Annotated in this window: 109 protein-coding genes, 1 tRNA gene and 2 pseudogenes (2 of these 112 only partly in view); 50 read left to right on the top strand and 62 right to left on the bottom strand. The window is 67.8% G+C overall.

What is annotated here, in order from left to right; all coding sequences use genetic code 11:
* The 4 genes in view from C1706_RS03545 to C1706_RS03530 are tightly spaced (at most 45 nt apart) and all read left to right on the top strand, a layout consistent with a single transcriptional unit that may run on beyond the window.
* Window positions 1–1230: the 3' portion of a DUF4032 domain-containing protein gene (locus C1706_RS03545; RefSeq protein WP_129457863.1), read on the top strand. Its footprint begins 150 nt before the window's first position; 1230 of the gene's 1380 nt are visible here — the last part of the coding sequence; the start codon falls outside the window, past its left edge; its stop codon occupies window positions 1228–1230.
* A gap of 45 nt (window positions 1231–1275) precedes the next feature.
* Complete coding sequence (gene cysS / locus C1706_RS03540) at window positions 1276–2703, top strand: cysteine--tRNA ligase (RefSeq protein ID WP_129457862.1); 1428 nt, start codon at window positions 1276–1278, stop codon at window positions 2701–2703.
* A 5-nt stretch (window positions 2704–2708) separates the two neighbouring features.
* Window positions 2709–3713 carry a 23S rRNA (guanosine(2251)-2'-O)-methyltransferase RlmB gene (rlmB, locus tag C1706_RS03535; protein WP_129457861.1) on the top strand — a complete coding sequence of 335 codons (1005 nt, stop codon included), beginning with the start codon at window positions 2709–2711 and terminating at the stop codon, window positions 3711–3713.
* Between the two features lie 24 nt (window positions 3714–3737).
* Entirely contained in the window at window positions 3738–4100 is a 363-nt protein-coding gene (locus C1706_RS03530) for a DoxX family protein (RefSeq protein ID WP_129457860.1), read from the top strand.
* 145 nt (window positions 4101–4245) lie between these two features.
* Here C1706_RS03530 and C1706_RS03525 read toward each other — a convergent pair whose 3' ends face one another.
* Entirely contained in the window at window positions 4246–5490 is a 1245-nt protein-coding gene (locus tag C1706_RS03525) for a S49 family peptidase (RefSeq protein ID WP_129457859.1), read from the bottom strand.
* A gap of 154 nt (window positions 5491–5644) precedes the next feature.
* Here C1706_RS03525 and C1706_RS03520 point away from each other — a divergent pair, with 154 nt between their 5' ends.
* Window positions 5645–7093: a glycine hydroxymethyltransferase gene (locus C1706_RS03520; RefSeq protein ID WP_129457858.1), complete on the top strand. Its 1449-nt coding sequence runs from the start codon at window positions 5645–5647 to the stop codon at window positions 7091–7093.
* Window positions 7094–7155: 62 nt separating this feature from the next.
* Here C1706_RS03520 and C1706_RS03515 read toward each other — a convergent pair whose 3' ends face one another.
* Window positions 7156–8844, bottom strand: coding sequence for a DUF2207 family protein (locus C1706_RS03515; protein WP_129457857.1), 1689 nt, complete (start codon window positions 8842–8844; stop codon window positions 7156–7158).
* 37 nt (window positions 8845–8881) lie between these two features.
* Here C1706_RS03515 and C1706_RS03510 point away from each other — a divergent pair, with 37 nt between their 5' ends.
* Window positions 8882–10168: a neutral zinc metallopeptidase gene (locus C1706_RS03510; protein WP_129457856.1), complete on the top strand. Its 1287-nt coding sequence runs from the start codon at window positions 8882–8884 to the stop codon at window positions 10166–10168.
* 64 nt (window positions 10169–10232) lie between these two features.
* On the opposite strand, the gene ispF is transcribed toward C1706_RS03510, so the two are convergent.
* From ispF to C1706_RS03495, 3 genes are read right to left on the bottom strand one after another with little or no spacing between them, the layout of a single operon-like run.
* Window positions 10233–10703 carry a 2-C-methyl-D-erythritol 2,4-cyclodiphosphate synthase gene (gene ispF, locus C1706_RS03505; RefSeq protein WP_129458075.1) on the bottom strand — a complete coding sequence of 157 codons (471 nt, stop codon included), beginning with the start codon at window positions 10701–10703 and terminating at the stop codon, window positions 10233–10235.
* Window positions 10703–11410, bottom strand: coding sequence for a 2-C-methyl-D-erythritol 4-phosphate cytidylyltransferase (gene ispD / locus C1706_RS03500; RefSeq protein WP_129457855.1), 708 nt, complete (start codon window positions 11408–11410; stop codon window positions 10703–10705). Before ispD ends, ispF begins: the two co-directional genes overlap by 1 nt.
* Window positions 11411–11421: 11 nt before the next feature.
* On the bottom strand, window positions 11422–11907 hold the full coding sequence (locus C1706_RS03495) for a CarD family transcriptional regulator (protein WP_129457854.1): 486 nt from the start codon (window positions 11905–11907) through the stop codon (window positions 11422–11424).
* 343 nt (window positions 11908–12250) lie between these two features.
* Between C1706_RS03495 and C1706_RS03490 the strand changes: the two genes are divergently transcribed.
* Window positions 12251–12844: a hypothetical protein gene (locus C1706_RS03490; RefSeq protein WP_129457853.1), complete on the top strand. Its 594-nt coding sequence runs from the start codon at window positions 12251–12253 to the stop codon at window positions 12842–12844.
* 16 nt (window positions 12845–12860) lie between these two features.
* Here the strand turns inward: C1706_RS03490 and C1706_RS03485 are convergent, their stop codons facing one another.
* Together C1706_RS03485 and C1706_RS03480 are read right to left on the bottom strand one after the other, a co-directional pair.
* The gene (locus C1706_RS03485) at window positions 12861–13538 is read right to left on the bottom strand and encodes a response regulator (RefSeq protein ID WP_129457852.1); all 678 of its coding nucleotides are present in this window, start codon (window positions 13536–13538) and stop codon (window positions 12861–12863) included.
* Window positions 13535–14659 (bottom strand): sensor histidine kinase, encoded by a 1125-nt coding sequence (locus C1706_RS03480; RefSeq protein WP_164987413.1) that lies wholly within the window; start codon window positions 14657–14659, stop codon window positions 13535–13537. Before C1706_RS03480 ends, C1706_RS03485 begins: the two co-directional genes overlap by 4 nt.
* A 188-nt stretch (window positions 14660–14847) precedes the next feature.
* Here C1706_RS03480 and phoU point away from each other — a divergent pair, with 188 nt between their 5' ends.
* Entirely contained in the window at window positions 14848–15513 is a 666-nt protein-coding gene (phoU, locus tag C1706_RS03475; RefSeq protein WP_129457850.1) for a phosphate signaling complex protein PhoU, read from the top strand.
* Between the two features lie 73 nt (window positions 15514–15586).
* Here phoU and C1706_RS03470 read toward each other — a convergent pair whose 3' ends face one another.
* Window positions 15587–16339 (bottom strand): phosphoglyceromutase, encoded by a 753-nt coding sequence (locus C1706_RS03470; protein ID WP_129457849.1) that lies wholly within the window; start codon window positions 16337–16339, stop codon window positions 15587–15589.
* A gap of 124 nt (window positions 16340–16463) precedes the next feature.
* On the opposite strand from C1706_RS03470, the gene C1706_RS03465 reads away from it, so the two are divergent.
* Complete coding sequence (locus C1706_RS03465; RefSeq protein WP_129457848.1) at window positions 16464–17894, top strand: MGDG synthase family glycosyltransferase; 1431 nt, start codon at window positions 16464–16466, stop codon at window positions 17892–17894.
* Window positions 17895–17912: 18 nt separating this feature from the next.
* On the opposite strand, the gene C1706_RS14825 is transcribed toward C1706_RS03465, so the two are convergent.
* Window positions 17913–20087: an ATP-dependent DNA ligase gene (locus C1706_RS14825; RefSeq protein WP_129457847.1), complete on the bottom strand. Its 2175-nt coding sequence runs from the start codon at window positions 20085–20087 to the stop codon at window positions 17913–17915.
* 162 nt (window positions 20088–20249) lie between these two features.
* Here C1706_RS14825 and C1706_RS03455 point away from each other — a divergent pair, with 162 nt between their 5' ends.
* From C1706_RS03455 to C1706_RS03445, 3 genes are read left to right on the top strand one after another with little or no spacing between them, the layout of a single operon-like run.
* Window positions 20250–21188, top strand: a complete 939-nt coding sequence (locus C1706_RS03455) for an aldo/keto reductase (protein WP_129457846.1) — start codon at window positions 20250–20252, stop codon at window positions 21186–21188.
* A gap of 20 nt (window positions 21189–21208) precedes the next feature.
* Complete coding sequence (locus C1706_RS03450; RefSeq protein ID WP_129457845.1) at window positions 21209–21970, top strand: SDR family oxidoreductase; 762 nt, start codon at window positions 21209–21211, stop codon at window positions 21968–21970.
* Between the two features lie 41 nt (window positions 21971–22011).
* Window positions 22012–22854, top strand: a complete 843-nt coding sequence (locus C1706_RS03445; protein WP_129457844.1) for an aldo/keto reductase — start codon at window positions 22012–22014, stop codon at window positions 22852–22854.
* Window positions 22855–22952: 98 nt separating this feature from the next.
* On the opposite strand, the gene C1706_RS03440 is transcribed toward C1706_RS03445, so the two are convergent.
* From C1706_RS03440 to C1706_RS03425, 4 genes are read right to left on the bottom strand one after another with little or no spacing between them, the layout of a single operon-like run.
* Window positions 22953–23318 (bottom strand): biotin/lipoyl-containing protein, encoded by a 366-nt coding sequence (locus tag C1706_RS03440; protein ID WP_129457843.1) that lies wholly within the window; start codon window positions 23316–23318, stop codon window positions 22953–22955.
* Window positions 23319–23334: 16 nt separating this feature from the next.
* Window positions 23335–23601: a hypothetical protein gene (locus C1706_RS03435; protein ID WP_129457842.1), complete on the bottom strand. Its 267-nt coding sequence runs from the start codon at window positions 23599–23601 to the stop codon at window positions 23335–23337.
* A gap of 11 nt (window positions 23602–23612) precedes the next feature.
* Complete coding sequence (locus C1706_RS03430; protein ID WP_129458074.1) at window positions 23613–25172, bottom strand: acyl-CoA carboxylase subunit beta; 1560 nt, start codon at window positions 25170–25172, stop codon at window positions 23613–23615.
* 5 nt (window positions 25173–25177) lie between these two features.
* Window positions 25178–26674, bottom strand: a complete 1497-nt coding sequence (locus C1706_RS03425; protein WP_129457841.1) for a methylmalonyl-CoA carboxytransferase subunit 5S — start codon at window positions 26672–26674, stop codon at window positions 25178–25180.
* Between the two features lie 165 nt (window positions 26675–26839).
* Here C1706_RS03425 and C1706_RS03420 point away from each other — a divergent pair, with 165 nt between their 5' ends.
* The 5 genes from C1706_RS03420 to C1706_RS03400 all read left to right on the top strand — a co-directional run bounded on the left by C1706_RS03420 (window position 26840) and on the right by C1706_RS03400 (window position 32010).
* On the top strand, window positions 26840–28780 hold the full coding sequence (locus C1706_RS03420) for a DUF6541 family protein (RefSeq protein ID WP_129457840.1): 1941 nt from the start codon (window positions 26840–26842) through the stop codon (window positions 28778–28780).
* 92 nt (window positions 28781–28872) lie between these two features.
* Entirely contained in the window at window positions 28873–29556 is a 684-nt protein-coding gene (locus C1706_RS03415) for a glycosyltransferase family 2 protein (protein WP_129457839.1), read from the top strand.
* On the top strand, window positions 29556–30038 hold the full coding sequence (locus C1706_RS03410; protein WP_129457838.1) for a DUF2304 domain-containing protein: 483 nt from the start codon (window positions 29556–29558) through the stop codon (window positions 30036–30038). Before C1706_RS03415 ends, C1706_RS03410 begins: the two co-directional genes overlap by 1 nt.
* Window positions 30035–31096, top strand: coding sequence for a glycosyltransferase family 2 protein (locus C1706_RS03405; RefSeq protein ID WP_129457837.1), 1062 nt, complete (start codon window positions 30035–30037; stop codon window positions 31094–31096). Before C1706_RS03410 ends, C1706_RS03405 begins: the two co-directional genes overlap by 4 nt.
* Before the next feature lie 2 nt (window positions 31097–31098).
* On the top strand, window positions 31099–32010 hold the full coding sequence (locus C1706_RS03400) for a glycosyltransferase (protein WP_164987412.1): 912 nt from the start codon (window positions 31099–31101) through the stop codon (window positions 32008–32010).
* A 46-nt stretch (window positions 32011–32056) separates the two neighbouring features.
* On the opposite strand, the gene C1706_RS03395 is transcribed toward C1706_RS03400, so the two are convergent.
* Complete coding sequence (locus C1706_RS03395; RefSeq protein WP_164987411.1) at window positions 32057–33319, bottom strand: lipopolysaccharide biosynthesis protein; 1263 nt, start codon at window positions 33317–33319, stop codon at window positions 32057–32059.
* 221 nt (window positions 33320–33540) lie between these two features.
* On the opposite strand from C1706_RS03395, the gene C1706_RS03390 reads away from it, so the two are divergent.
* The 3 genes from C1706_RS03390 to C1706_RS03380 all read left to right on the top strand — a co-directional run bounded on the left by C1706_RS03390 (window position 33541) and on the right by C1706_RS03380 (window position 37037).
* The gene (locus tag C1706_RS03390; RefSeq protein ID WP_129457834.1) at window positions 33541–34572 is read left to right on the top strand and encodes a glycosyltransferase family 2 protein; all 1032 of its coding nucleotides are present in this window, start codon (window positions 33541–33543) and stop codon (window positions 34570–34572) included.
* Between the two features lie 84 nt (window positions 34573–34656).
* Window positions 34657–35655: a dTDP-glucose 4,6-dehydratase gene (gene rfbB / locus C1706_RS03385; RefSeq protein ID WP_164987410.1), complete on the top strand. Its 999-nt coding sequence runs from the start codon at window positions 34657–34659 to the stop codon at window positions 35653–35655.
* A complete protein-coding gene (locus C1706_RS03380; protein ID WP_129457833.1) occupies window positions 35652–37037 on the top strand; it encodes a sugar nucleotide-binding protein in 1386 nt (461 codons plus the stop codon). Before rfbB ends, C1706_RS03380 begins: the two co-directional genes overlap by 4 nt.
* Here the strand turns inward: C1706_RS03380 and rfbA are convergent.
* Window positions 37025–37894 carry a glucose-1-phosphate thymidylyltransferase RfbA gene (rfbA, locus tag C1706_RS03375; RefSeq protein ID WP_129457832.1) on the bottom strand — a complete coding sequence of 290 codons (870 nt, stop codon included), beginning with the start codon at window positions 37892–37894 and terminating at the stop codon, window positions 37025–37027. The two genes, C1706_RS03380 and rfbA, sit on opposite strands and share 13 nt — an antisense overlap.
* Before the next feature lie 489 nt (window positions 37895–38383).
* Here rfbA and C1706_RS03370 point away from each other — a divergent pair, with 489 nt between their 5' ends.
* Both C1706_RS03370 and typA read left to right on the top strand, forming a co-directional pair.
* Window positions 38384–39880, top strand: a complete 1497-nt coding sequence (locus C1706_RS03370) for an amino acid permease (protein WP_129457831.1) — start codon at window positions 38384–38386, stop codon at window positions 39878–39880.
* A 153-nt stretch (window positions 39881–40033) separates the two neighbouring features.
* On the top strand, window positions 40034–41896 hold the full coding sequence (typA, locus tag C1706_RS03365) for a translational GTPase TypA (protein ID WP_129457830.1): 1863 nt from the start codon (window positions 40034–40036) through the stop codon (window positions 41894–41896).
* A 132-nt stretch (window positions 41897–42028) separates the two neighbouring features.
* Here typA and C1706_RS03360 read toward each other — a convergent pair whose 3' ends face one another.
* Genes C1706_RS03360 through C1706_RS03345 form a run of 4 tightly spaced genes read right to left on the bottom strand, consistent with a single transcriptional unit; the run spans window position 42029 to window position 45040 of the window.
* Window positions 42029–43153, bottom strand: a complete 1125-nt coding sequence (locus C1706_RS03360; protein ID WP_241653406.1) for a GTPase family protein — start codon at window positions 43151–43153, stop codon at window positions 42029–42031.
* A 33-nt stretch (window positions 43154–43186) separates the two neighbouring features.
* Window positions 43187–43582, bottom strand: a complete 396-nt coding sequence (locus C1706_RS03355; protein ID WP_129457829.1) for a hypothetical protein — start codon at window positions 43580–43582, stop codon at window positions 43187–43189.
* A 49-nt stretch (window positions 43583–43631) separates the two neighbouring features.
* Window positions 43632–44549, bottom strand: a complete 918-nt coding sequence (gene ygfZ / locus C1706_RS03350) for a CAF17-like 4Fe-4S cluster assembly/insertion protein YgfZ (protein WP_129457828.1) — start codon at window positions 44547–44549, stop codon at window positions 43632–43634.
* On the bottom strand, window positions 44546–45040 hold the full coding sequence (locus tag C1706_RS03345; RefSeq protein ID WP_129457827.1) for a heme-binding beta-barrel domain-containing protein: 495 nt from the start codon (window positions 45038–45040) through the stop codon (window positions 44546–44548). The genes ygfZ and C1706_RS03345 overlap by 4 nt, the downstream gene beginning before the upstream one ends.
* A gap of 132 nt (window positions 45041–45172) precedes the next feature.
* Between C1706_RS03345 and dtd the strand changes: the two genes are divergently transcribed.
* Both dtd and C1706_RS03335 read left to right on the top strand, forming a co-directional pair.
* Window positions 45173–45622: a D-aminoacyl-tRNA deacylase gene (gene dtd / locus C1706_RS03340; protein ID WP_129457826.1), complete on the top strand. Its 450-nt coding sequence runs from the start codon at window positions 45173–45175 to the stop codon at window positions 45620–45622.
* A gap of 34 nt (window positions 45623–45656) precedes the next feature.
* The gene (locus C1706_RS03335; protein WP_129457825.1) at window positions 45657–46328 is read left to right on the top strand and encodes a winged helix-turn-helix transcriptional regulator; all 672 of its coding nucleotides are present in this window, start codon (window positions 45657–45659) and stop codon (window positions 46326–46328) included.
* Here C1706_RS03335 and C1706_RS03330 read toward each other — a convergent pair.
* The gene (locus C1706_RS03330; RefSeq protein ID WP_129457824.1) at window positions 46303–47736 is read right to left on the bottom strand and encodes an MFS transporter; all 1434 of its coding nucleotides are present in this window, start codon (window positions 47734–47736) and stop codon (window positions 46303–46305) included. The two genes, C1706_RS03335 and C1706_RS03330, sit on opposite strands and share 26 nt — an antisense overlap.
* A gap of 9 nt (window positions 47737–47745) precedes the next feature.
* On the opposite strand from C1706_RS03330, the gene mshD reads away from it, so the two are divergent.
* The 12 genes from mshD to C1706_RS13940 all read left to right on the top strand — a co-directional run bounded on the left by mshD (window position 47746) and on the right by C1706_RS13940 (window position 61067).
* Window positions 47746–48657, top strand: coding sequence for a mycothiol synthase (gene mshD / locus C1706_RS13950; RefSeq protein ID WP_348981022.1), 912 nt, complete (start codon window positions 47746–47748; stop codon window positions 48655–48657).
* Between the two features lie 75 nt (window positions 48658–48732).
* Window positions 48733–50826, top strand: a complete 2094-nt coding sequence (locus tag C1706_RS03320) for an RNA degradosome polyphosphate kinase (protein ID WP_129457822.1) — start codon at window positions 48733–48735, stop codon at window positions 50824–50826.
* Window positions 50823–51701 (top strand): NUDIX hydrolase, encoded by an 879-nt coding sequence (locus C1706_RS03315; RefSeq protein ID WP_129457821.1) that lies wholly within the window; start codon window positions 50823–50825, stop codon window positions 51699–51701. Before C1706_RS03320 ends, C1706_RS03315 begins: the two co-directional genes overlap by 4 nt.
* Before the next feature lie 264 nt (window positions 51702–51965).
* Window positions 51966–53060, top strand: a complete 1095-nt coding sequence (pstS, locus tag C1706_RS03310) for a phosphate ABC transporter substrate-binding protein PstS (protein WP_129457819.1) — start codon at window positions 51966–51968, stop codon at window positions 53058–53060.
* Between the two features lie 78 nt (window positions 53061–53138).
* A complete protein-coding gene (pstC, locus tag C1706_RS03305) occupies window positions 53139–54110 on the top strand; it encodes a phosphate ABC transporter permease subunit PstC (protein WP_129457818.1) in 972 nt (323 codons plus the stop codon).
* Window positions 54110–55168, top strand: a complete 1059-nt coding sequence (pstA, locus tag C1706_RS03300) for a phosphate ABC transporter permease PstA (RefSeq protein ID WP_129457817.1) — start codon at window positions 54110–54112, stop codon at window positions 55166–55168. The genes pstC and pstA overlap by 1 nt, the downstream gene beginning before the upstream one ends.
* 21 nt (window positions 55169–55189) lie before the next feature.
* On the top strand, window positions 55190–55969 hold the full coding sequence (gene pstB, locus C1706_RS03295) for a phosphate ABC transporter ATP-binding protein PstB (RefSeq protein ID WP_129457815.1): 780 nt from the start codon (window positions 55190–55192) through the stop codon (window positions 55967–55969).
* A 55-nt stretch (window positions 55970–56024) separates the two neighbouring features.
* Window positions 56025–56951, top strand: a complete 927-nt coding sequence (locus tag C1706_RS03290; RefSeq protein ID WP_129457814.1) for a DUF2510 domain-containing protein — start codon at window positions 56025–56027, stop codon at window positions 56949–56951.
* 125 nt (window positions 56952–57076) lie between these two features.
* A complete protein-coding gene (locus tag C1706_RS03285; protein ID WP_129457812.1) occupies window positions 57077–59131 on the top strand; it encodes an ATP-binding protein in 2055 nt (684 codons plus the stop codon).
* 57 nt (window positions 59132–59188) lie between these two features.
* Window positions 59189–60343, top strand: coding sequence for an LCP family protein (locus tag C1706_RS03280; RefSeq protein WP_129457811.1), 1155 nt, complete (start codon window positions 59189–59191; stop codon window positions 60341–60343).
* A 29-nt stretch (window positions 60344–60372) separates the two neighbouring features.
* The gene (locus C1706_RS13945; protein WP_164987408.1) at window positions 60373–60756 is read left to right on the top strand and encodes a hypothetical protein; all 384 of its coding nucleotides are present in this window, start codon (window positions 60373–60375) and stop codon (window positions 60754–60756) included.
* Between the two features lie 2 nt (window positions 60757–60758).
* Window positions 60759–61067: a phosphatase PAP2 family protein gene (locus C1706_RS13940; protein ID WP_164987407.1), complete on the top strand. Its 309-nt coding sequence runs from the start codon at window positions 60759–60761 to the stop codon at window positions 61065–61067.
* Here the strand turns inward: C1706_RS13940 and C1706_RS03270 are convergent.
* The 13 genes from C1706_RS03270 to C1706_RS03210 all read right to left on the bottom strand — a co-directional run bounded on the left by C1706_RS03270 (window position 61064) and on the right by C1706_RS03210 (window position 72086).
* Complete coding sequence (locus C1706_RS03270; protein WP_129457807.1) at window positions 61064–62269, bottom strand: glycoside hydrolase family 3 N-terminal domain-containing protein; 1206 nt, start codon at window positions 62267–62269, stop codon at window positions 61064–61066. The genes C1706_RS13940 and C1706_RS03270 overlap by 4 nt on opposite strands.
* Window positions 62266–63660, bottom strand: a complete 1395-nt coding sequence (locus C1706_RS03265; protein ID WP_129457806.1) for a mycothione reductase — start codon at window positions 63658–63660, stop codon at window positions 62266–62268. The genes C1706_RS03270 and C1706_RS03265 overlap by 4 nt, the downstream gene beginning before the upstream one ends.
* A gap of 12 nt (window positions 63661–63672) precedes the next feature.
* Window positions 63673–64530 carry a c-type cytochrome biogenesis protein CcsB gene (gene ccsB, locus C1706_RS03260; RefSeq protein ID WP_129458071.1) on the bottom strand — a complete coding sequence of 286 codons (858 nt, stop codon included), beginning with the start codon at window positions 64528–64530 and terminating at the stop codon, window positions 63673–63675.
* 23 nt (window positions 64531–64553) lie between these two features.
* Entirely contained in the window at window positions 64554–66089 is a 1536-nt protein-coding gene (gene resB / locus C1706_RS03255) for a cytochrome c biogenesis protein ResB (RefSeq protein WP_241653405.1), read from the bottom strand.
* Window positions 66089–66802 carry a cytochrome c biogenesis CcdA family protein gene (locus C1706_RS03250; protein WP_206660974.1) on the bottom strand — a complete coding sequence of 238 codons (714 nt, stop codon included), beginning with the start codon at window positions 66800–66802 and terminating at the stop codon, window positions 66089–66091. Before C1706_RS03250 ends, resB begins: the two co-directional genes overlap by 1 nt.
* A 47-nt stretch (window positions 66803–66849) precedes the next feature.
* Window positions 66850–67410, bottom strand: a complete 561-nt coding sequence (locus C1706_RS03245) for a TlpA family protein disulfide reductase (protein ID WP_241653404.1) — start codon at window positions 67408–67410, stop codon at window positions 66850–66852.
* Between the two features lie 5 nt (window positions 67411–67415).
* Entirely contained in the window at window positions 67416–68066 is a 651-nt protein-coding gene (locus tag C1706_RS03240; RefSeq protein WP_129457803.1) for a histidine phosphatase family protein, read from the bottom strand.
* Window positions 68067–68084: 18 nt separating this feature from the next.
* Complete coding sequence (locus C1706_RS03235) at window positions 68085–68330, bottom strand: glutaredoxin family protein (protein ID WP_129458068.1); 246 nt, start codon at window positions 68328–68330, stop codon at window positions 68085–68087.
* A 14-nt stretch (window positions 68331–68344) separates the two neighbouring features.
* Window positions 68345–68446: a 30S ribosomal protein bS22 gene (locus C1706_RS03230; RefSeq protein WP_002550589.1), complete on the bottom strand. Its 102-nt coding sequence runs from the start codon at window positions 68444–68446 to the stop codon at window positions 68345–68347.
* Between the two features lie 140 nt (window positions 68447–68586).
* Window positions 68587–69387 (bottom strand): pyrroline-5-carboxylate reductase, encoded by an 801-nt coding sequence (gene proC, locus C1706_RS03225; protein WP_129457801.1) that lies wholly within the window; start codon window positions 69385–69387, stop codon window positions 68587–68589.
* The gene (locus C1706_RS03220; protein WP_129457800.1) at window positions 69384–70409 is read right to left on the bottom strand and encodes an aspartate-semialdehyde dehydrogenase; all 1026 of its coding nucleotides are present in this window, start codon (window positions 70407–70409) and stop codon (window positions 69384–69386) included. The genes proC and C1706_RS03220 overlap by 4 nt, the downstream gene beginning before the upstream one ends.
* Before the next feature lie 82 nt (window positions 70410–70491).
* On the bottom strand, window positions 70492–71256 hold the full coding sequence (locus C1706_RS03215) for a CPBP family intramembrane glutamic endopeptidase (RefSeq protein WP_129457798.1): 765 nt from the start codon (window positions 71254–71256) through the stop codon (window positions 70492–70494).
* Complete coding sequence (locus C1706_RS03210; RefSeq protein ID WP_241653403.1) at window positions 71253–72086, bottom strand: sugar phosphate isomerase/epimerase family protein; 834 nt, start codon at window positions 72084–72086, stop codon at window positions 71253–71255. Before C1706_RS03210 ends, C1706_RS03215 begins: the two co-directional genes overlap by 4 nt.
* A 131-nt stretch (window positions 72087–72217) precedes the next feature.
* Between C1706_RS03210 and C1706_RS03205 the strand changes: the two genes are divergently transcribed.
* The 4 genes from C1706_RS03205 to C1706_RS03190 are packed head-to-tail and all read left to right on the top strand — an operon-like array spanning window position 72218 to window position 76283.
* Window positions 72218–72856, top strand: coding sequence for a VOC family protein (locus C1706_RS03205; protein ID WP_129457794.1), 639 nt, complete (start codon window positions 72218–72220; stop codon window positions 72854–72856).
* A gap of 59 nt (window positions 72857–72915) precedes the next feature.
* Window positions 72916–74310: a DNA repair protein RadA gene (gene radA, locus C1706_RS03200; protein WP_129457793.1), complete on the top strand. Its 1395-nt coding sequence runs from the start codon at window positions 72916–72918 to the stop codon at window positions 74308–74310.
* A gap of 54 nt (window positions 74311–74364) precedes the next feature.
* Entirely contained in the window at window positions 74365–75408 is a 1044-nt protein-coding gene (gene disA, locus C1706_RS03195) for a DNA integrity scanning diadenylate cyclase DisA (protein ID WP_241653402.1), read from the top strand.
* Window positions 75405–76283, top strand: a complete 879-nt coding sequence (locus C1706_RS03190; protein ID WP_241653401.1) for an HhH-GPD family protein — start codon at window positions 75405–75407, stop codon at window positions 76281–76283. Before disA ends, C1706_RS03190 begins: the two co-directional genes overlap by 4 nt.
* 174 nt (window positions 76284–76457) lie before the next feature.
* Here the strand turns inward: C1706_RS03190 and C1706_RS03185 are convergent, their stop codons facing one another.
* From C1706_RS03185 to ftsH, 9 genes and pseudogenes are all read right to left on the bottom strand, one after another.
* Complete coding sequence (locus C1706_RS03185) at window positions 76458–78977, bottom strand: ATP-dependent Clp protease ATP-binding subunit (RefSeq protein WP_129457790.1); 2520 nt, start codon at window positions 78975–78977, stop codon at window positions 76458–76460.
* Window positions 78978–79150: 173 nt separating this feature from the next.
* The gene (locus tag C1706_RS03180; protein WP_129457788.1) at window positions 79151–79477 is read right to left on the bottom strand and encodes a histone-like nucleoid-structuring protein Lsr2; all 327 of its coding nucleotides are present in this window, start codon (window positions 79475–79477) and stop codon (window positions 79151–79153) included.
* 402 nt (window positions 79478–79879) lie between these two features.
* Entirely contained in the window at window positions 79880–80509 is a 630-nt protein-coding gene (locus C1706_RS03175) for a hypothetical protein (protein WP_129457787.1), read from the bottom strand.
* Window positions 80510–80545: 36 nt separating this feature from the next.
* The gene (locus C1706_RS03170) at window positions 80546–81031 is read right to left on the bottom strand and encodes a DUF3180 domain-containing protein (RefSeq protein WP_164987406.1); all 486 of its coding nucleotides are present in this window, start codon (window positions 81029–81031) and stop codon (window positions 80546–80548) included.
* Complete coding sequence (folK, locus tag C1706_RS03165; protein WP_129457783.1) at window positions 81028–81525, bottom strand: 2-amino-4-hydroxy-6-hydroxymethyldihydropteridine diphosphokinase; 498 nt, start codon at window positions 81523–81525, stop codon at window positions 81028–81030. Before folK ends, C1706_RS03170 begins: the two co-directional genes overlap by 4 nt.
* Window positions 81522–81860: a dihydroneopterin aldolase gene (gene folB, locus C1706_RS14210; protein ID WP_348981024.1), complete on the bottom strand. Its 339-nt coding sequence runs from the start codon at window positions 81858–81860 to the stop codon at window positions 81522–81524. The genes folK and folB overlap by 4 nt, the downstream gene beginning before the upstream one ends.
* Window positions 81861–81896: 36 nt before the next feature.
* Window positions 81897–82679, bottom strand: a pseudogene (gene folP, locus C1706_RS14205) (dihydropteroate synthase); the annotation flags it as partial.
* 74 nt (window positions 82680–82753) lie between these two features.
* Window positions 82754–83317 carry a GTP cyclohydrolase I FolE gene (gene folE / locus C1706_RS03155; protein ID WP_129457781.1) on the bottom strand — a complete coding sequence of 188 codons (564 nt, stop codon included), beginning with the start codon at window positions 83315–83317 and terminating at the stop codon, window positions 82754–82756.
* Between the two features lie 193 nt (window positions 83318–83510).
* A pseudogene (gene ftsH, locus C1706_RS03150) lies at window positions 83511–85673 on the bottom strand (ATP-dependent zinc metalloprotease FtsH); the annotation flags it as partial.
* Window positions 85674–85870: 197 nt separating this feature from the next.
* Here ftsH and C1706_RS03145 point away from each other — a divergent pair.
* Genes C1706_RS03145 through C1706_RS03135 form a run of 3 tightly spaced genes read left to right on the top strand, consistent with a single transcriptional unit; the run spans window position 85871 to window position 86822 of the window.
* Window positions 85871–86098 carry a hypothetical protein gene (locus C1706_RS03145; protein WP_129457778.1) on the top strand — a complete coding sequence of 76 codons (228 nt, stop codon included), beginning with the start codon at window positions 85871–85873 and terminating at the stop codon, window positions 86096–86098.
* Window positions 86095–86520 (top strand): hypothetical protein, encoded by a 426-nt coding sequence (locus C1706_RS03140; protein ID WP_129457776.1) that lies wholly within the window; start codon window positions 86095–86097, stop codon window positions 86518–86520. The genes C1706_RS03145 and C1706_RS03140 overlap by 4 nt, the downstream gene beginning before the upstream one ends.
* Window positions 86517–86822, top strand: coding sequence for a winged helix-turn-helix domain-containing protein (locus tag C1706_RS03135; protein WP_129457774.1), 306 nt, complete (start codon window positions 86517–86519; stop codon window positions 86820–86822). The genes C1706_RS03140 and C1706_RS03135 overlap by 4 nt, the downstream gene beginning before the upstream one ends.
* Window positions 86823–86832: 10 nt before the next feature.
* Here the strand turns inward: C1706_RS03135 and hpt are convergent, their stop codons facing one another.
* Genes hpt through dacB form a run of 4 tightly spaced genes read right to left on the bottom strand, consistent with a single transcriptional unit; the run spans window position 86833 to window position 90714 of the window.
* A complete protein-coding gene (gene hpt / locus C1706_RS03130; RefSeq protein ID WP_129457773.1) occupies window positions 86833–87384 on the bottom strand; it encodes a hypoxanthine phosphoribosyltransferase in 552 nt (183 codons plus the stop codon).
* Between the two features lie 11 nt (window positions 87385–87395).
* Window positions 87396–88325, bottom strand: coding sequence for a tRNA lysidine(34) synthetase TilS (tilS, locus tag C1706_RS03125; protein ID WP_129457772.1), 930 nt, complete (start codon window positions 88323–88325; stop codon window positions 87396–87398).
* Complete coding sequence (locus C1706_RS03120) at window positions 88325–89305, bottom strand: Rv3626c family coenzyme F420 biosynthesis-associated protein (RefSeq protein WP_129457771.1); 981 nt, start codon at window positions 89303–89305, stop codon at window positions 88325–88327. Before C1706_RS03120 ends, tilS begins: the two co-directional genes overlap by 1 nt.
* A gap of 26 nt (window positions 89306–89331) precedes the next feature.
* Complete coding sequence (dacB, locus tag C1706_RS03115; protein WP_164987405.1) at window positions 89332–90714, bottom strand: D-alanyl-D-alanine carboxypeptidase/D-alanyl-D-alanine endopeptidase; 1383 nt, start codon at window positions 90712–90714, stop codon at window positions 89332–89334.
* A 109-nt stretch (window positions 90715–90823) separates the two neighbouring features.
* On the opposite strand from dacB, the gene C1706_RS03110 reads away from it, so the two are divergent.
* The 4 genes from C1706_RS03110 (at window position 90824) to C1706_RS03095 (ending at window position 94089) form a co-directional block, all read left to right on the top strand.
* Window positions 90824–91414 carry an inorganic diphosphatase gene (locus tag C1706_RS03110; protein ID WP_129457768.1) on the top strand — a complete coding sequence of 197 codons (591 nt, stop codon included), beginning with the start codon at window positions 90824–90826 and terminating at the stop codon, window positions 91412–91414.
* 145 nt (window positions 91415–91559) lie between these two features.
* Complete coding sequence (locus C1706_RS03105) at window positions 91560–92393, top strand: metallophosphoesterase (RefSeq protein WP_129457766.1); 834 nt, start codon at window positions 91560–91562, stop codon at window positions 92391–92393.
* 33 nt (window positions 92394–92426) lie between these two features.
* Window positions 92427–93545, top strand: coding sequence for an adenosine deaminase (locus C1706_RS03100; RefSeq protein ID WP_129457765.1), 1119 nt, complete (start codon window positions 92427–92429; stop codon window positions 93543–93545).
* Entirely contained in the window at window positions 93508–94089 is a 582-nt protein-coding gene (locus C1706_RS03095; protein ID WP_129457763.1) for a mycothiol transferase, read from the top strand. The genes C1706_RS03100 and C1706_RS03095 overlap by 38 nt, the downstream gene beginning before the upstream one ends.
* A 9-nt stretch (window positions 94090–94098) precedes the next feature.
* On the opposite strand, the gene C1706_RS03090 is transcribed toward C1706_RS03095, so the two are convergent.
* Window positions 94099–94680: a DNA-3-methyladenine glycosylase gene (locus C1706_RS03090; protein WP_241653400.1), complete on the bottom strand. Its 582-nt coding sequence runs from the start codon at window positions 94678–94680 to the stop codon at window positions 94099–94101.
* Window positions 94677–96479, bottom strand: coding sequence for a DUF2207 domain-containing protein (locus C1706_RS03085; RefSeq protein WP_129457762.1), 1803 nt, complete (start codon window positions 96477–96479; stop codon window positions 94677–94679). The genes C1706_RS03090 and C1706_RS03085 overlap by 4 nt, the downstream gene beginning before the upstream one ends.
* Before the next feature lie 116 nt (window positions 96480–96595).
* On the opposite strand from C1706_RS03085, the gene C1706_RS03080 reads away from it, so the two are divergent.
* Complete coding sequence (locus C1706_RS03080) at window positions 96596–97270, top strand: NADPH-dependent F420 reductase (RefSeq protein ID WP_284690546.1); 675 nt, start codon at window positions 96596–96598, stop codon at window positions 97268–97270.
* A gap of 48 nt (window positions 97271–97318) precedes the next feature.
* Here C1706_RS03080 and C1706_RS03075 read toward each other — a convergent pair whose 3' ends face one another.
* From C1706_RS03075 to C1706_RS03055, 5 genes are all read right to left on the bottom strand, one after another.
* Window positions 97319–98026, bottom strand: coding sequence for an ABC transporter ATP-binding protein (locus tag C1706_RS03075; RefSeq protein WP_129457758.1), 708 nt, complete (start codon window positions 98024–98026; stop codon window positions 97319–97321).
* A complete protein-coding gene (locus C1706_RS03070; protein WP_206660945.1) occupies window positions 98019–98960 on the bottom strand; it encodes an ABC transporter ATP-binding protein in 942 nt (313 codons plus the stop codon). The genes C1706_RS03075 and C1706_RS03070 overlap by 8 nt, the downstream gene beginning before the upstream one ends.
* Window positions 98957–100693 carry a branched-chain amino acid ABC transporter permease gene (locus C1706_RS03065; protein WP_129457756.1) on the bottom strand — a complete coding sequence of 579 codons (1737 nt, stop codon included), beginning with the start codon at window positions 100691–100693 and terminating at the stop codon, window positions 98957–98959. The genes C1706_RS03070 and C1706_RS03065 overlap by 4 nt, the downstream gene beginning before the upstream one ends.
* Entirely contained in the window at window positions 100690–101649 is a 960-nt protein-coding gene (locus tag C1706_RS03060) for a branched-chain amino acid ABC transporter permease (protein WP_129457754.1), read from the bottom strand. The genes C1706_RS03065 and C1706_RS03060 overlap by 4 nt, the downstream gene beginning before the upstream one ends.
* A gap of 63 nt (window positions 101650–101712) precedes the next feature.
* Window positions 101713–102930, bottom strand: a complete 1218-nt coding sequence (locus C1706_RS03055) for a branched-chain amino acid ABC transporter substrate-binding protein (RefSeq protein WP_129457753.1) — start codon at window positions 102928–102930, stop codon at window positions 101713–101715.
* Window positions 102931–103119: 189 nt separating this feature from the next.
* On the opposite strand from C1706_RS03055, the gene C1706_RS03050 reads away from it, so the two are divergent.
* On the top strand, window positions 103120–103851 hold the full coding sequence (locus C1706_RS03050; protein ID WP_129457751.1) for a PIG-L deacetylase family protein: 732 nt from the start codon (window positions 103120–103122) through the stop codon (window positions 103849–103851).
* A gap of 8 nt (window positions 103852–103859) precedes the next feature.
* Here the strand turns inward: C1706_RS03050 and C1706_RS03045 are convergent, their stop codons facing one another.
* The 9 genes from C1706_RS03045 to tmk form a co-directional block, all read right to left on the bottom strand.
* Window positions 103860–104351: an NUDIX hydrolase gene (locus tag C1706_RS03045; RefSeq protein WP_129457749.1), complete on the bottom strand. Its 492-nt coding sequence runs from the start codon at window positions 104349–104351 to the stop codon at window positions 103860–103862.
* 46 nt (window positions 104352–104397) lie between these two features.
* Window positions 104398–107607, bottom strand: coding sequence for a DEAD/DEAH box helicase (locus tag C1706_RS03040; protein ID WP_164987404.1), 3210 nt, complete (start codon window positions 107605–107607; stop codon window positions 104398–104400).
* Window positions 107608–107800: 193 nt separating this feature from the next.
* Window positions 107801–107974 (bottom strand): hypothetical protein, encoded by a 174-nt coding sequence (locus C1706_RS13935; protein WP_164987403.1) that lies wholly within the window; start codon window positions 107972–107974, stop codon window positions 107801–107803.
* Window positions 107975–108216: 242 nt separating this feature from the next.
* Entirely contained in the window at window positions 108217–108669 is a 453-nt protein-coding gene (locus C1706_RS03035) for a DUF4429 domain-containing protein (protein WP_129457745.1), read from the bottom strand.
* Window positions 108670–108784: 115 nt separating this feature from the next.
* A tRNA-Thr gene (locus C1706_RS03030) sits at window positions 108785–108860 on the bottom strand.
* A gap of 32 nt (window positions 108861–108892) precedes the next feature.
* Window positions 108893–110326 (bottom strand): alpha/beta hydrolase, encoded by a 1434-nt coding sequence (locus C1706_RS03025; protein ID WP_129457744.1) that lies wholly within the window; start codon window positions 110324–110326, stop codon window positions 108893–108895.
* Window positions 110327–110347: 21 nt separating this feature from the next.
* Complete coding sequence (locus C1706_RS03020; RefSeq protein WP_129457742.1) at window positions 110348–111109, bottom strand: DoxX family protein; 762 nt, start codon at window positions 111107–111109, stop codon at window positions 110348–110350.
* Between the two features lie 86 nt (window positions 111110–111195).
* On the bottom strand, window positions 111196–112353 hold the full coding sequence (locus tag C1706_RS03015) for a DNA polymerase III subunit delta' (RefSeq protein WP_129457740.1): 1158 nt from the start codon (window positions 112351–112353) through the stop codon (window positions 111196–111198).
* A complete protein-coding gene (gene tmk / locus C1706_RS03010; RefSeq protein WP_129457738.1) occupies window positions 112350–113054 on the bottom strand; it encodes a dTMP kinase in 705 nt (234 codons plus the stop codon). The genes C1706_RS03015 and tmk overlap by 4 nt, the downstream gene beginning before the upstream one ends.
* Before the next feature lie 111 nt (window positions 113055–113165).
* On the opposite strand from tmk, the gene C1706_RS03005 reads away from it, so the two are divergent.
* Window positions 113166–114204 carry the 5' portion of a catalase gene (locus C1706_RS03005; RefSeq protein WP_129457736.1) on the top strand. It continues 434 nt past the right edge of the window, so only the first 1039 of its 1473 coding nucleotides appear in the window; the start codon lies at window positions 113166–113168; its stop codon lies beyond the right edge, outside the window.

The raw sequence follows: 114204 nt of genomic DNA, 5'->3' as shown, positions 1-114204 counted from the left end.
GTGTTCGCCGCCAAGGAGGTCCTCGAAGGTTCGGCGATGCACGAGTACCGGATGCTGACCGATCTCAATCGCCTCCGGGCCCCAGCCGTCGAACCGTCCGGCGTCGTCTCCGGCCGGGTGGATGCGCACGGTTCGCCGCTGGATTCGATCCTGCTGACCCGCCACCTGCAGTTCTCCTTGCCGTACCGCTCTCTTTTCTCCACGGGTGTGCGACGCGAGACGGTCTCACGGTTGATCGACGCCATGGTGGTCTTGTTGGCCCGCCTGCATCTGACCGGGTTTCTGTGGGGCGACGTGTCCCTGTCGAACATCTTGTTCCGGCGGGACGCGGGCGAGTTCGCCGCCTACCTGGTGGACGCGGAGACTGGCGAACTGCACGACACCTTGTCCGATGGGCAACGCCTCCACGATCTCGACATCGCCGTGGTGAACCTCTTTGGCGAGTTCTCCGATCTGAAGGAGGGCCGCATGCTTGATGAGCAACTCGATCCGCTGGCCCTGGTCAAGCAGATCGAGACCCGCTACCACGACCTGTGGCAGGAACTCACGGGCGTGGAGGAGTTCGCCGGGAGCGAGTTGTCGCGCATCGAGTCACGCGTGCGCCGCCTCAACACCTTGGGCTTCGATGTCGCCGAACTCGACATCCAGACGTCCCCTACCGGCGAGACGATCCGCATCCAGCCCAAGGTGGTGGATGCGGGCCACCACAGCCGACGCCTCTTGCGGCTCACGGGCCTGGACACCGAGGAGAACCAGGCACGGCGACTCCTCAATGACCTGGACACCTACCGGGCCCAGAACAACCTCAGCCACACCGAGGAGTCAGTGGCAGCCCACCAGTGGCTGATGAACGCCTTCGAGCCGGTCGTCACGGCGATCCCGCCCGACCTGGCGGGCAAGCGTGAACCGGCCCAGATCTTCCACGAGGTACTCGACTACCGCTGGTACCAGTCCCAGCGCGAACGGCGCGAGGTTCCGCTGACCGAGGCGGTGCAGGGGTACATCCGCGATGTGCTGTCAGCGCTGCCCGACGAAGTGATCTCCTCGGAGATGATCAGCCCGCTGGGCGAGCAGCGGCAGTTGGTCAACCCGCTCGATCCTTCGCAGGGGTTCGTCGACGACCAGGACATGCCCGTGGATCCCTGGGAGGCCGAGGCCTACGCCCCCGGAACCGAGGTGCTGCCCGACCATCTGGACATCGATGCGCTGCGGCGCCGAGCGGGACGCTGAGCGGCCTTTCTCCTGCCTTCGGGCTCGCCTCGATAGGATGCCCAGGTGAGCCTTCGCCTGTATGACACCGCCAGCCGCATGAAGCGCGACTTCGTCCCCCTCGTGGAGGGGCACGTGTCGATTTACGCCTGCGGCCCGACGGTTCAGAAGGCGCCGCACCTGGGTCACGTCCGCAAGGAGGTCAACTTTGACGTCTTGCGCCGCTGGCTGGAGCACACCGGCTATGAGGTCACGCTGATCTCGAACATCACCGACATCGACGACAAGATCCTCCTGCTCGCCCAGGAGTCGGGCGAGCCGTGGTACGCGCTGGGTTATCGCGTCGAGCGGATCTTCCACGAGGCCTATCGGGCCCTGGGGATCAAGGCGCCCACCTACGAGCCGCATGCCACCGCCCACATCCCGGAGATGATCGAGCTCATCGAGATCCTCATCGCCAACCAGCACGCCTACGCCGCCCCCGACGGGTCCGGGGACGTCTACTTCGACGTGGCCAGCTGGCCCTCCTATGGGGAACTGTCCGGTCAGAAGGCCGACGAGATGGTCACCGGGGAAGGCGTCGAGGAACGCGGCAAGCGTGATCCACGCGACTTCGCGCTGTGGAAGGGCACCAAGCCCGGCGAACCGGACACCGCTTCGTGGGATTCGCCTTGGGGCAAGGGGCGCCCCGGCTGGCACATCGAATGCTCCGCGATGGCGGGCAAGTACCTGGGCCCGAGCTTTGACATTCACGGTGGCGGCCTCGATCTGCGCTTCCCCCATCACGAGAACGAACTGGCCCAGTCGCGCGCTGCGGGTCGCCCGTTCGCGAACTTCTGGGTCCATAACGCGTGGGTGACCCAGGCCGGCGAAAAGATGAGCAAGTCGCTGGGGAACACCGCCGACGTGCTGGAGGCCGTCGCCCGCTACGGCGGGCGTGCGATCCGGCTCTACCTGGCAGGCCCGCACTACCGCTCCTCGGTGGAACTGTCCGATGAGTCGCTGGCCGAATCGGCAGCCCAACTCGAGCGCGTCGACTCCTTCCTGGCCCGTGCCGCAGCCAAGCTCTCGGCCGTCGAACTCGCAGGGGACGAGCCCCTCGGGCAGGTGCCTGCCGACTTCGCCGCCGCCATGGACGACGACCTCGGCACCCCGCAGGCGCTGGCGGTGCTGTTCAACACGGTGCGCGAAGGCAACCAGGCGCTCGACCGGGGCGATCTGCCCGCCGTCGGCGCCGCGCTGGCGTCCGTGACGGCCATGCTCGGCGTCCTGGGGTTGGATCCTGCCGCGCCGGAGTGGGCGTCCGCCGCATCCACCGACGACCTCACCCCCGTGGTCGACCGCCTCGTCCAAACGGTGCTCAGCCAGCGCGAGCAGGCGCGAGCACGCAAGGACTGGGCGTCCGCCGACGCCATTCGGGACGCGCTTAAGGACGCGGGCCTGACCATTGAGGACACCAAGGATGGGGCTCGCTGGAGCCTCGGGAAGGCCTGATCATCATGGCCGGGAACAGTCAACGTAAGGGAGCCGTCCGCAAGCGCGGCAAGGGCATTGGGAACTCCGGGATCACCGCCGGATCGGGCGGCCGCGTCAAGCGGGGTCTGGAGGGCCGCGGCCCCACCCCGAAGGCCGAGGATCGCCCCTACCACAAGGCCTATCGCAACCGCCGGCCTGAGGAGTCGCCCATCTCGGGGAACAAGCCGCGCGGGCGCCGGACCCCTCCGGGCGAGCAGCGGGTCCGTACCGAGCAGCGCAAGGCACCGGGCGCGGAATGGGTCATCGGACGCAACGCCGTCTTGGAGGCGCTTCAGGCGGGCCTGCCCGTGCGGCGCGGCTACCTCATGGAGGGCGCTGAGCGCGACTCACGGGTCAGCGACATTCTGCGGCTCGCGGCCGAGCAGGGGCAGACGCTGTTGCAGGCGTCCCGCTCCGAACTCGACCGCATGACCGCGGGGGCCGTCCACCAGGGGGTTGCGCTCCAGCTTCCCGAGTTCGAATACGCCCATCCCGGCGACGTGCTCGATGCGGCGTTGGACCACACGGCCCCGCTGGTGGTCGCATGCGACTCGATCACCGATCCGCGCAACCTGGGCGCCATCATCCGTTCGGCGGCTGCGTTCGGCGCGGCGGGCATCATCTTGCCCGAGCGCCGTTCGGCCCACATGACGGCTGCCTCGTGGAAGACGTCAGCCGGTGCTGCGGCGCGGGTTCCGATCGCCTTGGCGACGAACCTCAACCGGGTCATCAAGGAGTACGCCGACGCGGGCTTCGTCGTGGTGGGTCTTGCGGGCGAAGGGGAAACCCCGATCGCCGACATTCCCGGCGTGGACGGCCCCGTGCTGCTGGTCGTCGGCTCCGAAGGCGACGGCCTGTCTCGCCTCGTGCGCGACAACTGCGACGTGCTGGCATCCATCCCGATCAGTTCCGCGGTGGAGAGCCTCAACGCGTCCGTGGCTGCTTCCATCGCGTTGTACGCCATCGAGGCGGCCCGAGCGGACGCCTAACCTCAAGGCCCGGAGGGAGCCTGCATGATCATCGCACTGTGGAGCATCAACGGTCTGTTGGCCGCCGTGTTCGCGGCGGCGGGGATCGTGAAGATCGCGACCCCGTACGAGCGGCTGAAGACCCGGGGGATGACCTGGGTCGAGGAGTACACCCCTGCCGTGGTCCGCGCGATCGGGGTCGCCGAACTGCTCGGCGCGGTAGGCCTGATCGTTCCGCGGCTGCTGAACGTGGCACCCATCCTGACGCCCATCGCCTCCTTGTGCCTGGCCGCGACGATGGCAGGGGCCCTGGCCACCCACGTGCGGCGCAAGGAGCCCTACGCCCCTGCACTGATCCTGGGGCTTGCCTGTCTCGCCTCCGCGCTGCTGGGTTTCGTCGCGCGCTAGGCCACGCCCACGGCGTGGCCGCCGCCCCCTGACGCGCCTCGACGCGCTACGGGGCCCGGAAACGCCGATGGCCGGCGCCTCGTCACGAGGCACCGGCCATCGATGCGTCCTGCGCCGCGTGCTCTCAGCACCCAGCCTCAGGGTGTTACCCGCAGAACGCGGAGAGATCCCCGTGAAGGGCGACCGGCTTCACCGAAGTGGCGCAGATCGCCGCGGACGCGCGTGCGGGCTGACCGCCGGTGGGCTTCACCGCCGGTGACACCCCCAGGGGGCGCGCGTCGGCGCCGAACAACTGGTTCAGCAGCGAGGAGCCCGCCGACTGCACCAGCCGGGTGTTGTTCGGATCGACACCTGCCTTCTCGGCGAAGTGCCGCAACGCCTCATCGCGCCCCATCTGCGCGTCGATGAGGCCATAGCGCTGCGCGTCGGCGGGCGCGAACAAACCGGCCCCCAACTGGTCGACGATCACCGACTTCTCGATGCCCCGCTTGGCCGCCACGAAGTCGACGAAATCGGCATAGAAGGCCGTGGCGATGTTCGTGAGCTCTTGGCGTTCGCCCGGCGTCAGATCCCGGTACGGATCCCCGGCGGTCTTGCCGGTTCCTGCGCTGATGTACTCGCTGTCGATGCGTTCAGCCACGACGACGCCACCCAGGACGCTGCCAGCCGCCGTCACGTTGCGGTAGCGCTGCAGCGGACCCATGACGACGCCGATGCTGCCGACGGTGGCACCGTGATCGACGACGATCTCGTCCGCACCAGCCATGGTGTACATGCCGCCGGAGGCCGACATCTCCTCCACATACGCAAACACCTTGTGGCCCGTGCGTTGCCGGTAGCGGTCGATGGCGTCGGCCATGGCACGCGACCCGGAGATCGAGCCGCCCGGGGTGTTCATCAGCAACACCACCCCGGCTGCATCGTCGGCCGTGAGCGAGTCGAGCACGTCGGCCACCTCGTAGCCGAACGTGCCTTGGGTCAGGCCCAGACCGTCACCGCCGGAGGTCTGGATGGTGCCCGTGACGGGAATCGCACGCAGCTTGTTCGCCGCAGTTTCCTTGCCCCAAATCGTGGACAGTCGCTCGGTCTGCGGGGTGCTCCCCGCCGCCAGCGTCGCACCGGTCGCGGCGAAAGCCATCAGGACGAGGCCGCCGAGGAGGCTGGCCACCAGGCTCGCCACGATGATGGCGAGGCCTGCGCCGAATCCGGCCCCCGCCCCGAGGCCGAAGCCGCGCCGGAAGGGGGTCTCGGGCCGGAAGGGCCTGCCTTGGGGAGGTAAAGACGGTGCCGACATCGGGCGGGATTCGGGTGGGGTGCGCGGGCGGGGTTCGTGACCGCCGGTCGGTTGCTGGTCGTCGGGTTGGATGCTGTCCTGGGGTGTCTCGTTCATGGTCACCTCTGGTTGTGTGGTTGGGGGACTATCACCCAACCTAGCGGCCCCTCCCCTGGCTCGCGCCGAGGAAGGACCGTCCGCCGGGCAGTGCCGCGCCGGGCTGAGGCACCCGCGTTGATAGATTGTCGGCACCGACGACCTTGCACAGGAGATGTTCGTGTCCGACTACGCCGCAACCGCGTCTAGCGTTTACACCCAAGCCTTGTCGATCATCAGCAGCGTCGAGCCGCGGATCAGTGACGCCATCGGCGCCGAACTGGCCGACCAGCGGGCCTCGCTGAAGCTGATCGCGTCCGAGAACTACGCCTCGCTCGCCACCCTGCTCACCATGGGCAACTGGCTCAGCGACAAGTACGCCGAAGGAACGATCGGTCACCGGTTCTACGCCGGGTGTCGCAACGTGGACACCGTGGAATCCGTGGCCGCCGAGCACGCCCGTGAACTGTTCGGCGCCGAATACGCCTACGTACAGCCGCATTCGGGCATCGACGCGAACCTCGTCGCCTACTGGGCGATCTTGAACAAGCGCATCGAGGCACCCGCCCTGGAGCGGCTGGGCGCCAAGAACGTCAACGACCTCACCGAAGCCGACTGGGAAGAGTTGCGCCGCACCTTCAACGAGCAGCGCGTCATGGGCATGAGCCTGGACGCGGGCGGTCACCTCACCCACGGCTTCCGCCACAACATCTCCGGCAAGATGTTCTCCCAGCACTCCTACGGGACCGACCCGGAGACCGGCCTCATCGACTACGACCAACTCTTGGCCGATGCTCGCGAGTTCAAGCCCCTCATCCTGGTGGCTGGCTACTCCGCCTACCCGCGCCGGGTGAACTTCGCGAAGATGCGCGCGATCGCCGACGAGGTGGGCGCCACCCTGTTCGTCGACATGGCTCACTTCGCTGGCCTGGTGGCAGGCAAGGTCTTCACCGGCGAGGAGAACCCGGTCGGGTATGCCGACGTCGTCGCGTCCACGACGCACAAGAGCCTGCGTGGCCCGCGCGGTGGCTTCCTGCTGTCCACCGCCGAATACGCGCCCTTCATCGACAAGGGGTGCCCGATGGTCCTGGGCGGCCCGCTCTCGCACGTGATGGCCGCCAAGGCCGTCGCGTTCGCCGAAGCTCGCACCGCCGACTTCCAGGCGTACGCGCAGCAGGTGGCCGATAACGCCCAAACGCTGGCCGAGGGTCTCCTCAGGCGCGGGGTGCGCCTGGTCACGGGCGGGACGGACAACCACCTCGTCCTGCTCGATGTGGAGTCCTCCTTCGAGCTGACCGGGCGACAGGCCGAATCGGCGCTCCTGGACGCCGGGGTCGTCACGAACCGCAACTCGATCCCCCGCGACCCCAACGGCGCCTGGTACACCTCGGGCATCCGGGTGGGGACGCCCGCGCTGACCGCGCGCGGCTTCGGTGCCGCCGAGTTCGACCGAGTCGCAGAACTCATCGCCAATGTGCTCGCCAACACGACGCCGGTGACCGCCTCCACGGGCAAGCCCGGCAAGGCGAAGTACACCCTGGCCGACGGCGTCGCCGACCGCACCAAGGCCGCCTCGGCCGAAATGCTGGCCGCCAACCCGCTCTACCCCGGCCTGGAACTGTAAGGCGTTTCTGACGACACGAGGGCCCCGCACCGGCGAACGGTGCGGGGCCTCGTGCATACGGATCAGCGTTCGAGGAGGCGTCCCTCAACGGTGGTGATGAAGTGGCGCAGCGACTCCGGCAGATCGGACAACTGCCAGCCCTGAGGACCGTGATACCAACTCAGGTCGGTCTCGTCGGGGTCGGGATCGTCATCCGTGGCCGCCAACCCGTCCAGCCAGCGCCCCAGCCCGCCCAAAACGATCGCGTAGGGCAGCACCTCCGACAGTTCCGCTTCGGCCTTGGCGGGCGGTATTTCGTCGGTCGGCTGGGTCAGCAGTTGGCCGCGCAGGATGTCGAGCCCCGTCAACACCTTCACCCCCGCCTGGGTGCGTGCAGGCACGTCCTGGATCACCCAGCCGAAACCGGCCGCCAAGGCGACCAAGACGAGCCCGAGCAGGCCGAACTCGGTGAAGGCGATCAGGAGGCCCGCGGCCACGACCGCAACCCCGAGACCCACCCAGGTCGCGACCGCGAAAGCGTTCTTGCGCACGTCGGGGCGCCGCGCGAACCAGCCGCTGGCGACCACGTCGTCATACAGTTCCCCTTGCAGGCGGGGCAGGATGCCGCCAATACGGCCCGCCAGCTCAGACACCCGAGCCGGTGCACCATCGTGGGGCTGCAACGCGTCCAGCAGCGTCGACTCGAAGGGACGCAGCGGGCGCGGGTTGTCGTGACGCAGGTGCAGTTCCCAATCGCCTTGGGCGAACCGGCCACGGGGAAGCTCCCGGATCAGCAGCGAGCCATGCACCGCCAGATCGACCACCGTCGCCGTGACATCCACCGGGTCGGCGCGGCCATCGATCAAGGTGCCGACCTGGCCAGGACGCACATCGTCCGACACCTCGAACTCGCTGCGGCCAGGACCGACCGGGCGGAACGTGCCCACGATGGTGGGAGTCAGATCCGGAGACGGCTCACGGCGCAGCCGGCGCGACAGGAACACCAGGCCCAAGAGGCCACCGATGGCGAGCAAAGCCGCCAGGCCCAGGGGCAGGGGCGCCAAAGAAAGGGCGCGATCCAGCGTCCAATGGTGCGTCAGCACGGCGTTCGGTGACACCGACCCCGCCGCGAACCGCAACGTCACCTGAACCACGTCACCGGCGCGGCGCGGGCCGTCGTGGAAGGTCGGGTCGGGAGCGTCATGCGTCCCACCGCGGTACCAGCCGCAGGCTCCCGGGGAGGTAGCCGACCCCGCCGCGCAATCGATCATGGTGAACAGGGCGGGCGCCTTGACGGTGGCCTCGAAGGTCTCCACGGGGAGGTTGAGCCCTTGCAACAGCCGCCACGTCACGGTCGTCCCGTCCCCGTTGTCGAAGGCCGCGCCGCGCACCGTGTACTCCAAGACGACCGGCTCTGCGCTGGTCAGCGGAATGGTCACCACGGCGGCGTCCGGCTGCTGCGCGACCGACGCCCCCGCGTCTACCCCACCCCGTGTGGCGCGCACATCCGAGAGGGTGAACGCGTAGGAACGGTTGCCTGTCGTCTCCTCGCTGGTCGCAAAGCGCTGCACCAGATCGCCGCCTGCGGCGTCCGGCGCGATGGTCGCCTTGACATGCAAAGCGCCATCGGCGGCAATGGTGGCGGCCACGGTGTAGGAGGTGATCTGCGCAGCCGCGAAGGCGGGCCGCGCGAAGGGCCCCGCCAGGAGCGTGGCGACGGCGACCAGGAACAGCACGAGGGTGCGCAGAGGGCGCGATGGCGTGAACGGCACGGTGAGAACCTACAGCACCCCCGCTAGGGTGTGCCGTGTGAGCCAGCAGCAGTGGGGATCCCCGCCTCAGCCCCCGTCCGGCGGAAACTGGGCCCAGGGGCGTCCCCCATGGCAGGGCGGCAACGCCGGTTGGGGTGGGCACCACTACGTGCCGGGCCCCTCACAAGCTCCCGGCCCCTGGTCGAACCCCGCAGGCCAGCCCAGCGGACCCGGGGCTCACTATACCCCTGGTCCACGGCCCGCGCCCGGGGGTCCCTGGCAGCAGCAACCCCCGAATCAGGGTTGGCAGCAGCCTTCTCCGGGCCCATGGCAGCAGGCCCCCGGATCCTGGCAGGCCCCGGGTGGCAACTGGCCGCCGCCGCCTCGCAAGCGCAGCGGTTTCGGCACGCTGGTCAAGGTCGTCGTGGCCGTCGTCGGGGTCATCTTTGTCATCAGCATGGTCAGCCCTCTGGTTTCAGGCTTCCGGCCCGGCGGCGGCGCGAGCCCGACTCCCGGTCAGTCCAATGGGCCGGTCTATCAAAACGAGGACTACGTTCCCCCGGCCGTCTCCAAGTCTCCCCCGCCCGTCCCTGGGCCTAAGAACCTGGACGCGGCCCATCAACTGGTGAGCGACAACCCGCTCTACTCGCAGACGGTGCCGGTGCCCACGAACTGCAAGATGTCCAACACGAAGCCGCTCCAGCAAATGTCGCCCAAGGAGAAGGAAGCCCACTTCAACGAGCAGGTGGGCTGCCTGATGACGGTGTGGGTCAACCCTGTGGAGAAGTCCGGTTTCACGCTGCCGCGTCCGCCCGTGTACGTCTACACGTCCCCGATCAAGACCGCCTGCGGCGATTTCGACTCGGTCAACGCCGCCTACTGCACCGCCGATCAGCGCATCTACTATTCCGACGAATTGCTGGATTCCCTCTCCAGCGAGGCGGCTCAGGGCAGGTATGCGGGGGAACTTGTCATGGCGCACGAGTTTGGGCACGCCGTCCAGGCGCGCACAGCGATTTTGATGTCCGAACGCGCGTTGGAAACCGACGCCACCACCAAGGCCGCCACCCAGGAACTCTCGCGGCGCGTGGAGGTCCAGGCCGATTGTTTCGCCGGGGCGTACGTGCAATCGGTGGCGCGCAGCCAGAAACTGACGTCGGCTGACGTGGCCAACCTGAAGAAGGTGACCTACACCATCGGTGACGACGTGCTCTCCGGCAAGGAGGGTTACGTCGGTGGTCACGGCACCGGCAAGGCGCGCCAGGCGTGGTTCACGCGCGGCTTGGAGGATGCTCAACTGGGCGTGTGCAACACGTTCACGGCCCCACCGGATCAGGTGCGCTGATCCGAGCAGGGAGGATGCCTCAGGCCTCACCTGGTCCGCGGACCGGGTGAGGCCGTTCCTTTGCTCAGGTGACCTCGAAGAGCAGGGCCGTCGCCATGGCCGCGACGCCCTCGCCGCGTCCGGTCAGCCCCAGCCCATCGGTCGTCGTTGCCGACACCGACACAGGGGCCCCCACAGCCTGGGAGAGCACCGCTTCGGCTTCGACCCTCCGAGCCGCGATACGCGGACGGTTGCCGATGATCTGGACGGCCACGTTGCCGGGGGTGAACCCAGCGGCTCGCACGCGGCGAGACGTCTCCTCCAGCAGGGACACCCCGGAGGCACCGGCCCACGCAGGGTCGCTGGTGCCGTAGTTGCTGCCCAAGTCGCCCAGGCCCGCCGCCGACAGCAGCGCATCGCACATGGCGTGGGCGGCAACGTCTCCGTCGGAGTGGCCCGCCAGCCCTTGGGGCTCCTGCGGGAAGAACAGTCCGGCGCAGTGCATCGGGGCCTCCGCACTGAGGCGGTGTACGTCCGTGCCGAGGCCGATGCGCATCACGCGGCTCCGCCCGCAACCGCCACCGCGAGCGCCACATCCAGCGGTTCGGTGACCTTGAAGGCCAGCCGATCACCGGCCACCAGGGTGACCTCGTGGCCGGTGTACTCCACGGCTGCGGCGTCGTCGGTGACCGGGGTACCCGTATCGGACAGCACGGCGTGAGCTGCCTCGATGATCGAGCGCCGGAACCCTTGCGGAGTCTGGACGCCACGCAGGCGAGTCCTGTCGATGACGTGAGAGCCCGCCTCGTCGACCTCGCGGATCGTGTCGGCCACAGGGACCACCGGGATGGCCGCGTCGGCTCCGGAACGGACGGCGTCGATCACCCGCGCCACGACGTCGGACGGCACGAAGGCCCGCGCCGCATCGTGAATGAGGACGAGCGCCTCCGCGTCGGCGATCACATCGGGCAACACCGCCAGCCCCGCGGCAACGGAGTCTTGGCGTTGCGCACCCCCCACCACGCGCTGCACGGGCAACGGCGCATCGAGAAGGTCCGCATCGAACAGTTCGGCCGTCTCGGCCGGGACGACGACCACGGCCTGCTGGACGCCCCCCGCAGCCAACTGCGTGAGCGACCGCCGCAACAGCGTGACGCCCGCCACCGGAACGAGAGCTTTCGGCACGGCGGCCCCCAGCCGGGAACCGGAACCGGCCGCCACCACGATGGCGACGACCGGTTCGGCGATGAAGTCTGTACTCATCGGTTGTTCATCTAGGAGGCGAGCACCTCGTCGAGCATGACCTCCGCACGGTCTTCCTCGACCTTCTCGGCGAGCGCCAACTCTGAGACGAGGATCTGGCGAGCCTTGGCCAGCATGCGCTTCTCACCAGCAGACAGGCCTCGCTCGCGCTCACGCCGCCACAGATCGCGAACGACCTCGGCCACCTTCATGACGTTGCCCGAGTGCAGCTTTTCCAGATTCGCCTTGTAACGGCGCGACCAGTTAGTCGGCTCCTCCGTGTGCGGCGCACGCAACACCGAAAACACCCGCTCGAGGCCATCGGCGTCGACGACGTCGCGCACACCGACCAAATCGAGATTGCAGGCTGGAACCCGCACCACGAGATCCGTTTGCCCGACGATCCGCAAGACCAGGTAGAGACGTTCCTCACCCTTGATCGTCCGGGCTTCGATGTCTTCGATGACAGCCGTCCCATGATTCGGGTAGACGACCGTTTCTCCGACTGCAAAAGTCATAGTGTTGACCCCTTCCCGACATCCATCATACCACGGTCGTACATGGCTCCCGAGATCGAAACCTCTAGCCAGAGTGGAGTTGGGTGCCTTGACAATCTCGCAAGAATGTGAATCTGCGCAGAACTATCGCATCAAATAGGGTCAGCACACACACTACGACCGTAGTCAGACCGGGACCAGCCGACGCGCGAAACTGTCGCCACCGAACTCCGCGATGCGCGCCCACACCGGTTGCGCTGCGGTCACGAACCGCGCCGCGCACCCATGCGAGCTACCACCCCACGCACGCGTTTCGTTAGGGTGAGGCCATTCGAGGTGGATCACGACCAGGAGGACTTCCGCCATGCATCTGAGCACCCCTAAGCGCAGGGCTGCGCACGTCATGATCGCAGCCGCCGCGTCGGCCCTGCTGTTGTCCGGCTGCGGCTTCAACGCTCAGACGCTGCAGCCCTACACGCCGGCCGAGGGTGTCAACACCCAGATCGGCGACGTGAAGGTGCGCAACCTGGTCGTCGTGAGTGACGACGAAGGCCACGGCTACCTGTCCGCCTCCCTCGTCTCCCCCAAGAACACCGCTTTGGTCTCCGTCGCCGGCAATCCGATCAAGCTCGACGGGGCTGCGGGGGCGTCGTTCAAGGTCGGTGGCGGGCTGCCCGTCTCCCTGACTTCGAACCAGCTCGTGGTCTTGACCAACCCGACCGCTACCCTCACCGTGTCGAGCCCCGACCTGCGGCCGGGGCTGGTCGCGTCCGTGGCCCTGGAGTTCGCCTCCGGTGACCGGCAGGTCGTGCAGGCCCCCGTGCTGAGCCCCAAGGACCCGGTCTATGCGACGGTCTCCCCCGCCCCGAGTAGCGAGGCCACGGCGAGCCCCACGCACACCCTGCCGACCAGCACCACGGATCGGGGCACGGCTCCCACCCCGACGGCGACGCCGTAGGGGGAAGGGCTGGCGCTCAGCCTTCGAACTTGTAGCCCAGCCCGCGCACGGTCAGCAGCAGGGCCGGGTTGGCGGGGTCGGACTCGATCTTGCCGCGCAGGCGCTTCACATGGACGTCCAACGTCTTGGTGTCCCCGACGTAGTCGGCACCCCAGATGCGGTCGATGAGTTGCCCGCGCGTCATCACCCGGCCCGCGTTACGCAACAGCATCTCCAGGAGCTCAAACTCCTTCAACGCCAGCCGGACGGGGCGCCCGTCGACCCAGACCTCGTGCCGTTCGACGTCCATGCGGACGCCCGCGGCCTCAATCACATCCGGCACCAGCTCGACGTCGTGCCCCCGGCGCAAGACCGCCCGGACGCGGGCCACCAGCTCACGGTGGCTGAACGGCTTGGTGACATAGTCATCGGCGCCCAGCTCCAACCCGACGACCTTGTCGATCTCGGCGTCGCGCGCGGTCACCATGATGATCGGAACCGTGCTGCGCTGCCGCAGGCGTCGGCACACTTCGGTGCCTGACAGGCCCGGCATCATGAGGTCGAGCAAGACGATGTCGGCTCCATGCCGTTCGAACTGCACCAGCCCTTCGGCACCATCGGAGGCCAAGATGACCTCGAAGCCTTCACGCTCCAGCATGAAGCCCAGCGCGTCGCGGTAGCTCTCTTCGTCCTCGACGATCAAAACGACGCTCACGCGTCCTCCTCCAGGTCAGGGGCTGCGGGCAGCTCCATGGTGAACGTGGAACCGCTGCCGACGCGACTCCACAAGGTGATCGAACCGCCGTGCGCCTCCACGATCTCGTTCACGATCGACAGCCCCAAACCCGTGCCGCCCGTCTGTCGGCTGCGGGCGAAGTCGACGCGGTAGAACCGCTCGAACACCCTGCGCTGATCCTCTTCGCTGATCCCGATGCCGTTGTCGGAGACGCCGATCGCGATCTTGTCCCCGTCCGGGGAGGGCACCAGGCGCGTGGTGACGACCACGCGCGCCTTGGTGTCGGAATAGTGGATCGCGTTGTGCAGCAGGTTGACCAGCGCCGTGATGAGCTGGTCGCGGCTACCGCGAATGCTGAGCCCGCGCGCCCCGCTCGTGGTGAGGCTCACTGAGCGCTGCTCGGCCAGGTGACGGCTGCGATCCAACGCTGTGGCGACCACCTCGTCAATGTCGACCATGCTCAGGGTGGCCAACTGGGTGCCCTGCACATGCGACAACTGGACGATCTGGGTGACGAGTTGCGTCAACCGCGCGGACTCGCCCTGGATCTTGCCCGTGAAGCGCCGCACAGCCTCGGGATCGTCGGCGGCCTGCTCGGCGGCCTCGGACAGCAAAGTGATCGCGCCGATCGGCGTCTTCAACTCGTGGGTGGCATTGGCCATGAAGTCCCGCGCCGAAGCCTCCACGCGCAGGGCGGCCGCCCGATCGTCCGCCACGACGAGCACGACGCCATCATCGAGGCGCACGACACGCACGGCGAGGCGCTGCCCCGTGCGTCCTGACCGCGTCTGATCGAGGTTGACTGCGGCCGTTTCCCCATCGCGACGCACCTCGCGAACCAGTTCCAGCAGGGCCGGTATCGCCACCCGGTCCCCGCGGACCAGGCCAAGGTCAGCAGCCGCCGTATTCGCGCCGAGGATTTCGTCTTGATCGCCGACCAGGACGCCGCCCGCACGCAGGGCGTCCAGGACGCGTTGGCGTTCGGGACCGGGGTCAGGCGGGGGCGCGGCCAGCCGGATACGCATCGCGACATGGGTGGCGATCGTGGCGAACACGGCCCCGACCACGACGCCGAGCGCGGCGGCCATAGCGGGAGTCACGGCTCGATCATAGGACGCCTCCCCTCGCCTTCTGGGGGGGTTGCGGCGGGCCTGCCGCGAGCGCCGTTGAGCGTTCATGCAGTGTTCACTCGGCGTTGGCCTGGTGGCGGGCTTAAGATTCCGACCGTACGTAGGGTTGGTGGTCGATGCAGTCCCACGAAGTGCCCAAGGAGAGGAACGCAGCGAATATGCGCGCGAGTTACCACGAGGAACTGTCGTCGGTCGTCGACGATCTCGTCACGATGACCGAGAAGGTCAGCACGGCCGTCGAGGACGCCACCCGTTCCCTGCTGGACGCCGACCTGGCCCTCGCCGAGAAGGTCATCGGCGCCGACGCCACCCTGGATCAATTGCACGACGATCTTGAGTCGCGCTGCTTCACCTTGCTGGCGCGGCAGTCCCCCGTCGCCGGTGAACTGCGGACGATCGTCGCCGCCCTGCGCATGGTGGCGGATCTGGCTCGCATGGGCGATCTCGCTGCCCACGTCGCCAAGATCGCCCGCATGCGGTACCCGAAGCCCGCCGTGCCGGAGCCCATGCAGCAGAACTTCCGCCGCATGGCCACCCTGGCCGAAGAGATGGTGCAGATCGCCGGGCGCACCCTGCGTGATCGCAACGTTTTGGACGCCGAGAAGATGGCCGACGACGACGAGGAAGTGGACAACCTCCGCACCCACCAGTTCCGTCTCCTGTTGGACGAGAACTGGAACCATGGCGTCGAGGCGGCCGTCGACTGCGCCCTGCTGGGCCGCTACTACGAGCGCATCGCCGACCACGCGGTGCTGATGGGCAGCCGCGTCATCTACATCGTCACCGGCATGCAGCCCGAAGGCGAGAACTGGACGATCGCCTGACGCGTCCCGGCGCAACGAGGCCCCGCACCCAACTATCGGGTGCGGGGCCTCGTGACGTGTGCGGCCAGGAGGACTACTTCTTCTTGCCCTGGTTCTTCACGGCCTCGATGGACGCCTTCGCGGCCTCCGGGTCGAGGTAGCGGCCACCCTTGGTGACAGGCTTGAAGTTCTCGTCGAGTTCGTAGAACAGCGGGATGCCGGTGGGGATGTTCAGCCCGGCGATGTCGGCGTCGCTGATCTCGTCGAGGTGCTTGACCAGCGCGCGCAGCGAGTTGCCGTGCGCCGTCACCAGGACCGTCTTGCCTGCGGCCAGGTCGGGCTTGATGTTGCTCTCCCAGTAGGGAAGCATCCGCACGACGACGTCGGCGAGGCATTCGGTCTGGGGACGCTCGTCCTCGGGAATGTCGGCGTAGCGGGGGTCATTCCACTGGCTGAACTCGGCGTCTTTGTCCAGCGGGGGCGGCGGGACGTCGTAGCTGCGACGCCACTCCATGAACTGCTTCTCGCCGTACTTCTCCAGCGTCTCGGACTTGTTGAGGCCCTGCAAAGCGCCGTAGTGACGCTCGTTGAGGCGCCACGAGCGCTCCACGGGGATCCAGTGCCGATCAGCCACGTCGAGGGCGGTGTAGGCGGTGTGGATGGCGCGGCGCAGCAGCGAGGTGTGCAGCTTCTCGGGCAGCAGGCCCTGCTCCTTGAGCAGCTCGCCAGCCCGGACGGCTTCGGCGGCGCCCTTCTCATTCACGTCGACGTCCACCCAGCCGGTGAACAGGTTCTTCTGGTTCCACTCGCTCTCGCCGTGGCGCAGAAGGATCAGCTTGTACGTCATGGTCACGAGTTTATCGCTGACGCCTGCCCCGCGGGGACGTCCCTCCTTGGCGATACGCGCGCAGAGGGCACCGCTCGGGCCCCGGGTCGTCCGCGGCCAGGCATCCGCTGGTTAAGCTGGCCCGATGGAACGCAAGGTGATGATCCTCAGCGCTGGCGTCGGCTCGGGGCACAACAGCGCTGCCGCGGCTCTGCAGCGCGTCGTCGCGAACCGCCCTGACGTCAGCACCGTGACCACCCTCGACGTGTTGACCACGACGCCTGGGTTCTATCGGGCCGTGTACGACGACGGCTACTTCGAGATGGTCGCCCGCGCCCCGTGGCTTGTCGGCTGGGGTTACGACCAGGTTGACAGCCCGTTCCAGCTCGGCAGCCGCGTCCCGTGGTGGGACCAGATCAACACCACCGAAACGGTCGCCAAGATCAAGGAGTTCTCCCCCGACCTCGTCTTGGCCACGCACTTCCTCCCGGCCCGCATCGTCGCCAATCTGCAGACCTCTCGGGATCTGTTCACCCGCCTGGCGATCATCACCACCGACTACGACGTCCAGGGGCTGTGGCTCACCAACACGTTCTCGCGGATCTTCCTGGCCCGCGAGGAATCCCGGCAGTACCTCATCTCCTCCGGGTTCCCCGAGGACCGACTCACCGCCTCCGGGATTCCCGTGCGCTACGAGTTCGGGCAGCAGGTCGACCGTGCGGCCGTCCTGGCCACGTTCGGTCTGCGCGAGGGGATCCCGATCCTCCTCATTTCTGCGGGGGCGGCGGGCGGGGCCTACGCCCTGCGTATCGTGCAGCAGATGCAGGCCCGCACCGAGCCCTTCCAGGCTGTGGTCGTGTGCGGCCACAACGCCGACCTGAAGCAGGACGTGGACGCCCTCGTGCGCCACGACACCGACCGGTTCCACGTGCTCGGCTACACCACCGCGATGCCAGACCTGATGCGCGTCGCGTCCCTGTTCATCGGTAAGCCCGGCGGGTTGTCCTCCTCCGAAGCCATGGCGGCGGGGCTCCCCATGGCGCTGATCAACCCGATCCCGGGTCAGGAAGTGCGCAACAGCGACTACCTGCTGGAACAGGGGGCCGCCGTGCGCAACAACTACGACACCACCATCGGCTGGAAGCTCGGCGAACTCCTCGGCGACCCCGCTCGGCTGGCGCGAATGAGGCAGGCGGCTGTCGTGACCGGGCGTCCAGCGGCCGCCACCACCGTCACGGAACAGATGCTCGCCGACCGCGACGGACAGTTGTGGATCAGCGACAAAGCGCAGCGTTCCCTGCGCGAGGCAAGCCACCTCGACAAGCCGGAGCGGCCCGCGTCGTCCAAGCAGCGGCTGCGTACCCTCTTCGACGCTGAATCTGGCCGCTCGGCCGCCCTCATCACCGACGGTCAGCTCACCGAACTCTCCAAGGTGATGTGGGCGTCGGGCCACGCCATGACCCTGGAACGCAGCCGCCTGCGCGAGATCTCCACCCTGCAACTCGATCCCACGCTCATCACGATGCTCCGCAACGTCTTGGGGCACCGCTCCGCGATGAAGGTGACGATCGACTAGCGACAGGGCTGGCTGCGGTCAGGCTGTGCCCAAGACGTCGTCGAGGTCGTAGCTGACCGGTTCCTCCAGTTGGGCATAGGTGCACGACTGCGGGGTACGGTCCGGGCGCCAGCGCGAGAACTGAGCGGTGTGCCGGAACCGCTCCCCCTCCATGTGCTCGTAGCGCACCTCGACAACGCGCTCGGGGCGCAGGGGTGTGAAGGAGAGATCCTTCTTCGCATTCCAGCGGCTGTGGGCGGCAGCGGTCGGCGTCCGAGGTGCGGAACGATCCCGGTTATCGGGCGAGGACTCCTGCGGGGCCGCCCACGACCAGGGGTGATCCTCCAGCGTCGTCACGAGCGGTTGCAGTTCGGCGAACAGTTCGCGCCGCCGGGCCAGGGGGAAGGCCCCGATGACGCCGACCGAGTTGAGGTTCCCCTGCGGGGTGTAGAGCCCCAACAGGAGCGAGCCGATCGCGTCGGGTTCATCGCGGTAGAGCCGGTACCCGGCCACCACACAGTCGGCGGTGCGTTCGTGCTTGATCTTGAACATGACGCGCTTGTCTTCGGCATAGGCCGCGTCCACCGGCTTGGCGATGACGCCATCCAGCCCCGCCCCCTCGAACTGCGTGAACCACTGCCGGGCCAACTCGCGGTCGCGGGTGGTCCGGGTGAGGTAGATCGGGGGGCGCGCGTGCGCGAGGGCTTGCTCCAAGGCGGCACGGCGCTCAGCGAAGGGACGCTCGGCGTAGTTGTCCTCGCCGAGGGCGAGCAGGTCGAAGGCGACGAAGCTCGCCGGGGCCTCGCGGGCCAGTTTCGCGATCCGCGAGGCGGCAGGATGGATGCGTTGCTGCAGCAGGTCGAAGTTGAGCCGATCGCCGGTGTGCGGATCAACCATGATGATCTCGCCGTCGATGCACGCCCGCTCCGGGAAGCTGGCCTTGACCGCCTCGACCAGTTCGGGGAAGTACCTGGTCAGCGGGCGGCTGTTCCGGCTGCCGAGTTCCACCCGGTCCCCCGACCGCCAGATGATGCTGCGGAACCCGTCCCACTTGGGTTCGAAGAGGACATCGGCGCTCGGGAACTCCTTGACCAGCTTGGCCAGCATGGGGCCATAGGGCGGCACGATGGGCATGCCCCAGTCGGCGTCCCGCTCCGCTTTCGGCGCCAGGTAATCGGCCTCAGGACGGTCGGCCTTGCGGCGGCTGGGCGGGACGCGGGGCGGTTCGCCGGGCATCTTGGGGTAGTCGGGCGGATAGTTGAGTTCCCCCAGGCCGCGTTCCAGGTCGGCCTCCCACAGCGCCAGGGCCCCCGTCAGGTGGCCGACATGGGCGTCGATCCCAGCCCAGGCGTCCCCGCGCTCCTGCAGAAGGCCAGGGACGGTGTGGATCGTCCAATCCGCCGGACGCGTTCCGGGGAGTTCCTCCCAGGTCAGTGGTGTGGAGACGGGCGCTCCAGGCAGGGGACGCGGGGAGTAGGCCCCCGCGATCGTGCGGTCGCGGTTGGCCTGGTTGAAGTCGACGAACACCTTCGCGCCTCGCTCTTCCTTCCACCAACTCGTCGTGACCAGGTCGGGAAGCCGCCGTTCGAGTTCGCGCGCGATCCCGATGACGCCGTGGCGCACGTCCACGAACTCGTGCTCGGGGGCGATGCGGGCGTACACGTGGACGCCGCGGTTGCCCGACGTCTTGGCGAAGGCGACGAGCCCGACCTCGGCCATCAGGTCACGCAGGGCCAGCGCGGCCGTCACCGCGTCGACGATGTCGCGGCCGGGTTGGGGGTCCAGGTCGATGCGCAGTTCGTCGGGGTTGTCGAGGTTCGCCGTGCGGACCGGCCAGGGATGGAAGGTCAGCGTCCCCATCTGGGCGGCCCACACCAACTCGGCGGGCTCTTGGAAGACGAGTTGCTCGTGGCGCCGCCGCGACGGATAGGTGCAGGTGACGGTGCGCAGGTAGCTGGGTGCGCCCCGAGGCGGGCGCTTACTGAAGAACTCCTCCCCGTCGATGCCGTCGGGGAACCGCTGGAGGGTCATGGGACGGTCCCCGTTGAGGTGGAGGAAGGGCTCGGCCACGGCGAGGAGGTAACGGGCAAGATCGGCCTTCGTTACCGCGGGGCTAGTGGCAGCGCCAGGCCACAACACCTTGTCAGGACTGGACAGCTTCACGGTGCGGGGCCCGTGGGGCCCGGGAACCTCAAGCATCGCTGCATCGGCCATGGCGCCCAGGCTAGGGCCCCGGGCCTCCCCCCCGCCATCACCCCACCTGTGCACCCAGTCCGGCCGCGCCCCTCCGGCTCGCGCCCTCACCGGCAAGGCAACCGTGGTGACACAGGGCGGTCGAGGGCTGGAAATGTCCCCCAGGCCGCCTAACGTGGGGCTATGGCACGCATTCACGGCATCGACCATGAGATTCTCCCGCTCAACCTAGGCGGCAACCCCTTCGGCTGGACGGCGGATCAAGCCACCTCCTTTGAGGTGCTGGACGCCTTCGTCGCGGGCGGTGGCTCCTTCGTCGACACGGCCGACGTGTACTCGGCGTGGGCACCGGGGAACTCCGGCGGCGAGTCCGAGCGCATCATCGGCGCCTGGATGGCGAGCCGTGGCAACCGCGACGAGGTGGTCGTCGCCACGAAGACGGGCCAGTTGGAGGGCCATATCGGCCTGGCGGACGCGACGGTGAAGGCTTCGGTCCGCGATTCACTGGCGCGCCTGGGCACCGACCACATCGATCTCTACTACGCCCATCGCGACGACGCCGAGGTGTCGATCGAGTCACAGGTGCGCACCTTCGGTGGCTTGGTTGCCGACGGGACCATCTCCGCGATCGGCCTGTCCAACTACGCCCCCGAGCGGGTGCGCGACTGGATCAAGACGGCGGATGCCCTGGGCCTGCCGCGTCCCGCCGCCATCCAGACCCGCTACAGCCTGGTGTCGCGGCACGACTACGAGACGAACGACGCCCCGCTGGTAGCCGACTATGCGCTGGCCTCGTTCCCCTATTCGACGCTCGGCTCGGGATTCCTTTCCGGCAAGTACCGCACCGCTGAGGATCTGGTGGGGGCCCGCGCGGGTGCCGCCAAGTCGTACTTGGACGCGGGCGGTTTGAGCGTGGTTGACGCCCTCGCCACCATCGCGGAGGCTCGCGGCGCGGAGATGACCAGTGTGGCGCTCGCCTGGCTTCTGGCTCGTGGCGTCACCGCCCCGATCGCGTCGGCATCGCACGCCGCCCAGGTTCCCGCCTTGCTCGCGGCCGTCACCCTCACGCTGACCCCCGACGAGATCACGACGCTGAACGCCGCGTCGGCCACGTTCGCCTGACCCACTGAGAGGATGACGAGATGACCTCACCTTCCACCCCAACCGCGGTCGTCACGGGGGCGTCCAGCGGCATCGGCGCGGCGACGGCACGCGCCTTGGCCGCGGACGGCTACCGCGTCATCTGTGCGGCCCGGCGCCTGGATCGCATCCAAGCGCTCGCCGCACAGATCGACGGCGTGGCGCTCGCGTGCGACATCACTAAGCCCGACGATGTCGCTGCACTCGCCGACGCCGTCGGGGATCACCTGACGCTGCTGGTCAACAACGCGGGCGGCGCCTTGGGCCAAGAGCCCCTCGCCGAAGCCGACCTGGATGCCTGGGAGCAGATGTATGAGACGAACGTGCTCGGCACGGCACGCGTGACGAAGGCTCTCCTTCCAGCCCTGGAGGCGGGCGAGGGCACGGTCGTGTTCATCACGTCCACGGCCGCCGAGTCGGCCTACGAGGGTGGGGGCGGGTACAACGCGGCCAAGGCTGGCGAACGGATGCTGGCCGGGGCCTTGCGGCTGGAACTGTCCGGCCACCCCGTGCGGGTCTGTGAGATCTCCCCGGGCATGGTGCACACCCCCGAGTTCTCGCTGACGCGTTTTGGCGGGGATCAGGCGCGCGCCGATGCGGTCTACGACGGCGTTCCCGATCCGCTGACTGCGGAGGATGTCGCGGAGGTGGTCGCGTGGGTCGCGTCCCGTCCCCCGCACGTGAATGTGGATCGCCTCGTCGTCCGGCCCCGCGCGCAGGCGTCGAACTTCAAGGTGTACCGCACCCCCGCTGCAAGCAGCTAGCTGGTCGCCGCGACAATCGGCCCGCCCACTAGGGTTGGCGCATGAGCACTCAACCTCTCATCGCACTCAACAACGGCGTCCAGATCCCCCAGTTGGGCTTTGGAACCTTCCGGGTCAGCGTCGAGGAGACGCAAAAGGTCACCGAGGAGGCGCTGGCCGTCGGGTATCGACACATTGACACGGCGGCGGGCTACTACAACGAGGCGGGCGTCGGCGCGGCGCTGAAGGCGTCCGGGCTGCCCCGCGAGTCGGTGTTCGTGACGACCAAGCTCCGCAACGGCGACCAGGGTTACGACAGCGCGCTGAAGGCGTTTGAGGACAGCCGCGCCGCGCTGGGCGTCGATGTGGTCGACCTGTACCTCGTACACTGGCCTGTCCCCAGCCGTGGGCTGGCCGCCGAAACGTGGAAGGCCTTCGAGAAGCTGTACGCCGAGGGCGCTGTGCGTGCCATCGGCGTCTCCAACTTCCTGCCCCAGCACCTCGACGCGTTGATCGCAGGCGCTGACATTGTGCCCGCGGTGAACCAGTTGGAGATTCACCCCACCCTCCAGCAGATCGCCGCGCAGGAGACCAGCCTCGCGCACGGGGTGATCCCGGAGGCCTACGGCCCGATCGGGCAAGGCGAGGACCTTTCCCTGCCCACCGTCATCGAGATCGCGACCGCACATCAGGTGACGCCCGCGCAGGTTGTCTTGCGCTGGCACGTGCAGGAGGGCCGCATCGCGATCCCGAAGTCGAACACCCCGGCGCGCATCAAGGAGAACTTCGACATCTTCGACTTCACCCTGACCGACGCCGAGATCGCCGCCCTGGACGGCCTGGAGGCAGGCAACCGGCTCTACCCCGATCCCGACACCTTCGCGAACACGCAGTACCGCAACTAGCACGCTGCACCGCATCGACGCCGCGGTACACCACGAAAAACCACACAACAGCGGCCGCCCTCCACGAGGAGGACGGCCGCTGTTGTGTGGGTTGGGAACTAACCCAACTCGATGAGGGCCTCGCCGCCAGCGACAGAGCCGCCCTTGCTGACCAGGATCCGCTCGACCTTGCCCGCCTGCGGGGCGGTGATCTCGGTCTCCATCTTCATGGCCTCCAGGACGCAGAGCACCTGTCCGGCCTCGATCTCGTCGCCTTCCTCCACCAGGATGCGTGCCACCGTGCCGGACAGCGGCGCGGTGACGGCATTGGCCGAGGTGGCCTGCACGGACGCGGAGCTGGGAACCGCGTTGCTGGCGCCCGCACCCCCGCCGATGATGATCGAGCCGATGGGCATCGACTCTTCCTCCTGGACCTCTACGTCAATGTCGTAGGGGATGCCATTGACGGTCACCTTGAGCTTCATGAATCTGCCTTTCGAATCACCGCAGGTGCAGCGGCGCGTGGACGTGCTGGGACCGACGGGTCGTGCTTTGCCACGACGCCGAGCGGGTGAAGTGCGCCTGGCGGCGCTTGGCGCGGTGACCGAGGTAGGCGGCCACGGCGGACGCGATGGCCACCATGGTCTCCTCTGGCACGTTCTGCGCGTTGAGCAGCTTGATGCTCTTGATCTCGGTTTCCAGCTCTTCGACCCGCGAGCTGAGCGCCTTGACCGCGTCGAGCAGTTCGACGTTGACGTCTTCGGACATCTCTCCCCCGATCAGGCCGGCCCGAGGCCGTGCTTCTTGGCGGGACGCAGTTCGCGCTTGTTCACCAGGATCTCCAACGCCATGGCCACCTTGCGACGGGTGTCCTCGGGGTTGATGATGTCGTCCACCAGGCCACGCGACGCGGCCACGAACGGCGTGGAGAAGGTGTCGCGGTACTCCTGCACCAGCTCCTCGCGCTTGGCAACCGGATCCTCAGCGTTCTCGATCTCCCGCTTGAAGACGACCGACGCGGCGCCCTCGGCACCCATGACGGCGATCTCGGCGGTCGGCCACGCGAACACGTCGTCCGCACCCAAGTCCTTCGAGCACATCGCCAGGTAGGCGCCGCCGTAGGCCTTGCGCAGCACCACGGTGATCTTCGGGACGGTCGCTGCCGAGTACGCGTACAGCATCTTCGCGCCGTGGCGAATGATGCCGCCGTGCTCCTGGGCGACGCCAGGCAGGAAGCCGGGGACGTCCACCAGGGTGACCAGCGGGATGTTGAACGCGTTGCAGAACCGGATGAACTTGCTGGCCTTGTCGGACGCGTTGATGTCGAGGACGCCAGCCATGACGGCGGGCTGGTTCGCGACGATGCCGACGCTACGGCCGTTGATCCGCGCGAAACCGACGACGATGTTCATCGCGTACCCAGCCTGGACCTCGAGGAAGTCCTGGTGGTCGACCAGGCGGCCGATGACCTCGCGGACGTCGTAGCCCTTCTGCCCATCGGTGGGGACGATGTTCAGCATCGCCGGATCCGGCTCCACGTAGGGGTCGGGATCGACGATCGGGGCGTCCTCGGTGTTGTTCTGCGGCAGGAAGCTCAGCAGCTTCTTGGCGATCAGGATGGCCTGCTCGTCGCTGTCGGCGACGAAGTGGTTGACGCCGGAGACGCTCATGTGGGCGTCGGCGCCGCCCAGGGCGTCCTGGGTGACCTTCTCGCCGGTGACCTGCTGGATCACGCTCGGGCCGGTGATGAACATGTGCCCCTTGCGCGTCTGGATGATGAAGTCCGTCAGCGCCGGGCTGTAGGCCGCACCGCCGGCGCACGGGCCGGAGATGATCGAGATCTGCGGGACGGCACCGGACAGCTTCACGTTGCTGTAGAACACCTGGCCGTAGCCGGACAGGGAGTCGATGCCCTCCTGGACGCGCGCGCCGCCGGAATCGTTGATGAAGACGAACGGGGTGCCGCACTTGAGCGCGGACTCCATCATCTCGACGACCTTCTTGCTGTGCGTCTCACCCGCGGACCCGCCGACGACCGTGAAGTCTTGGCTGGCGACGTGGACGGGGCGTCCGAACACTGCGCCCGTGCCGGTGACAACACCGTCGGCGGGCATGTTGGCCTTGTCCATCCCGAAGGTGACCGTCCGGTTGCGTCGGAACAGGCCGACTTCCTGGAAGGTGTCGGGATCCAGCAGGGCGTCGACGCGCTCCCGGGCGGTCAGGACGCCCTTGTCGCGCTGCTTCTGCAGGCGGGCTTCGCCGCCGCCGAGACGCTCTTCAGCGCGGCGCTGGAGGACGTAGTCGGCCTGCTCCTGCATGCTCCTTGGCTTCTTGGCCATGGCTGTCATGCCCTTTCCACGATGACGGAATGCTCGCGACCACCGAGGGAGACCCGGTAGGTGATCGGGCCCTTGACGGCACGATCGGCTTCGTTCTTGTTCGAGGCCTCATCGGCCAGTTGCTCGGCGGTCTTGCCGACGTTCTTGGGGCCTTCCTCGCGATGCTCGAAGAAGCCGGGTGCGACGCCGGGGAACATGGCGTAGGTCAAGACGTCCTCGTCGGTGCCGTTGTTACCCGGCAGCGAGGTGGCTTCGTCAACGAGCTTGTCCCACTCGGGGGCCAGCAGATCCGCGGGACGAACCGTGATCGGATCCTTCTTGGTCTGGGCGTGAGCGATCTCGACGACCTCGGGGTTACGCTCCCCCATCGCCTCGCCGTAGTAGCCGAGCATGAGGTCGGCGAACTCGCCGGTGAGGACCTTGTACTTGCCCATGAGGACGTTGAACACGGCCTGCGTCCCGACGATCTGCGAGGACGGGGTGACCAGCGGCGGGTACCCCGCGTCGGCCTTAACCAGCGGAACTTCCGCCATGACCTCGCGGATGCGGTCGCCCGCACCCTGGGCGCGGAGCTGGCTCTCCATGTTGGTGAGCATGCCGCCGGGGATCTGGCTGGAGAAGATGTCGGTGTCGACCAGCGTCGCCGACTCGAACTCGGCGTACTTGGGGCGAACCTTGGCGAAGTGGTCGCGGATCTTCAGGAGGCGATCCATCTTCAGGTCGGTCGTGTACTCGGTGCCCTCGAGCATCGCGACGAGCGACTCGGTCGGGTTGTGGCCCGGCCCGAGGCTCATCGAGCTGATGGCGGTGTCGACCACGTCGGCCCCGGCCTCGATGGCCTTCATGAGGCTGACGAGGGTGACGCCCGTGGTGGAGTGGCAGTGGACGTTGATCTGGACGTCCTCGCCGTAGGTCTCCTTGATGCCGCGGATGATGTCGTAGGCGGGCTGGGGCTGCAGCAGTGCAGCCATGTCCTTCAGCGCGATGGAGTCGGCGCCCATATCGAGCAGGCGACCGGCGAGCTTGACGTAGCCCTCGGTGGTGTGGAGCGGGGAGATGGTGTAGCAGATGGTGCCTTGGGCATGCTTGCCGGTCTTCTTGACCGCCTCCATGGCCCGCGCCATGTTGCGGGGATCGTTGAGGGCGTCGAAGACGCGGAACACGTCCATGCCGTTCTCGGCCGACTTCTCGACGAAACGGTCGACGACGTGGTCCTCGTAGTGGCGGTAGCCGAGCAGGTTCTGACCGCGCAGCAGCATTTGCAGCTTGCTGTTGGGCATCAGCTCGCGGAAGGTCCGCAGGCGCTGCCAGGGATCCTCGTTCAGGAATCGGATACAGGCGTCATAGGTCGCGCCGCCCCAACACTCGACGCTCCAATAGCCTGCAGCGTCGATGTCAGCGCACGCATCGACCATGTCCTCCATGGCCATGCGAGTCGCCATGAGGCTCTGGTGCGCGTCGCGCAACGCAACTTCGGTCACACCGATGGTTCGTGGGCTCATGGGCTCAATGGTGCCACCTAGGCTCCTACGCCACGTAGGAGCGCGAACGATTGGTCAGCATTCGGTCGCCGATCATCCACATGCCGGACAGCCCCGCTCAGTTGGTCAGACCAGGTGCGCGCCGAACGTCCTCTCCCTTGGGAAGAGTCCTGCAACAATGACCTCATGCCATGGTCTGCCCTCGCGGGGCCCCTCGTGTACGCGATCGCACTCCTGATGCTGCCCGGCCTGGTGGTCGCGCTCGCTGCTGGCCGCCGGGGTTTTGCCGCCGTAGCGCTCGCGCCCGCCTTATCCGTGACGACCATCAGCGTGGGCGGCATTCTGGGCGGTTTCCTTGGCGTCCCCTGGGGTTGGTGGACACCCGCCGCGCTCGCGCTGCTCCTCGCCGCGGCGGCCTGGGGCGCCCATCGCCTGCTCCGGGGCCACAACCCTCGCCAGGACGCGGGGGCGGGATGGCGTCAGGAATGGCCTTTGTGGGTCGGGGCCGCCGCAGGCATCGTCGCCTGGCTGCGCTGCCTGCGAGAGATCTACGTCTCCCCTGACACGTTCTCCCAGTTGTTCGACAACATCTTCCATCTGAGCCTGGTGCGCTACATGGCGGAGGCGGGGACCGGGTCGTCCTTCAGCGTCACCGCCATGGATCCGGGAGCAGCATCGTCCTTCTACCCGGCGGCCTTCCACGGCTACGCCTCGCTCGTGTTTACGGTGTTCCCCGGCAGCATCACCGTGGCCATGAACGCTGCGATCTGGACGATGCTCGCCGTCGCATGGCCGTTGGGCTGCCTCTACCTCGCGGTCACCGTGACCCGTTCGACGGGGGCCTCCCTCATCGGCGTCGGGATCCTCTCAGCGTCCTTCCCCGGGTTCCCGTTCCTGCTGTTGCAGTGGGGGATCCTCTACCCCAACATCCTCGGGCTCATCCTGCTGCCCGTCGCTATCGCGCTCTCGCTGGAAGCCCTGGGCCTTGGCCGTTCCTCGCGCTACGACGCGCAGGCGCTCGTCCTGGGCGCGCTGGTCCTCCCAGGGTTGGCGTTGAGCCACCCCTCCACCCTGCTCTCGCTCATGGCGGTCGTGGCAGCCCCCATCCTCGCCCGCGCCTTCCGGGAGTGGAAGACCCTGCGCGACCCGCAAACGCCGCGCCGCACCAGCATCGTGCGCCTCAGCCTCCTCCTGGCCTGCTTGCCCGTCTTCGCGGCGGTGTGGCTGATCCTGCGTCCAGGGGACGCCCCCTGGGATCCGCCATTGTCCCGCTTCGAGGCAGTGGGGCAGGCCCTCTTGAATGCCCCCTTCGGCCCCGGTCCGGCGTGGGCGGTGAGCGCGTTGATGCTGCTAGGAATCGTGTCCGCCTGGCGTCACGGCGCGCGCTGGCTGGTCACCTCTTGGATCGTCGTGGCCGTCATGTGGGTGGTCGTCTCCAGCGGTCCCGCGAACCGCTGGCGCGAACTGCTGACGGGCGGCTACTACAACGATCCGTATCGGGTCGGGGCACTCCTCGCCGTCGTTTCGCTGGCGGTATCGGCCCTCGGGCTCGCCTCCTGTTGCACGTGGCTGGCCTCGCAGGCGGCACGGCTCCCCCGCGGCAGCGCGTCACTGTGGGAGGCAGTCGTCGGCGTCCTCGTCGCGGCCGCCTTGACGGTAGCCACGCAGCCGAGCACGTATATGGCCCAGACGCTGGGGCGCGTGGCCGACTCCCACGCCCTGAGCGAAGGGTCCTGGATCCTCACCACCGACGAGTTGGCCCTCATCCACCGGATCCCTCAGGAGGTTCCCCCCAGCGCGATCATCGCCACCAACCCGTGGAACGGCTCGTCTCTCGTCTACGCCTTTACGGGGATCCAGACCACGACCAAGCACGTGTTCTATACCCCCACGCGCGACCTGGACATCCTCCAGTTCAGTCTCGACGAGGCCACCACCAACCCCATCGTCTGCCCCGCCATTCGCGATATGGGCGTGGACTATGTGCTCGACTTCGGCGACCAAGAGGTCACTCCCCAAGCCGACCACCCCTTCCCCGGGTTCGACTCGTTGGACACCGCCCCGGGATTCGAACTGGTGGATCGCGAAGGCAGCGTGGCGCTCTACCGGATTACCGCCTGCCGTTAGTGCGGCCACGCACGCCACGCGCCTTCACCAACGGCGGCGTCCGGGACGGATACAGTGGCCTGCGTGACCAACCGGATGTATCAGGAGACCTTATGAGGAGCGATGTCGCCTTCGTGATCCCCGTATACAACGAAGGCAAGGTGGTCAAAGACGTCATCGAATCGGTGCGGGAGCACTACTCCGAAGTGGTCGCTGTCAACGACTGCAGCACCGACGACTCCGCCGCCCAGATCCAGGCTGGTGGCGCCTACCTGGTGAATCACCCGATCAACATGGGTCAGGGCGCAGCCCTCCAAACGGGGATCGAGTTCGTGCGGACGCTCCCCGGCATCCGCTACGTCGTCACCTTTGACGCCGACGGCCAGCATCGCCTCGAAGACGTCGCCACCATGCTGGAGGTGATCGAACGCGAAGGCAAGGACATGGTTCTGGGATCGCGCTTCCTGGGCACCGAGGCTGTCGGGATGTCGCGTTCGAAGCGTTCCGTGCTGAAGGCGGCCATCGCGTTCAGCAACGCAACGTCGGGGGTGAAACTCACCGATACCCACAATGGCTTGCGGGTTTTCACCAAGCGCGTGGCCGATGAGATCAACATCTCGATGCCGGACATGTCTCACGCCTCCGAGATCCTGGAGATCATCCGCCGCAACAAATACACCTACTGCGAGGTCCCGGTGCAGATCATCTACACCGATTACAGCCGGGCCAAGGGACAGCAGGCCATCAACGCCGTCAACATTGCCTTCGACACGCTGCTGCGGAAGGTGGCTCGCTGATGTGGGTTCAGATCGTTGTCATCCTCGTGGTGCTTTGGGTGCTCTGGTTCGTCGCCCGCCAGCCTCCCAGCACCATCAGCGCGCTCAAAAAGGTCGGGATCGTGGCCCTCATGATCGCCATGATCGTGAGCGTCTTGATCCCCCAGGTTACCACCGCTGCGGCGAACGCCATCGGGATTGGCCGAGGAGCAGATCTGCTTCTGTACGGCCTCACTGTCGCCTTCGTCGTCTACGCCTTGACCCAGTACACGCGCGCCCAGGCCAACCGACGAGTGATGTATCAGTTGGGTCGCCGCCTGGCCCTCCTGGACGCCGCCGAACGGTATCGAGGCCGCCTGTGTCACACGTCCACGACGAGCCCAGAGGCCGGTTCGAGCGAGGAAACTCACCGGTCGATAGCTCCCATCAGTACCAGCGATGAGCGCGAAGGCGATCACCCGTGCATCAGTACCAGCGATGAGCGCGAAGGCGATCACCCGTGACGGACGAGGTCGACACGGGTAGCGGGCCCCGCAGCGCCCCCCTCCCCGCGAACGACCCAGCAAGCTCAACCAAGAAGCTAACTGTCATCGTCCCGGTCTACAACGGGGCCACCTATCTGGCCCGCTGCTTGGACTCTCTGCTTGCGCAAGAGGGTTTCCCGTCCGACGACCTCGAGATCCTGCTCCTGGACGACGGCTCAACGGACTCCTCAGGCACGATCATCGACCGCTACCACCAGGCGCACCCCCAGTGCGTGCGCGGGCTGCAGCATCCCAACATGGGCGTCGCAGCAACGCGGAACCGTGGCATCGACGAGGCGCGCGGGGTCTACGTCATGTTCGTCGATCAAGACGATTGGGTGGACAGCACTTATTGCCGCACGTTCTACGACGCCATTGTCGCCTCCGGCGCGGACGTCGCCTATGGCGGCTACCGACGACCAGACGAAGCGGGGCGCGTGCGCGTCACCGTCACTCCGGGGCGCGACTTCTATGCACGCTTCATTGTCGTGGCCGCGTGGGCGAAAATTCACTCTCGGGCTTTTCTGCTTGAGCATGGCGTACGTTTCCTGAGCAACAAGTACGGCGAGGACACCGTCTTCACGGTCGCTGAAATCGCTGCGACAAGCGCGTGGCAGCACATCGACTACGTCGGCTACAACTGGTTCTTCAACACCGCGTCGGTGTCCAACACGTCACAGCAGGGCTTGACCCCCGACGACACGGCACCCCTGCTGACGCTGCTGAACGAGATCCGTGGGGCCGCCGCGGCGCTGAGAGACACCGTCGAGGTGCGCTACTACCTGCTGCGCACGATCGTGTTCTATCTGCTGTTCTCCGGCAGGCACAGCACCCCTCGCGACTTCATCGACGCTCAGTCAGCGCTGTTCCACTGGTACAAGACGCACTGCGGGGCCTTGTCGGCTCGGGAACTGATGGGGCCTCCGGGGGAAACCACCCAGGCACGCATGACGATCCTCGCGATGGTCATCGTGGACCGGCTCCGGCTCACCACCCTCTTCGCCCGGATCTACTGCCGCCCCCAGCCGAAGGGATGATCATGGATTCTGATCCTGCTCTGCGCGTCACCGCCCTCGTCACGGCCTATCACCCCGATGCACGCTTGACGTCTGCGGTTCTTGCCGCGCTCGGCTCATGCCAGGCGGTGATCGTGATCGACAACACCCCCCTGGGGGCCGTCTCCGCATCAGACACCCTCGACGACCCTCGTGTCCTCGTTCTCCGCTCCGGACACAACGAGGGATTGGCAGCGGCACTCAACGCCGGCCTGGATGCCCTGGGAGCTGACACGGACGCCGTACTGTTCCTCGATCAGGACTCTGAACTTCCCCCCAAGCTCGTGCCGCGCCTCGCGCAGCACCTCCTTGAGGATCCCAGCATCGGCGCGGTCGGGCCAGCCCCCTACGATGCCGAGACCGGGGAGGGCTACGAGCGGTTCGAAGGGCGCCATGACGTCTTGGCTGACCGCTACTCCCTCATCACGTCGGGAATGCTCGTCCGGAGGTCCTGCTTCCTGACCGTGCCGAGGTTCCGCACCGATTTCTTCGTGGACTGGGTTGACAACGACTTCTGCTTGAAGCTTCGCCGTTCCGGCGTTCGTGTCGTCTTGGACCGTTCAACGCGGCTCCCCCACTCCATCGGCGACGGCCACACTCACCGGTTTCTCTTTTGGAAGGTGCGGGTGCTGCGCTACGCCCCCTGGCGCCGTTACTGGATCGCTCGCAATGGGCTCATCCTGTTCCGTGAGAACGCGGCCGCTTTCCCGGGGTGGGGGCTCGAGTACGTGTTTTACATGGCTCGGACCGTCGTCACCATGGCGGCCTTCGGCCCCGATCGCCTGACCCATCTACGCGCGTTTGGCACGGGGCTGGCGCACGCACTCAGCGGCAAGGTTGCAGCCCGCTATCTGCCCAGTGGAACCCTCTATGACGGAGACGTGACCCCCTCCTAAGCGCTCCCCTCACGAGGAAGCGCAGCGGCTAGGCCAGTTCTTTCGCCTAGCGCTGCGCCGACGGTGCAGGGCGCAACGACCGTAGCGACACCAGGAACCCAATCAACGTCACCAGCAGTTGCGCCCCTTGCCCCAGGACCAGCGCGAAACTCGCACCGTTCGCCCCATAGGCCGTGACCAAGTGATCTCCGATGAAGAACACCAGCACGACGGCGACGGCGGCCGCCAGCATCGTCCAGCCAACCCTGCGCACGGACGTCAAGACCGCGTTACCGAACCCGACGAGCGCAGTCAGGCTCACGCTGGCCGCCACAGGGATGAGCAGGTCCATGTGATCGAGGATGGAGGACCCGAAGATCAGCGCGAGGATCGGCGGACCAACCCAGGGCAGGAGCACGAAGGCGATCGTGATCAGGCCCAGAATCGCCCCCATGAGCTGCCCTGCCAACGTCATGAGGCGGCGCACCTGGCCTGACAGCTTGTACTCGGCGAGGTGCCCCATGAAAGGCGTGTAGAGCGACGAAACGATCAACGGAACGAGCAAGAGGGGTGCCGAGATCGCCCCGTAGAAGCCGAGGACACCCGGGCCCCAGATATCTCCCACGGAGTTCCTCGACATGAAGAGGATCGCCGAGTAGGCCAGGTTCGCCGCCAGCAAGGGGACGCAGTGGCGCACCAGTTCCGCAGCCCGCCGCCAGCCACCCGCCGCCGCTAGGGGCACCGAGTCCACGTAGGGCTTCGTCCAGCGCCACTCGAGGACGATGAGGGCCAGGACCGACACCACCAACATGCCGCTGACGGCAATGAACACTGATCCTGTCACCGCCATCAGGATCGAGAACACGGCAGTGATGACGACCGCGCGGACGATGAGGGCAACCCCCGCCTTATCCATTCGATTGGCCTTCTGGAGGACGCCATGAAACACGTCCATCCATCCCTCGGTGAGCCGGAACAGCAAGAAGACCACCAAAAGAGGCCACAGCCGCGCAAAGTCCGCGGTGAACGGAAAGATGAGCAGGGCCGAACCGATCGCCAGGAGACTCGTCAACGCCCGGGAGGCGAAATAGGTCCTATCGGCGAACTCGCCGCGCGTGTCGGAGATTTGGTAGGGACGCATACCGAACATCACGACCGCATACGCCACATTCGAGGACGACAAGCCCAGCGTGTAGTCGCCGTTAGCTTCAGGACCGGCCAGCTTGAAGACGATCACCGTCAAGACCCACTGCGCCGCCACGTAGAGGAGGGTCCCGAACGTGAGCCAAAACATGGTCCGTCCGACGTCGGCCGTTCGAGGTCTCTCCACCTGCGTTTCGTCGCCGTGGGGCACGGTCACCTCGCCTCGCCTCCTTCAGCGGCACATCCGACGCGGGCCAGCGACATCACACGCGAAAGGCGACGCCCGGCAACGCAACTGATGTATCGCAGGCTCTCCATGGACTCCCTCACCGCTCGGCCGCCCCGAGCCTACCGGCACGCTTGGTGATGAAGGCCGCTAGGCTACGCCCGATCCCACAGGAGGTTTTTATGCTGGTCAGTGTCGTGGTCCTGGCATACGGGGACGAGCCATGGTTGGTCGAGTCGGTTCAATCGGCTCTGGCGTCTGAGGGCGTCGACGTGGAAGTGGTCGTCGTCGACAATGGCGCCCAGGAATCGGTAGCCGCTATCCGCGGCCTCGACCCGCGCATCACGATCGTCTCCCCAGGTAGGAACACCGGGTTCGCAGGAGGGGTGAACCTGGGGGTGGCCCACTCTCGTGGCGAGATCATCTGCATGCTGAACTCCGACGCCCACGTCGCCCCCGATTGCATCGCGCTTCTGACGGCGAAGGTGGTGGAGCAGGACGGCATCGCCGGTGCCTTGATTCTGCTGAATGACGAGCCGGACACGATCAATTCGGCCGGCAATCCGCTGCACATCCTCGGCCTGTCCTGGGCGGGGATGATGGGGCTCCCCCGCACTCAGGCCCCGGCAGAGGGGAGCTTCGCGTCGGCCAGCGGCGCCTGCATGGCGCTGACGCGGAGCCATTGGGATCGCGTGGGCGGGTTCCCCGAGGAGTACTTCGCTTATCACGAGGATCTGGATCTGTCGTGGCGCACCCGGCAGCTAGGCCTTCCTGTCACCGTGCTGGCGGACGCCGCATGCTGGCACCACTACGAGTACGGCCGAACGCGCATCAAGAACTACCTCCTGGAGCGCAATCGCATCCTGTTCTTGATGACCTGCCATGAAGGACGCACGCTCGCCGCCTTGGCTCTGCCGCTCCTCGCCCTGGAGATCGCCATGCTCGCGCTGGCCGTCGCACAGGGGTGGGCTGGGCAGAAGATCAAGGGCTGGGCCTGGCTGATCACCCATCCGGGCACCATTGCCCGGCGCCGACGCACCGTTCAGGCCGCCCGGCGGTTGCCTGATGCGGCCCTGGTCCCCTACCTCGTCACTCGCTTCACTGCTCCGCAAGAGGAGATGCCTGCGGCGGGTCGCGTCCTGGAGCGCGTCCTGCAGGGCTACTGGCGCCTGGCGCGTGTGGCGATTGAGGCTGGGCACCGCCCTCACTCGTGATCGGCGGCCTCCGGCCCGTCGCCCACGTGGTCGTCGCCCCCTGGAGTGCCATCGCCAGCGGCACCCCACGCTAGGGTGATCGTCGTGAGCAACTACCTCGTGACCGGAGGTGCCGGGTTCATCGGCACCAACTTCGTTCGGCACCTGCTGGCACACACCGACGCCCGCGTCGTCGTGCTGGACAAGCTGACCTATGCCGCGCGTGCGGAGTCGGTGACGTCCTTGCCCGCTGACCGCGTCGAGCTTGTCCACGGCGACATTTGCGACGCGGAGTTGGTCAACCGCCTGGTCGGTGACGCCGACGTCGTGGTCCACTTTGCGGCCGAATCCCATAACGACAACTCGCTGAATGACCCCAGCCCGTTCGTGCAGACCAACCTGGTCGGCACCTACCAACTTCTGGAGGCCGTGCGCCGCCACGGGGTGCGCTACCACCACATCTCCACCGACGAGGTCTACGGCGACCTTGAGTTGGACGACCCCGACCGCTTCCACGAGTGGACGCCCTACAACCCCAGTTCCCCCTATTCCTCCACCAAGGCGGGCTCCGACCTGCTGGTGCGCGCGTGGGTGCGTTCGTTTGGCGTGCAGGCGACGATCAGCAACTGCTCCAACAACTACGGGCCGTTCCAGCACGTCGAGAAGTTCATCCCTCGCCAGATCACCAACGTGATCGACGGCGAACGCCCCAAGCTGTACGGCGCAGGGTTGAACGTGCGGGATTGGATTCACGTCGACGACCACAATGCGGCCGTGCTGCGGATCATCGAGGCCGGACGCATTGGGGAGACCTACCTGATCGGCGCCGACGGCGAGGAGAACAACAAGACGGTCATTGAGGCCATCTTGCGGCTGATGGGGCGCGACCCCGAGGACTACGTCCACGTCAACGACCGCCCCGGCCACGACCTGCGTTACGCCATCGACTCCTCCAAGCTGCGCAGCGAACTGGGCTGGGCGCCGCGCTACACCTCCTTCGAGGAGGGCCTGGCCGCCACCATCGAGTGGTACCGGGACAACGAAGACTGGTGGCGTCCGATGAAGGCCGCCACGGAAGCCAAGTATGAAAGGACGGGCCAGTGACGGCCGACCTGGCGGTGCACGCCACCCCGATCCCGGGCCTCCTGGTCATCGATCTTCCCGTCCACGGCGACGAGCGCGGCTGGTTCAAGGAGAACTGGCAGCGGGAGAAGATGGTGGCCCTCGGGTTGCCTGACTTCGGCCCCGTACAAAACAACATGTCGTTCAACGCCGAGCGTGGCGTCACGCGCGGCCTGCACGCCGAGCCGTGGGACAAGCTGGTCTCGCTCGCCTCAGGGCGCATCCTGGGCGCCTGGGTGGATCTTCGCCCCGGCGCGAGCTTCGGCACACCGTTCACCTTGGAGATGGGCACCGACCAGGCGGTCTTCGTGCCGCGTGGGGTGGCCAACGGGTACCAGGCTCTGGCCGACAACACGACCTACTCCTACCTGGTCAACGACCACTGGAGCCCCCAGGCCCGGGCGTCCTACACCTATCTCAACCTGGGCGATGAGACTGCCGCCATCGCGTGGCCGATCCCGCTGACGGAGGCGATCATCTCCGACGCCGACGCCGGGCATCCTCGACTGGCTGCGGTGACGCCCATGCAACCCCGCACCACCGTCATCCTGGGCGCTCACGGCCAACTGGGACGCGCCCTCCAGGTGCTGTACCCCGACGCCACCCCCCTCGATCTGGCTGATCTGGATCTCAGCGACGCCGAGGCGGTGCGCGCCTATCCCTGGCAAGGAGTGGGCACCATCATCAACGCTGCCGCGTGGACGGCCGTGGACGCGGCCGAAACCCCCGAAGGGCGTTTGGGTGCGTGGGCGTCCAACGTGACGGCGGTGAAGAACCTGGTCGACGTGTGCCGTCACCACCGCATCACGCTGGTGCACGTCTCCTCCGACTACGTCTTTGACGGCACCAGGACGCCGCACACTGAGGATGAGCCGTTCACGCCGCTCGGCACCTATGGGGCGACGAAGGCTGCGGGGGATGCTCTGGTCGCCACGCTGCCGGACCACTACATCGTTCGCACGAGTTGGGTGATCGGCGACGGCCGCAACTTCGTTGCGACGATGCGCGACCTCGCCGCCAAGGGCGTCACCCCGTCGGTGGTCGATGACCAGTTCGGTCGTTTGACGTTCACGTCGACGCTCGCCTCCGGCATTCAGCACCTGCTCACGCAGCGTCCTGAGCCTGGCACCTACAACCTCACCAACGAGGGGCCGACGCTGAGCTGGTTCGCGATCGCACGCCGCGTCTTCGAGATCGTCGGGGCGGATCCGGAGGCGGTCTCACCGCAATCGACGGCCGAGTTCGCTGCGGGCAAGACGATCTCGCCGCGCCCCGAGCACAGCACGCTCGACCTGAGCAAGCTGGCCGCGACCGGGTTCGTCCCGCCCGCGGCCGACGCCTTGCTGGTCGACTACTTGGCCTGATTGAGCAAGTTGAGCAGGTAGTCGCCGTAGCCGGACTTCGCCAGGCCCTCAGCGCGGACACGCAGGTCGTCATCGCTGAGGAAGCCTTGGCGCCAGGCGACCTCCTCGGGGCAGCCGACCTGGAGGCCCTGCCGGGCCTGGATCGTGCGCACGAAGTTGCCGGCGTCGTTGAGGGAGTCGAACGTGCCCGTGTCGAGCCAGGCGGTGCCACGAGGCAGCACCGACACCCGCAGGCGCCCCTGCTCGAGGTACGTCCGGTTAACGTCGGTGATTTCGTACTCGCCCCGGGCGGACGGCTTCAGGTTGGCCGCAATGTCGACGACCTGCTCGTCGTAGAAGTACAGCCCCGGAACCGCGTAGTGCGACTTCGGCGCGGCGGGCTTTTCCTCGATGGACAACGCCGTGAACTCGTCATCGAACTCCACGACGCCATAGGCGGTCGGATCATCGACCCAGTAGGCGAACACGGCCGCACCGTCGACATCGGAGAAGCTGCTGAGCTGCCGCCCCAGCCCTGGGCCATAGAAGATGTTGTCACCCAGGACGAGCGCGCACTTGTGCCCGCGGGCGAAGTCGGCACCGATTGTGAACGCTTGCGCCAAGCCCTTGGGTTCGTCCTGGGTCGCATACGTGATGTTGATGCCGAACCCCGAACCGTCCTTGAGGAGGCGGCGGAATCCGTCGGCCTCATGCGGGGTGGTGATGACGAGCACGTCCTTGATCCCCGCGAACATCAGCGTCGAGAGCGGGTAATAGATCATCGGCTTGTCATAGACGGGGACGAGTTGCTTCGAGGTGGCCTGGGTCACGGGGTGAAGCCGCGTGCCGGAGCCGCCTGCCAAGATAATGCCGCGCATGCCGCGATCTTTTCACAGTTGGCCCTGATCCTGCCCCGTCAGTGACGAGAAGCCGAACGGGAAACCCCGCCCGCACCCCGACTCGGAGCCTGCAGGTCTGCGGCCAGGCAGCGGCGTCGGTGAGGGGTGGCACGTGAGCAGGCCACCGCGCTTCTCACGCGAGCACCACCCCGGAATACCCCTCGCCTCGAAAGCGAACACGCACCCTCAAGAAATGCTGTTTTCACCGCACCAAGCATCATTTGGCACAATACCAAGCGGCAACCCGCACCCCCACCATGAATCTTGGCGTAAAGCCGTCACCCGCGAGCGACTCCCCTAGCCCGCACGCGGTTACCCTCCCGAACCCCAGCGCGGGGAATCCGCCGACGAAGCAGAGATAACCCGACACCCCACCATGGCGAGCCACCTCGCACAAGAAGCTGCGGATCAGCCCCGAGCAGGGTATTTTCAACCCGCACCCCGACGCCGGACGCACCAGGAGCAGCCATGGATCTACTGCGCACCAAGAGCATCGAGCAATCGATCGCCGACACCGACGAGCCCGAATACCAGCTCAAGAAGTCGCTCACGGCCCTCGACCTGACCGTCTTCGGCGTCGGCGTGGTGATCGGCGCCGGCATCTTCACGCTGACCGGGCGCGTCGCGCACACCATGACCGGCCCCGCGATCGTGCTCAGCTTCGTGCTCGCGGCGATCTGCTGCGGCCTGGCAGCGATGTGTTATGCGGAGTTCGCCTCCACCGTCCCGGTCTCGGGGTCGGCCTACACGTTCAGCTACGCCTCGCTGGGCGAGTTCTTCGCCTGGATCATCGGCTGGGATCTGATCCTGGAAATGTTCCTCGGTGCGTCCGTTGTGGCGCAAGGATGGAGCGCCTATCTGGGCGTATTCCTTGAAAACTTCGGAATTATCATTCCCGAGCAGGTCGCGTACGGCGGCGTGGTCGATCTCCCGGCCGTGCTGCTGGTCTGCGTGCTCGGCATGCTGGTCGGGTTCGGCATCAAGGAGTCGATGCGGGTCAACATGGTGCTGGTCGCCCTGAAGCTCTTCATCGTGCTGTTCGTCATCGTGGCCGGCCTGCAGTTCATCAACCCGGCCAACTACACCCCCTTCGTGCCGGAACCGCAGGCCACCGAGGCCGTCACCGGCTGGACGCAGCCGCTGCTGCAGGCCCTGGGCGGCGCGACCCCCATGGCGTTCGGGTGGGGCGGCGTCATCGCCGGCGCCTCGCTGGTGTTCTTCGCCTACATCGGCTTCGACGTCGTGGCGACCACCGCCGAGGAGACCAAGCGACCCCAGCGCGACCTGCCCATCGGCATCATCGCCACGCTGATCATCTGCACCGTCCTGTACTGCGCCGTCGCGCTCGTGGTGACCGGCATGGTTTCCTACAAGGATCTGGACCCCGCGGCGGCGCTGGCCAACGCGTTCGTGTTCCACGGGCAGGGTTGGATGGCCACGCTCATCTCGGCGGGTGCCGTCGCTGGCCTGACCACCGTCGTGCTCACCCTGCTCGTCGGCGCCACCCGCATCATCTTCGCGATGTCGCGCGACAACCTGCTGCCGATGAGCCTGGCCAAGGTGCACCCGGTGCACCGGACGCCGGCCCGCATCACCGCCATCGTCACCGTGGTGTGCGCGCTGATCGCCGGCCTGACGCCGGTCGGCATGCTGGAGGAGATGGTCAACATCGGCACGCTGAGCGCGTTCGTGCTCGTGTCGATCGGCATCCCGGTGCTGCGCAAGAAGCGCCCCGACATCCCCCGAACGTTCAAGGTGCCGTTCTCCCCGGTGCTGCCGATCATCTCCGCGGCGATCTGCCTCTACCTGATGCTGAACCTCTCGGTGGAGACGTGGATCCGCTTCCTGGTGTGGCTCGCGATCGGGCTGGTGATCTACTTCGTGTGGTCCGGGCATCACTCGCGCGTCCAGACCGGGGTGGAACTCCCCCACGACCTGAAGAAGGCCGTGGGCGAGAACCACTGACCCCCGATCAGGGCCGCGCCCGCGGCGTCCGAACGTGGACGCCGCGGGCGCGGCTTCGTCTCGTCCGCGGGGCGCGGCAAGGGGGCATTAACGCTCGGGGCGTCCCGGTGCGTAGGATTAAGCGTCAATCCACCGAAGGTTTCGGAGTCCTGCATGCCCACACGCGCTGATCTGCGCAACGTCGCCATCATCGCCCACGTCGATCACGGCAAGACCACCTTGGTGGACGCCATGCTGTGGCAGTCCGGCGCCTTCCGCGAAAACCAGGACGTCGAGAACCGCGTCATGGATTCGATGGATCTCGAACGCGAGAAGGGCATCACCATTCTCGCGAAGAACACCGCCGTCGAGCACACGATGGCGAACGGTCACCAGGTGACCGTCAACATCATCGACACCCCCGGCCACGCCGATTTCGGTGGCGAGGTTGAGCGCGGCTTGGAGATGGTCGACGGTGTCGTCCTTCTCGTGGACGCCTCCGAAGGCCCCCTGCCCCAGACGCGCTTCGTGCTGCGTAAGGCGCTGGCCAAGAAGCTGCCGATCATCGTCGTCATCAACAAGGTCGACCGCGCCGACGCCCGCATCAGCGAGGTCGTCGACGAGGTGTACGCCCTGTTCATGGATCTCGTGGACGACGAGCAGGCCGAACTGCTCGACTTCCCGATCATCTTCGCCGCAGCCAAGGCCGGTCGCGCGTCCCGCAACCAGCCCGCCGATGGTGGCATGCCCGATGAAGACAACCTCGAGGCTTTGTTCGAGGTCATCATGGAGACGATTCCCGCCCCCACCTACACCGAGGGCGCCCCCCTGCAGGCGCACGTCACCAACCTCGATTCCTCCCCCTACCTGGGTCGTCTCGCGTTGTGCCGCATCGTCGAGGGCACGATCAAGCGGGGCCAGCAGGTGGCGTGGATCCGTCGCGACGGCACCGTGCAAAACGTCAAGCTGTCCGAACTGCTGATCACGAACGCCCTGGAGCGGGTTCCGGCGGATTCGGCTGGCCCCGGCGACATCGTCGCCATCGCGGGCATCCCGGAGATCACCATCGGTGAGACGCTGTCGGATCCCGCCGACCCGCGTCCGCTGCCGTTGATCCACGTGGACGAGCCGTCGATCTCGATGACGATCGGCATCAACACCTCTCCGCTCGCGGGCCGCTCGGGCAAGAAGCTGACCGCTCGCCTGCTGCGCGCCCGGCTGGACCAAGAACTCATCGGCAACGTGTCGATCAAGGTCAACAACACCGACCGCCCCGACACCTGGGAGGTTCAGGGTCGTGGCGAACTCCAGTTGGCCGTCCTGGTGGAGATGATGCGCCGCGAGGGCTTCGAGTTGACCGTCGGCAAGCCTGAGGTGCTGCTGCGCGAGATCAATGGCAAGACCCAAGAACCGGTCGAGCGCCTCACCGTGGACGTCCCCGAGGAGCACCTCGGCACCGTCACTCAGCTCATGGGCACCCGCAAGGGCCGCATGGAGCAGATGATCAACCACGGCACCGGCTGGGTGCGCTTGGAGTTCGTCGTCCCGGCGCGCGGCCTGATCGGGTTCCGCACCGAGTTCCTGACCGAGACCCGCGGCACCGGCATCATGAACCACGTGTTCGAGGGCTACGAACCCTGGGCGGGCGAGATCAAGACCCGGACGACGGGCTCGCTGGTCGCCGACCGCATGGGCTCGGTCACCGCGTACGCCCTGTTCAACCTGCAGGAACGCGGCGTCATGTTCGTCTCCCCGACCGAGCAGGTCTATGAGGGCATGATCGTCGGCGAGAACGCCCGCCCCGACGACATGGACGTCAACCCCACCAAGGAGAAGAAGCTCACCAACGTGCGCTCGGCCACCGGTGACGAACTTGAGCGTCTCATCCCGGCCCGCAAGTACTCGCTGGAACAGGCTTTGGAGTTCTGCCGCGCCGACGAGTGCCTGGAGGTCACCCCTGAGGCCGTGCGGATCCGGAAGACCATCCTGGACGCCAACGAGCGGGCCCGCACCCGCAACCGCGCCAAGAGGGACTGAACGATGGTGTGAGGGGGCCGCACTCGTCGTGAGTGCGGCCCCCTCACGCATCATGTGCGTAGCGGTTGCGGAGCAGCATCTCATGCTGTTCGCAGGCCGCGATCACTCCACGTTCGCGGCGTTGATCGCGCGTCAGGGGCGCTCACGCCGCACCCGCGGGGCGCGCTTACGGAACTCCTCCTCGAACAGCGCCTTCACCGCCGATGAGTCCAGTGCCTCCCCGATCGCACCGAGTTGACCGGCCGTGATGCGCTGGCACACTGCCAGCCACGACTGGCCCATCGCCAAGGTGAAGCCCGAGGCCACTGAGGCGTTGATCGCCCCGCCCGCGATCGTGCCCGCCCCGGGGATGAGCTGGAGCAGCCCGGTGGCGGCCGACCGTCCCGCCGTCGTGGCGATCGAGGTGGACGCCACGGCCATGAGCGCAGCACGGTCGAAGGGGATGCTGTAGAGCTGGGCGATCCGGGCCATCATCCCCAACTGCAAGGGAACGAGGATCGCCGCCGAACTGAACGGGATCGGAACGGCCGCCGCCGCGGCTGCTCCACCGACGGCGGCGCCTATCGCCCGGTTTGCTTGTCGCGCTTTGGCGTCCAGATCGATTTTTTGCGCGGCGGCAAGAGCTGCGTGGACCGCATCTGGGACAACCAGAAAGGTGGCGTTCAGTAACTCCACCAAGCCGTGGGGCGGCTGATCCGTGAAGGGATCCCTCAAAGCGTTGGTGGGGAACGGGCGTCCGCCCACGATGGGCAGGTTCAAGGAGACGATGTGCCGCGCGAGCGCCTCGGCGTCAGGGTGCAGGACGCCGTTGCGGGAAGGGACCTGGGTGAACACGAGGACGACGGGCACGTCGAGGGCCGCCAAAGTCTTGATGACCTCGGCCTCGGAATCTTCGAAGCGGCGATCCAAAGCCCGCACGCAATACCAGGCAGCGTGCATCTGCTCGGGCAGCGGAAGCCTGCGTTGTTGCGCGACGAAGCCCTTGATGTCTTTGATGAGGGCCTTGTCGTCGCGGCCGATCTCCACACCACGAGTGTCGATGAGCCCGAGCGTGCCATGAATGCCGACGTAGAGGTGCGAATCCTGGGTGACCGGTTCGCCGATGCCCGTGGCAGCGACCTCCTCGCCGAACACGGCGTTGATGAGCGTCGACTTTCCCACGCCCGTCTTGCCGAACACGCCCAGGTTGAACCGCCCCATGAGGGAGGCCTGCTTGTCGAACTCGGACCGGAACGACTCGGTGAAGAACTGCGTCACGCGCTCAGCCTAGGAGGTTAAGCGCGTGACACATCAGGGGACGTCCTGGCCCTGCCCCGGTGACGTCCGGCGGGCCTGTCTGCCCACCGGCCGTGCCCACAGCCAGGAGGTGACCACGCTGACGAGCACACCGATCGCCACCAACACAACCGGGTCCACGTCCGGCTTCACCAGCACCACGACCGGGACAAGCACAACGAGGGTGACGATAGGCCTCACCCACAAGGCGACCGTGCGGGGGAGCCCCAGGAGTTCACCCACACCCAGGATCACCACGATCCCCACTGCGGCCCCTCCCAGAGCGGCCACACCCCAACCCCGGACACCCATCAGCAGCGCCCCGATGACCACAAACGGGAGCAGCACCGCACACTGGAGCCCGAGTCCGACGATCAGCCGTTGGGTGATCTCCGCAGGATTCCCGTTCATCTGACCGACCCTAGCGGCCATCGCGCAACGGAGGACAGAGCCTGACCGCTCAGCGCAAGACCGGGCGCACGTGCAGGCCAGCGTCGGGATCAACGACAACCTCCTGGGACGCGGCGATGCCCGCGACCGTCAGGGGGGCGTCAAGAGGCGTATTGCGTTTCAGGAGCGCCAAACCAATCGGGCCCAGTTCGTAATGGATCGCCGAGGTACCCATGCGGCCCACGACCTTCTCCCCGGCCAGCACCTCGGCGCCCACCTCGGGCAACCGCTCGGCCGAGCCGTCGAGGTGCAGCAGCGTCAGCCGACGCGGCGGACGCCCCAGCGTGTGAACCCGCGCGACCGTCTCCTGGCCCCGGTAGCAACCCTTCTTCAGGTGCACCGACTCCCCCAGCAGGTCACCCTCCGGGTTGGCGAGTTCATTGGGGATCGCCTTCTCGTCGGCGTCCAGGAAGGGCCGCGGACGCCCGGCGGCGATGCGCAGCGCCTCGGACGCCCACGTTCCGGCCCGCGTGTCACCCAACTCCGCTTCCAGGGCGGTGCGCGGCACCCGGCGGACGCCGTCCGCGCCGCCGATCAGCGCCCACGCGGCGCTCACGTCGGCCACCTCGACCCGGGACGCGAACACCATGCGGGTCAAGTGCGCCAGCAAGGCGTCGAGGTGCCCAGGCTCGGCGAAGGCCCAGAACGTTTCACCGTCGTCGACGCCCGCGAAGGCGTGCTCAACGTGGCCTTGGGGATCAAGGATGTAGGCGCTCACCTCGACCCCGGGAGCGAGCCCCTCGAACGCCTGGCTGGACAACGCATGCAGCCACGTGAGCCGATCCGGCCCGGACACCGTGAACATCGGCAGGTGTGACAGGTCCACGGAGGCTTCCCCGGCCGTGAGCTTGCGCTGCTCGCGCAGCGGATCCCCGTAGTGCCACACGGCACCCGCGTCGGGGCCTTCGGTGTGCCGGACTTCGGTCATGCCTTCCTCAGCGTCGCCCACATGAACGGCCGCAGCGACTCCTCGCTCGTGGCCCGATCGAAGCTGTACATCAGGTTGCCGTCGACCAGACCGTACAGACGGCGGCCCGCGGTGTATTCGACCTGGGCGCGCGGGGAGCGCACCACCACGTCGGTGGTCAGATCGAGGCGGCCGGGCTGCACATCGCCGTACCAGATCTCCGCGTAGCCCTCCGGGCTGCACATCACCACGTCCACCTTCGCGTCCATGTCGGCGCGCCAAAAGCCCGTCTCGATGGTGAGGGGCTCCATCGGGGTGCCCTCAGCGTCCAGGGTGAAGAACTGCGCTAGATAATGCAGGTAGTCGGCGCCGTTCTCAGCGAAGTCGATCTGCACGCCAAACTCGATCTTCTCCTCGCCGGGCCACTCGCGGAACCCACGGCCCTCCCACCGGCCACGCAACCAAGCCAAACCGGCCAAAGCGGGGTTGATGTCGGATGGGATTTCGATCATGACGCCTCCTGCGGTTCCGTTCTGAACTACAGCAACGCTAGCCGCTCCCGCTTTCTTCCACGAGGCGGCTCGTGGCAGGGTGTGGGAGTCCCGGGCGGGACGCCCCCGCCCCCGAACCCTGCGGAGGGGCTCATGCGGCTGGTGGTGCAGCGCGTCACGCGAGCGAGTGTCAGCGTCGACGGCGAGGTGGTCGGCGCAATCGGTCCGGGGCTGTGCGTCCTCATCGGCGTCACCCACACCGACACCGATGCCGACGCCGACCGACTGGCCGACAAGCTGTGGGGGCTGCGCATCCTCGAGGGGGAACGCTCCGCCGCCGACGTCGGCGCGCCGCTGCTCGTCATCAGTCAGTTCACCCTGTACGCGGACGTGCGCAAAGGGCGGCGTCCCTCCTGGAGCGCTGCAGCGCCGCGTCCGGTCAGTGAGCCGCTCGTGGCGTCCTTCGTCGCCGCGCTGCGGCGTCGCGGGGCGCACGTAGAAGAGGGCATTTTCGGCGCGGATATGGCCGTCGAACTCGTCAACGATGGCCCCGTGACGCTCACTCTGGACAGTGTCATGTGGGAGACCCCCTCATCGTCGTAGAATCAGGGCGAACTGACGAGGGGCGGAGATAACCATGGCGCGGGTGTTGGCGGTCAGCCCCAACGCCGTCGTCACACCCGGCGCGGCGGCCATTCCAGCATTGGCGCTGTTGGCGCACACCGTGGTGGAGATGCTCCCGGATGCCTCCATCGTCACCGAAGCTCAGCGCGTCGACCTCGTCGTCGTCGATGGCCGCGCCGACCTGACGACGGCACGCCAGATGTGCCGGCTCCTCAGCGCGGCCGGCTCGAGGATTCCCGTGCTCCTCGTCCTTGGCGAGAGCGGCTTCGCCGCGATCAGCCCCGAGTGGGGGGTGGCCGACATCGTCGTGGGAACAGCCGGGCCAGCCGAGTTCGATGCGCGCATCCGCCTCGCCATCTCCCAGGATGACGAACCGGGCATCGTGAACGCGGGCGGTCTGACCATCGACGAGGCCGCCTACCACGCGGCACTCGATGGCCAACCTCTCGATCTGACCTACACCGAGTTCGAACTCCTCAAATACTTGGCGCAGCATCCCGGGCGCGTGTTCTCCCGCGAGACGCTGCTCTCCGACGTGTGGGGCTACGACTATTACGGCGGCACCCGGACGGTCGACGTCCACGTGCGTCGCCTGCGCGCCAAGCTCGGCGTCGAGCACGAGTCGCTGATCGGGACGGTGCGCAACGTGGGCTACCGCTTCAGCCCCGAAGCGTCCCACGACTGACGGCTCCACTACTCGGAGCGGGCGCGGCTCGGAGCGCCCACCACGACACCACCGCGCCCAGAACCAGCAGCCCGGCACAGACCAGCATCGCCCGTTGGTATCCGGGGCTGAACACGGCCGCATCCCGATAGTCGCTGCCCAAGCCAACCGCGGCAGGCAGCGCCGCGATAGCAAGCAGGGTGCCGGTACGGGCCACCGCATTGTTGACCCCGCTCGCCACCCCCGCAAAACCCTCGGGAGCGGCGGCCAGCACCGTCGACGTCAGTGGGGCGACCAGCAGGCATAGTCCCAGGCCGAACACGAGCAGCCCGGGCAGGACGGCCGTCAGGTAGCCCGCCAGGCCAGCGTCCGAGGCGTCCACGAACGACAGCCAGGCGACGCCGATCGCACACGACAGGGGGCCCACCGTCATCGGGATGCGAGGCCCGATCCTGGTGCCCAACTCGCCGCCTTTGGCCGCCAGCGCCATCATCAGCACCGTGATGGGCATGGACGCCACCCCGGCCAGCAGCGGTTCGTAGCCGACGGTGATCTGCAACTGCAACGTCACGAAGAACGACATCGCCCCCAACGCGGCATAGGTGAGCAGCGTCATGAGGTTCGCCCCGCTAAACACGCGATCAGCGAACAGGGACGGCTCCACCATCGGGTGCTCGGTCCGCCGCTCCACCAGCACGAAAGCCACGCCCAGCACCACGGCAAGCCCCAGCAGCGCAACCGTCATGGCAGCCCCGAGCGAGGCGGATTGGATCAAGGCGACCGTCGCGGCCGCCAAGGTCGCCGTCGCCAAGACCGCCCCGCCCACGTCGAAGCGACCCTCGACGCGATCGCGGCGACTCTCCGGGACGGCCACGCGGGTCACCCACAGCGTCGCCACAGCGAGGGGAATGTTGATGCCAAACACCCAACGCCAGGACGCGTACTGCACAAGCCAGCCGCCCAGGAACGGGCCCGCGATCGAGGCGATGCCCGTGGCGCCCGTCCACGCACCGATGGCCTTGGCGCGATCGGTGACCCGCAGCGACGACTCCAGCAGCGCGAGACTGCCGGGTGTGAGGAGCGCCCCACCGACGCCTTGCAGCAGCCGCGCGACGATGAGCTGTTCTGGCGTCTGTGCCAGCCCACACACCGCAGAAGCGACCGCGAACCACACGACGCCGAGGCTGAAGATGCGGCGGCGTCCGAACCGGTCCCCCAACGACCCACCCAGCAGAATGAGGGACGCCAATGCCAGGAGGTATCCGTTGGTCACCCACTGCAGGTCGGCGAGCCCGGCGCCCAGATCCTCCCCGATCCGAACCAAGGCAACGTTGACGACCGAACTATCCAGCATCGCCATCCCCGAGCCCAGCACCGTCGCGACCACGATCATGCGTCCCTGCCGCGACGCCAACTCGATCCCACTCACCGGCACAGTGTGCCACCGGGTTGCCCGAGCACTCTGGGGCGCGGCCCGGGGAGGCCGTATGGTGATTTCGTGGATCCTCGAAGCAGCTTGACTCCGCACCAGCGTCTCGCCGTGATTGACCTAGCCGCCGCGGCGGAACGGGCTGATGGCACTCCTCCGCTCAACGAGGAGGCCACCTTGGCGTTGACCAGGGACGATGCCCGCCACTGGCTGGTGGAGGCGGGCGGCGTCCTCGTCGGCTACGCCCAGGAGCAACCCGCCAACCAGACCGCCCAGATCGTGGTGCATCCGCAGCACCGGCGCGCCGGGCACGGGACCGCGCTGCTGGCGGCGCCGGCCGAGTCGGCGTCCCCGCACGTGTGGGCGTTCGGGACGAGCGACGCCGCCCAGGGGTTCGCCGCAGCCCGGGGCCTGGTCGCGGTGCGCGGTCTCAGCATGATGGAACGCGTCCTGAGCGAGGAGCCCGCACCCAGCACCCCCGAGGGTGTGACGCTTCGCGGTTACACCGACGCGGACGCCGAAGCGTTCTTGACGCTCAACGCGGCCGCGTTCGCCCATCACCCCGAGCAGGGCCACTTCAGCGCGGCCGATCTGGTCGCCCGCCAGCACGAGGACTGGTGGGAACCCGATGGACTGATCCTGGCCACCCAACAAGACACGCTGCTCGGCTTCCACTGGACCAAACGTCACGACGCGGACACCGGCGAGGTGTACGTGCTCGGTGTCGCACCTGAGGCGTCCGGGCGGGGGCTCGGCAAGGTCCTGTTGCAGGCGGGGCTGGCACATCTGTACCGCGGCGGAGCCACGCGCGTCCTGCTCTACGTCGACGCCGGCAACGAGGCCGCGGTGGCGCTCTACCGCAAGGCTGGATTCGTCGTCGTGCACACCGACACCCTCTACGCCCCGGCGACCGCCTCCTGAGATGCCCAGAACACGCATTTTGTTTGCGGCACCGCCGCGTGCCAAGGTGTCGCGACCACTGGGGAGGGGGACGCTGTGAGTGAGCCGACCGAGGAGCCGTATCTGCCTGCCGACCGGTTCCTGGATCGGGAACTGTCGTGGTTGTCGTTCAACCAGCGCGTCCTCGACCTCGCCCGCGACGCCGAGCGCGTCCCGCTACTGGAACGCGCTCGGTTTCTGGCCATCTTCTCCTCCAATCTGGACGAGTTCTTCATGGTCCGCATCGCCGGGCTGAAGCGCCGCATTGCCGCCGGTGTCGCCGTCCCGGGAGCGTCCGGGATCCTGCCGCGAGACCTGCACGAACAGATGCTGGCGCGCATCCGCGAACTGACCGCGGAACAGTCACGCGTCTTCCGCGAGGAGGTCCGGCCCCAACTCGCCGCCGAGGGCATCGCCGTCGTGGCCTGGGACGACCTGGACGAATCCGAGCGCGAGCGGATGAGCACCCTGTTCGACGAGCGCATCTACCCGATCCTCACGCCGCTGGCCGTCGACCCCGCTCACCCGTTCCCCTACATCTCGGGACTGTCGGTGAACATCGCGGCCCTCCTGCGCGACCCGGTCAGCGGAGCCCGCCAGTTCGCCCGGATCAAGGTCCCCACCAACGTCGACCGGTTCGTCACCTTGAGCAACGGCCGGTTCGTGGCGTTGGAAGACGTCATCTCCCACCAACTCCACAAAGTGTTCACCGGCATGGACCTCATCACCTGGAGCACATTCCGGGTGACCCGCAACGAAGACCTCGAAGTGGAAGAGGACGACGCCGAGAACATCCTCCACGCGCTCGAGAAGGAACTCCTGCGCCGCAAGGTGGGGCGCCCTCCAGTCCGTCTCGAAGTGGACGAGGACATCCACGAAGACCTGCTGGACATCCTGCGCAGCCAAATCGACGTCACCGACTCGGAAGTGTTCTGGCTGCCCGCACCCCTGGATCTGCGCGGGCTGTCGACCGTCGCCGACCTGGACCGCGAAAAGCTCACCTACCCGAGCTTCCTGCCCAAGACGCACCCCGAACTCGCCGAGGTGGAAACCTCCAAGCCCGCCGACCTGTTCAAGGCCCTGCACGACCGGGACGTGCTCCTGCAGCACCCCTACGACAGCTTCGCCACCTCGGTGCAGCGGTTCGTCGAACAGGCGGCCGCCGACCCGGCCGTGCTGGCGATCAAGCAAACCCTGTATCGCACCTCCGGCGACTCGCCCATCGTCGACGCCCTCGTCGACGCCGCCGAAGCGGGCAAGCAGGTCCTCGTCGTCGTCGAGATCATGGCCCGCTTCGACGAGCAGGCCAACATCGCCTGGGCGCGCAAGCTGGAACGCGCGGGCTGCCACGTCGTCTACGGCGTCGTCGGGCTGAAGACCCACGCCAAGCTCTGCCTGGTGGTGCGCGACGAACCCGCTGGCCTGCGCCGCTACGCCCACATCGGCACCGGCAACTACAACCCGAAGACCGCCCGGGTGTACGAGGACATGGGGCTCCTGACATCCAACCCCATCGTCACCGAGGACGTGGGCCGCGTGTTCAATCACCTCTCCGGGATGACCCGCGAGACGAACTACCGCCGCCTGCTGGTGGCCCCCCACAGCGTCCGCAACGGCCTGCTGAAGCTCATCGGGGGCGAGATCGAGCACGCCCGCGCCGGACGCCCCAGCGGCATCCGGATCAAGGTGAACTCCATCGTCGACGAGGCCCTGATCGACGCTTTGTACACCGCGTCCCAGGCGGGCGTCCCGGTTGACCTGTGGGTCCGCGGGATCTGTGCGGTACGCCCCGGCGTCCCGGGTCTGAGCGAGAACATCCGCGTCCGCAGCATCCTGGGTCGGTTCCTGGAGCACAGCCGCCTGTTCTGGTTCGCCGGGGGCGGCGAGCCGATCGTGGGTCTTGGGTCCGCGGACCTGATGCACCGCAACCTCGACCGCCGTGTCGAGGTGCTCGTCCCGCTCACCAACCCGCGCCACATCGCCCGGATCAGCGCACTGTTCGACCTGGCCTTCGACGACGGCACGGCATCGTGGTGGCTGGAGGATCGCCACTGGGTGCAGCGGACGCACGCCGCCGACGGCACCCCCCTCCTCGACAGCCAGGCCTACCTGATCGCGACGCAAGGCGGACGACGGACGGAGCAGCGATGACCCGCAAGCTGATCGAGGCGGCCGGGACCGTCACCGTCAGAGAGAACGACGGGAAACGTCAGATCCTGGTGGTGCATCGGCCCGCCTACGACGACTGGAGCCTGCCGAAGGGCCACCTGGAACCCGACGAGTACGAGGCGACCGCAGCCGCACGCGAGACGTGGGAGGAGACCAACACCACCGTCGCGCTGCGGCGTCCGATCAAGACAATCCGCTACCCGGTCAAGAGCGGCACCAAGATCGTGCACTACTGGCTGGCCCAGCCGCTCAGCTCCAAGCGTCGCAAGGCCGACCGTGAGGTCGACAAGGTCGCCTGGCTGACTCCCAAGACGGCGCTGGCGCGCCTCACCTACGCCGACGAGCGTTCCGTCGTCACCGAAGCGTTGGAGTTGGGCCCCACCACTCCATTCTTGATCGTGCGGCACGGCAAGGCGATGGACCGCAAGCACTGGTCGGGGCGCGATCAGGCCCGCCCGGTGACCTCGCGTGGCCGTAAGCAAGCCAAACTCCTCATCCCTCTGCTTAGCGCCTTCGGGGTAGCGGAGTTGCACTCCTCAAGCTCGATCCGCTGCATGCAAACCCTGCAGCCCTTCGCCCGCAGGCAGGATCGCGACGTGCAGGGCTGGTCGGTGCTGTCGGAGGAGATCGGCGAGACGAAACTGCCCGAGGTCACCAAGCTGATGCGTCGCCTGGCCCGCGATGCGGCCGCCTCCGGCACGCCGACCGCCGTGTGCGGGCATCGCCCGTTGCTGCCCACCATGCTGGAAGCCCTCGGCATTGCCGCGCGTCCGTTGCAGACAGCAGCGACCGTCATCGCCCACCTCAACCCTCAAGGCGAGGCCGTCGCGGTGGAGTTCCACCGCCCACGAGCCTGAACCGGGGCCATCCCGCAGGGCAAACCTCCTGTGGGGTTGCCCCGTCACCCCTACGGGGGAACGGCAGGAAACGTGCGTTGACAACGCCCGATGATGGCCGAGGCGGGAGTCGTGCCGGATCGAGACATCCTGTTCATGTTGCGTTCATCTCCGCGGAGGAATCTCGTCACGGACGCTGCCTACCGTCACGAGCGAGATTGGAAGAACGACCAGTCCTCGTGCCGCGCCACAGCGGTCCGAACGCTCGCACGTGAGGAATCACACATGTTCTCGAAGAAGCTCGCTGCGCCGCTGGCCCTCGTGGCCGCCTCGGTGATCGCCTTCAGCGGCTGCGCCGCCAACGAGGCCGCCGCTCCCGCGACCAGCGGCGGTGCCGCCTCCGGCCTCAACGGTCGCCTGACCGGCAAGGGCGCCTCCTCCATGTCCGTCGCGCAGACCACCTGGATCGCCGCCTTCCAGACCGCCAACCCTGGCGTCACCATCAACTACTCCCCCGACGGCTCCGGCGCCGGGCGTGAAGCCTTCGCTTCGGGCGCCGTCCAGTACGCGGGCTCCGACCGCGCACTGAAGGACGAAGAGATGGGTGCGGGCAAGTTCGCCGTCTGCGCGCCTGACTCCAACGCCTTGAACCTCCCGGTGTACGTCTCGCCGATCGCGATCATCTACAAGGTCGACGGCGTCACCGACCTGAAGCTCGACGCGGACACGACCGCCAAGATCTTCGCCGGCAAGATCACCACGTGGAACGATCCGGCCATCGCCGCGCTCAACCCGGGCGCCAACCTGCCGTCGGCCACCATCACCGCCGTGCACCGCTCGGATGACTCCGGCACCACCGAGAACTTCACCGACTACCTGGCCCAGGCCGCGCCGTCGGTGTGGAACCAGAAGTCGGCTGGCATCTGGCCGGACGCCTTCCCGGGTGAGGCCGCCAAGGGCACCGCCGGTGTGGTGGGCGCCGTCCAGTCCGGCAACAACACCATTGGCTACGCCGATGAGTCGCAGGCCGGGTCGCTGGGCAAGGCTCAGATCAAGGTGGGCAACGAGTTCTTCGGCCCGACCGCTGAGGCTGCCGCCAAGCTCGTCGACAACGCCACCAAGGTGTCGGGCCGCTCGGCCAACGACTGGGCCTTGAAGCTCGACCGAACGGCTCAGGGCCAGTACCCGATCGCCCTGGTTTCCTACGCGCTGGTGTGCGAGCACTACGCCGACAGCTCCGTGGCGAACCTGGTGAAGTCCTACGTGGGCTACATCGCCTCCGATGCGGGCCAGAAGGCCGCCCAGGCCAAGGCGGGCAACGCCCCCCTGTCGGCCGACATGCAGGCCAAGCTGAAGACCTCGATCGACTCCATCAAGTGATCCCTTCTCGGCCTGGCCGGGCCTCCCGCCTGGTCAGGCCGAGCCCCTGCCCTCACCCGGCCCAGTGAAGAAGGAAGCGTGAGTACCGCAACCCACACCAGGCAAGCTCCCGAGGACGATCTCGCCCTCGTCCCCGCCAAGCCGCGCATCGGCGACAAGGTCTTCACCGGCCTGTCCACCGGCGCTGGCATTGCGATCTTCGTCATCTTGGCCGCCGTCGCCTTGTTCCTCATCGCGCAGGCCTTCCCGGCACTCACCTCGACCCCCGAGATGCTGCAAAGCCGTGGCTACGGCCCCTTCTGGTCCTGGGTGGCCCCCTTCGCCTTCGGCACGGTCTACTCGGCCTTCTGGGCATTGGTGTTCGCCGTCCCGGTCGCCATCGGGATCGCGCTGTTCATTTCGCATTACGCGCCGCGGCGACTCGCCAGCGGCCTGGGCTACGTCATCGACCTGCTCGCGGCCGTCCCGTCCGTGGTGTACGGCTTGTGGGGCGCCAATACCTTCGCCGCCGCGCTGCAGCCGCTCCACGCCTGGCTGGCCACCTATCTCGGCTGGTTCCCGCTGTTCACGCCCCCCGCGTCCGGCACGGGCCGCTCCATGCTGACCACGTCGCTGGTGCTCGCCGTCATGATCTTGCCGATCATCACCTCGCTGTGCCGCGAAGTGTTCTTGCAGACTCCGAAGCTCCACGAGGAGGCCGCCTTGGCGCTGGGTGCCACGCGCTGGGAGATGATCTGCATGGCCGTGTTCCCCTTCGCCCGCGCGGGCATCGTCTCCGCGGTCATGCTCGGCCTGGGACGCGCCCTCGGCGAGACCATGGCTGTGGCCATGGTGCTGTCAGGTGCAGGCGTCATCAAGTTCGACATCATCGGACAGCAGAACCCCAACACCATCGCCGCGACGATTGCGCTGAACTTCCCCGACGCCTCAGGGCTGCGGATCAACCAGCTCATCGCCGGCGGCCTCATCCTGTTCGTGATCACCCTGGCGGTCAACATGCTCGCCCGGTGGATCGTCCGGCGACGCGCCGCCTTCTCAGGAGCCAACTGATGACCGCCACCGCACTCAGCAAAAGCGATTCCCTCACCGCAGGGCAACTCCCCCGCTGGTCCACCCCAGCCACTGTGGTCGGGTCGATCGCCCTGGCCGTCCTGGTCACCCTCCTGCTGGGGCCGTTCAACGTCGGCCTGGCTGCCGTCTTGGCGTTCGTCATCTACCAGGTCGTCACCTACTGCAGCTCCGGACTCGTCGAGGGGCCCCGACGGGCGACTGACCGCCTCATGACGGGCTTCATCATCGGCGCCTTCCTGCTGGCCCTCGTGCCGCTGATCTGGGTCGCGGCGACCACCCTGGCCAACGGCCTGGGACGCTTCGACCTGGCGTTCTTCAACAACTCGATGCGCAACGTCGACGGTGTGGGCGGCGGCGCCGTGCACGCCATCTACGGCACGCTCATGATCACCGGTGTGGCGACGCTCATCTCCGTCCCGGTGGGGCTGCTGACCGCCATCTACCTGTCGGAGTACGGACGCGGACACCTGGCCCGCGGCATCACCTTCTTCGTGGACGTGATGACCGGCATCCCCTCCATCGTCGCGGGCCTGTTCGCTTACGCGCTGATGACGCTGCTGCTGGGTCCAGGCACTGTGAGTGGCTTCTCGGGCTCCCTCGCCTTGTCGGTCCTCATGATCCCCGTGGTGGTCCGCTCGACGGAGGAACTGCTGCGCATCGTACCCAACGAGTTGCGGGAAGCGTCCTATGCCCTGGGCGTCCCGAAGTGGCGCACCATCTTGCGCATCGTCTTGCCGACCGCCGTATCGGGCATCGTCGCCGGGGTCATCTTGGCGATCGCCCGCATCATCGGCGAGACCGCACCCCTCATGGTTGCCGCAGGCTTCACCCAAAGCATCAACATGAGCTTCTTCTCGGGTCCGATGATGACGTTGCCCACGTTCGTCTACGACCAGTACGCCTACCGTGGCTTGCCGCCGGAGGCGTTCGTCGACCGCGCCTGGACGGGCGCACTCATCCTGATCCTCATCGTCATGGCCCTCAACCTGATCGGCCGCCTCGTCGCGAAGCGGTTCGCCCCGAAGTCCGGCCGGTAATCCAAGGAGACCAACGCACTCATGTCCAAGCGCATCGAAGCCAAGAACCTCGACATCTTCTACGGCGACTTCAAAGCCGTGGAAGGCGTCTCGATGATCATCGAGCCGCGTGCTGTCACCGCGTTCATCGGGCCGTCCGGCTGCGGCAAGTCCACGTTCCTGCGGTCGCTGAACCGCATGCATGAGGTCATCCCCGGCGCGAGCGTCAAGGGTGAACTGCTGCTCGACGGCGAGGATCTTTACGCTCCGGCCGTCGACCCGGTCAACGTCCGCCGCCAGATCGGCATGGTGTTCCAGCGACCCAACCCGTTCCCCACGATGTCCATCAAGGAGAACGTGCTGGCCGGGCTCAAGCTCAACAACAAGCGAATCTCCGCCGCCGAGGCCGACGAGGTCGCCGAAGAGGCCCTGCGGGGGGCGAACCTGTGGGAAGAGGTCAAGAACCGTCTCGACCTCCCCGGATCAGGGCTGTCGGGCGGTCAGCAGCAGCGCCTGTGCATCGCCCGCGCCATCGCTATGCGTCCGTCGGTGCTCCTCATGGACGAGCCGTGCTCGGCCCTGGACCCGATCTCGACGCTGGCGATCGAGGACCTCATCGGCACGCTGAAGAACGACTACACGATCGTCATCGTGACCCACAACATGCAGCAGGCCGCCCGGGTGTCCGACACCACGGCGTTCTTCAACATCGCCGGGACCGGCCAGCCGGGCCACCTGATCGAGATGGATGACACCAAGACGATCTTCACCACGCCCAACGAGAAGGCGACTGAGGATTACATCACCGGCCGATTCGGGTGAGTCCAGCGGCATCCCTTGTGGCTGTCCCCTCGGGTCCGCAACCTAGAATCACCTCATGACTCAGCCAGGTTGGTACACGGACCCGAGCGGGCAGCCAGGAATGTTCCGGTGGTGGGACGGTTCGACGTGGACGACACACGTCTCCCCGAACCCGTCCTCCCCCGCCCCGGGGCTGGCACCCTCCCAGCCCGCCCCCCCGGCGGGTTCCCTCCCGATCCGGGAGGCGCAGCAGGGCCGCCCGGCGGGCCCCTACACCTACGCCGAGATCGATCAGCGCTCCTCCAAGCTGGGCCCCGCGCTGGCGCTGGGGCTCATCGGCCTGCTGATCATCGGCATGATCGTCGGCGGGTGGTATCTGTTGAGCGGCGCGTTCGGCGGGAACACCGACGAGGCTGCCTCCAACCCCACCTCGAACGTATGCCCCAAGATCACGTTCGACCCCAGTGCCACCCCGAGCTCGCATGCCAATCCCAGCGGTCGCGTCCAGGGGGGCAAACTCTCCTACCCCTTGCTAGGCTCCCCGTGGGGCCCTGTGCGCCCCGACAACCGCGTTCCCTTCGGCCGCGACGCTTACGGGCAAAGCGTCATGGTGCAAGAGGACTACGACGGTAAGGGGAGCAGCTGGGTTGCCTCGCTGCTGGTGGGGGAACTCGTCGCGGGGGACGGCTTCTTCTCTCCCCAGCAGGGCTCCGAGATCGTCACCCGGTGCGTGCTGGGTGTCTTCTACGGCGACGCTGCCGTCTCCCGCCAAGACGTCGTCAGCCAGGCCACCACGGTCGACGGCAAGGACGCCTGGGTCACCGAGATGCACCTCGGCTTCTCCATCAAGGGGCTGAACGAGACCGGCGAGACCGCGATCATCGTCATCGTCGCCACCAGCGACGAGTCCTCCAGCCTCTACTACGCCTCCATCCCCGACAGCAGGCCTGAACTGCTGGCCACCGCACGGCAGGTGCAGGCACAACTGCGCGTCGAACCCTAAGCGCACACCTCCGGCCCCTGCGGGGTCACCCTCGGCTCCTTCGTGGCCTGTGACCGTGATGTGACATCGGCCAGCAACACTCCACCGGACGACAGAGATGACTAGTCGAACGGTGGTGAGGGCTCATGAAGGTTGCCTACGATCAGCCCGCGGTGGCGGTCCCGGTGGGTGCTGGTTCAGCCCGCATCGGTGGCTTGGACGGGGTACGCGCACTGTCGGTCGCCGCCGTTCTGCTCTACCACGTGTCGGCGGTCTGGGCTCCGGGCGGGTTCGCTGGGGTCGACGTCTTCTTCGTGGTCAGCGGATACCTCATCACCACGCTGCTGGTACGCGAGCATGACCGGGCAGGGCGGATCAACCTACCCGCGTTCTACGTCCGCCGTGCGCGCCGCCTGCTGCCTGCCGCCATCGCGACCGTCACGGTGACGGGACTGGCGGCGCTCGTCGTGGGCGGCGACGTGCTCGTGGGCCTACCCGCCTCCTTCCTGGGGATCGCGACCTTTTCCCAGAACTGGGTGATGCTCGCAGCCGGAAACGACTACTTCGCCCAGACCCGCACCGGGCTGTTCGACAACTTCTGGTCGCTGGCGATCGAGGAGCAGTTCTACCTGGTGTGGCCCTCCCTGCTGGCCCTGTGCTTCACGTCCGGGCGCGCACCCAGGGCTGGGGGGCTGGGCTTCGCGGCAGTCCTCGCGGTCGCCGCTCCGTTCGTGATGAGCGCCTCAGGGATGGGGGCGGCGGCCTACCTCTCCACGTTCGGGCACCTGTTCGGCCTGGTCATCGGCGTCTGGTTGGCCGTGCTGCTCTCCGCCCGCCACGCGCCGACGGATCCTCGGCCCGGAACCACCGTGGCAGGGGCCGCGATCGTGGCCACCACCGGCGTCCTCGTCTCCTCGGCCCGGCAGATCATCTACCAGGCGCGCCAAAACGCGATCCTCGCCGAGTATCGCGACGCCACGGACGCGGTGCGCCAGGAGATCTCCGCGGACCCCTCCGGCGTCGGCTGGGACAGCCTGGCCCGCATGCTGCCTCGCCGCAGCGCCATCGTCGTGCCTGCAACGGGGCGCATCGCCGGAAATCTCACCGCGCAGGAGATCCCCGCCTCCTGGCTCGACCCAGCCAGCCAGCCACCCGCCGGAGCTCTGCGCTACCTGCGCACCACCCTCGGCGGGGACGAAGTCTTCCTCGTGGGCTTGGCGTCCTTCGATCCGGCATCTGCAGCGCCCACGGTGCTGATCGTGAGTTCCTACTCGTTGGAGCCGCAACGCCAGCAGGTGATGCAACTCGTCACGGCTGCCGTCGTCATCGGCGGGGCGGCGCTCCTCGTGACCGGCACGGCCGGGTTCTTGATCGCCCGCACGCTCACCCAGCCGTTGCGCCGCCTGACCGCCATGGCCCGCGCCCTGGGCGAGGGCGAGACCCCACCAGCGACCACCTCCACCTTTACCGACGTCAACCAGATCGCCACCGCACTCCACGAATCCGGCACCCGCCTAGCCACCACGATGACCGAACTCGCCCGCCGCGAGCACGACGCCCGACGCCTGGTCAGCGACGTAGCTCACGAACTGCGCACCCCGCTGACGTCGATGACCGCCGTGGCCGAGATCATCGAGGAGTTCGACCAGGCCACCCACGAGGAGCGTGCCATCGCGATGACCGTGACCAGCCGCGGCGTCCGACGCCTCACCGTGCTGATGGAGCAACTCCTCGAACTGTCGCGCATCGACGCGGGGGCAGCCACCGTGACCCCCTCGCCCCTCGGCGTGCGCGAACTCCTCACCGCCACGGTGCAGCTTCTGGATCCCGACCGCGTCGTCGACGTCCAGGCCCCCACCGGGCTCAGCGTCACCACGGACGCCGACCGCCTCCACACGATCGTGGCCAACCTCCTGAGCAACGCGCTGCATCACGGGGCGCCGCCCGTGACGGTGTCCGCCGAGACTGCCGCGGGCCACCTCGTCGTCAGCGTCCGCGATGAGGGGCCAGGCATTCCCGCCGAGCACGCGGCCGACGTTTTCGAGCGGTTCGTCACGTTGGACACCGCGCGGCACAATCCCGCCAGCAACGGTCTGGGGCTCGCGATCGCCCGCGACAACGCCCGCCTGCTCGGCGGGGAACTCACGCTTCAGGAGACGACCACGGGGGCGTGCTTCCGCCTCACCCTTCCGCTCGTGTGACCGTCCTGTGACGTCGCCGCCCCACGATGACGAGCGACGACGAAAGGACTCACTCGCATGCCTCAGCCCCTCCCTCGTACCCCACGCGTCCCGCCCCGCGCGCAGCCGCCTCAACCCCGGTGGGGACGCATCATCCTCGTGGTGCTCCTGACCGTGCTGCTCATCGCCGCCACCGCCATCGCGCTGGGCGCCGCGCGGCTCAGTTCCCAGCTCACCACCGTGGATCTCAGTGACCCGGGCCCCGACCCGATCGCCGACTACTCGGGAGCGTTCGACGTCCTCCTCGTCGGGTCGGACGGCCGCGCCGGGCAGGGCGCCCAGTACGGGGAGGGCAGCGACATCGCCGGCGCCCGCAATGACGTCACGTTGTTGCTCCACGTCAACGCGGCACACAACCAGGCCACCATCGTCTCCTTTCCCCGCGACCTGCTGATCGACTTTCCCGCGTGCACAAGCCCGAAGGGCACCCGCGTGCCTGCTGAAACCGGTGTCGCGTTCGGGGCCGGGCTGAGCCGAGGCGGCCTGGGCTGTGTCGCGACGGCGGTGGAAAGCCTGACCGGGTCCCGGATCCGCTTCGCCGCCCAGATCAGCTTCCAGGGCGTGATCGAACTCTCGACCGCCGTGGGCGGCGTCCCCGTCTGCTTCACCGGCCCGATCGACGACCCGCGTTCGGGCCTGAGCATCCCCTCGGCAGGCACCTTCGACCTTTCCGGCGAACAAGCCCTGGCGCTGCTGCGCTCCCAGCATGGCGTGGGCGACGGCAGCGACCTGGCACGGATCTCCACCCAGCAGGTCTTCCTGTCCTCCCTGGCCCGTACGCTGCGCGCACGGGCGACCTTGGCCGACCCCGTCCGCCTGTATGCGATCGCCGACACCGCAAGCCGCACGATGGTGCTCTCCACCGATCTGGCCGACCCTGGCACCTTGGCGTCGTTGGCCACCACGGTCGCGGGCATCCCGGTCGAGACGATGGCGCTGGTCACCTACCCCTATCTGCCCCATGGCAACCGGGTGGTTCCCGACAAGGCCGCCGCCACGACACTGTTCGGGCTGATCGCGGCGGACCAGCCGCTCCACCTCGACGCATCGCACACCGGACGCGGCGCCACCACCAGCGGCGGTCCAGCCCCCACGAGCCCCACGGCCTCGTCTCTGCCGAAGAACGTCGATGGCCAAAACGCCGATCGGGCCACCTGCGTGGTCCCTGCCTGAGCGTCCCGCCGTCCCCGAGGAGAGTTCTCATGACCACCGCACCCTCCGTCCCCCGATCCATCTCAGCGCCGCCCACCGGTCGGCGTCCCGGCTGGGGCTCCCTCGCCGCAGGGCTCGGATTCGGGGGAGCCGCGGGCGTGCTCGCCGTCGTCGCCGTCTTGACCCGTCCCGGCCAGACCCTGGACCAAGCCCTGATGATGACGCTCAGCGAACAGTCCGGGGCCACCAGGAGCCTCGCCGCCCAGATGATGTCGGGCCGGATCGTGTGGTTCGCCCTCGCCTGCGTGGGCGTTGCTCTGATCTGCGCGTGCATGCGGCCTCGGCGCGGGGGCATTGCAGGCCCCCTCGTAGCGTTCGCCGGGTCAACCTCACCTCGCAGGTGGTCAAGTCGCTCCTCGAGCGGCCCGAACTGACCGTGGGGCCGCATCTGTCCAACTCGTTCCCCTCCGGTCACGCGGCACTCGCCTGGGGTGCTACGTGCGCGCTCGTCCTGGCCCCCCGGACGTGGTTGCGCGGTCTCGCCCTGCCGGTCGCTGCCGTCGGTTCCCTGCTGATCAGCATCGGCGTGGTGGCAGCGGGGTGGCATCGCCCCAGCGATGTCCTGGGGGCTGCCCTGCTGGCTGCCGCCTGGGGATGGGGCGTCCACGGTCTCACCCTGCTGGGAGGGCGGCCTTCCGGGTCAGGTCGTCGGGGTCGACGCTGGGCTACGCCCCGACGAGGCTAAGAATCACACGACGCGACGCCGAGCCGTTGTTTGAGCTCCAAAACGCGCGCCGCGCTCGCGCGTACCTGGGCCGCGAACGCCGGATCGGCATGCGCTTGCTCCACCAGACCCGCGACCATCGCAGACGCCGCCGACGGGTCGACACTGATCGCCAGATCACCCCCCGCCCTCACGAACCGGACGGCCCGCTGCTTGACCGGAACGGACGCAACCGCCTTCGCCGCACCGAGGTCGTCGCTGGTGATCACCCCGGTGAAGCCCAGCCCCCGCACCAGGCCCACCACGGTGGGGCTGAAGGCGGCCGGGCTGGACCCGTCGATCCGGGTGAAGTAGGCCGTCGACACCATGATCGACGCCACATCCGCCGCAATGGCGCGCCGGTACGGCAGCAAGGCAGGGTCGTCGGCGGTGGTGACGCTGTCGACGACTTTGGCGGCGAAGTCGGTGTTGCCGGTCACCTGGCCCAGGTTGGGAAAGTGCTTCGCCGTTGCCCCGACATTCGCCTGTTGAAGCCCCTCGATGAAGGCCGTGGCCTTGTCAGCGACCTTCTCCGGGGTGGAGCCGTAGCCGCGCTTCAGCTTGCCGATGGGTTCGTTGGTGGACGCCTTGCCCGGTGGGACCACATCCACCACCGGGGCGAAGTCCAGGTTGATCCCCGCACGAGCGAGTTCGCTCCCCCAGGTGTGGGCTGCCGTGCGCAGGTCGGCGTCCGACATCGCTGCCTGCTCGACCGCTGAGGGCATCGTGCTGAACCCGGCCCCCTGAAGCCTGCGGACCGTGCCACCTTCCTGATCGACCCCGACCAGGATTCCGTGATCCCCACCCGCCTTGCGGATGGCCGCCACCCGGGAGGCCGTGCCTTTCACACCACCGCTGGAGGTACCCATCAAGATCACCGACCCGATGCGCGAGGAGGACAACACCGAGGCCCCCGTGGCGTCCAGGGAGCCCGTGACCCCCATCATGACGAGTTGACCGGCAGCGTCCTCCACGGACATCTCGCTGGCGACGCGCTGACAGGTGCTCAGCGGGGCGGGGGTCGCCGTGGCGGGGGTGGACGCGCTGGGGGTCGCGGTCGCCGACGCAGAACTCGCGGAGGCTGACCCCGTGGCCGTCGGCGCGGGAGTGGGCCCCACCGGCGTCTGGCAGCCGGTGAAGGCCAGACTGACGAGGCCGAGGAGGATCAGCCCGCGGCGGATCATTGCCCCTCGCCCAAGCCCAGACCCAGCAGCGCGTTCTCGACCACCTCGGTCAGCGCCGGATGAATCCAGAACTGGCCCCGAGCCATCTCGCTCACGCTCAAAGAGAAACTCATCGCCTGAATGAGCGGCTGGATCAGCACGGACGCCTGGGGCCCGATCACGTGGGCGCCCACGAGGCGTCCGGTGCGCCGATCCGCGACGACCTTCACGAAGCTGTCGCGGTCCTCCATGGCCCACCCGTAGGCGGTTCCGGCGTAATCCTGGACCGCGACGACCACATCCAAGCCGCCCTCGCGGGCCTCGCGTTCCGTGAGACCAACCGAGGCCACCTGCGGATGCCCGAACACCGCATGCGGTACGGGGCGGTCATCGCGCCGTGCCGGATGCTGCGGGTCGAGCAGGTTGTGGGCCACGATGCGCGCCTCATGGTTGGCCACGTGTTTGAGCATCCACGGCGAGCTGACGTCCCCGAGTGCCCAGATCCCCGGCACGCTGGTGCGCTGCTGGTCGTCGACCAGAATGAAGCCCGCGGCGTCCATCGCGACACCGGACGCCTGCACGTCCAGGGTGTCGCCGTTGGGTGTCCGCCCGGTCGCCACCAGAAGCAGGTCCGACTCGACCGCGTCGACGCTGCCATCGCGTCGGCGCATCGTCACGGTGACCACACCGTCGGCCACCGAAATGTCGGTGATGTCGCGCTCCAGACGCAGGTCGATCGCCTCGGCCAGCACGGAGGTGTACCGCTCCGCGATGGCCTCGTCCTCGCGGCCCAACACGCGGGCCGATCGCCCGATCATCGTGACCGAGGAGCCGAACGCAGAGAACACGTGAGCGAACTCTGAGCCGATGTAGCCGGTGCCCAGGATGGTGATGCGTGGCGGCAGTGAGCCGATGCGCATGATCGTGTCCGACGTGTGCGCCAACCCTGCCTCGAACGCGGCGGACAAGCCAGGAAGGGGCGGGATCACAGCGCGGGATCCGGCCGCGATGACGATCTTGTCGGCCGTGATCTCCTCATCGCCGACGCGAAGGGTTTTTGGCCCGATGAAGCGTCCCGTCTCCCGGAACAAGGTCACGTTGGGGCTCTCAGCGCGCCAGTCGCGTCCGGCGTCGGAAATGGGGTCGATGCGCCCGAAGATACGATCGCGTACCTGGGCCCAGTCGGCGCTGGCGGCGTCCAGGTGCACACCGACGCGGGCGGCGTCCGCGGGGCTGGTGAGGTAGTCGGCGGGCAGGACGAACATCTTCGTCGGGATGCAGCCGTAGTTCAGGCAGGTGCCCCCGAAGCGGCGCCCGTTGTCGAGCAAGGCAACCCGCTGGTGAGCAAACCGCTCGTCGATGATCGAGTTGCCCGAACCGGCGCCGATGACGATGAGATCGAATGCACGCACTTCGCCAGTGTGTCAGATGCCCGCATAGGAGTGGAGGCCGCTGACGAGCAGGTTGATGCCGACGAAGTTGAACCAGAACACAATGACGCCGATGATCGCCAGCCAGGCGGCACCCACACCCCTCCAGCCTGCGGTGACCCGGGCGTGCAGGTAGGCGGCGTAGACGACCCACGTCACCAGGGACCAGGTTTCCTTCGGGTCCCAACCCCAGAACCGGCCCCAGGCGTAGTCGGCCCACACGGCGCCCGCGAGGATCGTGAACGTCCACAGCGGGAAGGCGAAGCGCAAGACCCGGAAGGAGAAGTCGTCCAGCGTTGCGGCGCTGGGGAGTTGCGCCAGCCATCCGCGCACCTCCCCCTTCCGCTCAGCCCGGAGCCGGACGAGATAGAGGATCGCGGCGATGCCCCCGAGGTTGAACGTCGCCCCAGCGATGGCCGCGGCCACGATGTGAATGATGAACCACACTGAGTGCAGCGCCGGGACCAGCGGCGCAACAGCCACGTAGAACACGGTGACGGCCAGCCCCTGGCCAACGGCCAGCAGCAGCGTGAGGGGAAGGCCCAGCCACGCCCAACCACGCCGCCAGATGAGGTACAGGGCGAAGAGTGCGGCGAACCCGAGCGAACTGGTGACGAACTCGTACATATTGCCCCAGGGGGCCCGCTGGGCGGCTACACCGCGCAAGACGATGCCTGCTATGTGGCTCAGCACCGCCACGAGCATGAGGCCCAGCCCGATCCGACCAAACCGTGAGGCGCGCACCGCACCCGTCGTGGCGCCGGGGGTTTCGTCACCGGGGCGTCGTGTCGCCGCCCATTCCAGGGCGTAGGCGCACATCGCGAGTAGATAGATCACCGCGGAGCTGACCATCGCCAGGCTCGAATAGGTGGCGATCACGGGGCATCCTCCTGGCTGGTGGGTGACACGGTGGTGCCGGACGCCTCCGCCCCGGCGGCGGCGGCCAGGGCTGCGACGTCATCGTTCAACCCTGTGGCGGACTCGGCTCGGTCCAATCCGCCGGCGTCGACGCGCAGCGTCCCATCCTCCTGCTCGCTGACGCGCAGCCATAGACGGCGGGGCCGCACGTACAAGCTCGCCGATACCCCGGCCACGGCGATCAGCACCGAGGCGATGACTAGCCACAGACCGGGCTCGTAGCTCACCTGCAGCTTCGTCCAGCGGCGCCAGTCGTCGAAGGACAGCGTGGAGCCATCGGGCAGATCGACGATCTGACCGGGGGCGATCTTGAAGGTGACCAGCGTCCCGTCAGCGGTGCGCATCTGCGTCAGGCCGGTCTTGTTGAGGGAGTAGACCGACTCGGGCACGCCCGTCTCGGTGCGCGGGGCACCCGTCCAGGCGGTGAGGAACAGTTCGGGCGACAGCGCATCGGGGAACACCGAATGGGGACCGCGCTCATCGACGACCGCCGTGGGGAGGAAGAACCCCTCGAAGGCGAGGTAGTCGGGTCGGGCGTCCGGCGCTTTGATGACGCCCAGGGAGGTGAAGTTCCCATCTTGGGGCAGGAAGATCACAGGGCCGGAGAACGCCACGTGACCCTGTGGGTCGGTCACGGTCACGACCGGGGCGTATCCATGCCCGATCAGGTGGATCTTCGTCCCGTCGACGACGAGCGGCTGGTTGACTTCGATGCGGGCTTTCTCAGGGGTGCCGTCGGCGTGGGCAACGCGGACGTCGGCTTGGAAGACGCGCGCTGCTCCACGCTGCACCTCCCCGGTCTCGAACTTGGCGGTGAAGCGGTCGATCCACACGGTGAAGGGGGCCAGGTCGGCGGGGGTGAACGCGGCCCCAGCGGTGAAGTCGTCGTATTGGGTGAGGTTGTTGGAGAAGGCTTGCCCCTCCACGGTGATGACTTCGCCTTTGTAGCCCCACAACGAGTTCCAGCCCAGCCCCACCAGCATCACCACGAAGCTGAGGTGGAACAAGATGTTCCCGAACTCCCGCAGGTAGCCCCGCTCGGCAGCCACCGAGTCGCCGTCGCGCCTGGTCCGAAAACGCCGTGAGGCGAGGAGTTTCTGCCCCGCAGCCAGCGCCTCATCGGCCGACAGCGTGGAGGTGCCCTGGACCGACGCGGGCAACCGGTTCAGGTGCCGGGGGGTGCGCGGGGGCGGGGTACGCAACGCTCGGGCATAGACGCCGATCCGCGGGATGATGCACCCCACCAGCGAGATCATCAGCAGCAGGTAGACGGCCGCGAACCAGGGTGAGTGGTAGATGTCGAACAGGCCAAGCTTCTCGTACAGGTCAGCGACGGCAGGGTTGGCTGCCTTCCAGTCCGAGACCCGGATCGGGGCGACGGGACGCTGCGGAAGCAGCGAGCCGGGGATCGCCACCACGGCGAGGGTGAACAGCAACAGCAGCGCGGTGCGCATGGAGGTCAGCTGCACCCAGAACAGACGCAGGTAACGCATCAGATCACCACCCCGAACGCGGACGCCCATTGGCGAAACACGCCCATGAGACGGTCCCACAACCCGCTGACGAGCAGGAGACCGACGAGCACCATCATGCCCCCGCCGAGGCGCTGCACGACACCGTGATGCTGCTTGAACCAGTCGGCGGTGCTGCTGAACCGCTCAAAAGCGAGCCCTGCCAGCAGGAAAGGAATCCCCAGCCCGAGCGCGTAGGCCAGGGCGAGGACCGCCCCCCGCAGGGCTGTGCCTTCGTTGATGGCCAAGGTCAGCACCACCGAGAGCGTCGGCCCGATGCAGGGCGTCCAGCCCAGCCCGAACACCACCCCGAGCAGCGGGGCGGCGGCCAGGCCGACCGCCGGGGCGCGGTTAATCCGCACAGTGCGCTGGCCCAGACGAAGGACGCCAGCGAAGACCAGGCCCAAGACGATGGCCAGGATGCCGACGACGATGGTGATCGGGCGGCTCCAGGTGAGCAAGAACCCACCCAGGCCGCCGAACAACGCACCCGTGGAGACGAAGACGAGCGCAAATCCCAGCACGAACAGGCTGGTGCCAGCGAGCATGCGTCCGCGTCCGCCGCGACCTTCGGTGACCTCACTGGCCGCCAGACCGGTCGCGTAGCTGAGGTAGCCAGGCAGCAGCGGCAGGACGCAGGGAGAGAAGAACGACACCACCCCGGCCAGGACGGCCACCGGCAGCGCCAACGGCATGGACCCCCCGGCGGCCTGCGCGAACCACTGCCCCACATCCAGCGGCGTCACTTGCCCGCCGCCACATCCTCGACGAGCCCGACCAGTGTTGACTCGGTCACTTCGCCCAGCACTCGGGCAGCCACACGCCCCTGCGCGTCCACCACCACGGTGGAGGGGATGGCGCTGGGGGGCAGATCGGTGCCGAACTTCAACAACTCGCGCCCGTCGGGGTCGAAGACGCTCGGATAGGTGATGCCGAACGCCCGCACGAACGCCTCGGCCGGCGCGGAATCCAGATCGCGCGTGTTCAGCCCGACAAAGGTCGCTTTGTCTGAGGTCCTGCGCGCGGCCGCCTCCAGCGCGGGGGCTTCCTTGCGGCAGGGGGCACACCAGCTTCCCCACACGTTGTAGACGACGACGCGACCCCCCAGCGTGGCCGAGTCGAAACTCCCACCGCCTAACAACACGCCGGTGACCTGCGGGGCAGGCTTGCGCTGTTCAGGTGCCACGACGGTCAAGGAACCGTCGCCGCCGACAAAACCACCCTGCGCGGAGGGGGCAGCACCGCACCCGGTCAGGAGCAGAGCGCCCGTCACCAGGGCGAGGGCCACAGCGTGCGCCTTCACACCGCTCACATCCCCGGCCGGAAAATCTTCTTCTTCGCCGGGTAAAGGTCGGCGGCAGGTTCGGAATAGTCGACGCCGACGATCCGACCGTCCAGGAAGTGAAAGGCGGTCACCGATGCGAGGCGGCAATCACGGGTAGCGGGGTTGTGCACGAAGCTGCGGCCCTCAGCGTCCAGCCGGGCGATGTAGATCGGGAGTTGGTGCGACACGATGAGCGCCTTCCCGCCCTCAGGCACGCTGTCGGCAGCGTCAGCGATCGCGGCGCGCATGCGCTGGGCGATCTGCGGGTACGGCTCACCCCAGGAGGGGCGCAGCGGGTTACGCAGGTGCCACAGGTTCTGCGGGAACAACAGGCGCTGGTTGAACCGGCCAAACGATTGGCCTTCGAGGATGTTGGCCGTCTCGATGAGCCGGGGATCCTCCACGATCTCCAAATCGGGATGCCCGGCGGCGATGGGGGCCAGCGTCTCCTTGGCGCGCTGCAGCGGGGAGACGCGCAGGTGCTGGAGCGGCACGTCGGCGAAATGCTCGCCGAGGCGCTCGGCCATGGCATGCCCCAGCGCACTCAGCCCGTAGCCGGGCAGCCTGCCGTAGAGGACGTGGTCGGGATTATCGACCTGCCCGTGACGGCAGACATAGACGATGGTCGGCTGCATGGGGCTAAGGATAGGCGTTCACGCGAGAGCGGCGGACAGACGTGCCTCGTCGACAAACCACAGCGAGAGTTGCTCGCCGTCGACGAACGTCACGGGCACGTGATCGGTGTACTGGTCACGCAACTGCGCGTCCGAATCCACGTCAACGGACGTCCAGGTGGCACCGACGCGGGCGCACACCGTCGACACGATCGCCAGGGCGTCGTCGCAAAGATGGCACCCCTGACGCACCAGGACCACCACGCGGGCGTCCGGGAGCGTCATCGGGGCGCCGACGCTCACTTACCGGCGCGGCGGCGCTGGATACGCGTCTTCTTCAGCAGCTTGCGGTGCTTCTTCTTCGCCATCCGCTTGCGACGCTTCTTGATGACCGAACCCACGTGAGACTCCTCAGGCGCCGGGAACCCGGCTTGTAACGACTTAGGACGCGGCTCGCCGTCGAAACGGCCAGCCAAGAACAAAATCTTACGCGCTCCGACCCGACAGCACCAAGCCGGGGCCATCGATGGACGCGCGCAGTTCAGCCACCGAGTTCCGCCGACCGATCCCGGCAGGCCTCGGCGGCAGCGATGAAGGCCGCGGTGACGGCCCGCTCGTCCAGAACGCGCAGCGCCGCCGCGGTCGTTCCCCCCGGTGACGTGACGCGCTCGCGCAACAGCGTCGGATGCTCCCCCGTGGCGTCCAGCAGGGTGGCAGAACCCAGCAGCGTCTGCGTGGCCAGCGTGGTCGCCACCGTGCGGGGCAGGCCCAGCAGAACCCCCGCGTCGATGAGGGCCTCGGCCACATAGAAGACGTAGGCGGGCCCCGAACCGGAGATCGCGGTGGCGGCGTCCTGGTGCGCTTCAGGGATCACCACTGCCGTGCCGACGGCCTCCATGAGGCTGACCGCGGTGGCCAGGTCGGCGTCGGAAGCGTACTTCCCCGCAGAGATGACGGACATGCCCGCCCCCACCTGCGCCGGAGTGTTGGGCATCACGCGGATCACGGGAGTCCCGTCAGGGAGTTCCGCCTCCATCTGGGCGGTCGTGATGCCCGCGCACAGCGAAATCACGATGGCCCCGGGGGCCAGATGCGGCGCGATGCGGGGCAGCAACGCGAGTGCGTCGTAGGGCTTGACGCCCACGAGCACCACATCCGCTCCCCCGGCTGCGGACTCGACGGACTCCTCGATCCTGACGCCGTAGCGGCTGGCGAGTTCCTCGCGGCGAGCCGGTCGACGAGCGGCCCCGACAAGGCTGGCAGGTTCCCATCCCGCGCGCAGCAGACCGCTGAGGATGATCTCCCCCATCGCCCCGACGCCGAGGATGGCGACCGTGGTCACTTCTGACCGATCAACAGTTCGACGACCTGGATGGCGTTGAGCGCGGCACCCTTGCGCAGGTTGTCACCCGCCACGAACAAGATGAGGCCCCGGTTGCCGTCCACGGCCTGGTCTTGACGGATGCGCCCGACGAACACGTCGTCGGATCCGGCTGCGACGCGCGGCTCGGGCACCGGGACGATCTGAACGCCGGGGGCATTGGCCAGCAAGGCCAGCGCCTCGTCGGGGGTGATCGCGGAGTCGAACTCCGCATGGATGGACAGGCTGTGCCCGGTGAACACCGGCACGCGGACGCAGGTTCCGGAGACGCGCAGGTCGGGCAGGTGCAAGATCTTGCGGGATTCGTTACGGAGCTTCTGCTCCTCGTCGGTCTCCAGCGAGCCGTCATCCACGATGCTTCCCGCGAGGGCGACCACGTTGTAGGCGATGGGGGCCACGTAGGGCGCGGGGTCCTCGGGGCGCTCCAGCGAGCCGTCCAGCGCCAGGGCGCGCGGGTCGGTCGTCGCGGCGACCTGGTCGGCGAGCGCGTCGACGCCCTTGACTCCTGAACCCGAGACGGCCTGATAGGTGGCGACCGTGAGCCTGACCAGACCCGCGGCGTCGTGGAGCGGCTTGAGGACGGGCATCGCCGCCATCGTGGTGCAGTTCGGGTTCGCGATGATCCCCTTGGGTGGGTTCACCGCGTCCTGCGGGTTGACCTCGCTGACGACCAGCGGAACCTCGGGATCCTTGCGCCAGGCGGAGCTGTTGTCGACGATGACCGCGCCGAGAGCGGCGAGCTTGGGGGCGTATTCACGCGACATCGTCGCGCCCGCGGACATGATGGCGATGTCGATGCCGGACAGATCTGCGGTGGCCGTGTCTTCGACCTCGATGTCGCGGCCGTCGAAGGGCAGCACCGTGCCCGCGGACTTGGCCGAGCTGAAGAACCGCACGTCATCGACGGGGACGTCGCGCTGCTCCAGCAGCGCGCGCATGACCCGGCCGACCTGACCAGTCGCACCGAAAACACCAATTCGCATGGGGCGATCCTACCGGCGGCCCGCTCGACGGCGGGAGCCACCCCGCACTGCGGGACGCCCCTTGAGGCCGGAGGCGGCCCGCTCAGAACCAGTCGACGTAGGGGGCGATGAGGGCGTAACCGATGAAGCTGAACAGGTCCAAGATCGTGTGCGCGACCACCAACGGCATGACGCGTCCCCAGCGCCGGTAAAGGTAGCCGAACACCACTCCCATCACCACGTTGCCGACAAAGCCCCCGAACCCCTGATACAGGTGATAGCTGCCCCGGATGACGGCGCTGATGAGGATGCCGGTCCACGGCCGCAGCTTCAGTTGCTCGAAGCGCACGAACAAGAAGCCGAGCATGACGACTTCCTCCAAGACGCCGTTCATGACCGCATACCCGGCCAGCACCGGGATCGTCCACCAGTTCTGTGCCAGGTTGGCCGGGGAGACGTTGGTGTTGAAGCCGAACTCTCGGGCCGCGAAGTAGAAGGCCAAGCCGGGGATCCCGATGATCGCCGCCGCGAAGAAGCCGCGCGCCACATCGAATCCCGGACGCCGCAGGTCGAACCCGATGCGGTCCCGATCGCCGGTCTGCCACAGCAGGTAGAGCGCGAGGCCGACCGGGATGAGGGGAAAGGCGATCCCCGCCACCTGGTAGGCCAGGTCCAGCCAGGGGCGCTCGGGGGTGACCGAGTTGTTGATCGTGGTGGTCTGCTGGTTCAGCGGGCCCTGCGTCAGCGCCTTGATGATCGACAGGATCGAGTAGACGGCGGACTGCCCCAGGGAGAGCCCCAAGACGAGTAACACTTCGGTGCGCGGGCGGAACCGCTCCAACGCGACGGGCGCAGCGTCGAGCGTCATGGCATCGCGGGGACGCCGAGGTGGGCCCGAGTCCAGGCCAGCGCCCGGGCCAGCGCTTCTTCCCGGGCCGAGCGTGAGCCGATGCTGCGGGTGTTGACCTCGAGGACCACGTGGCCGGCGAAGCCCCGAGCGACCAACTCCGCCATGACCGCTCCTGCGTCTTGGTCCCCCTCGCCGGGAAAGAGGTGACTATCGCTGATGGAGGCGTCGCCGTCGGTGAGGTGGACGTGGGTGAGGCGCTCTCCCCACGCATCGATCAAGTCGAGCGAGCGCTGCCGAGCGGTGGCTGCGTGGGAGAGGTCGAGCGTGAGGTGGTCGTAGTCGCCCTCGGTCGGATCCCAGCCAGGGGCATAGGCGCGGATCTCCGCGTTGCGAGGCCCGCGCCAGGGGAACATGTTTTCCACCGCGAACACGATGCCGGTGGTGCGTTCGAGCCGCCGAATACCCTCGACGAACCCTTGCGCGTAGGAGCGTTGCCACCGAAACGGCGGGTGGACCACGACGCAGTCGGCACCCAGGCGGTGAGCCGCCACTGCGGAGCGTTCGAGCTTCTCCCAGGGGTCACGCCCCCACGTCCCTTGCGTGACCAGCAGCGTCGGTGCATGCACCGACAAAACGGGCAGATCGTGGTAGTCCCGCAATTCGACGAGCGCGTCGACGTCGCGGCTGACCGGATCGATGCCCACCATGACCTCGACGCCGTCGTAGCCGAGGCGTCCGGCGAGTTCGAAACAACTCGCCGTGGATTCGGGGTACACCGAGGAGGTCGAGAGCCCCACTCGGGGGCGTGACCCGGGGCCGGGTCCTGGCCAGGCGTGGTGCGCACTCACATCGGCAAGCATAGAGCGCCCCTGGCGCCGCGCCCCACGTCCGGCACATATCTCCACCTCGTGATACTGCTTCCGACAAGGTGCGATGCCTCCGATTGGCGAACGATAGAGGCGATGGGTTTCAATGAACCATGCGTTTGTCCAACCTCACCTTTGCTGCCGGACCTGACGGCCTTGCCCCCGCAGTGGCCCGCTTGGAGGCAGCGCTCGGTGTGAGTTTCCGCGACGGAGGTTTCCACCCGCGCTTTGGCACGCGCAACAACATCCTCACCGTGGGTGGCGGCCGCTACCTCGAAGTCGTGGAAGTCCTGGAGCACCCCGCCGCAGAGAAGGCCGTCTTCGGGCAGGCCGTTCGCGCGCGCTCCGAACTCGGCGGCGGCTGGCTGGCCTGGGTGCTTGAGGTCGACGACATGGCTCCCTTGGAGGAACGCCTGGAGCGCACCGCCGTCCACGGCTCGCGTCTGTTCCCTGACGGTCGCCGTCTCGAGTGGGATCAGATCGGCATCAAGGGCCTGCTGGCTGATCCGCAGTTGCCGTTCTTCGTTCGTTGGACGAGCCCCGAAGAGGTCCGCCCCGCAGCCCTCGCCCCCGTCGATGTCGACATCCTGGAGATCCGGCTGTCCGGTTCTCCCGAGCGCGTCTCGGAATGGATCGGCACCGACTTGGGGCCGGTCTTCGACGGTGTGGCGCTCACCTTCGACGCCCCCAACGGCAACCCGGGTATTGAGTCGGTCACGTTCCGCTGCCCGAACGGCCTGGTCACCATCTAGCCTCGCCGCATTCCCTGGGTTGACCAGGGAATGTCGGAGCCGCCTCCTAATGTGGGGGCATGGCGCGAACGACGACGACGTACCGCTGCAGCGAATGCGGCTGGACGACCAACCGCTGGGTTGGGCGCTGCGGTCAATGTCAGGCGTGGGGCAGCCTCGCCGAGGTGTCCAGTGCCCCCACGCGCACCACGAGCCTGTCTAAACCGACCCAGTCCGCACAACGCATCACCCAGATCGAGGCCCGTCATGCCCGGGGGATCTCCACCGGGATCGGCGAGTTGGATCGCGTTCTCGGCGATGGCCTCGTCCCCGGTGCGGTGGTCCTGCTGGGCGGTGAGCCCGGCGTGGGCAAGTCGACGCTGCTGCTGGAGGCCGCCGCCCGATGGGCCTCCCAGGGTCGCCGCACCCTGTACGTCACCGCCGAGGAGTCCACAGCACAGGTCCGGCTGCGCGCCGACCGCACGGGGGCGCTGCACGACGAGCTCTTCCTGGCCGCAGAATCCGACCTGGGCGTGATCCTCGGGCATGTGGAGGAGCTCTCCCCCAGCCTGCTGGTGCTCGACTCCGTCCAAACCGTTCAGGCCCAGGGCACCGACGGCGTCGCGGGCGGCGTCACTCAGGTCCGCGAGGTCACCAATGCCCTCGTCCGCACGGCCAAGCGGCGAGGTATGGCGGTGCTCATCATCGGGCACGTCACCAAAGATGGGGCGCTGGCGGGCCCCCGAACGCTCGAGCATCTCGTCGACGTCGTCCTCGCGTTCGAGGGGGAGCGGCACGGCGCCTTCCGCATGGTCCGCGCCTCCAAGAACCGCTACGGCCCGGCCGATGAGGTGGGGTGTTTCGAGATGACCGAGTCCGGCATCCGCGAGGTCCCCGATCCTTCGGGGCTGTTCACCTCAGGCAGAGGGCCCACCCCGGGCACCTGTGTGACCGTGAGCCTGGAGGGGCGGCGTCCCCTCGTCGCCGAGGTGCAGGCCCTCGTAGTCCCCACCAGCCTGACCCAGCCGCGCCGGGTGACCCACGGCCTGGATGTGAGCCGCGTCACGATGACGCTGGCCGTCCTGCAGCGCCGAGCCCGGCACAAGTTGCACACCCGCGACGTCTACGCGTCCACGGTCGGCGGAGTCCGGCTGTCCGACCCCTCGGCCGACCTCGCCCTCGCCATCGCGGTGGCGTCCGCCATGCGCGACGAGGAGCCTGCTGGCCGTACCGTCGCGATGGGTGAGGTCGGGCTCTCAGGCGAGGTGCGTCGCGTCCCGGCCGTGGGGCGACGTCTTGCTGAGGCGGCACGCCTCGGGTTCGAGCGCGCCATCATCCCTGCTGGTGCCGCCGACGAAGCCGCCCCCGCAGGCTTGACCGTGGTGCCGGTCTACAGCGTCGAAGAGGCCCTCGCGGCCGCCTTTACGCCGACGCGCAGTAACGTCGTCCCGATCGACGGCCGCGAGCTCGCCTAGACTCGAAGCAGATCGCCCCGACCCGCGGGCGCCGACGACCTGGAAGGCGATGCGTTGAGCATTGGCAGGCTGCCCGAGGAGATCATCCGCCTCGCCCCCGGCACGCCCCTGCGCGACGGGCTGGACCGCATCGTGAGCGGCCATACCGGCGCGCTGATCGTCTTGGGTACCAGCGACGCCTTGCAGGCCATCTCCACCGGCGGGTTCGTGATTGACGTACCGTTCACCGCCCCGCAACTGCGCGAGTTGGCCAAGATGGACGGCGCCATCGTCCTCAGCGACAACGCGGACCGCATCGTGGCGGCGGGCGTCCACCTGTCGCCCGACGCCTCACTCCCCACAGGAGAGACCGGCACTCGGCATCGCTCAGCCGAACGAGTCGCACGGCAGGTTGGCCTTCCCGTGGTGACCGTGTCCGCCTCGATGTCGACCATCTCGTTGTTCACCGGGGGATCCCGCATCGTTGTTCCGCGCCCCGACGAACTCGTCGCCCGCGCCAACCAGGCCCTGGCCGCCATCGGCGTTCACCGAGAGCGGCTCACCGCGTCCCTGACGCGCCTCAACGGCTTGGAGCTTCATGACGCAGTGACACTGCGGGATGTGGCCCATGTCGGTCAGCGGTTCGAGATGACCAACCGGCTCGCCGGTGAGGCGTCCACGTACGTGTCCGCGCTGGGCGTGGACGGCCGCCTGCCTGCCCTCCAGTTGCGCGACCTGGTCGACGATCTGACCCCGCTGTCCTCGCTCATCCAGCGCGACTACGTCTGCGAGGGCGCCGAGACGATGCCCTTCGCGGGGTTGACCCAACTCGACGACCAGGATCTGTTCGACATCGTTCTCGTGGGGCGCAGGCTCGGGTTCCCCGCCGACCTTCACCTGGATTCGCCCATCCGTCCGCGGGGGCTTCGCCTGCTCGCAAGCGTGCCGCGTCTGCCAGCCGGGGTCAGTGCCCGCCTCGTCGCAGCCTTCGACGGGCTCCCCGGCCTGGCCGCCGCCTCGGATGCCGACCTCATGGCTGTCGAGGGCGTCACCGAACCCCTCGCACACGCGGTGCGCGACTCGCTAGCGCACGTGGCGGGCACTCCCCCCACCCCGTGAACGCCTCCCGGCACAGCGTCATCGACGCCACCCTCGCTTGGTATGCCGGGCACGCCCGCATCCTGCCGTGGCGCGAGCCCGAAGCCACCCCTTGGGGTGTCATGGTGAGCGAGTTCATGCTCCAGCAGACCCCGGTCGCGCGCGTCCTTCCCGTGTGGTCGGTCTGGATGGAGCGCTGGCCGACACCCTCAGCGCTCGCCGCCGACGAACCCGGCGAAGCCGTCCGCGCCTGGGGTCGGCTGGGCTACCCCCGCCGCGCGCAACGGCTCCACGCCGCCGCGACCGTGATCGTCGCGGAGCACGGCGGCCAGGTCCCCGCCTCCCTTGACGCCCTGCGGGCCCTTCCTGGTGTCGGGGAGTACACCGCCGCTGCCATCGCCTCCTTTGGCTACGGTCAGCGCCACTTGGTGCTGGACACGAACGTGCGCCGGGTACTGGCACGCATCGAGGACGGCTGCGAGTTTCCGCCCACCCATCTCACGCAGGGGGAACGAGACCGCCGCCAGGTCTGGGTCCCCGATGATCCCGCTCAGGCGGCGGCCTGGGCGGTGGCGTCCATGGAACTGGGAGCGTTGGTGTGCACCGCACGGACCCCCGCATGCCCGTCATGCCCGGTACGGGAGTCGTGCGCGTGGTTCGCCGCAGGACGCCCCGCACACGAGGGCCCTCCAAGGCGGGGGCAAACCTACGCGGGCACGGATCGGCAGTGCCGCGGTGTTCTGCTGGGCGTTGTACGAGACGCCGCAGGACCCGTCCCGGAGGAGGCCGTCCTGGCCGCCTGGACGTCCGATCCGGCGCAGGCCACTCGGGCGCTGGAGGGTTTGCTCGCCGACGGACTTCTACGCAAGGGAGCCCAGGCCACGGTGACCTTGTAGCCGTTACACACCCCGGTTCGCCCCTGCCCCCTTCGGCGGGTTTTCCCCACGCCTTCGCTCCACAGCGTTGACGCAACGAAGCAACGCGAGTTGGTGACAACGGTCTCGGAGAGGCCACCGAAACGCGCGAAGCCCCCAGCACGTCGCAACGTGCCGGGGGCTTCGTCGATCAGATCAGGCCGTGGCCTGCTCGTCGGGGCCGCTGAGCTCCACCGGGGCGTGATCCGGCAGGGCCGCCTGCGGCTGACCAGTGAACGTGAACGGCAACTCGGACCCCTCGGGGGCCACGTCGACGACCACGATCTCACCGGGGTGCAGATCACCGAACAGGATGCGCTCGGCGAGCGAGTCCTCGATGTCGCGCTGGATCGCACGACGCAACGGCCGTGCCCCCAGCACCGGATCGAAGCCACGCTTGGCGACCAGCGCCTTGGCCGCGTCGGTCAAGACGATGCCCATGTCACGATCCTTCAGCCGCGACTCAACCTGAGCCACCATCAGATCAACAATGTGCTCGATGTCGTTGGTCGTGAGCTGGTGGAACACGATGATCTCGTCGACACGGTTGAGGAACTCGGGGCGGAAGTGCTGCTTGAGCTCATCCGACACCTTGGCCTTCATGGCGTCGTACCCGCCGACCGGGTCGTCGCTACGGCTGAAGCCCAGGTTCACCGACCGGGAGATGTCCCGCGTGCCCAGGTTCGTCGTCATGACGATGACCGTGTTCTTGAAGTCGACGACCCGACCCTGCGCATCGGTGAGGCGACCCTCATCAAGGATCTGCAACAGCGAGTTGAAGATGTCCGGGTGCGCCTTCTCGATCTCATCGAACAGCACCACCGAGAACGGCTTGCGGCGCACCTTCTCGGTGAGCTGCCCGCCCTCCTCGTAGCCCACATAGCCAGGAGGCGAACCGAACATCCGCGAGGCCGTGTGCTTCTCGGAGTACTCGCTCATGTCGAGGGTGATGAGAGCGTCCTCGTCCCCGAACAGGAACTCAGTCAGCGCCTTGGTCAGCTCCGTCTTCCCGACGCCCGAGGGGCCCGCGAAGATGAACGAGCCCGAGGGCCGCTTGGGATCCTTCAGCCCGGCGCGGGTGCGCCGGATGGAACGAGCCAGAGCCTTCACCGCATCGTTTTGACCGATGTAGCGCTTTCCGATCTCGGCCTCCATGTTCAACAGGCGGCCCGACTCCTCCTCGGTCAGCTTGAAGACGGGGATGCCGGTAGCGCTCGAGAGCACCTCCGCGATCTCCTCCTCGCCGACCTCGGCAGGGGTTCCCTGATCGCCGGTCTTCCAGCGCTCTTCCTTCTCGGCACGCTCGGAGATCAGCTTCTTCTCGTCATCACGCAAACGCGCGGCGCGCTCGAAGTCCTGGCCGTCAATGGCGGCCTCCTTCTCTCCGCGCACGACGGCGATCCGCTCATCAATCTCGCGCAGATCCGGCGGTGCGGTCATCCGCTTGATACGCAAGCGGGCGCCCGCCTCATCGATCAGATCGATTGCCTTATCGGGCAGGAAGCGATCCTGAATGTAGCGATCGGCCAACTGCGCAGCAGCCGTCAGGGCGCTGTCGGTGATGGTGATGCGGTGGTGCGCCTCATAACGATCCCGCAGGCCCTTGAGAATCTCGATCGTCAAAGCGATGGACGGTTCGGCCACCTGGATCGGCTGGAATCGGCGCTCCAGCGCCGCGTCCTTCTCGATGTGCTTGCGGTACTCGTCCAGCGTGGTCGCACCGATGGTTTGCAGTTCGCCTCGCGCGAGCATCGGCTTCAGGATCGACGCGGCATCAATGGCGCCCTCGGCCGCACCGGCACCCACCAAGGTGTGGATCTCGTCGATGAACAACACGACGTCGCCGCGGTTCTTGATCTCCTTGAGCACCTTCTTCAGGCGCTCCTCGAAGTCGCCTCGGTAGCGCGACCCGGCCACCAGTGCGCCGAGATCAAGCGTGTAGATCTGCTTGTCTCGCAGCGTCTCGGGGACATCCCCTCGCACGATCTGCTGCGCCAGGCCCTCGACGCAGGCGGACTTACCCACGCCGGGCTCGCCGATGAGGACGGGATTGTTCTTGGTGCGACGGCTCAGCACCGTCATCACCCGCTCGATCTCCTTCTCACGGCCAATGACCGGATCCAGCTTGTTCTCCCGCGCGGCCTGGGTGAGGTTACGCCCAAACTGATCCAGGATCGTCTGGTTACCCTGCTGCCCCGACGGCTCGGGGGCGCCAGTGGTCGCCGGCTTCTCGCCACCCTGGTAGCCCGACAGCAACTGCAGGACCTGGTTGCGAACGCGGTTGAGATCGGCACCCAGCTTGATCAGAACCTGGGCCGCCACCCCTTCGCCCTCACGGATGAGGCCCAAGAGAATGTGCTCGGTCCCGATGTAGGGGTGGTTGAGCTGGAGCGCTTCGCGCATGGACAGCTCCAGCACCTTCTTGGCACGCGGGGTGAACGGGATGTGCCCCGTCGGCGCCTGTTCCCCGGGGCCGATGATGTCTTCCACCTGGGCGCGCACGGACTCCAGGGAGATCCCCAGCGACTCGAGTGCCTTGGCTGCAACGCCTTCGCCTTCGTGGATGAGACCCAGCAGCAGGTGCTCGGTCCCGATGTAGTTGTGGTTGAGCATGCGCGCCTCGTCCTGGGCCAGGACGATCACGCGCCGCGCGCGGTCGGTGAACCGATCGAACATGAGCTCTCCTTCACTCCGGCGGTGCCGGATCGCCCGCATAGGGCACGGGCTTCTTCGTCAGTCTAGTCAACGCACCCGCGCGGGCCGTTTGTTCCGGCGAGGGCGCTTGTTCGCCTGAGGCGCAATTCGGGCCCGGGGCGAAGTGCCCCGGGCCCGAGAAGTGCGCGCTCTACTCAGTGCGCTGCCTGATAAGCGGCCTTGACCTGATCGCTCACGCGGCCACGCTCAGAGACCTCCATCCCCCGCTCGCGGGCCCACTGGCGAATCTCATTCGCCGAGGGGCCGGACGCCGCGGCGCCCTTCGCCTTACGGGTGGATTGACGGCCTGCGACCCGGCGACCGGCTGAAATGTAGGGGGCCAGCGACGCACGGAGTTTCTCGGCGTTGTCGGACGTGAGATCGACGTCGTAGGTGACGCCATCGATCGCAAAGGTGAGGGTCTCGTCGGCGGGGGTACCGTCGAGGTCGTCGGTGAGTTCAATACGGACGCGCTGCGCCATGGGTTTCCTTCCAGCGTGGCAATGGTGGTGCGGTGTCCCACCATTTACTGCGGTCGAATCTATACCCGAACTTCTCGATCGGCAATACCGGAATTGTGTTGCCTAACACCCGCGGACGCTTTAGCGGCGACATCAAGAGGCGTGTGTGAGTTCGCATAACTCTGCCATGCCGAATAGCCCCAGACGGGACACGGCTAGCAGTGACGCCTAGCGTCGGTCAACGAACAAGGATCTGACGACTCCAAACAAACGGTGAGTGACACTATCCGCAAGAAATGCATGGTCAGACCAAAGGAAACTCCCTGCGGGCTCCTGCGCCGTACGCTATACGCCAACAAAAAGGACCGCCCGCAGCATCGCTGCGGGCGGTCCGGACGCGGTCGGTGGCGACACGCGCCACTTTCAGTTGGCGTGAGCCTGCTTCACCTCGTCCAACAGGGGGTTGGCCAGTCGCACCAAGTCCAGATTGACGACCGTCGGGGCCTCGAGGTCGTCCCAACGCTGGCTCTCTTCGGTGGTCAGCCGGACCGGCAGCGACACGACGTCGGCATCCTCCACCGTGGAGGACGCCTGCTCCAGACGTGTACGCAGAACGCCATTCTCGGCGCGCAACTCACCATTCTCGATGGTGAGTGCTTCGTTGTCGCCGCGCAGTCGCGAAGCCTGGGCCTCGGACTCCCCCAGCGAGGTCATGGCCTGATTCAGGGAATCCTGAACGGCGCGGGTACGGGCGTCGACGGTGGCGAGCACTTCGCGCTGACGAGCATGGAAGACGCGGGTACGGTCACGCTCGGCGGCGCGTGCGGACTCGCCCTCGTGAGCGGCACGGTTCTTCCACTCACGGAACTCGATCGTCGCGGCCCAGGTTGCCAGGAAGCCGCCCAGCAGGGCGACGGCAACAGCGGCGATGGCAAGAGGGGGAACCCACGAGCTGGCCACCAGCAGGGCCACCGAAACGATCGTGCCCACCGTCAGGGAAGCGCCGAGCAGTGCCCGGCGACGGGAACGGGATCTAATCGTGGTGGTTGTCACGCGATAAGAGTATCCGTGCGCGCCAACCACACAGCGTCAACGCGCGGGCGTGTTTGCGTCTGTGTCGCCCGAAGAGGGAGGAACCCGGCACGCATTCTCCAAGAGACGCCCCGCCACCGAGCAGGCGACTGAAGCAATAACGGCGATTCCCCCATGGATCACTCGCGTGATCGCCAACGGCGCGGGAAGCGCCGGCAACGCGAGCAGCACCAGCGCCGCATATCCTCCCGCCAGGAACGCACCGGCGAGCAGGGACGTCTTCCCGAGGAGAAGACGAATAACGGCCTGCCGCGGGGCCACACCGCCCGCATCGCGGGCGAGGGTCCGGCGCGTGCGGATCGCCAAGACGACGATCCCCACGGCGATCAGGAGCGGGGACGCCCACGCCACAATCCCGGGGATGGGCAAGGCATGCCCGAGCCCCTGCCACCACGCTAGGAGGAGGCCGACGCCTACCAGACCCAAGGCCGCCGAAAGCACCACGGCGACGGCCCGCGTCGGTTCGATGGTCGGTTCGCTCACGACCAGCCTGCCAACGCGCCGAGGCGTCGCACGCCTTGTTCGGGCAACGCCGAGAGAAGGTCCGCAACCCGCCCGTGCCCGGGAACCTCGGCGTCCGCGTCCAGATCCAGCCAGGGCACCAGGACGAAAGCACGCTCGTGGGCTCGAGGGTGCGGCAGCGTCAGCACCGGATCGTCGCTGCGCAGCCCTTCCACAGCGATGAGGTCGATATCGAGAGTGCGTGGTCCCCACCGTTCCACGCGGACGCGGCCCAGCGCGTTCTCCGCGGCCTGGGTGCGCTGGAGGACGTCGGCGGCGGCGAGGTCCGTCTCCAACAGTGCCGAAACGTTGACGAAGGGAGGCTGGTCAGTGCGGCCGACCGGATCGGTGGCGTAGGCCTGCGAGACCGACGTGACCGCGATCTGCGGATCCCGGTTCAGCAGGGTCAACGCTGCGGCAATCTGCTGTGCTGGATCACCGAGATTGGCGCCCAAGGAGATCACCACCCGGGTCATGACCGGCTCCCGGTCACCGTCACCGTCACATCCGTAAACGGGACCCGAATGGGTGCCGAGGGTTTGTGCACTGTCACGGTCGCGGCGCGGACCAGGGGCGCGGCCAGGCACGTGCAGAGCAAGCGGGACGCGAGGGTCTCGATCAAGTCGACCGGCTCCCCTTCAATATCGGCGACCAGCGCCTCCGCGAGACCGCCGTAATCGACGGTGGTCTCGAGATCGTCCTCGGCGCTTTGGCGCTCGATCTGCACCTCAACGTCGACGATGAAGTCCTGCCCCTCGCGACGCTCCTCGGGGAAGACGCCATGGAAACCGCGGGCCCGGACCCCCGACAAGCCGATGGTGACCAACGGCGACGCCGCGGCAGGCTCGGCAGCCAGCCGAGCGGCAGTGCGGAGGGCGTCCGCGTGCGCCGCCACATCGTGGACGCGCACCCCCCACACCCCGTGGGTGACGAGCAGCGCGGCCAGCGCCGCTGAGGCTGTGTCGCGATCCGCTGGCGGGACGGGATGCTCATCGTCCCCCAGGAGGCGTCCCAGGAAGGCCTTGCGGCTGACCGCCAGCAGGAGGGGAAGCCCTAGCGTCGTGAACGCGGACCAGTTCTTGAGGATCGCCCAGTTGTGCGCGGCGGTCTTGGCGAAACCGATGCCGGGATCCAAGACGAGCCGCTCGGGCGAGATTCCGGCGGCCAGGGCGGCGTCTCGCCGATCAGCCAGCTCGGCGCACACGTCCGCCACGACGTCGTCGTAGTGTGCAAGCGATCCCATGGTCTCCGAGTCCCCGCGCGTGTGCATCGCCATGTATCCGGCTCCGGCGGACGCCACCGTGGCCAGCATGGCGGGGTCAGCGCCCCCGGTAACGTCATTGATCCAGGACGCGCCCGCGGCGAGGCAGGCTGCCGCCACGCTGGCACGCGACGTGTCGACCGAGACGGGAATCCCTGCGGCCACCAGCTCAGAAACCACCGGCAGGACGCGCGCGAGTTCCTCCTCCGGGCCCACGCGGCGCGCCCCGGGTCGGGTGGACTCGCCTCCGACATCGATCAGGTCGGCCCCCTGCGCCACCAGGTCATGGGCGTGCGCGAGAGCGCGGGCGGGATCGTCCCACAGGCCACCATCGGAGAAGGAGTCGGGGGTGACGTTGAGGATCCCCATGATGAGGGGGCGCCCCGGATGAGCGTCCTCCGGGCGAGCACCCGGAATGCGTACCCCCGTGCCGCTCACTGCGCTCACCTCAGAATGAGGCTCATGGCCTCGGCGCGGGTGGCGGCGTTGCGCAGGACACCCCGCACCGCCGACGTGACCGTGCGACTGCCGGGCTTGCGTACCCCGCGCATGGTCATGCACTGGTGTTCGGCCTCGATGACCACCATGACCCCTTGTGGCTGAAGGTGCTCCACGAGCGCATCGGCGATCTGGGTGGTGAGCCGCTCTTGCACCTGGGGACGCTTGGCGTACACGTCCACCAGACGAGCGAGCTTGCTCAGCCCTGTGATCTTGCCCTCCTTGCTGGGGATGTAGGCCACGTGCGCGACCCCGGAGAACGGCAGGAGGTGATGCTCGCAGGTCGACCACACTTCGATGTCCTTCACCAGCACCAACTCCTCGTGCTCGATGTCGAACGTCGTGCCGAGGTAGTCACCGGGATCTTGGTCGAGCCCGGCGAACATCTCCACCGCTGCGCGGGCGACACGATCAGGCGTGTCGCGCAGGCCCTCACGGTCGGGATCCTCACCGATGGCGAACAGTGCCTCGCGCACTGCCGCCGCCAAGCGAGCGTGATCGATAGCCATGTCAGCGCTTCTCGTCGAGGGTGTCCGCCCCTGCGGCACCGGGTGAGGCCGGAGGCTCCCCGGCGCCCGGCCTGGCGCCCTCCGGCGTGCTGGGCTCGGACGGGGTCGCGTGCGGAGCCGGGCTCGGTGCGTGTCCGGCCGGAGGCTGCTGACCGGGGTAGGACTGTCCCTGCTGCCCGGGGTGCGGCTGCCCCTGATAGGGGGGACGCCCGGGATAGGCCTGCTGGCCCGGGTAGGGCTGCTGCCCCTGCGGGTAGTTCGGCGGGTACTGCGCGCCCGGATACTGACCGGGGTAGGGCGGCTGTGGCCACTGTCCCCAGCCCGGCTGGCCCGGCTGACCCCCCGGAACCTGTCCGGGGTAAGGCTGCCCGCCCTGAGGCCCGGGCTGGCCCGGGCGCCACGGAACGGGAGCGCCCTGCGCAGCCACCGGAGTCGGTTCGGGAACCTTCCGCTCGGGGGGATCGATGGGCGGGACATCGCTGGGGCGGCGGCTGTCGGACCCGGTCCAGGCGGGACGCCGCGGGCGACGCTTGAGTGGCTCGAAGACGCGTGCCACCTGCTCTTTATCCAGGGTCTCGTGCTCGAAGAGTTGGCGGACGAGTTCGTCGAGAACCTCGCGGTTCTCCACCAAGACGTCGAAGGCCTCCTGATGCGCGGTGGCGATGAGTTGCTCCACTTCGCGGTCGATGGTGCCCGCCACGTCCTCGGAGTAGTCGCGGCCCCCGCCGCCCATGTCACGACCCAGGAACGGCTCGCTGTCGGCCGAGCCGTACTTGACGGCGCCGATGGCCTCGCTCATGCCGTAGTCGGTGACCATCGCGCGGGCGACCTTGGAGGCCTTCTCAATGTCGTTGGCTGCCCCGGTCGTCGGGTCGTGGAAGACGAGTTCTTCGGCGGCGCGGCCACCCAGCATGTAGGCGAGTTGGTCGAGCAGTTCGCCACGGGTCTGGCTGTATTTGTCGGCGTCCGGCATCACCATCGTGTAGCCCAGCGCCCGGCCGCGCGGCAGGATCGTGACCTTTTGCACCGGGTCGTTGCCGGGCATTGCGGCGGCCACCAGAGCGTGGCCGCCCTCGTGGTAGGCCGTGATGAGGAGTTCGCGTTCGTTCATCACCCGGGTTCGCTTCTGCGGCCCGGCGATCACCCGGTCGATGGCCTCGTCGAGGTTCGCCTTGGTGATCCATTGCTGGTTTTGACGGGCCGTCAGCAAGGCCGCCTCGTTCAAGACGTTGGCCAGGTCGGCACCGGTAAAGCCGGGGGTCCGTTTGGCGACGGTTTCCAGGTCGACGTCGGGACCCATCGGCTTGTTGGCCGCGTGCACCTGCAGGATCTGCAGGCGGCCCTTCATGTCGGGCGCCTCGACGGGAATCTGGCGGTCGAAGCGGCCCGGGCGCAGCAAGGCGGGATCCAGCACGTCGGGACGGTTGGTGGCCGCGATCAACACGACGCCGCCGCGATCGTCGAAGCCGTCCATCTCAACCAGCAACTGGTTCAAGGTCTGCTCGCGCTCGTCGTGTCCGCCGCCCATGCCCGCGCCGCGATGACGGCCGACCGCGTCGATCTCGTCAATGAAGATGATCGCGGGTGCCGCCTCTTTGGCCTGCTCGAACAGGTCGCGGACGCGGCTCGCGCCCACGCCGACGAACATTTCGACGAAGTCCGACCCGGAGATGGAGAAGAAGGGGACGCCCGCCTCGCCCGCGACCGCGCGCGCCAGCAGCGTCTTGCCCGTGCCAGGCGGGCCGTACAGGAGGACGCCCTTGGGGATCTTCGCGCCGACGGCCTGGAACTTGGCGGGTTCGGAGAGAAACTCGCGGATCTCTTGCAGTTCTTCGATGGCCTCTTCGGCGCCAGCGACGTCGTTGAACGTCGTCTGCGGGGTGTCCTTGCTCGCCACCTTGGCCTTGCTCTTGCCGAACCCCAAGACACGATTGCCGCCTTGGGCGCTGTTCAGCATGAAGAAGAAGAAGACCCCGATGATCAGGAAGGGCAGGACGCCCATGAGGAACATGGACATCAGCCCGTTGCTGGGGTTTTCAGCCCGCCAGGACTCCAGCGTCCCGGCGGCAACCCGCTCGTTGAGGCGGTTGACGATGTCTGCGCTTTGCTGCCCGACCCAGGTCGCCCGGATGCGGGTGTCGGCCTGGTCGGCCATCTCGACACGGATCTCTTGATCCCCGTCGACCAGCACCACTTCCTTAATGCGATCGTTGCCCTGCAGCACCGAGATCACCTGGGAGGTGGGTACCGGTTGGTACCTGCTGGATGCCGAGAACAGGTTCATCCCGAGCATGATGATGAGGAAAGCCGCGAAGATCCACAGGAGGGGACTGCGCAGGAATCGAGGAGCCTTCATGCCACTCCCGTTTCATAGGTGTCGTCTTCAAGGTGATGTAGCGCGTTAACCGTACTGCACCGCACCAACGCCACCTTGTCGGGCGTCAGGAGCGAGCCTCACCCAGACGAAACTACTTGCAGGTTTAGAAAGTAGTTGTTAGCGTGTGGCCACGCCGCTTCGGCTCCCCGCCACGCGGCCCGACGAAAGGAACCGCCATGAACGATCACACGCTCCAGCGTCTGCGCACCTCCCGCCGCTACGCCTGGGTCGGGCCCGGCCTGGCCATCACCTGCATGGTCGCCCTCGTGGCGTGGGGTCTGGCGTCCCAGCAGCCCGGCCTCGTCGTCGTCGCCTCCTCAGCCGCCATCGCGGCTGGCGTCACCGGTACGTCCGTCTGGGTCTCGTTGTCGCGACGCATCGCCGCCCTGGAAGCCGTCCGATGACCGGTTCCCTCAACCCGGACGAGGCCCGGGCCCTCCTGCAACAGGCCGATGGCGTGGCCGCCACGGCCCGCGCCGGAGCCAGTTGGCCCCACATTGCCGGGCTGATGGGGCTGGGTGCGGCCTCCTCGCTCGCCCTGGTTGCCCTCTCCTACATCCCCCCTGCGCTCATGTGGCTGCCCCTCACCCTGCTGTTCGCCTGGACCGGAGCACTCTTCGTGTTCGCCTGGCGTTTCGGGCGCGCCGTCAAGCGGGGCTTCGGCCGCCGCTGGACCCTCACCCTCATCACGTGGGGCGCCCTGTGGGTGGTCGCGATCTTCGGCACCTCGTGGTGGTTCGCCGGACAGACCTGGTTCCTCATCGCGTCCGCCGTCGCGCTGACCGTCACGGCCTGGGTGGGGGCCTGGGCGGAGGCGTCCCGGTGAGCGACGAGCATCCCCGTCACCAATTGGTGGACGCCCTCACCCACCCGGTCCGGTTCTCCCTCGTGGCGGCGCTGAATGCGACCGAATCGATGGACTTCGCCACTCTGCGCGACCAACTGCAGGTCAGCGACTCGGTGCTGTCACGCCAGGCCTCAGCGCTGGAAGACCTCGGCATCGTGACGATCAAGAAGGGCTACGTGGGCAAGCGCCCCCGCACGTGGCTCTCCCTCAGCGCCGACGGCCGCGACCAGTGGCGCGGACACGTGGCAGCCTTGCGGGCCATCGCCGGGGACGCCCCCTAACGTCAGCGGGTCAGCTGTAGACGTGCGGGGCCAGCGTCGCGACGTCGACCAGATTGCGGTACCGGCCCGCGTAGTCGAGGCCGTAGCCGACCACGAACTCGTTGGGCAGATCGAACCCGACGTGGGAGACCTCGACCGGGCTGCTGAGCGCCTCCGGCTTGCGGAACATGGTCATGATCTTGAGGCTGGCGGGCTTGCGTGAGTGCAAGTTCTGGATGAGGTAGGCCAGCGTCAGGCCGGTGTCGATGATGTCCTCCACGACGAGGACGTGGCGGCCCTCAATGTCAGTGGTCAGATCCTTGAGGATCCGCACGACTCCCGAACTCTGCGTCCCCGACCCGTAAGACGAGATGGCCATCCAGTCCATTTGCAGGTGAACGGTGAGGTGCCGGGAAAGGTCAGCCATCACCATGACCGCGCCGTTGAGGACGCCGACCAGCAGTAGGTCCTTGTCGCGATACTCCTCGTCGATCTCAGCGGCGATGTCGGCGAGCCGTGCCTGGATCTGGTCGTTGGTGTAGAGGACCCGGGTGAGTTCCGAGCTGATCTGCGTAGCATCCACGGGGCGACAGCCTATCGCGGCACGTAAACCAGGTCGCCCTCTTTCCGGAGCACGGCTCCCCCCGCCACATCGATCCCGCGTTGTCCGTGCCAGTCGGTGACCAGCGCCTCCACTGCGGTGACATGCACCCAGGACGCCGAGGGGGCGCCCCGCTCCGTCAGCCAGGCGGCGATCGCCGCCCGCCGGACCCCCGGCTGCGCCGAGGCCAGGACGTCGACATCGAGGGTGGTGCTGATGAGCGGTGCCGCTGCGGCGTCCAGCGCCTCGGCGGCATCCCGGCACAGGTCCGCGGTGCGGGCCAACGCCTCGGCGATACCGGGGCCCAGTTCGCGCTCCAGCATCGGCAGCACACGGGTTCGCGTCCGGACGCGGGCAAAGTGCGGATCGGCGTTCATGGGGTCGTGCCACGGTTCCAGCCCCACCTCCGCGCAGGCGCGTGCCGTCGTGTGCCGGTGCAGCTCCAGCAGCGGGCGGGTCAGGCGTCCGCGGCGGGCGGCCATGCCCGCCAACGACCGGGGCCCGGACCCGCGGGCGAGCCCCAGCAAGACGGTCTCGGCCTGGTCATCGAGGGTATGGCCAAGCAAGAGGGCGGCATCGCCGCCCGCTTCGCGCTCCAAAGCGGCGTAGCGCGCCTCCCGCGCCTGGGCCTCGACGTTGCCCTGCGACTCCACGGTGACGGGCACAACCTGGGCATCCAGGTTGAACGACGCGAGGATGCGCACGACGTCCGCCGCGATCTCACCGGACCCCGCCTGAAGACCGTGGTCCACCACGACGGCGCGCACCGACGTGCCTCGACGCCCGGCGACCAGGTGAGCAGCCCAGGCGAGGGAGAGCGAATCCGCACCGCCGGAGCAGGCGACCACCCACGGCTCAGCGGGCAGCGCCTCCACCGCCTGGACGACGGCGAGCGTCGCCGGGCCGAGCGCCTTGCGCGCCATCAGCCGTGGACGCGGGCGACCCAGCGGTGCGGGTCGGCGATCTCGGCGGGGGTCGGCAGGTTCGGTGCCGCGTCGTACACCCGGTTGAGTCCCTCGACGCCCACCTCAGCGATCACCGCGCGGCAGAACGCGGCACCGTCGCGATACTGGGCAAGCTTCAGGTCCATTGACAACAGCTTGTTCACGACCCGCGTCCATCCACCCCGGGCGCGACGCTGATTGAACTGGCGTCGGATGGTCGCCACGCTCGGCACCACCGCCGGACCGACCCGGTCCATCATGTCGTCGGCGTAGCCCTCCAGCAGGCTCATCGCCGCCGTCACCTCTTCGAGGACGACGTGCTGCTCGGGGGTGGTCACGACCTCCAACAGCGACGAGGGACGCTGTGCGCGTGGCGTGGAGTCATCGCCCGCCCGCAGCAATCGGCCGACGCGTTCAATGAGGTAGCCGCGTAACCAGGGTGCCCGCGCGAACTGCAACCGATGGGTCTGTTCGTGCAGGCACACCCACAGCCGGAAGTCGGCTGGGCACACGTTGAGTTCGCGTTCGACCTTGATGACGTTGGGCGCCACCACCACCAAGGTCGGCGTCCGTAGGAACGGTAAGTATTGCCCCAGGATGCGCGAGGACAAGACGGCGAGCAGGCCACCCAGTTGGGCGCCGTTGAGGCGTCCCTCGATCGTGTCGCGCATCCGCTGCGCCACCGGCCACGGCTCCCCCGCCCCCTCGGCGAGCATCGTCGCGGCCATGTCGGCGTTCGCGGAGACCCACGTCGCCCGGTCGATGACCAGCATGGGCCCCGTTGCCACCTCACCCAGGCCGGTCACGTCCGCGACGGGGGCGACCGACGCCGTCAGCGAGGCACGCAGGGACGCCACCAGCGCCGCGATGTCTGCGGGCGCCATCGTGGGGCCCGGCGGAACAAGCGAAGCACCGACGGCACCCGGCACGCGGGTGTCGAGGAAGGGAAGCGCGGGCATGGGGCCAGCCTAGGCGGGCCGCCGCCTCAGCACCCGCACGACGCCAAGGCTGAGGAGGCCCGGTCGAGCCAGGCCCGCGCAGACGTCTGCCCGGCCCCGCCCGATGTCATGAACGCGAACGCCAACGGCTGCCCGTCCGCAGTGACGACGTATCCGGTGAGGGTGTTCACGCCCCGGATCGTGCCGGTCTTGGCGCGCACCACTCCGCGTCCGGCCAGGGAATCGGCGGCACCGAAGCGCTCACCGAGCGTCCCGCTGACCCCGGCCACAGGCAGACCCGTGAGGAGGCGGCGCAGGTCGGGGCGTTGCACGGCCAGCCGCACCGCACCCACGAGCGCATCGGGGCTGACCTCGTTCTCTGCACTGATGCCGTTTGCGTCGTACACCGCCATCCCGTCCGACCACAGCCCCAGGCGCGTGAGTTCCGTGACGAGTTGAGCGGCGGCCGTCGTCGGCGTCGCCGACTGGCCGCGAGCCACCGTCACCTGCCACAGCAGCGTCTCGGCGGCGTCGTTGTCCGACTCGGCCAGCGTGTGCTCGACCACGACACCGACCGGGGGCGAGAGCACTTCGCCGACCTGCTCGGCATCGCTCGGCGTGGCTTGCGCCGCGACTCCGGTGACGGCGATCCCCGCGGCGCTCAATCGTGAGGCGAACGCATCGGCAGCCAGTCGGCTGGGATCAGGGCTGCGCACCCACGAACCCGGGGTGGGCCGCGCATGGTCGACGGTGAGCGCGGTGATCGGGGCGACAGAGGTGGCGAACGTCTCGGGCCAGTGCGGGTTCCACGCCGGTGTGCCGAACAATGTGGCGTCATAGCCCAGCGCGACCGAGGTCACCCCGCGGGCCCGCAGCGCGTCGACGGTCACGGCGGCGAGGTCGTCCAAGGAGGCGGCGTGCGGGTAGGCGTCCTGATGCGCCGACGCCAGCAGCGGATCGCCGCCGCCACGCAGGATCACCTGGCCCGTGGGGGTGAGGTAGGTGCGCGTGGCTAGGCGTGCGTCGGGGCCGAGCACGTCCAAGGCGACGACGCTGCTGAGCACCTTCATGCTGGAGGCAGGCGTCTTGACGCCCGCGCCGACCCGGTACACCTGGGCACCGGTCGTGGCGTCCACCACGAGCCCCGCGACGTCCCCCAAGCCTTCGCGAGGCAGCCCTTCCAGGGTCTGTGCGAGCGTCGCGGGATCGACCGTCCGTGTCGGGGTTCCGAGGCCTGGCAGGACCGGGGCGGGTGTGGGAGCCGTCCTCGGCGCGTCCAGGCGGCCACCGCCGACCAGGGGGTCGGCGGCCAGTTGCGGACGGATGACTCCCTGCAGCACGACCGTCGCCGCTATGAGCGTCGCGGCCACGATCCACACCAGGGCTGGCCACGCCCATCCGGCTCCGCGTGTGCCTCGCGCACGGCTCACCGACACCCTCCGTTCCCCCGTTCGATTCGGGCTCCCGCATTCCCCCCATCATCGCGCAACCGGTAGCCTGTATTTGCACGGACGCCAACCACTGCAACCAAGGACGGTAATGCGAGCATCCTTCGAACGGCCCAAGGTGAAGCCCCCGCTCCACTTCGACGTGACCGTGGAAATCCCCAAGGGCACCAAGAACAAGTACGAGATGGACCATCACAACGGGCGGATCCGTCTCGACCGCACGCTGTTCACCGCGACGGCTTACCCGAACGATTACGGCTTCATCGAGGGCACGTTGGGTCAAGACGGTGACCCGCTGGACGCCATGGTTCTGCTTCCCGAGGCCACGTTCCCCGGAGCGCTCATCGAGTGCCGCGCCATCGGCATGTTCCGCATGCACGACGAGATGGGCGGTGACGACAAGGTGCTGTGCGTGCCGATCGCCGACAAGCGCCAGGAATCGACCCGGAACCTCACTGACATTCCCGATCTCTCCTTGCTGGAGATCGAACACTTCTTCACGGTCTACAAGGATCTGGAGCCCGGCAAGTCGGTTGAGGGCGCGATCTGGACGGGCCGCGCCGAGGCCGAGGCCGAGATTCTCGAATCTTGGGATCGCGCTCGCGGTACCTCCTTCGAGAACGAGTTCACCCCGCCCCCCGGTGGTGACGCCAAGGACACCATCGGCGGTCTGCACGACTGATCGCTTCCTGGACGCCCCGGTTCGCTCGTGCGGATCGGGGCGTTCGTGCGTCGAGGCGAGGTGGCCCACGCCCGCTGGCGGAGGGGCCCGCTAGCCTGAGGATCGGCGGGTCTTCCCCCTCCCCTCGTTGCCTGCTGGAGGATTCATGTCGCGACCGCGTCCCACCCACACTGTGGCCCATCTCAGCGACACCCATATCACCGGCGACGGCACGCCCGTGGGTGGTGTCGTGGACGCCCGGGCCCGTCTGCGTCAGGCTCTCGACGTCTTGACGTCCTGGAATGTGGCCTGTGACGCCTGGGTGCTGTCGGGTGACCTGTCCGACGATGGAACCGCGGCGTCCTATGCCTGGCTCAAGCAGACCGTCGAGACGGCGGCCGCGTCGGTGGGCGTCCCGGTGATCTGGGCCAACGGCAACCATGATGAGCGGGGGGCTTTCCGTCGCGTGCTGCTGGGCGCCGAGGGCGAGGAGCCGATCGTGGCCGAGCACACCGTCCGGGGGCTGCGCATCCTGCTGGTCGATTCGACGGTGCCTCACCATCCCCAGGGCCGGGTAGCCCCCGAGACGCTCGCCTGGCTCCGGGAGCGGCTCGCGACGCCCGCAGAGGCGGGCACGATCATCGTGATCCACCATCCGCCGTTGCCACCGCTCCAAGATGCCGCATGGGGCTGGGTGCTGGCCCACCCAGAAGAACTGGCGGACGTGGTGCGCGGCACCGACGTGCGCGCCCTGCTGAGCGGCCACTTCCATCACAGCGAGTTCGGGGTGTTTGCGGGCATCGGCACCTCCGTCGCGCCCTCGCTGGTCTACACCCAAGACCTGACGGCGGGGCGCGACTTGCGCGGGCAGTCGAGCAACCCAGGCTTCAGTGTGGTGGAGGTCTATCCCGACGTGGTGACCCACACGGTCGTCCCACTCACCACCGGAGACACGGTTGCCGCGCTCCTTCCGGCAGCGCCCCTGCCCGGACGCGACTGAGCCATGGGTTGTGTGGCCCCCTAGCATCGCTGCATGGACGACGCGGGCGCGAAGCATACCCCTGTAACGAGCGCGCGTCCCACCCACGAGACCCCCCGCGACCTCGCCACGTTGCCCAAGGCTCACCTGCACCTGCATTTCACCGGCTCGCTGAGCGTCCCGAATCTGGTGGAACTGGCAGCCGCACGCGAAATCGAACTCCCCGACCAGTTAATCGACGCGGTCGCCCTGGAGGTTCCCGCCGACAAGCGGGGCTGGTTCCGCTTTCAGCGCTTCTACGACGTCGCCCGAGCAGCCGTCAAAGGGGAGGACGCCCTGCGGACCGTCGTGGCCCGCGCGGCCGCCGACGACGCCGCCGAGGGGTCACGGCGGCTGGAGATTCAGGTCGATCCGACGTCCTATGCCTCCTCGGTCGGGGGTTTGCAGCCCGCCCTGGAGATCATCCTCGACGAGGCGAAGCGCACGTCGGTGGCGTCTGGGGTCCAGGTCGGCGTCATCGTCGCGTCCTCACGGATCCGGCATCCGTTCGACGCCCGGACGCTGGCCCGGCTCGCCGCCCGCTATGTCGGACAGGGTCCGGGGCAGGTGTGCGGATTCGGCTTGAGCAACAACGAGTGGGAGGGCGACACAAGCGAGTGGGACGGTGCCTTCCGCATCGCGCGGCGGGCCGGGCTGCCCGGGGTTCCCCACGCGGGTGAACTGCGCGGGCCCGAGCATGTCGCGCAGGTTGTGGAGGCCCTGCAGCCGACGCGGCTGGGGCATGGGGTGCGGACCGTGGAGGATCCTCGGCTCCTGGATCAGGTGGTCGCCGCGGGCATCGCCTTCGAGTTGTGCCCCGCCTCCAACGTGCAGTTGGGCGTCTACCACTCCCCCAGCGACGTCCCCTTGCGTCGTCTGCTCGCTGCGGGCGCCCAGGTGGCTTTGGGTGCCGATGATCCGTTGTTGTTCCTGTCGCGGCTCACCGCCCAGTACGAGACGGCCCGGACCGCGCACGGCCTCAGCGACGCCGAACTGGCCGCCTTGGCCCGCTCCTCGATCACGGCAAGTTTCGCTGCGGACGCCGACAAGGCTCGATGGCTGGACGAGGTGGATGCCTGGCTCTTAGGGTCGGCGCATGGAACAGCCGGTGTGGGAGCCACCCCTGGACGGTGACGAGGCCCAGCACGTGTTTGGTGCCCTGGATCGGCTGCGGTACACGTTTCGCTGGAAAGCCGACGGGCTGGACGCCGACGCTCTCGCGTTCCGGCTCCCCAGTTCCGCGTTGAGCCTGGGCGGATTGCTCAAACACCTCGCCGCCTGCGAGGCGTTCAAGTCCGCGTGGGATCTCGACGGTATGCCGCCTGACGCTCCTTTCGATCAGCCGGGCCACGCTCACCAGTGGGCCCTGGACAGCGCAGCAGACGACTCCCCCGCAGCGCTGTATGCGCTGTATGACGGGTGCGTCGTGCGCGCACGCGAGCGATGCGCAGCGGCGTATGGCGCGGCGGGTCTGGGCCGCGAGACAGCGATGGGGTCCCGGTGGGGCGCCCGGGTCAGCATGCGACGCCTGATGATGGATCTTGTCGAGGAGTATGGCCGGCACACCGGGCACGCTGACGTGTTGCGCGAAGCGATCGACGGACGCGCAGGGGAGGACCCTCCTCAGGACTGGCCCGGGCCGCCTGCCTGGCAGGCATGGCCGCTCACCTTGCGGTGAGCGCGTCCCTCACGATCGGGCGTTGGGGTGTGCTTTGAACGCTGAAACCCCCCGCGATCCCGCCGCCGTGAAACGCCACGGCCGCTCGTAGGCTCGCGACACGTTGACGCGAGGCCCCGCTTCCACCTGCGCGGGCACGTGGCCGGGCAGCAACCGGATGCGTCCCTGGGTGAGGAGGGGTGAGCCGTCGTCGGCGCGCGTGATCCCCAGCGTGCGAGTGAGGTTCCCGGGGCCGCGGGCAAGGCGGGCATCCGGGACGCCTGGGCGCCGAGTCCGCGCCTCTTCGAAACCTGTGAGGACCTCGCCACCGCGGATCAGCACCCCGTGGGGCGTCCCGGCGGGACCGCAGACGACGTTGCAGCAGTAGTGGCCGTGCATGTGGTACACGTACAGGTGCCCTGCGGGGCCGAACATGGTGGCGTTACGGGCCGAGGGCCCTCGCCAGGCGTGCGAGGCGGGATCGTCAGGGCCTTCGTAGGCTTCCACCTCGACAATACGGAGGGCGACATCTCCCACCTGAAGGACGCATCCGATGAGTGCGGGGCCAACCAGATGGGCCGGGCGAAGCAGATCGGGTACGGGAACGGTCACCAGCCGCCGCCACCGCCGCCACCGAAGCCGCCACCGCCGCTGAACCCAGACCCGCCCGAACTGCCGCTCGTGGACGCGCTGGCTGCGACCGAAGTCATCAACGAGGAACTCAGCGAGGCGTTCAGGGAGTGCATGGCCGAGGAGAACTGCCACGTGTTGAAGGTGCCGTAGCCCACATACCAGTCGGTCGGCGTGTAGCGGCCTTGCGCAGCCAACTGTTCAAACAGCTTGGCCCAGCGGTCGGCAACCCCAAACACAACGGCGTAGGGCAGGTAGCGGGAGAAGACGTCGATGCCTTCCTCGAAGCGGATCTGATCGGCTTCGGCGGTGGTGAGGTACTGCTTGAACCCTTCGGCCTGAACCAGCACCGCCGACCCGTCCGCCGAGCGCCCCCGCCCACCGAAGAGGAAGACCAGGGCCAGCAGGCCCACCAGCGCGAGCGCCAACGCGGGCAGCCCCCACCCGATCGTCACGGCCAGCACGAAGGTCAACGCGGCACCACCCAGCAGCAGAACCAGCCCGATCACGCCCTGCCGCACGCGCATGGCGGTCAGGTTCCCGCGGAACCAGCCGCGCCGGGTCACGACCAGGTCGAGTTCGTGGCGTCCTTGGGTGAGGAGTTCGGCATAGCTAGGTTGCTTCAACTCGTCGGTCGTCACGCTGTTGCCGCGCTGGAAGAGCGTGGCCATCACGAACTGCTCGGCGCTGTTGAGGTCGGCGTTGTTGCTGTGGCGTTGGGCGAAACGCCAGTCACCGTCCCCTTCTTGGATGATCTGCATGTGCCCGCGGGCCGCGAGATCGAGGATCGTCGCCGTCACGTCGGTGCTGTCGGCGCGGCCGTCCTGCAGTACCCCGACCTCACCGGGAGTGACACCCTTCGGCGGCGTGAACGCCACCGCGACGGGCAGTGAGCCATCGATCAGCTTGGTGGGCGCAGCCGACCCGGGGGGCGGGGTGAGGCCAGGCGTCAGCCCGACATAGACCTCATTGCGACGACGGCGCAGCCAGGATCCGACCACGAAGACGAGGCCGGCAAGCGTGACGACGCCCGTCGTCCCGAGGGTTGCCGGGTTAGCTGTGAAGGTGTTGGCCGGGGTGAAGCGGCGGGAATACGTCGGTTCGGCACCGACGAAGGTGCCCGCCGGGTAGCCGGCCATGATCTGCATGCCCTCACCAGGCGCCAGGTCGGGGGCCGCGTACGTGATGGTGTTCCCCTCAGCCGTAGCCGTGCACGGCGTGGAGTAGGAGCGCCCCGAGAAGCAGGCCACCTGGGTCGTGGGAATAGGGCCTGTCAGCGAGGCGGTCACGCCCGCGATCGGCACTTCCCACGCCGTTCCGACGGGGTTGAAGTTGAACTCGTCGAGCCCGCTGCTGGCGTGATCGGGAGCGATGAGCCCACGGATGGTGTAGTTCACCACGTAGCGCTGCACACCCCTGACCTTGCGGCCCTCATCCCCGATCCTGATCGCGAGCACGTCCCCGTTGCTTTCGGTGTGCACCGTGGCCGGGGCCCCGCTCGGGCTGGTGACCTGACCCAGGGTGATGTCCAGGTTCCGCCACCGGTTCGGGTCGGCGTCCACCTGGCGCTGCACGAGGGCCAACTGGGGCCCATGCCCGGGGTCGTTACCGAAGTCGAAATCGAAATCGACGCGGACCTGCGCCGTTCCCGATGTGTCCACCGTCACGGCGGTGTCGTAGCGAGTGATTTTCCAGTCGTTGGCCGCTCGCGCCGGGAGCGCACCCAGCACCAGAGCAACCAAGGTGAGCAGTGCGGTGAGCACGCTCCAGCGGCGGATCATCGGGTCTCCTCAAGTGTCGGATGCACCCCACACGCTACTCACCCCAACCAGCTCTGCCTCCCGGGGCGCCCCCGAACCATCCCCCATAGCCAGGCCGGACAACGGCCAGGAGACGGTTGGACGCCAGGTACGGTGAAGGCGTTATGACAAAACGGCTGGGGATCATCGGCGCTGGCAAGGTCGGCACCACCGTGGGCCGCCTCGCGCTGGCTGCCGGGTGGCAGGTCCGCATCGCGGCGTCGGGACGCCAACCGCTCCAGGGCCTCATCGTGGAGACGATGCTGCCGGGCGCCACGCTGCTGCCCGAAGCCGAGGTCGTCGCCGACTCGGACATCATCGTGCTCGCGGTCCCGCTCTCCAAAGTGCATCAACTCGACCTGGGCGCCTTGTCGGGCAAGGTCGTCGTCGACGCCATGAACCACTGGTACCCCGTCGACGGTGCGCTGGACGGGCTCAAGCCCGGCGACGCCAGCACTGCGTGGGTGGCAGGCCTCAATCCGCAGATGCGCCTGGTGAAGTCGCTGAACCACCTCGGTTACCACGACATGGAAACGGATGCGCGCCCCGAAGGGCACCCCGAGCGGCGCGGCGTTGCAGTCGCCTCCGACGACGCGGGCGCGAACGCCCTCGTCGCAGGGCTTTTGAATGATCTGGGCTTCGACCCGGTAGAGCTTCCGGCGTCGGCCGGGGTGCACCTCCAAGGCGACAGCCCGATCTTTGGCCGGTGGGTCGACGCCCCGGGGCTGCGTTCGGCCATCGCCGCCTGCGCCGACCGCCCATCCGAGCCCTGAGCAGTGGAGGGCGGGCCCGCCCCGTCCCCCCACTTCCCTGAGGTGTGGCTAGTCGACGCCGAGATAGGTGCGTCGGACGCGGTCGTCCTCCAGTAGGGCGGCCCCGGTGTCGGACAAGGTGATGGCACCGACCTCCAGCACGTAGCCGCGATCCGAGAGGGCGAGGGCAGCCTGGGCGTTCTGCTCCACCAACAAGATGGTGGTGCCGGACGCCTTCAACTCCGCAATCGTGTTCATGATGGTCGTCGTCATGATCGGGGACAGGCCCATCGACGGCTCATCGAGCATCAACAATCGAGGTCGGCTCATCATGGCCCGGGCGATGGCCAGCATCTGTTGCTCGCCACCCGAGAACAGGCCCGCCGCCTGACCACGACGCTCCCCCAGGACGGGGAACAGGGCGTAGGCGCGATCCAAGTCCTCACGAATCCCGGCCGCGTCCCTGCGGGTGTACGCGCCCAGCAGCAGGTTGTCCTCCACGCTCATGCGCGGGAACAGGCGGCGCCCCTCCGGGGAGTGGGCGATGCCGAGGGTGACGATCTGGTGCGCGGGCACCGTGTCGATCCGTTTCCCTTCGAACAGCACCTCCCCCGAGGTGGGACGCAGCAGCCCAGAGATGGTGCGCAGCGTCGTCGTCTTACCTGCACCGTTAGTGCCCAACAGCGAGACGATCTGCCCTTGCTCGACGGTGAAGCTGATGCCCTTCACTGCTTGCACGCGGCCGTAGGAGACCGCGAGATCCTTCACCTCAAGCATCCTTGCGTCCTCCTGGCTTGGTGCGATGCCCGATGATCGGGTTGATCGCGTTCGGGGGGAACTCCAGCACGGGCTTCGACGGGGCGAGCGTGCTGACGTCGGGGCGCGGCGCCTCCTCCTGTTCGCCCGGCATGTCGACTGGCGACCCGATGTAGGCCTCGATGACCCGTGGATCGTTTTGGACGACCTCGGGAACGTCATCGATCAGAACTTCACCGCGCACCAGACAGGCCACTCGATCACACAGGCTGAAGATGAAGCGCATGTCGTGCTCGATGACGAGGACCGCCATCCCGAGCCCCCGGATCCGGGTGATGAGCTCTTCGGCCTCCCGGGTCTCTTGCGGATTCATGCCCGCGGTCGGCTCGTCCAACAGCAGCAGCTTCGGTTCGAGCGCGAGCGCACGAGCGATTTCCAGCCGCCGCTGATCCCCATAGGGCATGTTGCGGCTGAGTGATTCGGCAGCGTCCCCCAAGCCCACGAAATCGAGCCATTGCTGGGCGACCTCGCGCGTCTCGGCTTCTTCTCGTCGGTGACGCGGCAGCCGCAGGATCGCCTCGATGGCGTTGGTCTTCGTCCTGGCATACCGGCCCACCATGACGTTCTCCAGGGCCGTCATGTTGTGGAAGAGCCGGATGTTCTGGAAGGTTCGCGCCACCCCGGCGACCGCAACCTTGCGCGGTTGCGGAGGCAGGACCGCCCCGGCGAACAGCACCTGACCCGCAGTGGGCTGGTACATGCCGGTGAGGCAGTTGAAGAACGTCGTCTTCCCGGCGCCATTGGGGCCGATGAGTCCGACGATCTCCCCCGGATGGATATCGAGGTCGACCTTGTTGACGGCGGTCAGGCCGCCAAACTGCATCGTCACCTGACGGGCCGACAGCAATGGCTCCTCGACGAGGATCTCGTCGGTGATCTGCACCTGCGTCGTCATGCTCGGTCCTCCTTCGTTGCCGAGAGCGCTGCACCGGCGGTGGCCAGGTCTGGTAGCGCCTGGGCGTCGGCTTCCTCGGCGAGTTCGTCGTCCTCAGCGTGGAATTCCAACTGCCGCCGTTGGTCGGGCAAGAGCCCCTCGGGCCGGAACCGCATCATGACGATGAGCAGCAGACCGAACAGCAGAAGGCGGTAGTCCTCGAAGAAGCGCAGCTTTTCGGGCAGGAGCTTCAGGATCGCCGCACCAACCAGGACGCCGCCGACGGTGCCCATGCCGCCCAGCACGATGCCCGCCACCAGGAACGCCGACTCCATGAAGACGTATTGGTCGGGGGTGACCGAGACGTCCACGTGGGCCTTCACCGATCCGGCGACACCGGCCAGGAATGCGCCACCGGCGAAGGCCAACAACTTGAGGCCGAACACGTTGACGCCCATGGCTTCGGCGGCGCGCTCGTCTTCGCGGATCGCGACCCACCCTCGCCCGATGCGGGATTTGTTGAGGTTGACGAAAACCACGATGATCAGCGCCAACACCAGCAACAACAGCCAGTAATAGTTGGCGAACCGCCCAATGTCGAAGCCCGCGATGACGTGGGATTCCCCAAAGTTGAACCCGAACACGTCCAGGTTCGGGATGGCCGGGATGCCGTTGGATCCGCGCGTGATGTTGGGGCCGTCACTGCCGTCGAGGTTGTTCATCGTGATCCGGAAGATCTCACCGAACGCCAGCGTCACGATGGCCAGGTAGTCACCCGACACGCGCAGGGTCGGCGAACCGATGAGCAGGCCCAGCAGCGCCGAAACGCAGCCTGCGATTAGCATCACGATGGGGAACGGTGGATGCCAGCCCAGCGTCGCGAACGCGGACTCACTCAGCGTTGCTGCCGTGAAGGCGCCGGCCCCCAGGAAGGCGATGTAGCCCAGATCCAGCAGGCCCGCCAACCCGACGACGATGTTGAGCCCCATCGCTGTTGCGGCGAAGATCAGCACCCCCGCAGCGATCGACATGTTGGCGTCGGAGCCGTTTTGGGTGAACGGGAACACGAACGCGACAACGAAGGACGCCAGCACCAAGGCGGAGCGGTTCGCGGCGGCTGCGGCACTGATCCAGCCCATGATGCCCACACGTGCCAGCACCCAAGCCGCCAAGCCGCAGAAGGTGCCGAACGCCACGAAGGCCCCCGGATCTTCCAGGCCCAGGCCGTAGGCCGCGGCCACCAGCACCAAGGCGAGGACCACCACGATCCCGAGGATCTGTGCCCAGGCCGGCGTGGGGAGGTAGCGCAGCCGGGCGTCCGACCCGGCGTGCAGGGCCCGCGTGGCCAGCGCCGCTACCGCCGCACCCACCACCCCGAGCCAGGCGCCGGGTTCCAGGGTGATCAGACCCCCCAGTTCCAGCGCCACCGCGATCGCAGCGATGGCCTGGTAGACCAGGGACGCGGTGGCTGCTGCCGTGGCTCCCCGGTTGAGGTTGAGCAGGCGCCGGGTCCGCGGGCTGGCCTTCGCTGCGAGGATCGGGGAGGCCACCAGGCACGCGGCGGTGACGAACCCCAGCGCGAAGCCCAACCACTGCAGGATCGACGGCTCCCCGTAGTAGGTGACGTTGTCCAGGGCCGCGGGCAGGTAGGCCCACGGGAGGAAAGCGGCCACCATGACGAGGACGGCTCCGCCCAGGCCGACCCAGCGAGCCGGACCGGCCCAACGGGACAAGAACTCATGAAGCGTGCTCATGCGCGGTCCACCACCTTTGCACCCAGCAGGCCTTGGGGACGGAACACCAACACCAGGATCAAGATGGCGAAGGCCCACACGTCCTTCCATGCCGAACTACCGAACTGGCCGGGGATATAAGTGGTGGCCATGGCCTCCACGATCCCGAGCACCAGGCCGCCGACGACGGCACCGTTGATGTTCCCGATGCCACCCAGGACGGCCGCAGTGAACGCCTTCATGCCTGCCATGAACCCCATCTGGAAGTCGATGTTGTTGTAGCGCAGGCCGTGAGCCACGCCCGCGACGGCCGCCAAGGCGGCGCCCACGGCGAACGCGGTCGCGATGGCCTTGTCCACGTTGATGCCCATCAGCCGTGCCGTGTCGGCGTCCTGGCTGGTGGCCTGCATCGCGCGCCCCATGCGGGTCTTGTTGACGAACCACCACAGCAGGGCCGCGCAGATCAACAGCGCACCGAGGGTGAAGATCGCCGAGTGCTGGATGGTCACCCCGCCGACCTGGATCGAGCGCCCGGTCAGTCCCTCGATGACCGGGAAGGGGATGGCCCGTCGGCTGTCGGGGAAGCCCGGGATCTGGCCGTAGAAGAGACGCACCGCCTCCTGCAGGCCGATCGAGAGGCCGATCGCCGAGATCAGCGGCGCCAGCCGGGGCGCGTTACGCAGCGGGCGGTAGGCGAAGCGCTCCATGAGCAGTGCCGTCCCCACCGACACCAGGACGCCGCCCAGGATCATGGCGGGCAGCACCAAACCGAGCGCCACCCCGATCGACAGGTTGGTGGGTGAGCCCATGAGCATCCACGTGGTGTAGGAGCCGAAGGCGCCCATCATGAAGACCTCGCCGTGGGCGAAGTTGATGAGTTGCACGATGCCGTACACCACGGTGTAGCCGACGGCGATCAGTGCGTACAGGGCCCCCAGGCTGAGGCCGTTGATCAGTTGCTGGATGAGTAGATCCATGAAGTGTCCCCGTTCACGGGTGAGGGGCTGACCCCCGGCCAGCCCCTCACCTGTTCCTCGTGCCTACTGGAAGTCTTCGGTCTTGGCTGCCTTCCAGGCGCCGCCTTCCACCTTGTAGACCGTCAGGATGCGGGACGTGTTGTCCCCGAACTCGTTGAACGCGACCTGGCCGGACGCCCCGGCGAACTTCACCTTGTTGAGCGCTTCAACCGTGGCCGAGCGTGCGGCGCTGGCCGAGGAGGCCGACGGCAGGCTGACCTTGAGGGCCTCGATGATCGCGTTGGCCGCGTCGTAGGAGTAGGTGCCGTAGGCGCTGTAACCCTCCTTGTAGCCCGCAGCTGCGTAGGCCGAAACGAACGCCTTGGCCGAATCGAGCGACTCGGCGGGGGCACCCACGGAGGTGGCCAGGTCGCCGTTGGAGGTCGAACCCGCCAACTCGATGAAGGCCGGATCGAAGATGCCGTCACCACCCATCAGCGGGATCGCGAGCCCAGCGGCCTTCATCTGCTGCGAGAGCGGACCTGCCTGCGGGTACTCACCGCCGTAGTAGACCGCTGCGGGGCCGGCTGCCTTCACCTTGGAGACGACCGCCGAGAAGTCCTTGTCGTCGGGGTTGATGGTCTCCTCACTCACCACGGTGCCGCCGCCTTCGGCGAACGCCTTGGCGAACGCCGTGGCGAGGCCCTGGCCGTAAGCCTTCTTGTCGTTGATGGTCGCCACCTTCTTGATGCCCTCGCTGAGGAGGTACTTCGCGGCGAAGGGGCCCTGGACGTCGTCGGTGGTGCACGTACGGAAGTAGGTGCTGTAGGCCCGGGCGGGCTTGCTGAGGTCGGCACCCTTGGTCAGGGTCGGGTTCGTGTTGGCCGGGGAAACCAACGGGATCCCTGCGGACTGGAAGATCGGCTGGATCGCCTGGCCGACCGACGAGTTGAGGGGACCAACGACGCCGATGACGTCCTTGTCGCCGGTGAGCTTCGTCGCCGCGTTCTTGCCTGCGTCAGGGCTGGCCTGATCGTCCTCGGCGGCGAACTGGAGTTCCCAGCCCGGGATGGCGTTGCTGGCGTTGGCCTGCTTGACGGCCAGATCCACCGAGTTCCGCATGCCCGCACCCATCGCGGACAGCCCTCCTGACAGCGGTGCGATCAGCCCGATCTTGGCGACCTTCTTGCCCCCGCCGCCACCGGACGCCGTCGGTTCGGCATTGCGCTGGCCACACCCTGTCAGGGCGAGGGATGCGATGAGCAGCCCAGACAGGCCGGCCGCGGCGAGACGTCGATTCACAAGTCCTCCTGAAATGAGACCGAGCGGGGACAGACCCGCATCGGGATGGCGAAACAGTAGGAGGCGCCTGACCACTTTGGGAACACCTGGAACAGGACTGATTCAGCGTTTTTATCCGGCTGTTACATAGCTGCAAAGGGTCAGCCTCACCCATTCCGGAGCCATCCCACCCCGATCTAGGATGGGCATATGCCCCCGTCAACGACACTTGAAACGTTTCCTGAGGACGGCATCGCCCGAGTGCTGGCCGTCGTCGCGCACCCCGACGACATGGAGTACGGCCTCTCCGGTGTGGTGCACCACTGGACGTCGCGTGGCATCGAGGTCGCCTACCTGCTCCTGACGCATGGCGAGGCAGGGATGCAGCGCGATCCGGCCCTCGTCGGCCCGCTGCGCGCCGCCGAGCAGCGGGCTGCCTGCGACGCCGTGGGGGTGGATCGTCTCACCTTGTTGAACCATCCCGACGGACGCCTCATGCCGACGCTGGACCTGCGCCGCGACATCGCCCGCGAGATCCGCGCGTTTCGCCCCGACGCCGTCGTGACGATGACGTGGGATGCCGTCGTTCCGTGGGGTCTGAACCAGGCCGATCACCGGGCGGCGGGGCTCTCCGCCTTGGACGCATGTCGTGACGCCGACAACGCCTGGGTGTTCCCCGATCTCGCCGAAGCGGGGCTCTCACCGTGGGGCGCGCAGTGGCTTTTGGTGGGCGGGACCGACGCTCCGATCCACGGCGTCGCCTTGAGTGAGGGCGATGTGGACGCCGCGGTGGCGTCTCTGTCCGCACACCAGGCCTATCTCGCCGACCTGGGCGATCACTATCCCTCCCCCGATGACCTTCTGCGCCCGACGTTTCGAGCTCACGGCGAGGGACTCGGCGTCCCGGACGCCTACGCGTTCACGGCGTACCGGCTGCGCTGACGCGCCCCTCACGGGGCCGGGATGGGACCCATCCCGCACTCGGGGGCATCTGCCAGCAGGACGCGCATGGCCGCGTCGTGCTGCTCGCTCATGGGCGGGAACTCGTCTTCGCCGAAGAACGCGGCCTCGGTGTTCTCCCCGTCCGCCGGGCGGGGCTCCCCCGCGATCCACCGGGCGCGGAAGGTGTTGTTGATGTATTGGGTTTGGTCGCCGTTGGAGTAGGTGACGACGTCAGTGATGTCCTGCCACACCAGGCGCTCGATCTCCGCTTGGACGCCGGCCTCCTCCGCCACCTCTCGCGCGCCCGCCTCGAACGGGTGTTCACCAGGGTCGATGATGCCGGTGACCGGGGACCAGCGCCCCGACTCGGCGTTGCGGACCAGTAGCCATTCGGTCCCCTGGGCGCCCTCGCGGTGAACGCCGACGGTGACCCCGGAGAGCCACAGCATCCGGGTGCCGATGCGGGAACGCAGGTCGAGGATGAAGTCGGGTGTTGCCATGGCGTCCACTGTAGGCAGGCAGACGTTGAGGCTCCTCGTTGGCCGCTCAGGTTGCCGAGTCGACGCCGAGCAGGCCGCGGATGTCCTCCCCCGACAGCGGGGCTGGGGCATCGGATGCGGCACCGACCACCTGGTCGAACAGGTGCCGCTTCCGCGCCTGAAGGGCGATGACCTTCTCCTCGATCGTGTCGGTGGACACCAGCCGATACACATTCACCGGCTTGTCCTGGCCGATGCGGTGAGTCCGGTCGATGGCCTGGTTCTCGGCCGCCGGGTTCCACCACGGATCGAGGATGAACACGTAGTCCGCTTCGGTGAGGGTCAGGCCAAAGCCGCCCGCCTTGAGGCTGATGAGGAACACGGGGGCGTCACCTTCACGGAAGGACGCGATACGGGCTGCCCGGTCGCGGGTGCGCCCATCGAGGTACTCGTACTCGATGCCCTCGTCCTCCAGCCGTTTCCGGACCAGCCCCAAGAACCCGGTGAACTGGCTGAACACCAGGGCGCGATGCTGCCCGGCGATCACCTCGGTGAGGGAGTCCAGGAGCGCGTCGATCTTGGCGGAACTGGCGGGCAGTTCCTCATCGATCAGCTTCGGTGCGAGGCACAACTGGCGCAGCAAGGTCAGCGACCGCAGGATCGTGATGCGGTTGCGGGCCAGGTCATCGACGAGGCCGAGCACCTTTTGGCGTTCGCGGGCCAGGTAGCGGTCATACAGGCGCCGGTGTGCCGGGGCGAGTTCGACCGCGATGATCTGCTCCTGCTTTTCGGGGAGTTCGGCGGCGACGGCTGCCTTCGTCCGGCGCAGGATCAGGGGCTTGATGCGCCGATGGAGCCGGGCCAAGGCGTCGGCGTCCCCCGCCTCGATGGGTTTGCGGAACACGGCGGTGAACGCCTTCGGATCGGGGAACAGTCCCGGCGCGGTGATCGACAGCAGCGACCACAGGTCCATCAGGTTGTTCTCCAGCGGGGTGCCGGTGAGCGCGATCTTGCTGCGGGCGTGGAGCTTGCGGACAGCCTTGTGTGCTTGGGCTCCGCGGTTCTTCACGAACTGGGCCTCATCGAGCAAAACCACCGACCAGGTCAGGTCGGCGTACTGTTCGGCCTCCAGCCTCAGGAGCGTGTAGGAGGTCAGCACCACGTCGGCGTCCTGCGCCAGTTCGGTCACCGAGGCGCCGCGGCGCTTCTGGGTTTCGGTGACGGCGACCACGCGCAGGTCGGGAGCGAATGTGGCCGCTTCGTGTTCCCACGTCCCCAGTACTGAGGTGGGGGCCACCACCAGCATGGGAGCGGTGAGTTCTCCTTGCTCGTGGAGGGCTTGCGCCAACCCGAGGGCCTGCACGGTCTTCCCCAGGCCCATCTCGTCGGCAAGGACACCCCCCAAGCGGGACGCGTACAAGAACCGCAGCCAGCGGTAGCCGACTTCCTGGTAGGGGCGCAGGCTGGCGCGTAGCCGACGTGGCGGGGGGAACTCCGGCAGCGCGTCGGCGTCCAGCAGGGCGGAGACGGCCTCGTTCCAGGCCGCGGACTGTTCGGCCACGACACCCAAGGAGACGAGTTCTTCCCACAGCCCCGCCTGTTCGGGGCGTAGCCGCAGCGTGTCGCCGTCCCGGTCGACGAGTTGGCGCGCCTCCTCGATGAGGACGCGGAGTTGGTCGAGTTCGGGGTGATCGAGGGCGAACCAGGTGCCCGAATCGAGCAGCAGGTGATCGTCACCGACGGCCAACGCGGTGAACAGGTCCGTGAACGGGACGGTTTCGCCGTCGATGGTGACGGTGATGTCGAGGTTGAACCAGTCCCCAGACGCCTCGTCGGTGACGGCGAGTTCGATACGGGGCGCCTCTTCGGCTTCCCGGTAGTGCGGGATCTCGCCGGTGCGGGCGACCTCGACGCCGTCGAGCGCGGCCAGGCGTGGCAGCACGTCCGTCACGAAGGCGAACAGTGCCCGTCCGGTGAGGAAGGCGGGGCGGAGGTCGGCGCGTCCGTCGGTGGCCTCGAACGACCAGGGCCCAGGCGGCACGGACGCGATGAGGCGCTCCTCGGCCACCTCGTCGCGGACAGGAGGATCGGTGACGGCTTTAGCCAGGCCCAGGTCGTAGCTGCGCTCCCCGACCTGGTAGCGCCAGCCCCACCCGACCGTCGCGTGCCGACGCCCCACATCGACGCGGCAGATCAGGGTCGGCGGGGACGCCTCGGGCATGTTCAGGTCGTCGGCGACGCTGACGTTGAACCTGCGGCGCAGTTCGGGCAGGTAGGCCTGGGTGAACAGGCCCGCTTCGGCTTGGGGAACGGCGATGGGCCCGGAGCGAACGAACAGGTCGTGTTCGGTGTCTCCCAGCGGGGTCGTCAACGGCCCGAGCAGGAGCCGGTCGTCGAGGCGCAGGGCCAGCCCGTGCGCGGGATGCCCGAGGAAAGCCGAACGGGGCGGGGCCAACGCCACGCCGTCGGGACCGACGACGGTCGGCGTCACATCCAAGCCATCCGCGGAGTGACGCACGATCACGGTCGGTTCGAACGCGCCGGGGGTCATGATCGGGGGCAGGGTTTGCCGCCGCGCATCGGTGCCTGAGAGCAGGGGGATGCCGCGCTCTTGGGCGAGGGTCAGCAGTTCCCACAGGTCGGGTGGGAGTTCGTCGAGGGGTAGCGCGTCGGGGCGATAGCCGTAGGCGTACCCCGAGCGGGCGCGCGCCTGGATGAACCCGAGCAGCACTTCGCGTTGCCCTGGGGCGAAACTGGCGGGGTGTTCACGCACGTCGTCCCAGGAGGCGTCCGCTTTCACCCAGGCATGCCGTTTGCCTCGCTTCAGCGGACGCAGCGTGAGGCCGAAGCCGGTCTCGTTGACCTGGAGGGCTACCTCGTCGCCACCGGAGCCACCCGGATGCGTCGACGTGTCCACGCCGAGGGCCTGCGGGTGAGCGGTCGCCAGCAAGGGACGCAACGCGGATTGCCAGCCGCTCCCCCCTTGCTCGCTACGAGCCTGCTCGAGGACGGCGACGGTGTGCTTGCAGTCGCGACGCTGGGGACACGTGCAGGTGGCCACCAACGGCCCGGTCCCGCCCCGCCGGACACAGGACGCCTGATAGACCTCACCGGCGCTCCCCCGCACGCGCGCCATGATCAGGTCGCCGGACACCTGCAGCCGCCCCACGCGGCCCTCCTGCTGGTATGCGCGACCCCGGGCGAGCGTCGCCGTACCGAAATGGCGCGCCAACTCGTCCTCGGAAAGCCCCGTGGGCCAGTCAGGAAGGGTGCTCATGGCTAACGGCCAGCCTACGGGTGAGAGGCAAATCGAGACGACACCCATCCGATCCGAGTCTCACCTGGGCCGCGCCCAGGTGCGGCCACGGCGACGCGGCGTCGCGCGCTCCCCTCCCCGAGATGTGCAACTCAGAGGCAACGGGAGCAGCCGAACGAGCGACGTTTGACTTCCACACCCGACTGAGTAGGCACTAACCGTTCGATGCCGTCACGATCATGCCGCCCATGTTCTCCTTGAGTGACAGGACGTACCGCGAGTTGATAATCCAGTTGGGGCCGACCAGGAGGTGCACCTCGACGGGAAGTCGCTTGAGGGCTTGGACCGCTGCAGAGACATCCGCGGAGGACAAATAGATAGAGAACACATCGCGCTCGCTGCAGGTGCCGGACTGGACCGCCAACTGGACTTGATCTGTCTGCCTCCAACGCTCGCAATAGAAGCCGGTCCTTACAGCGGCATCCTTAAGCGCTACGACGGAATCAAAACTCATGTCGCCTGGGCGCTGAGAGGGAGTCGAGGTCGGTGAAGGCGCCTGCGCGGCTACGCACCCTGCTAGCAAGAGTCCGATGAGCGGGAGGACGAGCTTTCTCATGTCTACTGTCCTTGTCAGATGCGGCCGAGGATGTCGGCCTTCTTGGCTGCGAACTCTTCCTCGCTGAGGATGCCTTGGTCGCGGAGCAAGGCCAGCTTCTGGAGTTGGTCCGCGGGGTCGATCGCACTTCCCGTCGGCGCCACTAGTGCCTCACTGATCGCATCGTGCAGTTCCACGAAGACATCCTGTTGTGCCTTGGTGAATAACACGGAGTTCTCATCGTTTGCCGCAGCCATAGTCCGATTGCCTTTACAGGCCAGAGACTCGCGGCCGCCGCTGATCGTGAACTGGATAAACCCATTCGTGAAGCCACCCGGAGGCTTCAACTGAACCGCCGAAACCGAGCGGATCGGGATGCGCTTCTCTCCGCGGCCAAACGCGCTGCGCGCCATGAACCCCTCGCGGGCGATGACGATGACCGTGCCATCGAATGTGACCGTACCGTTGTGCCCCCTGGCTGTGATCAAAACGACGATCCTGTCAGATGACCGACGACCCTGGGCGTGAAATGGAACGCTTGCCGAACCTCGCCGGGTGAACAGAATCGCTCTGCGCTCGCATCACGGCGGACGGATTGCCACATGGAGCCACCTAGCGGATTCGAACCGCTGACCTACGCTTTACGAGAGCGTCGCTCTACCAACTGAGCTAAGGTGGCGCGCCCTGAACGATCAGGACCGAGGCCATACTCTAGCAACGCTGCGGCTCTACTGCGAACCCGGGGCCTTCTGCGGTCAAAGCGCCGACTACGGCGGCGTCAACGCAGGCCGCGCCCCGGCGAAACGCGCCATGTCCGTCGCCGTCGCGGGTGACCAGCACCGCCCCACGCAGATCGGACACCAACCCCACCGCACCGGTGTACGGAGTCGCAGGATCACCCGTGCTGGCCACGACCACGATCGGGACGCTGAGCCCCACGGCGGCACCGGTGGGTGGCGTCGAGGGCGCCGGGAACCCCACGCACACCAGGTCCGGCCCCAGAGCTTCACCCAGCACTGGTGCGACGCCCGCTTCGGCTTGCCAGGCAGCCAACGCGGCATCGGCGGTACGCACGGGGCTGTCGGCGCATCGGGTCGCCCGGAAAGCCCCCAGCAGCCCGCCGTAGTTGCCGTTGGCCGTGCGCCCGTTCCAGACGTCCGCGACGGACAAGAGCGGGGCACCATCCCCAGCCTCGGCGGCGTCCAATGCCGAACCGAGCGCGGCGATCCCGCTGCCACCGGGGTACAACAACGCGGCCACCCCTGCCGCCGCCAGCGGACGCGTCAGCGCACGCTGCCCGACCGGCATCGGTGACGCCCAGACCCGATCCAGCAACGCCTGGACGCGCCCCGTCCACCCGGCGCGGACCAGCGCGGCATCGAATCCCGCCGACTGTGGATCCCCGGGACGCGTCGCGGCGACCGGCGCGTCCAGGACCATCGCGGCAACCTGCGAGCCGTACCGCTCGGCATAGGCGACGCCGACGCGCGCCCCCTCCGAAATCCCCAGGAAGCGCAGCGGCTCACCCGTGAGGCGGTCGCGCACCGCCTCCACATCCCGCGCTTGATCAGACGCGCTCAGATGGTCCACGAGCGCCGCATCATCGTCACGGCACGCCTGCGCGAAGCGCGCGGAGGCGTCCTGCAGGCCAAGCCAGGCCGCATCGGTGAGGCTCGCGTCCGCGGCCCTCACACCGGGCGCGACCGCGTCGAGGGCGACGAAGGCGTCCGCGTCCGCGCCGTCCAGGCAGGTGAGCGGGGCTGATCCGCCGACCCCGCGTGGATCCCAGGCGATCAGATCGAAGGCCTCCAAGCCGGTGCGATCCACGCTCGCAAGACGGGCCCTCCCCGAAACGCCAGGGCCTCCCGGGTGGACGATGATCGCGCCGCGCCGCGGCAGGGTCGCTGGACGCATCGCCACGGCGAGACTGACCTGACGGCCGTGCGGGTAGACCGGATCCAACGGAACAGGCAGCGTTGTGCAGCGTCCGTACTCACAGTCGCGCCAGACCGGGGCGGGCGCGCTGGGTTGCGTCGTGGAGTCACCAGGCGACGCGGACGCGCACCCCGCGAGCATCGAGGACGCCGTCACCGCGCTCGCCAGCCAGGCAACCCCCAGGCGACGAGGGCGACGGTTCCCGCTCACGGTCGCGGCCAGACGACAGGCCTACTCGGCGGAGCGCCGCGAACGGAAGCCGCGGTCCACCGACCAGCCGCCACCACCCAGCAGCAGGAACAAGATGCCGACGGCGACAAGCAGCAATTCCAACTCCCCGTTGAACCCTGCCGAACCGGGAACGAACGGCGACCACGGGCCCCACTGGACGAACGCCAGCGCGCCACCGGCGATCAGCGCGATACCCAGGCCCGCGACGCGGGTGAGCAGACCGAAGACGAGCGCGATCGCGATGCCGATCTCGGCGGCGCCAATGACAATGGCGAGGATGCCGGGAACGGGCAGCACCGTGTTCTGCAGCGTCTCGGTGGCGGCCGGAAGGTTGAGGAGCTTGTTAGCGCCGTGAACGCCCATGATCGCTGCGCTCACCAGGCGCAACAAGAACAGGCCCAAGGATCCGGCCCACTTGTCGTTGCTGCGCTGGAGCACCGTGACGGTCTCCGCGACGGGGGCGGGCGGGCGGACCGTCCCCCCGACCACGGGGGCGGCGGCAGCGACGACGACCGGTTCGGGTTCCGGCTTGGGGGCCAGCGCTTGAAGACGCTGCTGACGACGCGCGGCCCGCTCGGCCACCAGCCGGTCATGCTCGGCGCTGACAGCCGGATCCGCGGTCAGCAGATCCTGGGGGGCTTCGGGTGCGGACGCGGCGCTCACCGGTGCCGGGGTCGGCGCCGACGCGCTCGCCGACGGGGCGGTGTCCGCAGACCAATCGTCGCCGGGCACGCCCTGCTCATCGCTGCGATTCTCGGCCATGGGGAAGTCCTTTGCCTTGGAGGAAACACTCCTCACCATCGTTGCAAAGCTGGGCACGGTTGCCCCGCAGCGACACGGTTCCACGCTCAGGCGTGTAGGCCAATCATCAGCGCCTCCATGGCTAGCTGCGGGGCAACATTGGTTTCCAGCGCCTCCCGGGCCGCCAGGATCGCGTCCAGGCTCGTCACGGTGCGTTCGGGGGTGGTGCGCCGCGCCAGGTGTGCCAGATCCGGTTCCATGTCGGCGTTCACCAGGCGCGCGGTCGCCCCCGTCTGGAGCGCGAACACGTCACGGTAATAGCTGGTGAGTTCACTCAGCACCCGATCCAACGCATCGCGCTGGATCCGTTTGGCGCGGGCCTTCTGCTGATCCTCCAACTCCCGCAACGCGGCCTGCGCATGGCGCGGACGCCCGCCCTTGGCGCCGATGCCCAGCGCCTCCGACAAGGCGGTGCGCTCGGAGACGTCCAGTTCAGCGGTAGCTTCGGCGGCTTCGGCCGTGGCGGCCTCGACGAGGTTCGTCGCCGCTTGCAGGCAGGCGCCGAGCGTCCGTAGCTGTGCAGGGATCCGCAGGATCTCCGCGCGACGGCGGCGCGCGTCCTCGCTGCGGGCAATCGCCCTCGCGCGGCCGATGTGCCCTTGCGAGACGCGCGCAGCGTGGGCGGCCATCTCGGAGGGGATGCCGTCTCGTTCGATCAGCAGCGTCGTGATGGCGGCCTCGCTTGGCGTCGTCAGCGACACCGCACGGGCGCGGGAGCGGATGGTGACGACCACGTCTTGCGGAGTGGGGGCACACAGCAGCCATACGGTGCGCGGTGCGGGCTCCTCCACCGCCTTCAACAATGCGTCGGCGCCTCGCTCGGTCACGCGGTCGGCATCTTCGACGACGATGACTTGGTGGCGACCCAGTGTGGGGCTCATGGCCGCACAACGCACCAGATCGCGGACCTCGTCCACACCGATAGACAACTGCTCGGTGCGCAACAACGTCACATCAGGATGCGCCCCCGACAAGGACGTCCGGCACGCGTTGCAGACCCCGCACCCGCCCTGTTCGCATTGCAGCGCGGCCGCGAACGCGCGGGCGGCGTTCGAACGGCCAGACCCGGGCGGGCCCGTCAGCAGCCAGGCGTGGGTCATGGAGTTCTTCTCCCCCATGACGGCGCGGCGCAGCACCTCGACGGCGCGCTCCTGACCGACGAGATCCGACCACACGCCGGACCCGGCAGGCGGGGATGCACTCATGGGGCCAGTGTGCCCTCGACGTCGGACGTTTCCGCGCCGAACAGGGCTCGCAGTGCGCCGCGTCGGTCGACCTGCAGCGTCTCGGGATCCTCGGACTCCAAGCGCTCGAACCGCGCGCGAATCTGCTCCTGGATCGCGGTGATGCTGGCGCGGGCGTCCACGACGAGATACCGGCCAGGATCGCGCTCCGCCAGGCGGAGGAAGTGAGCGCGCGTGCGGGCATGGAAATCGTCGTCGGCGGATTCCAACCGGTCACGCTCCCCGATGGTCGCCAGCCCCTCGACCGGATCCAGATCGAGCAGGATGGTCAGGTCCGGGACGAGGTGGTCGGCCGCCCACCACGCGATCGGTTCAAGGTCGGCGAGGTCGAGCGTCCGTCCGGCGCCCTGGTAGGCGAGCGTCGAGTCGATGTAACGGTCACAGACCACGACCGCTCCGCGCCCCAGCGCAGGCTTGATCGTGGTATCGACGTGGTGGGCGCGGTCGGCCGAATACAGCAGCGCCTCGGCTCGGGGCGACAGATCGCCGGTGGCCGGGTCGAGCAGGATCGCGCGAATCTTCGCCCCCACAGGACCCTCACCCGGTTCCCGGGTCAACACGACGTCACGACCACGCCCCGTCAACCACTCAGCGAGGAGGGCCGACTGGGTCGTCTTGCCCGCCCCGTCGCCGCCCTCGAACACTATGAACCGTCCCTGCATCCGTTCATCCTAGGCGGACAAGGATCGGGAATATCCGCATCCACGTCGGTGTTCGCCTACATGTAAGGAGTCGTCTACGTCCCCAACGGACTCCACGGAAAGGACAAAGCCGTGACCACTTCATCGTCTTCCCACCCGTCCCAGACCACCGGAGGTGCTGTCGCCGAGAGCGACGCGCATTCCCTGTCGGTCGGTGCTGATGGCCCGATCGTCTTGCACGATGTGCACTTGGTCGAGACACTGGCTCACTTCAACCGCGAGAACGTCGTCGAGCGGCGTCCGCACGCCAAGGGCGCTGGCGCTTTTGGCCACTTCACGGTGACCCACGATGTTTCCCAGTACACCAAGGCTGCCGTCTTCCAGCCGGGCACCCAGACCAAGACGCTGCTGCGGTTCTCGACCGTTGCGGGCGAGTTGGGCTCCCCCGACACCTGGCGTGACGTGCGTGGCTTCTCGCTGCGCTTCTACACCACTGAAGGCAACTACGACCTCGTCGGCAACAACACGCCCGTCTTCTTCCTGCGTGACCCCATCAAGTTCCCACACTTCATCCGTTCGCAGAAGCGTCTGCCCGCGAGCGGCCTGCGCGACAACACGATGCAGTGGGATTTCTGGACGCTCTCCCCGGAGACCGCCCACCAGGTCGCCTACTTGATGGGTGACCGCGGCCTGCCGAAGACGTGGCGCAACATGAACGGCTACGGCTCCCACACCTACATGTGGGTCAACGCGGCCGGTGAGCGGTTCTGGGTGAAGTACCACTTCCACACCCAGCAGGGCATGGAGTACCTCAGCAATGAAGAGGCCGCCACCATCGCCGGGCAGGACGCCGACTATCACCGCCGCGACCTGTTTGAGTCCATCGAGCGCGGCGATTTCCCGAAGTGGACGCTCTCGGTGCAGATCATGCCTTACGAGGACGCCAAGACCTACCGCTTCAACCCCTTCGATCTGACGAAGACCTGGTCGAAGCAGGACTACCCGCTGATCGAGGTCGGCGAGTTGGAACTCAACCAGAACCCCGACAACTACTTCGCCCAGATCGAGCAGGCGGCGTTCGCGCCGTCCAACATCGTCCCGGGTATCGGGTTCTCCCCCGACAAGATGCTGCTGGGTCGTGTGTTCGCCTACGCGGACGCGCAGCGCTACC

Origin of the sequence: Propioniciclava flava (assembly GCF_004126535.1) — a bacterium.
Lineage (GTDB): Bacteria > Actinomycetota > Actinomycetes > Propionibacteriales > Propionibacteriaceae > Propioniciclava > Propioniciclava flava.
The sequence above is the reverse complement of the archived record's forward strand: the minus strand, read 5'-3'. Positions and strand labels throughout refer to the sequence as shown.

What these genes read in the sequence shown, in the direction of transcription:
- C1706_RS03290 (WP_129457814.1), top strand. Translation starts at nt 56,025, where the DNA reads ATGACTCAGCCAGGTTGGTACACGGACCCGAGCGGGCAGCCAGGAATG.
- dtd (WP_129457826.1), top strand. Translation starts at nt 45,173, where the DNA reads ATGCGGCTGGTGGTGCAGCGCGTCACGCGAGCGAGTGTCAGCGTCGAC.
- C1706_RS14825 (WP_129457847.1), bottom strand. Translation starts at nt 20,087, where the DNA reads ATGGCCGATGCAGCGATGCTTGAGGTTCCCGGGCCCCACGGGCCCCGC.
- C1706_RS03240 (WP_129457803.1), bottom strand. Translation starts at nt 68,066, where the DNA reads ATGCAGCCGACCATCGTCTATGTCTGCCGTCACGGGCAGGTCGATAAT.
- pstB (WP_129457815.1), top strand. Translation starts at nt 55,190, where the DNA reads ATGTCCAAGCGCATCGAAGCCAAGAACCTCGACATCTTCTACGGCGAC.
- radA (WP_129457793.1), top strand. Translation starts at nt 72,916, where the DNA reads ATGGCGCGAACGACGACGACGTACCGCTGCAGCGAATGCGGCTGGACG.
- C1706_RS03440 (WP_129457843.1), bottom strand. Translation starts at nt 23,318, where the DNA reads ATGAAGCTCAAGGTGACCGTCAATGGCATCCCCTACGACATTGACGTA.
- C1706_RS03145 (WP_129457778.1), top strand. Translation starts at nt 85,871, where the DNA reads ATGAACGATCACACGCTCCAGCGTCTGCGCACCTCCCGCCGCTACGCC.
- C1706_RS03335 (WP_129457825.1), top strand. Translation starts at nt 45,657, where the DNA reads ATGGCGCGGGTGTTGGCGGTCAGCCCCAACGCCGTCGTCACACCCGGC.
- C1706_RS03450 (WP_129457845.1), top strand. Translation starts at nt 21,209, where the DNA reads ATGACCTCACCTTCCACCCCAACCGCGGTCGTCACGGGGGCGTCCAGC.
- pstS (WP_129457819.1), top strand. Translation starts at nt 51,966, where the DNA reads ATGTTCTCGAAGAAGCTCGCTGCGCCGCTGGCCCTCGTGGCCGCCTCG.
- C1706_RS03060 (WP_129457754.1), bottom strand. Translation starts at nt 101,649, where the DNA reads ATGGATCTACTCATCCAGCAACTGATCAACGGCCTCAGCCTGGGGGCC.
- C1706_RS03425 (WP_129457841.1), bottom strand. Translation starts at nt 26,674, where the DNA reads ATGAGCCCACGAACCATCGGTGTGACCGAAGTTGCGTTGCGCGACGCG.
- rfbA (WP_129457832.1), bottom strand. Translation starts at nt 37,894, where the DNA reads ATGCGCGGCATTATCTTGGCAGGCGGCTCCGGCACGCGGCTTCACCCC.
- C1706_RS03070 (WP_206660945.1), bottom strand. Translation starts at nt 98,960, where the DNA reads ATGACGACGCAGGTGCAGATCACCGACGAGATCCTCGTCGAGGAGCCA.
- C1706_RS03185 (WP_129457790.1), bottom strand. Translation starts at nt 78,977, where the DNA reads ATGTTCGATCGGTTCACCGACCGCGCGCGGCGCGTGATCGTCCTGGCC.
- C1706_RS03445 (WP_129457844.1), top strand. Translation starts at nt 22,012, where the DNA reads ATGAGCACTCAACCTCTCATCGCACTCAACAACGGCGTCCAGATCCCC.
- C1706_RS03120 (WP_129457771.1), bottom strand. Translation starts at nt 89,305, where the DNA reads ATGCCCGCGCTTCCCTTCCTCGACACCCGCGTGCCGGGTGCCGTCGGT.
- C1706_RS03180 (WP_129457788.1), bottom strand. Translation starts at nt 79,477, where the DNA reads ATGGCGCAGCGCGTCCGTATTGAACTCACCGACGACCTCGACGGTACC.
- C1706_RS03455 (WP_129457846.1), top strand. Translation starts at nt 20,250, where the DNA reads ATGGCACGCATTCACGGCATCGACCATGAGATTCTCCCGCTCAACCTA.
- C1706_RS03345 (WP_129457827.1), bottom strand. Translation starts at nt 45,040, where the DNA reads ATGATCGAAATCCCATCCGACATCAACCCCGCTTTGGCCGGTTTGGCT.
- C1706_RS03050 (WP_129457751.1), top strand. Translation starts at nt 103,120, where the DNA reads ATGCCCCCGTCAACGACACTTGAAACGTTTCCTGAGGACGGCATCGCC.
- ccsB (WP_129458071.1), bottom strand. Translation starts at nt 64,530, where the DNA reads ATGGTCAGCTCCGCGGTGATCTATCTACTCGCGATGTGCGCCTACGCC.
- C1706_RS03470 (WP_129457849.1), bottom strand. Translation starts at nt 16,339, where the DNA reads ATGACGTACAAGCTGATCCTTCTGCGCCACGGCGAGAGCGAGTGGAAC.
- C1706_RS03065 (WP_129457756.1), bottom strand. Translation starts at nt 100,693, where the DNA reads ATGAGCACGCTTCATGAGTTCTTGTCCCGTTGGGCCGGTCCGGCTCGC.
- C1706_RS03530 (WP_129457860.1), top strand. Translation starts at nt 3,738, where the DNA reads ATGATCATCGCACTGTGGAGCATCAACGGTCTGTTGGCCGCCGTGTTC.
- C1706_RS03400 (WP_164987412.1), top strand. Translation starts at nt 31,099, where the DNA reads ATGGATTCTGATCCTGCTCTGCGCGTCACCGCCCTCGTCACGGCCTAT.
- rlmB (WP_129457861.1), top strand. Translation starts at nt 2,709, where the DNA reads ATGGCCGGGAACAGTCAACGTAAGGGAGCCGTCCGCAAGCGCGGCAAG.
- tmk (WP_129457738.1), bottom strand. Translation starts at nt 113,054, where the DNA reads ATGCAGGGACGGTTCATAGTGTTCGAGGGCGGCGACGGGGCGGGCAAG.
- phoU (WP_129457850.1), top strand. Translation starts at nt 14,848, where the DNA reads ATGCGCGCGAGTTACCACGAGGAACTGTCGTCGGTCGTCGACGATCTC.
- C1706_RS13945 (WP_164987408.1), top strand. Translation starts at nt 60,373, where the DNA reads ATGACCACCGCACCCTCCGTCCCCCGATCCATCTCAGCGCCGCCCACC.
- folE (WP_129457781.1), bottom strand. Translation starts at nt 83,317, where the DNA reads ATGGCTATCGATCACGCTCGCTTGGCGGCGGCAGTGCGCGAGGCACTG.
- ispD (WP_129457855.1), bottom strand. Translation starts at nt 11,410, where the DNA reads ATGAGTACAGACTTCATCGCCGAACCGGTCGTCGCCATCGTGGTGGCG.
- C1706_RS03045 (WP_129457749.1), bottom strand. Translation starts at nt 104,351, where the DNA reads ATGGCAACACCCGACTTCATCCTCGACCTGCGTTCCCGCATCGGCACC.
- C1706_RS03140 (WP_129457776.1), top strand. Translation starts at nt 86,095, where the DNA reads ATGACCGGTTCCCTCAACCCGGACGAGGCCCGGGCCCTCCTGCAACAG.
- folK (WP_129457783.1), bottom strand. Translation starts at nt 81,525, where the DNA reads ATGACCCGGGTGGTGATCTCCTTGGGCGCCAATCTCGGTGATCCAGCA.
- C1706_RS03100 (WP_129457765.1), top strand. Translation starts at nt 92,427, where the DNA reads ATGGACGACGCGGGCGCGAAGCATACCCCTGTAACGAGCGCGCGTCCC.
- C1706_RS03085 (WP_129457762.1), bottom strand. Translation starts at nt 96,479, where the DNA reads ATGATCCGCCGCTGGAGCGTGCTCACCGCACTGCTCACCTTGGTTGCT.
- C1706_RS03015 (WP_129457740.1), bottom strand. Translation starts at nt 112,353, where the DNA reads ATGAGTGCATCCCCGCCTGCCGGGTCCGGCGTGTGGTCGGATCTCGTC.
- tilS (WP_129457772.1), bottom strand. Translation starts at nt 88,325, where the DNA reads ATGGCGCGCAAGGCGCTCGGCCCGGCGACGCTCGCCGTCGTCCAGGCG.
- C1706_RS03525 (WP_129457859.1), bottom strand. Translation starts at nt 5,490, where the DNA reads ATGAACGAGACACCCCAGGACAGCATCCAACCCGACGACCAGCAACCG.
- ygfZ (WP_129457828.1), bottom strand. Translation starts at nt 44,549, where the DNA reads ATGACCGAAGTCCGGCACACCGAAGGCCCCGACGCGGGTGCCGTGTGG.
- C1706_RS03220 (WP_129457800.1), bottom strand. Translation starts at nt 70,409, where the DNA reads ATGCGAATTGGTGTTTTCGGTGCGACTGGTCAGGTCGGCCGGGTCATG.
- C1706_RS03490 (WP_129457853.1), top strand. Translation starts at nt 12,251, where the DNA reads ATGCATCTGAGCACCCCTAAGCGCAGGGCTGCGCACGTCATGATCGCA.
- C1706_RS03040 (WP_164987404.1), bottom strand. Translation starts at nt 107,607, where the DNA reads ATGAGCACCCTTCCTGACTGGCCCACGGGGCTTTCCGAGGACGAGTTG.
- typA (WP_129457830.1), top strand. Translation starts at nt 40,034, where the DNA reads ATGCCCACACGCGCTGATCTGCGCAACGTCGCCATCATCGCCCACGTC.
- C1706_RS03105 (WP_129457766.1), top strand. Translation starts at nt 91,560, where the DNA reads ATGTCGCGACCGCGTCCCACCCACACTGTGGCCCATCTCAGCGACACC.
- C1706_RS03020 (WP_129457742.1), bottom strand. Translation starts at nt 111,109, where the DNA reads ATGGCCGAGAATCGCAGCGATGAGCAGGGCGTGCCCGGCGACGATTGG.
- pstA (WP_129457817.1), top strand. Translation starts at nt 54,110, where the DNA reads ATGACCGCCACCGCACTCAGCAAAAGCGATTCCCTCACCGCAGGGCAA.
- C1706_RS03095 (WP_129457763.1), top strand. Translation starts at nt 93,508, where the DNA reads ATGGAACAGCCGGTGTGGGAGCCACCCCTGGACGGTGACGAGGCCCAG.
- C1706_RS03205 (WP_129457794.1), top strand. Translation starts at nt 72,218, where the DNA reads ATGCGTTTGTCCAACCTCACCTTTGCTGCCGGACCTGACGGCCTTGCC.
- C1706_RS03285 (WP_129457812.1), top strand. Translation starts at nt 57,077, where the DNA reads ATGAAGGTTGCCTACGATCAGCCCGCGGTGGCGGTCCCGGTGGGTGCT.
- C1706_RS03235 (WP_129458068.1), bottom strand. Translation starts at nt 68,330, where the DNA reads ATGACGCTCCCGGACGCCCGCGTGGTGGTCCTGGTGCGTCAGGGGTGC.
- C1706_RS03215 (WP_129457798.1), bottom strand. Translation starts at nt 71,256, where the DNA reads ATGACGCTCGACGCTGCGCCCGTCGCGTTGGAGCGGTTCCGCCCGCGC.
- C1706_RS03430 (WP_129458074.1), bottom strand. Translation starts at nt 25,172, where the DNA reads ATGGCCAAGAAGCCAAGGAGCATGCAGGAGCAGGCCGACTACGTCCTC.
- C1706_RS03495 (WP_129457854.1), bottom strand. Translation starts at nt 11,907, where the DNA reads ATGACTTTTGCAGTCGGAGAAACGGTCGTCTACCCGAATCATGGGACG.
- ispF (WP_129458075.1), bottom strand. Translation starts at nt 10,703, where the DNA reads ATGCGCATCGGCCTCGGCACGGACGTACACCGCCTCAGTGCGGAGGCC.
- C1706_RS03270 (WP_129457807.1), bottom strand. Translation starts at nt 62,269, where the DNA reads ATGATCCGCCGCGGGCTGATCCTCCTCGGCCTCGTCAGTCTGGCCTTC.
- C1706_RS03355 (WP_129457829.1), bottom strand. Translation starts at nt 43,582, where the DNA reads ATGAACGGGAATCCTGCGGAGATCACCCAACGGCTGATCGTCGGACTC.
- C1706_RS03420 (WP_129457840.1), top strand. Translation starts at nt 26,840, where the DNA reads ATGCCATGGTCTGCCCTCGCGGGGCCCCTCGTGTACGCGATCGCACTC.
- C1706_RS03075 (WP_129457758.1), bottom strand. Translation starts at nt 98,026, where the DNA reads ATGCTTGAGGTGAAGGATCTCGCGGTCTCCTACGGCCGCGTGCAAGCA.
- C1706_RS03110 (WP_129457768.1), top strand. Translation starts at nt 90,824, where the DNA reads ATGCGAGCATCCTTCGAACGGCCCAAGGTGAAGCCCCCGCTCCACTTC.
- C1706_RS03415 (WP_129457839.1), top strand. Translation starts at nt 28,873, where the DNA reads ATGAGGAGCGATGTCGCCTTCGTGATCCCCGTATACAACGAAGGCAAG.
- C1706_RS03315 (WP_129457821.1), top strand. Translation starts at nt 50,823, where the DNA reads ATGACCCGCAAGCTGATCGAGGCGGCCGGGACCGTCACCGTCAGAGAG.
- C1706_RS03465 (WP_129457848.1), top strand. Translation starts at nt 16,464, where the DNA reads ATGGAACGCAAGGTGATGATCCTCAGCGCTGGCGTCGGCTCGGGGCAC.
- C1706_RS03435 (WP_129457842.1), bottom strand. Translation starts at nt 23,601, where the DNA reads ATGTCCGAAGACGTCAACGTCGAACTGCTCGACGCGGTCAAGGCGCTC.
- C1706_RS03410 (WP_129457838.1), top strand. Translation starts at nt 29,556, where the DNA reads ATGTGGGTTCAGATCGTTGTCATCCTCGTGGTGCTTTGGGTGCTCTGG.
- C1706_RS03390 (WP_129457834.1), top strand. Translation starts at nt 33,541, where the DNA reads ATGCTGGTCAGTGTCGTGGTCCTGGCATACGGGGACGAGCCATGGTTG.
- resB (WP_241653405.1), bottom strand. Translation starts at nt 66,089, where the DNA reads ATGCGTTACCTGCGTCTGTTCTGGGTGCAGCTGACCTCCATGCGCACC.
- C1706_RS03280 (WP_129457811.1), top strand. Translation starts at nt 59,189, where the DNA reads ATGCCTCAGCCCCTCCCTCGTACCCCACGCGTCCCGCCCCGCGCGCAG.
- C1706_RS03250 (WP_206660974.1), bottom strand. Translation starts at nt 66,802, where the DNA reads ATGCCGTTGGCGCTGCCGGTGGCCGTCCTGGCCGGGGTGGTGTCGTTC.
- C1706_RS03520 (WP_129457858.1), top strand. Translation starts at nt 5,645, where the DNA reads ATGTTCGTGTCCGACTACGCCGCAACCGCGTCTAGCGTTTACACCCAA.
- C1706_RS03370 (WP_129457831.1), top strand. Translation starts at nt 38,384, where the DNA reads ATGGATCTACTGCGCACCAAGAGCATCGAGCAATCGATCGCCGACACC.